The sequence below is a fragment of the Pseudomonas sp. D3-27 genome (assembly GCF_051132165.1).
GTDB lineage: Bacteria > Pseudomonadota > Gammaproteobacteria > Pseudomonadales > Pseudomonadaceae > Aquipseudomonas.
Window position 1 is genome coordinate 288,358 of the sequence record NZ_CP071667.1, and the last position, 110,222, is coordinate 398,579.

A 110,222-nucleotide genomic window follows, 5' to 3' on the forward strand; every position below is an offset into this window, starting at 1 on the left:
GTCAACTTCAATTCCTTCATCGGCGGCCTGGGCAAGGCATTCCTGGCGGGCGTCACCCCGGCCAGCCTGACCGGTCCGGCTGCATTGTTTCCAGAAGCGGTGTTCATCACCTTCCAGATGACCTTCGCCATCATCACCCCAGCGCTGATCGTCGGTGCCTTTGCCGAGCGGATGAAATTCTCCGCCATGCTGATCTTCATGGGCGTGTGGTTCACCCTGGTGTATGCGCCGATTGCGCACATGGTCTGGTCCGGCAACGGCGGCCTGATGTGGGATTGGGGCGTGCTGGACTTCGCCGGCGGCACCGTGGTGCATATCAACGCCGGTATCGCCGGTCTCGTAGCCTGTCTGGTATTGGGCAAGCGCAAAGGTTTCCCGACCACCCCAATGGCACCGCATAACCTGGGTTATACCCTGATGGGCGCGGCCATGCTGTGGGTAGGCTGGTTCGGCTTCAACGCCGGCTCCGCCGTCGCGGCCAACGGCACTGCCGGCATGGCGATGCTGGTCACCCAGATCGCCACGGCTGCCGCGGCACTGGGCTGGATGTTTGCCGAGTGGATCACCCACGGCAAGCCAAGCGCGCTGGGCATTGCCTCGGGCGTGGTGGCCGGCCTGGTTGCAATCACCCCGGCTGCCGGCACCGTGGGCCCGATGGGCGCGTTGGTCATCGGCCTGGCGGCGGGCGTGGTGTGCTTCTTCTGCGCCACCACCCTCAAGCGCAAGCTCGGCTATGACGACTCCCTGGATGCCTTCGGCGTACATGGCATCGGCGGTATCCTCGGGGCGATCCTGACCGGTGTATTCGCTGCACCGGCACTGGGTGGCTTCGGCACCGTGACCGATATCGGCGCACAAGTGTGGATTCAATTCAAAGGCGTGGGTTTCACCGTGATCTATACCGCGGTCGTGACCTTCATCATTCTCAAGGTACTGGACGCCGTCATGGGCCTGCGTGTCTCCGAGGAAGAAGAAGCCGTGGGCCTGGACTTGGCCCAGCACAACGAGCGTGGTTACAACCTGTAAGCAACGCGCAAAAAAAATGCCCGGTTCGCCGGGCATTTTTTTGTCTGGAATTTGTCATTGCTCACAAGGTTCGCCGGTTTTTTCCGACGCCTTTTGTTGTGTATACGACATGGGTTTTTCTACCGCCAAAGACTTACATCGAGGCAGGAATATTAGGCCCTTTGTTTTTTTCCAGAGCGCGCTAGAATGCGCGCCGAACGTGCGGAGATCTGTATGTGGCAACAGACGCTGATAACCCTGCGGGCGAGGCCCCGGGGCTTTCATCTGGTGACGGACGAGCTACTCGCCGGCCTGCCTGAACTCAAGGCATGTCGTGTCGGTCTGTTGCATCTGTGGCTGCAGCACACCTCGGCCTCGTTGACCATCAACGAGAACGCCGATCCGGCGGTACGTCGAGACTTCGAACGATTTTTCAATCGGCTGATCCCACAAGGAACCGCCGGCTATGAGCACAACGACGAAGGCCTGGACGACCTCCCGGCGCACTTCAAGGCCAGTGTGCTGGGATGTCAGCTCAGCCTTCCGGTGACGGCGGGACGGTTGGCGTTGGGTACCTGGCAAGGCGTTTATCTGGGCGAGCACCGAGATCATGGCGGTGCTCGTAAAGTCCTCGCCACCTTGCACGGTGAAGGGGCATGACCGCTGCTTGTCAGCGGATCTTGAATTTTTTCTGGCAGCCTTCGACAGATGGCGAAGCTGGGCTATAACTAATCTGCTTTTCGCAAGTCATGAGGTAGAACATGAGCGACGATGATCTGGAAAACGACGACCTCGAAGTAGGTGACGAAGACGAGACCGAAGAAGGCCTGGAAGCGGCGGCTGAAGATGTTGCCGACGACGAAGGTGCCGATGTTCCGGTCCCCACTGCCAAAGGCAAGGCCAAGGCAGCGGTATCAGTCGACGAGTTACCGAGCGTAGAGGCCAAGAACAAGGAGCGTGACGCGCTTGCCAAGGCCATGGAGGAATTCCTGGCCAGGGGCGGAAAGGTGCAGGAAGTGGAGGCCAACGTGGTCGCCGATCCGCCCAAGAAGCCCGACAACAAATATGGCAGTCGCCCTATCTGAGCCTCTGTTTCTTGCTTGCTGAAAAAGCCCGCCGTCGCTGCGGGCTTTTTCATGGGCGGGATAAACTCCACGGACAGGCTCGGCCCTGTGGGAGCAAGCTCGCTCCCACAAGGTTCAGGGTTGGCTATGCCACGCCGCCAATAACCCTGGCAGTTCGGTCAGGCTGCGAATCTCCGCATCCGGTGCGTGATCGGCATCCCAGGCCTTGCCCATCGGGTTGAACCACACCGCACGCAGGCCGGCCTGCTGGGCGCCGGCGATGTCGTCGCCCGGGTGATCGCCTACATGCACGGCGGTCTGTGCCGTGGCACCGCCGCGCTGCAAGGCTTCCTCGAACAGTCTTGCGTCAGGCTTGGCGATGCCAATGTCCTCGGCGCACAGGGCAAACTTGAAATAATCCGCCAGCCCCAGGCGTCGCACGTCGGCGTTGCCGTTGGTGACGACGCCAAGTGCGAAATGATTGGCGAGGATTTCCAGGGTCGGCTGTACGTCTGGAAAGATCTCCAGTTGATGGCGGGCATGCAGGAATGCTTCGAATCCTTGGTCCGCCAACTCAGAGGCTCGCCACTGGTCGTAGCCGGCATCTTGCAGCGCCCGGAACAGCACGCGCCTGCGCAACGCACTGATGCGGTGCTTGAGGTTCGGTTCTTCGCTGAGCACTTGGGCGCGGATCGCCCACAAGCGCTCCACGGGAAAATCGCCCAGGTCGGGTGCGTTGTCGGTCAGCCATTGACGTAGTACGGCTTCGGCGCTGGCGATCACCGGCGCGGTGTCCCACAGCGTGTCGTCTAGGTCGAAGGTGATGAGCTCGATGGTCATGATTCGTCGCCTTTGATGCGTTTGGCCCTGGGGTGGGCACTGTCATAGACCGACGCCAGGTGCTGGAAATCCAGGTGGGTATAGATCTGGGTCGTCTTGATGTCCGAGTGGCCAAGCAGTTCCTGGACGGCACGCAGGTCCTGGGAAGACTCCAGCAGATGACTGGCGAACGAATGCCGGAGCATGTGCGGGTGCAGGTTCTGACCGAGCTCCCGTTCGCCGGCGGCCTTGACCCGCAGCTGGATGGTACGTGGGCCCAGGCGTCGGCCTTGCAGGCTGACGAAGACCGCGTCATCGACGGGGTTGGTCAGCGCTCGTAGTGGCAACCAAAGCTCCAGGGCTTCGCGGGCCTTGCGGCCGATAGGCAGCAAGCGGGTCTTGCTGCCTTTACCGAGTACCTGAACCAGGCCGTCGGCCAAGTCCAATTGGTCCAGGTTCAGCCCCGTCAGCTCGGAAAGCCGCAGGCCTGAGGAGTAGAAGAGTTCGAGGATCGCCTGGTCCCGTCGCGCCATGAAATCATCCTCGACGGCGCCATCGAGCAATTGCAAGGCACGGTCGGTGTCGAGGGTCTTCGGCAACCGGCGTTCGCCCTTGGGGGGTGCCAGGCCTGTGGCTGGATCGTGATCGCACAGGCCCTCGCGATTGAGGTATTGATACAGGCCGCGCACCGCCGACAACAGTCGCGCCAGGCTGCGGGAGGATTGCCCTTGCTGATGCAGGCGAGCAACGAGGCTGCGCAGGCGCTGGATGTCGAGGGCCGACCAGTTGTCGATGTTTTGCTTCTGGCACCAGCCCCGCACCTTTTCGAGGTCACGACGGTAGGCCGACAGGGTGTGAGGGGACACCTGGCGCTCACTGCGCAGGTGTTCGCAGTAGGCGTCCAGTTGCCGCTCCATCATCAGCGTACCGAACGCAGCGAACCGGCAACCCGTGGCAGCACACGGCCGGTCACTTCGGCGATATAGCTCAGGAACAGCGTACCCACCGAGCTCTTGTAGTGCTGCGGATCGCGACTGGCGATGGCCAGCACGCCATGCACGCCTTGGTGGGCGATGGCGACAACGGCGGTGGAGCCGATCTGCTTGCGCTGTTCTTCGCCAAACAGGAAATCCAGCTCATGTTCGCGCAGGCTGCCACTGACGCTTTTGTTTTCGGTAAGCAGCCCGCCAATGGCCGTCTGCGCGTCGGCGTGGGTGACCCAGCGGCCCACCGGCATCGCGTTGTCGCCAAACAGGATCAGGCTGACAAAGGGCACCTGGAAATCCTGGCGCAGGCTGTCTTCGACGCTCATTACCAGGTCTTCAAGAGTACTGGCGTCCATCAGCGCGAGGATCAGCCGACGGGTCTTGTCGAAGAGCCGGTCGTTGTCCCGGGCGACGTCCATCAGGTGCGAGAGGCGATGGCGCATTTCGATGTTGCGCTCACGCAGGATCTTCATCTGGTGCTCGACCAGCGACACGGTATCGCCGCGCCGGTGGGGGATCCGCATCGTTGCAAGCAGGTCTTCATGCTCGACGAAGAAGTCCGGATGCGCCTCCAGGTAGGCGGCCACGGCCGCGGCGTCTGAGGGGCTCGAGGATTCGTCGGGCTGCGGGGCTGGAACCTTTGGCTTGTCGGTCATGGGTTTGGCTCACTCAAAGACGAACTTGTCCTTCGTATACGCGTACGGCCGGGCCGGTCATCATCACCGGTTGGCCTGGGCCTGCCCATTCGATGGACAGACGCCCGCCGGGCAGGTCGATCAGCAGCGGCGAATCCATCCACCCCTGGCTGATCGCGGCGACGGCTGCGGCGCAGGCGCCCGTGCCGCATGCCTGGGTTTCCCCGGCGCCACGTTCCCATACACGCAGTTGGGCGCGGTGGCGATCGATGACCTGCAAAAAGCCGACGTTGACGCGCGCCGGGAAGCGCGGATGGTTTTCGATCTTTGGTCCCAGGTCGTGTACGGCAGCGCTGTTGATGTCGTCCACGCGCAGTACGGCATGGGGGTTGCCCATGGAGATCGCCGCCAGTTCCACCGCGGTGCCGTCGACGTCCACGGTATAGCTCAGGGCTTGGGCTGGCGCTTGGAATGGGATATCCGCCGGCACCAGGCGCGGGGCGCCCATGTTGACGCCGATCTGGCCGTCACTGCGCACATCCAGTTCGATGATGCCGCTTTTGGTCTCGACGCGAATCTGCCGCTTGGCGGTCAGGCGCTTGTCCAGCACGAAACGGGCGAAACAGCGCGCGCCGTTGCCGCACTGCTCCACTTCCGAACCGTCGGCATTGAAGATCCGGTAGCGGAAATCCACGTCCGGGTTGTTTGGTGCCTCGACGATCAGCAATTGGTCGAAACCGATGCCGGTGTGCCGGTCGCCCCATTGTTTGGCGTGCTTGGGCAGGATATGCGCGTGCTGGCTGACCAGGTCGAGGACCATGAAGTCATTGCCCAGGCCGTGCATCTTGGTAAAACGCAGCAGCATGGTTTTACTCCGGCAGCAGGCTTTCGCCGGCAAACAGTTCGGCTACCGTCTCGCGGCGGCGTACTTCGAATGCCTGATCACCGTCCACCAGCACCTCGGCGCAGCGGCCGCGGGTGTTGTAGTTGGAACTCATGACAAACCCGTAGGCGCCCGCCGAATGAACGGCCAGCAGATCGCCTTCTTCCAGCGCCAACTCCCGGCCCTTGGCAAGGAAGTCGCCGGTTTCGCAGATCGGCCCGACGATGTCGTAGGGGCGGGCCGCGGTATCGCGAGGGCGCACGGCTGTGACGTCCATCCAGGCCTGGTACAGCGCCGGGCGGATCAGGTCATTCATCGCCGCGTCGACGATGGCGAAATCCTTGTGCTCGGTGTGCTTGAGGTACTCGACCTGGGTCAACAGCACGCCGGCGTTAGCGACGATGTAGCGGCCGGGCTCGAACATCAGCGCCAGGTCACGGCCTTCGAGGCGCTCGCGCACGGTCTTGATGTAGTCGGCCACCAGCGGTGGCTCTTCATCGCGATAGCGCACGCCGACACCGCCGCCCAGGTCGATGTGACGCAGGTAGATGCCGCAATCGCCGAGGCGATCGACAAGCGCCAGCAGGCGGTCGAGGGCGTCAATGAACGGTTCCAGGGTGGTCAGTTGCGAGCCGATGTGGCAATCGACGCCCAGCACTTCCAGGTTCGGCAGTTGGGCGGCGCGTACGTACACGTCCTCGGCGTCGGCAATGGCGATGCCGAACTTGTTTTCCTTAAGGCCCGTGGAAATGTACGGGTGGGTGCCGGCGTCGACGTCCGGGTTCACGCGCAGGGAAACCGGCGCACGAACACCCAGTTCGGCGGCGACGACTTGCAGGCGCTCCAGTTCGTCAGTGGATTCGATGTTGAAGCAGTGCACGCCGACTTCCAGGGCGCGACGCATGTCTTCGCGGGTCTTGCCGACGCCGGAGAACACGATTTTGTCGGCATTGCCGCCCGCGGCCAGCACGCGCTCCAGCTCGCCACCGGACACGATGTCGAAGCCTGCGCCCAGGCGCGCCAGGACGTTGAGCACGCCCAGGTTCGAGTTCGCTTTTACAGCGAAGCACACCAGGTGCGGCATGCCTTCGAGGGCATCGGCGAACGTCCGGTACTGGGCTTCGATGTGGGCCCGGGAATAGACGTAGGTCGGCGTGCCGAAACGTTCGGCGATCGCGGACAGGGCAACCCCTTCCGCGAACAGCTCCCCGCCACGGTAGTTAAAAGCGTCCATGGCGGTCCCTTAGTAAGTGGTCTGGGTGTCGTGCGAGTGGGACTTGGATTGCGACGACTTGGCCTGCTCTTCAGGGGACTTGCTGTCATCAGGCAGGTACAGCGGACCTTTTTGACCACAGGCTGTCACAAGGCAGGCAACCGCGACGAGCGCAGCAAGGGAAGAGATCAGGCGCTTCATGGCGAAATCCTTGAAAATGCGTTAATTGCGCCGGAGTATACCGGCCACCCGACAGCTTGCCTATGCAACGGGGCGCCCGTCCGGCGGGCCTTGGGCTCCAGGGGCGTTCATTCGATGGACAATGTTCAGCACCCACGGGCCCTTGGTCGTTATCCTTTGCATTCAGCCGGGCGCGTCCGTATCTTGCGGCGCTTGAGCATGATCAGACATTTTGAGGTTGTCGCAATGAGTTTGACTGAAGCCCGTTTCCACGATCTGGTCGATGAAACCCAGGAAAAGCTGGAGGATATCTTCGACGAGAGCGACCTGGACATCGACCTGGAAATCTCCGCCGGCGTACTGACCGTCAAGTTCGAAAATGGCAGCCAGCTGATTTTCAGCCGCCAGGAGCCGTTGCGGCAGTTGTGGCTGGCGGCGGTGTCCGGTGGTTTCCACTTCGACTACGACGAGGAAAGTGAGCGCTGGATGTGTGACAAGAGCGAAGAGCAACTGGGCGAGATGCTCGAGCGCATCGTCAAGCAGCAGGCTGGCGTCGAATTCGATTTCGAAGGTTTGTGATTCCGTGAGCCAGACCGTCCCGGCGCGGCCGCCCAAGCCGCTCTACAGCAATGTCAGCCCGGCCGTGCCGTCGCCGTGCACCAGTGTGTGCAAGCTCGATGAACGCAAGGTCTGCCTGGGTTGTTTCCGGCATGTGGAGGACATACGCGAATGGCGCTCGGCTGATGATGAGCGTCGGCGGTTGATTTGCGCCGAGGCGCTCAAGCGCAAGTCGCTGGTTTAATCGCTGGATTGGCGAGAGCGCTTTTGTGGCGAGAGCCCTTGGGTTGTATATTTTTTGAGCTGTGGTAGTGTCCAGCAACGCCTCAACTCATCGAGGCGCGTGAAAACCCCGTCTTTATGTGGCGGGGTTTTGCTTTTTCGTGCAGAAGAAAGGAGTCTGCCTGAATCATGACCGCACCTTCCATTACCCTTACTCGCTTGGACGTGCAGCGTCTGGAGCGTTTGATCGACAGCCTGGATGAAACGCTTCCCGGCGTGATCGCCTTGCAAACCGAACTGGATCGCGCCGAGAACCTGGTGGGTCACGATGAAGTGCCTGCCGATGTCGTAACCATGAACTCGCGGGTGCACTGTCGCGAGGAAAGCAGCGGCAAGGATTATCACCTGACGCTGGTCTACCCCAAGGATGCCAACGCCGACGAGGGCAAGATTTCGATCCTGGCGCCGGTGGGCAGCGCCTTGCTGGGCTTGAAAGTCGGCCAGCACATCGACTGGCCCGCGCCGGGCGGCAAGACCTTGAAGCTGACATTGCTGGAGGTCGAGTCGCAGCCGGTCAACGGTGGCGACTGCGCATTCTGAAGCCCGCCTCAGACCTGGTTCAGCGCCTCGTTCAGTGCCCGTTCCAGGTCGGCTTTGTAGCGCAGGAACAGGATACTTGGGCTGGCGCCGTCACCCACCAGGCCCGAGAGGTCCAGGTCGGTGATGTAGCAACGATAGCGTTCGGCGTCGCGGCGCTGCCCGACAATTTCCCTGGCGACCACATGAAACAATTGGTCGCCATGCTCCAGTTCCGAAAATTCCCGCTGATCGCAATACAGGGTGACGTGCACTTGTCCGTGCGCCGCTTTGCCGATGATTGCTTGTACGTCATAGAACGGTTTGTTGACCGGCGTCTGCGGCGCCTGTCGTGATTCGACCCTCCGGGCCCGCCCGTTCCCTGAAGGCAGGAGCTGGTAATAGAGCATTTCCAGCGTGACCGGCTGGGCAGCGTCCATCGGTAGCAAGGCATCGCGGCGGTACAGCACCGATTGCAGGAACCGCTGCAGCGGTACCAGCAGGCTCTGTTCGTCGTGATAAGGCAAGCGCTGCTGCCACAAGGCGTTGAGCTCATCGAGCACGTACAGCTCGGCTTCGTCCTCATAGACCCGGTAGAACACCTGGATGCACTCGGGTTGGCCCATGGGCAGGATCAGCGCCACATCGTGATCTTCCAGCGCCATTGAATCCAGGTGCAGCGGGCTATAGGCCGTCAGCTCTTCCCCCAGGTAATCCATCAATGCCGACAGGCTGCCCAGCGCCACGTGGCTGACCTGGCCCGGCACCAATTCCAGTACGTGGTAGTGCTGCTGGACTTGCAGCAGATAACGGTAATTGAGCTTGCTCAATAGCAGGGTCTGGGTGGTCTCGATGACTTCTTCGACCCGGCGTGCGATGAATTGCGCGCGGTTGTGACAGAAGCACCGGACCTGCAAGCGCGGCTGGCGTTGTATCGCAGGCAAGGCGTTGAGGTAGTCGCGCAAGCAATCGAGCAGGGCATGCTCGCCGTCGAAGCGGTTGACCAGCACTTCATTCCAGCTATTGAGCGTGACCTGGTCGAGGGTCAGCACCAGGTTTTCCCGGACCCCGGCGTAGCTCAGGGAATCGGTGCGCTCGGTGGTCATCAGGATGTTCAGGTCGCGGTGATGCTTGAGTGGGTCGACGCCCACGTTTACCAGAATCAACACTTCACTGGGCACGCTGGCGTGGAGCAACTGTTCTTCGTCGACCGTGGCCAGGGGCAAAGCGATGGCTTGCTGCAAACTGCCCAACAGGTTGAACAGTTCAAACTCGCTCAGGTCGCTTTCGCCGGGGTGCAGCGCCAGACGCGTGCTGCTGTCGATCACACCGTTGCGATGGCACCAGGTGAGTAATTCAAGCAGCTCGCGGCTGCGTTTGATGGGGGCGAAATTTTCCCATTCCAGCGCGTTCAGGCTGCCGTTGTACAAACCCCATTGGTTTTGCCCGGGCTCTTTCTTGTTCGGCGACTGGACCAGGGTCAGGGTGTCTTCCGCCAGGTCCGGGGCAATCCCGGGATTGATGAACTCGACCTTGTCGGCCTTGCGCTCGAAGGCCGCGTACAGCCGGCGACCGAGAACATTAAGGTCGCGCTTGTTGATCAGGCTGACGGTTTTCTCGGTGCGGGCGAACTGGGTCAGGAAGCGATAGCTGTAGGTCAGCTCGTTGACCAGGGCCCGCCGCTCGTTGCTGACTTGGCGCACCTTCCACTGGCTGCGGCTGTCCAGCAGCGCCAGTTGACGTTGGTCCCAGCCCCAATCCCGGGCCAGGCGCTCCAGCAGGTTGCGCTGCCAGCCGCTGCTGCGAGCATGGCCGGTGAGCTTGCGATTGACCTTCAGGTACAGGGCGCGCCGGATCAGTTCCAGACGTTCCGGCTCGCCGCGGGCGATCAGGTATTCCTCGAGGCGGCGATAAACGACCATGTACGGATCCAGCTCATCCAGATCCAGGTGATTGGCGAACACCGCCTGCTTGAAACGCAGGCTCAGGCAGCGGACATCCGGATGTTCGCTGGCGTAGACCTCGGTCAGCAGTAGCTTGAGCACCGACTTGTAGGGCGATTCAATTCCCTTGAATAACTGCCAGAGCCCGGCGCCGATGAATTCTCCCGGCGGGATGTAGGCCAGGTGACCCAAGTCCAGAGTCTCGTCCGCACGAATGAAGCGTTTGGAGATCAGCGTATGGGTGTACTGCTGGTAGTTTTCTTCTTCGTAGACCGGCACCAGCCACCAGATTGGCGTGCGCCCGGCCAGCCAGATCGCGGTGCGATAGAACTCATCCAGCAGCAGATAATGCTGGGTGGTTCCACAGTCGTCGGAGCTGAGCTGATTGTCCCGTTCGCCGCGGACGAATCGCTGCGGGTCGATGAGGAAGAAGTGCGCTTCGGCGCCCTGGGTGGCCGCCCAGGTCTCCAGCAACTGGCATTTCTTTCGCAGTTCGGCCAGTTCGTCGTCGCTCAGGTCCGGGCCATGGCACACCCAAACGTCCATGTCGCTCTGATCGGCCTGGGCCAAGGTGCCGAGACTGCCCATCAGGAACAGGCCGAGGATGGGCCGCGGTGGGTTGCTGCCGTGGCGAGGTTTGTACGAGAACGAGCGAGTCAGCCGCTGGGCCTCGGCGAGGACGTCGGTGTCGGGTTCGTAATTGGACAGCCCGGCCGGTGTGCTGCCCGAGACATAACCGGGCAACAAGGGATGGTTGACATGAAAAAACAGCGGAAGCAGCGTCAACACGCCCTGCTGGCGGGTCGACAGCCCTTCGAGGGCGCGCTCCATTCGGCCGCTGTTGAGCTTGAGGAAACGCGCGCGCAGCTGGCTCAAGACCTTGCGGTCGATTCCCTCGTCCAGATCGGGGCGTATTTCGTGGTTGCGGGTCATGTCAGCTCAAACCGGATCGCGGCGTCGAACGTGGGGAAAAAAACAGGTGATGGCAGGATAGCGCCCGGTTCCTGGAATTCTTGAGCTGGAAAACGCGGTCGAGCCAAGTATTTTTACGGAGGCGCCACGCGCCTGCGGAAATCCCGAGCAGAGGGATTCCCGTGGGCGAGGCGGAAAATCAGGCGGTTTCTTGGACGCTAAGAATCGTCAGGACCGTTTGCACATTCTGTGCGGCATCACGGCCCAGGCTGGTCAGGTAACCGCCATCGGGTTGGGTGATGAGTTCTTTGTCAAACAGGCGTTGGGCAGCGGCGATGGCTTTGGGGGCAGCGGTCTGATGAATTTTCAGGCCTTCCTGGGAACTGTCCAGGTTGAAGAGTGCAAGGATTTCCAGTTCGGCAACCAGCTCAGGGGTAAGCGACATAAGGACTCCAGACTTTCTAGGAATTTGGACGACAGCGTCACTAAGGTGAGCGCACTTGGGCGAGCTGTCCAGTGTCAGAGTCATGGTTTTTTGTCCGGGAACTTTTTCATGGCGAGGGAGCCAGCTACCTCGCCACAAGAACAGCTTAGTTTTTTTCCGGCGGCAACTCGGGCAGGGCGCGCAATGCAGCTTCGTACCACTCGGTATTGAACGGACGGTCTTCTTCGAGGATCGCGTCGATTTCCACCGCCAGTACGTGGGCCATCAGGTTGAGAATTTCTTCACGCTCATAACCCACCAGGGTCAGCTTGTTGAACGTGGCCTTGGCCGCTGGTGGATTGTCGCTTTCGATCTGATTCTCGATGGCCTGGATCAGCGTATTCTCGACGAACTCTTCTTCGTCAATGTCGTTGCCGTTGTCGATGGGCTCGCTCATGGCAGCCTCCTCTGGGAAAAGGCGCCAGTTTACCTGTATTCAGCGGCGTGATGCGCCTGGCGCGAAACACGCCGGCGGTCTATAACCCAAGGCTGCCAACCCCGCACGGCCTGGAGGCTATGGAATGCTCAAGCTTTATGGTTTTTCTGTCAGCAATTATTACAACATGGTCAAGCTGGCTCTCCTGGAGAAGGGAGTGCCCTTCGAAGAAGTCCAGTTCTTTGGCGCCCAGACTCCGGAAGCGCTGGCCATCAGCCCGCGCGGCAAGGTTCCGGTGCTGAAGACCGAGCAGGGTTTCATCAACGAGACCAGCGTGATCCTCGAGTACATCGAGCAAACCCAGCCAGGCAAGGCCTTGCTGCCAACGGACCCGTTCGGGCGAGCCCAGGTATTGGCCTTGTGCCGGGAAATCGAGCTGTACATCGAGCTGCCGGGGCGCGCCTGTTATCCGGAAGCGTTTTTCGGCATGTCGGTGCCCGATGCGATCAAGGAAAAGGCCAGAGGTGAATTGCTGTTGGGGTTCGCTTCGCTCAGCCGGCACGGCAAGTTTTCGCCTTATGTGACGGGAGAGACGTTCAGCATCGCGGACCTGTATTTCTACTACAGCCTTTCGTTGGTTTTGCAGGTGGGCCGGAAAGTCTTCGACATCGATCTGTTGGCGGACATGCCGGCAGCCAGGAACTTGATGGAGTTGTTGGAGCAGAATCCGCACGTGCAGCGGATCGCGGCGGATCGGGATGCCGAGATGCCCGCATTTTTGGCGAAGATTGCTGCCAGGAAGTGAAGTTCTAGCGCCTTACAGGTCGCCATCGCGAGCAGGCTCGCTCCCACGGTTAGATCTTCAGTGATCACATATTGTGTGAGCCTGCGCAGATCAAATGTGGGAGCGAGCCTGCTCGCGATGCTTTTGGCTTTTTAGCGGCTGGCAATCAGCGCCTGGCCACGCACCACGGCGGCCTTGACCTGCGCCGGTGCGGTGCCGCCAATGTGATCACGTGCATTGACCGAACCCTCCAAGGTCAGCACGGCGAACACGTCTTGCTCGATCTGGTCGCTGAACTGGCGCAGTTCGTCCAGGCTCATCTCTGCCAGGTCCTTGCCGCTGTCTACGCCATACTTCACGGCATGGCCGACGATTTCATGGCAGTCCCGGAACGGCAGGCCACGGCGCACCAGGTAATCGGCCAGGTCGGTGGCGGTGGAGAAACCGCGCAGGGCCGCTTCGCGCATGACCGCATGCTTGGGCTTGATGGCTGGGATCATGTCGGCGAACGCCCGCAGCGAATCACGCAGGGTGTCGGCAGCGTCGAACAGCGGCTCCTTGTCTTCCTGGTTGTCCTTGTTGTAGGCCAGCGGTTGGCCTTTCATCAGGGTCAGCAGGCCCATCAATGCGCCGAACACCCGGCCGCTCTTGCCGCGTACCAGTTCCGGTACGTCGGGGTTTTTCTTTTGCGGCATGATCGAGCTGCCGGTGCAGAAACGGTCGGGCAAATCGATGAACTGGAACTGCGCGCTGGTCCAGAGCACCAGCTCTTCGGAGAAGCGCGACAAGTGCATCATGGCAATGCTCGCGGCGGCGCAGAATTCGATGGCGAAATCGCGGTCCGAGACATTATCCAGCGAATTGCCACCGACGGTGTCGAAGCCCAGCAACTGGGCGGTGTATTCACGGTCGATCGGGTAGGTGGTGCCGGCCAGCGCGGCGCTGCCCAGGGGCATGCGGTTGGTGCGCTTGCGGCAATCCACCAGGCGCTCGTAGTCACGGCTGAGCATTTCGAACCAGGCCAGCATGTGATGCCCAAACGTTACAGGTTGGGCGGTCTGCAGGTGCGTGAAGCCCGGCATGATGCTCTCGGCCTCGCGCTCGGCTTGTTCCAGCAGACCTTTTTGCAAGCGGGTGATTTCGGCCAGGATCAGGTCGATCTCATCGCGCAGCCACAAGCGGATATCGGTGGCGACCTGGTCGTTGCGGCTGCGGCCGGTGTGCAGTTTCTTGCCGGTCACGCCAATGCGATCGGTCAGGCGCGCTTCGATGTTCATGTGCACGTCTTCGAGGTCAACGCGCCAGTCGAATTGGCCTGCCTCGATCTCGCCCTGGATGGTCTTCAGGCCATCGATGATGCTGTCGCGCTCGGCATCGGTCAGCACGCCGACCTTGGCCAGCATGGTGGCGTGGGCAATCGAGCCCATGATGTCGTGGCGATACAGGCGCTGGTCGAAGTTGACGGAGGCGGTGAAGCGGGCGACGAAAGCGTCGACGGGTTCACTGAAGCGGCCGCCCCAGGACTGATTGGTCTTGTCAGTGCTCATGAATTCGCTCGTGATCGGCTGGAAAAAGATAACGGTTAACGCTGGCCCGGATGATAACAGGGTTGCCGGGGCTGGCGCTGGCACTGCTCGGCAGGTTTTTTACCGTGCGGGTCAACCATTGCATGGGTTTTTTGCACAAGGATATTTTTCGATTGAGCAATATCGTCGTGGCAACCGTCTACAGTGGACGGTAGGTCTTTGCTTTTTCATCCTGGACGCATCGGACGCACCATTAAAGGGGGGTGCTCATATTGGTCAGATCGAGTCTTAACAAACCCTGTGGCGACGCTGTGCGACAACAGGCCTCGAGCATCGGTGGGCAAGCGCTGGTAAAGATCGACAACCGCCTCGCGGCACTTTTTGGCCCTCGGACGAGTCTTAGCGTGGATCGCGGTGACGGATGTCACTTCCCCTGTCTACGCTATCCTTGTGCGAGACTCACGCAGGAATCCAGCGCTATATGAATGTCCTGATCGTTGACGACGAACCACTGGCCCGCGAGGACCTGAGCCGATTGCTCCGTGAACTCGAGGGTTACAGTGTCCTGGAGCCGAGCGCCACCAATGGCGAAGAGGCATTGGCCCTAATCGACAGCCACAAGCCGGATATCGTGCTGCTCGACATTCGCATGCCGGGTCTCGACGGCTTGCAGGTCGCGGCGAAGCTCTGCGAGCGCGAGTCACCTCCGGCGGTGGTGTTTTGCACCACGCGTGACGAGTTTCCTCCCGAGGTATTGCAGACCGGTGCCGTGGGCTATCTGCTCAAGCCAGTGTCCATCCAGGCGCTGGAGGAGGCGTTGCGCAAGGCCGAGCGGCCGAACCGCACGCAGTTGGCGGCGCTCACCCGCCCGGCCGCCGAGAGTGGCAGTGGCCCACGCAGCCACATCAGCGCGCGGACCCGCAAGGGCATCGAATTGATCCCCTTGAACCAAGTGGTTTATTTCATAGCCGACCACAAGTACGTGACCTTGCGTCACGAAAGCGGTGAAGTGTTGCTGGACGAGCCGCTCAAGGCTCTCGAGGATGAGTTCGGCGAGCGGTTCGTGCGTATCCACCGCAACGCCCTGGTGGCCCGCGAACGTATCGAGCGCTTGCAGCGTACGCCGCTGGGGCATTTCCAGCTGTACCTGAAGGGATTGAATGGCGATGCGCTGATCGTCAGTCGGCGGCATGTCGCCGGCGTGCGCAAGATGATGCAGCAGCTCTAGCGCGACGTCCTCGAGCGTTCCGTTTCCAGGATTGGCGGCCAGGGAGGCCGCGACGTCGTGATTCAAGTCAAAGCGGTTTTGGCTGAGCTGTTATTATCTGCCGTATCTTTTAAGTACGGATTGATCCATGTCCCCTCGCGAGATCCGCATCGCCACCCGTAAAAGCGCCTTGGCCCTCTGGCAGGCCGAATACGTCAAAGCCCGCCTCGAAACGGCCCATCCGGGGCTGGTCGTGACGCTGGTGCCCATGGTCAGTCGCGGCGACAAGCTGCTGGACTCGCCACTCTCGAAAATCGGTGGCAAGGGCTTGTTCGTCAAGGAACTGGAAACAGCCTTGCTGAACAATGAAGCCGATATCGCCGTGCATTCAATGAAAGACGTGCCCATGGACTTCCCCGAAGGCCTGGGCCTTTTTTGCATCTGCGAACGAGAAGATCCGCGCGACGCATTCGTCTCAAACGACTTTTCCAGCCTTGACGCGCTGCCCGCCGCGAGTGTGGTGGGCACATCGAGCCTGCGCCGCCAGGCACAGCTGCTGGCCCGTCGCCCTGATCTGCAGATCCGCTTCCTGCGGGGCAACGTCAACACGCGCCTGGCCAAGCTCGACGCCGGCGAGTACGACGCGATCATCCTCGCCGCAGCGGGCCTGATCCGTCTGGGTTTCGAAGAACGCATCACCTCGGCCATCAGCGTCGATGACAGCCTGCCGGCCGGAGGGCAGGGGGCGGTGGGCATTGAATGCCGCAGCGCCGACAGCGAGATTCACGCTCTGCTGGCACCGCTGCACCATGAAGACACGGCTATCCGAGTCTTCGCCGAGCGGGCACTCAACAAGCATCTGAACGGCGGCTGCCAGGTGCCAATCGCCTGCTACGCCGTCCTTGAAGGTGAGCAGGTCTGGTTGCGGGGCCTGGTGGGCGATCCGAGTGGCGGCCAACTGCTCGCCGCCGAGGCCCGGGCGCCGCGTCGCGATGCCGAGGCGTTGGGCGTGCGCGTCGCCGAGGACCTGTTGAGCCAAGGCGCCGACGATATTCTCAAGAAAGTCTACGGCGAGGCCGGCGACGCGTGACGGGATGGCGGCTGCTACTGACCCGGCCGGCGGACGAGTCGTCTGCGTTGGCGGCCGTTCTGGCGCAGGCGGGCATCCATAGCAGCGCCATGCCGCTGCTGGATATCACGCCGGTCCCCCTGTCCGAGTCCGAGCGAGACAAGTTCCAGGCTCTGGATCGGTACAGCGCGGTGATCGTCGTCAGCAAGCCTGCGGCACGCTTGGCCGTGGAGTTGCTGCGTCAATACTGGCCGCGCCTTCCAGAGCAACCCTGGTTCAGCGTAGGCGCCGCGACCGGGCAAATTCTGGCCGATGCCGGCCTCCGCGTTTTTTACCCCGAAAACGGTGACGACAGCGAAGCCCTGCTTGAGCTGGCGGCGTTGCGCCAGGCTATCGACCGGCCTGACGCACGTGTCTTGATCGTGCGTGGCGAGGGTGGGCGCGGTTTGCTGGCAGAGCGTTTGCGAGAGCAAGGTGCTAGTGTCGACTACCTGGAGTTGTACCGTCGCGGCTTGCCGCACTACGGCGAAGGCGAGTTGCCAGCGAAGGTCGAGGCGGAACGCTTGAACGCGCTGGTGGTCAGCAGTGGGCAGAGCTTCGAGCATCTGCACCGGCTGGCCGGTGACGCGTGGCCCGCCCTGGCGCGGCTACCCTTGTTTGTTCCAAGCCCCAGGGTCGCCGAGATGGCGCGTGCCGCCGGGGCCAGGACAGTTGTGGATTGTCGTGGCGCCAGTGCCGCGGCTTTGCTGGCGGCTTTACGGGAACAGTCCGTGCCGTTTTCTAATGCAAAGGATGGATACGTGAGCGAAACAGCCTTGCCAAAAGATCAAGATCAGCCAGCGGTCGAAGCTCCGACTGACCCGTCGGTGCCGGTGGCGCCGCGTCGCGGTAACGGGCTTGCGATTGTCGCGTTATTGTTGGGCGCTGCCGGCGTGGCCGTGGGCGGATGGGGTATCTGGCAAGTGCGTCACCTGCAAGCCAATACCCAGCAGCAGGCCGCTCAGGTCCAGGCACTCAACGACCAGGCCCAGAACCTCAAGCTCAACGAGCAGCGGCTGAGCGAACGCCTGGAGCAGTTGCCTCCAGCTCAAGAGCTGGAAGAGCGGCGACGTCAGGTCGCCCAGTTGCAAGGCGACCAGCAGCGCCTGAACCAGCGCCTGGAAACCGTGCTTGGTTCCAGCCGCAAGGACTGGCGCCTGGCCGAAGCCGAGCACCTGTTGCGCCTGGCCAGCCTGCGACTTTCCGCCCTGCAAGACATCAACAGTGCCCAGGCCCTTGTGCAGGGTGCCGATGAAATCCTTCGCGAGCAAAACGATCCTGGGTCCTTCGCTGCCCGCGAACAGCTGGCCAAGACCCTCGCTGCGTTGCGCAGCACAGAGCAGCCGGATCGCACCGGCCTGTTCCTCCAGTTGGGCGCCCTGCGTGACCAGGTCTTGCAGTTGTCGGAAATCGCTCCCGAATACAAGGACCGCGGTGAATCCCTGCTGGGGCTGACCGCCGATGGCGACGGCGCCAGCCAGTGGTCGCAGTGGTGGGATCGTATTTCGCGCTACATCCGCATCGATTTCAATGCCGATGAAAATGTCCGTCCGCTCCTCGCCGGCCAGAGCCTGATGCAGGTGCGCCTGGCCTTGAGCCTGGCCCTGGAGCAGGCGCAATGGGCCGCCCTCAACGGCCAGGCGCCGGTGTACACCCAGGCGCTGGCCGAAGCCCGTGACGTCCTCAAGAACAATTTCAACCAGGACAACCCGCAAAGCAAAATCATGCTGGAGCGAGTCGTTGAGCTGGGCAAGATGCCGGTGACGGTGGTCACGCCAGACATGACCGGCACGCTCAGCGCCGTCCAGGCCTATCTTGAACGCCGCAACGTGAACGCCGAAGAATCGGTCAAGCCGTTGCCCAAGGCAGGTGAGCAGGAGGCCACGCCATGAAGCGCCTCTACGTGATTCTGTTCGTGGTCATCGCCGTTGCCGCTGTGCTGGGCGTCGCGATTGCCGAGCATTCGGGTTACGTGTTGGTGGCGTACAAGAACTTCCGCTACGAGGCCGGGTTGTGGGTCACGCTGGCATTGATCGCGGTGCTTTGGTTGCTGTGGCGAGGTGTCACCGCGCTGATTGGGCTGGTGACCACCTCGACCGGCGTGGTCAACCCGTGGTCGCGGCGCAACCGCAGTCGTCGAATCCAGGTTGCAATCGAGCACGGACAGTTGGACCTGGCAGAGGGACGCTGGGCCAGCGCCCAACGGCACTTGCATCGTGCCGCCGAAGCCGAGCGGCAGCCGTTGCTGTATTACCTCGGCGCCGCTCGCGCTGCCAACGAGCAGGGCCTTTACGATCAGAGCGACAGCTTGCTGGAGCGCGCCTTGGAGCGTCAGCCCCAGGCGGAGCTGGCTATCGCGCTGACTCACGCCCAGTTGCAGATGGACCGTGGCGACACAGACGGTGCATTGACTACCCTGCAAGCCATGCACGAACGCTACCCCCATAACACCCAGGCCTTGCGTCAGCTGCAACGCTTGCACCAGCAGCGGGGGGATTGGCCGGCGGTGATCCGGTTGCTGCCCGAGTTGCGCAAGGACAAGGTCCTGCCTGCCGCCGAACTGGCAGAACTGGAGCGCCGGGCCTGGGGCGAAAACCTCACCCTGGCAGCCCACCGCGAGGCCGATGGCAGTGTTGGCCTGCAATCGCTTGATCGCGCGTGGCAGCAACTGACTTCCGCCCAGCGCCAGGAACCGGCACTGGTATTGGCCTACGCCGAGCAGCTCCGGCAACTGGGTGCCCAGGTAGAGGCGGAAGAGGTGCTGCGCGCTGCGCTCAAGCGCAACTACGACAGCCACCTGGCGCGCCTGTATGGCCTGGTTCGTGGCGCGGATTCGAGCCGGCAACTGCAGGTGGCTGAAGGCTGGCTCAAGGATCATCCGAATGATCCGAGCCTGCTCCTGACGCTCGGGCGCCTGTGCCTGCAGAACAGCCTGTGGGGCAAGGCAAGGGATTATCTGGAAAGCAGCCTGCGCATGCAGCGCAACCCCGAAGCTTGCGCCGAGTTGGCGCGGCTGCTGGCGCAGTTGGGGGATGCCGAGCGAAGCAACCAGCTGTTCCAGGAGGGGTTGGGGTTGCTGGATGAGCGCTTGCTTGCGGCGCCGCTGCCGGTTTCGCCTCAAGTCCTGTCAACTTGAGGCGGGACGAAGACTCTTTGAGGTGGGTATGAACCGCAGGGAAGGGAGAGCACACTCTCTCGCCACGGCGTCGTGCCCATCCTGAGGCAAACGGTGGCGAATCCCGGCCCGGTTTTTGGAGGTCTGACCAAGCGCTCAGGGAAGTCCTACAGCACACTGAGCTGAATCCTCTTTGGCCTGTCGGGAATTCCCTACACCTCTGGTGAAGTGTCTGCGCGGGGCTGCCTTGAAAGGCCCAGGGGCTTTCCTCTACCGTTACAGCTTGTCTCTTCTGTTACGGATCCGCCATGTCTCTGGCCAGCTCACGCTTCTTGTTTCTCATGGCTTCCATCGCTGCTGCCCTGGCTATGGGCGTCGCCAGTTATCTGGAATACGCGGTTGGCCTGTCCCCTTGCAGCCTGTGTATCTTGCAGCGGCTGTGCCTGATGCTCTTGCTGGTGAATTGCCTCGTGGCGTGCGTGCATGGCCCAACCCGCAAGGGCTGCATCGCCTATGCAGCGATGGGGGCTGCCTTTGCATCGGCAGGGTTGGCGTTGGCTTGGCGCAATGTACTGGTGCAAAGCGAGTCAAATGAGCTGCTGCCTGACTGCGTGGCCCAATTGCCGGAAGTGGACTCGTGGTGGAGTGCCGCGCATCGCGTCGCCAATGGTGCCCCCGACTGTGCGAGTGTCACCTGGACGCTGTTCGACCTGAGCATCCCCGAATGGAGCCTGCTGTTCTTCCTCGCCGTTGCTGTCTCGATGACTTACCTGCTGTTGCGCCTGGTCTGGGATGCCCTGGTACGGCCGCTCGGCGGCGAGACGTCGCAGTTGGTCCGGGCGCTGGATTAAACACTTGTATGAACTTTCTCTCCTGCGTACCTTGAAGCAGTTGTCGCGCGGGCATAATCTGGCCCGCACGTATCATTGGAATCATGCCACTCGATCATGTTGTGTCTGGCTTGCTCCTGATCATTCAGGCGGGTGTTTCAGACGGCGAGGGGCGTGACTCAGAAGGGAAGAAATCACCATGCTCGAAAGTTGTCAGAATGCTCAGGAACGCTGGGGTGGGGTGCATCTGCTGATCGACCGCTGGTTGCAGGAGCGTCACGAACTGGTTCGAGCCTATGATGCTCTTGGCGACAAGCCTGAAGCACTGAGTGAAAGCCGCAAGCCCTTGCAAGAGTTCTGTGGTGTGCTGGTGGACTATGTGTCCGCGGGTCATTTCGAGATCTACGAGCAACTCACGGGCGAGGCCAAGGCCTTCAATGACAAGCGCGGCCTGGAACTGGCCGACACGATTTACCCGCGCATCGATGTCATCACCGAGAAGCTGCTGGCCTTCAACGACCTGTGCGATGAAGGCAGATGCGTGGCGGAAAAATTCAAGGAACTGGGCGGCTTGTTGCACGAGCGTTTCGAGCTGGAAGACTGCCTGATCGAAGTGCTGCACAACGCCCACAAGGAAGAAGCTGCGGTCCAGGCTTGAGAACATCTTCGGGACAGAAAACGGTGCGCATTGCGTGCCGTTTTTCTTTTCAGGGCGTCAAGTCGTCGCGCCCAGCAGTTCAATTTCAAATACCAGGGGCGTGAAAGGTGGAATAACGTCTCCGGCACCTTCGGCGCCATAGGCCAAGGCTGAAGGAATCACCAACCGCCACTTCGCGCCTACGGGCATCTGCGGTAATGCACTGCGCCAGCCATCGATCACGCTATCAAGATTGAACCACTGTGCCTGATGGTTGGAATCGAACACCGTGCCGTCCGGCAGACGACCGACATACAACACTTGGACCTTGCCGTGGGGGCCGGCTTTCGTGCCACTGCCTGGCTTGAGTTCGGTCAACAGGATGCCGTCCGGCAATTGCTGGACGCCTGGCCGGCCTTTTTCCTCGTTGAGAAACTTCTGCTCGGTCTTCAGCGCCACTTGGTCTTGCGGCGTCGCCGATTGCGCCGTCAACTGCGCCTGGTGTTCGGCCAGGATCCTTTCGATGCGTTCATCGTCCAACGCCAGCGGCTTGCCAAGATAGGCCTGTTGCAGGCCTTCGACCAAGGCTTGTATCTGCAGGTCGGGTACGTCTTGGCGCAGGCGTTCCCCCAGGCTCGCGCCAAGACTGTAGGCCAGCTCCCGGGCTTCGTTTGCGTTGGGTTTTTCTGTGGCTTGGGCCACTGGGAAAATCATGCAAAGAAGTAAAAAAAGATGACGCGACATGTGTACTTTCTCCGGCCTCGATTCGAGGGATTATGCCAGTGCCGCAAACAGTAAAAGTGAATTGCCCAGGCGCCGGCGCAGAAGATTTCTTGTGCTGTGCAACGCAACGCCTTGTGTAGTGTCAACATGCCCTAGCGGCGGTTGCAGCAGAGGTCTAGTATGAGCCGCACTCACGTCAGTCAGGAGGTAAACCATGTCGGCCACTAAGAAGCCTGTAAACACTCCGTTGCACTTGCTCCAACAACTGTCGGGCAGCTTGCTCGAGCATCTGGAAAATGCCTGCTCCCAAGCCCTGGCTGATGCTGAAAAACTACTCGCCAAGCTGGAAAAACAACGCGGCAAGGCGCAGGAAAAACTTCACAAGTCGCGCACCAAACTGCAAGACGCGGCAACCGCTGGCAAAGCCAAGGCACAAGCCAAGGCCAAGGATGCCGTGAAGGAACTCGAGAACCTGCTCGATGCCCTGAAGGATCGTCAATCCGAAACCCGCGCCTACATCCTGCAACTCAAGCGTGACGCCCAGGAAAGCCTGAAGCTGGCCCAAGGCGTGGGTCGCGTCCAGGAAGCCGCAGGCAAGGCGCTGACGCTTCGCGCGGCCAAGCCTGCCGCTGTATCGGCCAAGAAGCCAGCGGCTAAACCTGTCGCGGCAAAAACTCCAACAAAAGTGGCCGCCAAGCCAGTGACCAAGGTAGGGGCAAAGGCAGCCAGCAAGCCAGTGGCCAAACCTGCCGTGAAAAAACCGGTTGCTGCCAGCGCGGCGAAACCCGTTGCGAAAAAATCGGCCGCCAAAGCTGCCGCCAAGCCTGCCGTAAAAGCAGCCGCTGCCAAACCTGTCGCCGCTAAGCCTGCTGCCAAAGTGGCTGCCAAGCCCGCGGCGAAAACCGCTGCCGCCAAGCCTGCGGCAACGAAAGCCACCGCTGCCAAACCGGCTGTGAAAGCGGTCGCCAAACCCGCTGCGAAGCCGGCTGCCAAGCCAACTGCGACCAAGGCCACTGCTGCCAAACGTGCTGCTGCCAAACCTGCTGCGAAATCCGCGGCCAAGCCAGTCGCCGCCAAGGCGCCTGCCAAAGCTGCGGCTAAGCCTGCGGCTAAACCGGCTGCAGCCAAACCAGCGAGCACCGCTGCCGCCAAGCCTGCCGCGACCAAGCCTGCCGCCAAACCTGCCGCCGCCAAGCCCGCTGCGAAGCCGGCCGTGAAAAAGCCAGCCGCCGCCAAGCCAGCCGCTGCAAAACCGGCAACCGCTCCGGCTGCCAAACCTGCTGCGCCAGCTCCGGCGGCGACCCCCGCGCCAACGGTTGGTACGCCAGCACCGGCACTGAACCCGAGTGTAGCCACCGTCCCAAGCCCCACTCCAACCCGCGCTTCCTAAGTGCCGGAAACCGCGACGCGCAGCTGATGCAGCGCGTCGTGGTTGGCTTGGCCGGCATTTGCCGCAAGCCTTTGCAGCCACTGCGCTGAATCCAAGGATTGTCCCGTTGGCCATTCCTTGACCGTTGCCTCCAGCCGCTCAAGCAATAGCCGTTCGGCTTCCAGTTCCAGTTTCTTGACCTGTTCGCGCAAGCCACCCAGCCCTGGATCCTGAAGGGCAAGGTTTTTCCATTGGGTGCGTAACTTGCGCAACGGTTGCACGACGGTCGAGTCCCATGGTCCGGCCAGATGCTTAAGCTGCTGCAGCTTTTGCTCATCACAGCTCACGCCGCGTTGTTCCAACCACAGCCCACAGAGCAGCAGGCACACGTTCGCGCCACCTGTCTGTAGTGCCAGGCACGCGGATTCCACACCAGGCTTGGCGTAGAGGTTGATCGAAAAGCTCCACAGATCAGACGACATCGTGCTACTCGCGCCAGTTGCGGGCGAAGCTGGTAGACTCCGCCGCCATTATGATTCGACTTCAGAACCTGACTTTACAGCGTGGCCCGCAACGTCTGCTAGAAGACGCCGAGCTGACCCTGCACGCCGGCCACAAAGCCGGCCTCATCGGTGCCAACGGCGCCGGCAAATCGAGCCTGTTCGCCTTGTTGCGCGGCGAGTTGCACCCGGACTCCGGCAATTGCTTGCTGCCCGCCGATTGGCGCATCGCCCATATGCGTCAGGAGGTCGACACCCTCGAACGCCTGGCGGTGGATTATGTGCTCGATGGCGACCTGCGCCTGCGTCAGGTCCAGCGCGACCTCGCCGCAGCCGAAGCCGCCCATGACGGCGCCGCTCAAGCTCGCCTGCACGCGGAGCTCGACAGCGCCGACGGTTATACCGCCGACGCCCGGGCTCGTAAATTGCTCGCCGGGCTGGGCTTTACCAATGAACAGATGGACCGTCAGGTCGGTGATTTCTCCGGGGGTTGGCGGATGCGCCTGAACCTGGCGCAAGCCCTGATGTGCCCGTCGGACTTGCTGTTGCTCGACGAACCGACCAACCACTTGGACCTCGACGCCATCATCTGGCTCGAAGACTGGCTCAAGAGCTATCCGGGCACGTTGTTGCTGATTTCCCACGACCGGGATTTCCTCGACGCCGTGGTGGATCACGTAGCCCATGTCGATCAGCGCAAGCTCACCTTGTATCGCGGCGGCTACAGCGCCTTCGAGCGTGCCCGCGCCGAGCGCCTGGCCCAGCAACAGCAAGCCTATGAGAAACAGCAGGCGCAGCGCGCGCACATGGAAAGCTACATCGCTCGCTTCAAGGCCCAAGCCACCAAGGCTCGCCAGGCGCAGAGCCGGATCAAGGCCCTGGAGCGGATGGAAGAGCTGTCGGCGGCCCATGTCGATTCGCCATTCGATTTTGTTTTCCGCGAGTCGTCGAAGATCTCCAGCCCGTTGATTGACCTGTCGGATGCACGACTGGGCTATGGCGAAAAAACCGTGCTGGAGAAGGTCAAGTTGCAACTGACCCCCGGCGCGCGGATCGGTCTGTTGGGGCCTAACGGCGCCGGTAAATCGACCCTGATCAAAAACCTTTCCGGTGAGCTCCAGCCCCTGGCCGGGCGCCTGACGCGCGGTGAAAACACCGTGGTCGGCTACTTTGCCCAGCATCAGCTGGATTCCCTCGATGCCAAGGCCAGCCCGCTGCTGCACTTGCAGCGCCTGGCGCCAACCGAGCGTGAGCAGACACTCAGGGACTTCCTCGGTGGTTTCGATTTCCGCGGGGCGCGCATCGACGAGCCGGTTCTGAATTTCTCCGGCGGCGAAAAAGCCCGCCTGGCCCTGGCGTTGATCGCCTGGGGGCGGCCGAACCTGCTGTTGCTCGACGAACCGACCAACCACCTGGACCTGGAGATGCGCCTGGCCCTGACCATGGCCTTGCAGGAATTCAGCGGCGCGGTGCTGGTGGTTTCCCACGACCGGCACTTGCTCAAGAGCACCACGGACAACTTTTATCTGGTCGCGGACGGTAAAGTCGAAGAGTTCGACGGCGACCTTGAAGACTATGCGCGCTGGCTGGTGGATTATCGCCAGCGCAACGCACCGGTCAGCAGCGCGCAGGTCAACCCGGACAAAACCGACAAGAAAGCCCAACGCCAGGCCGCCGCGGCGTTGCGCCAGCAACTGGCGCCGCACAAGCGCGAAGCCGACAAGCTCGAAGGCGAGCTGGGCAAGCTGCATGAAAAGCTGCAAAAAATCGAAACCAGCCTCGGGGACAGTGGTCTCTACGAGGCGGCACGCAAGGACGAGCTGCGTGATCTGCTGGCCGAACAGGCCAAGCTGAAGGTTCGGGAAGCGGAACTTGAGGAGGCGTGGATGCAAGCCCTGGAGTTGCTGGAAAACCTGCAAGCGGAGCTGGAGGCGTTGTCCTGATGGAAGCGTTGTCCTTGCCCATACCGGTCCTGTGGATCGAGCCGATCTGGCTCGGTGTGCAAATCCTGCTGATCCTGTTGGTAGGTTATGTTGCCCAGCGGTTCGTGGCGCGCTTCCTCACGGGGCTCGGCGAGCGCTATCCATTGCCGACCCAGCTGATGATCATCCTGCGCGGCGTGCTGCGCTGGTTGATCATGGGCAGCGCAGTGCTGGTGGCGCTGGAGCGCCTCGGTGTCTCGGCCACGGTGCTCTGGACCGCGCTGTCGGGGTTCGTTGCCGTTGCGGCGGTCGCGTTCTTTGCCATCTGGAGCGTATTGTCGAATTTGCTGTGTGCCATCCTGATCTACACCGTCGGCCCGTTCCGCCTGGGCGATGTAGTCGAGCTGGTGGAAGCCACCGACAAGCCAGGCATCAAGGGGCGGGTGGTGGCGATCAATCTGCTCTACACCACATTGATCGAACCCGAGGAACTCGGCACCGGCAGTTCCATGGTTCAGGTGCCCAATAGCCTGTTTTTCCAACGGTCGGTGCGGCGCTGGCGCGGCAGCGAGGCGTTTCCGGTCGGCGGTTTCGTCGAATAACCCTGCACCTACCCTGGCGTCCCCTGAAAAAAAGAATGGCCACCGGCCCGGCGGCGCATTAGCTTAGTCGTTTCGATGGATCTGAGCCGAGGTGTGCAATGTTGCTGGAAACGTGGCTGGCGTTTTTCGCCGCTTGCTGGGTCATCAGTCTTTCGCCGGGCGCCGGTGCCATTGCATCGATGTCCAGTGGCTTGCAATACGGCTTCTGGCGCGGTTATTGGAACGCCTTGGGCCTGCAATTGGGCCTGGCGCTGCAAATCGCAATTGTCGCGGCAGGCGTGGGCGCGATCCTCACCGCGTCGGCAACCGCCTTCTATGCAATCAAGTGGTTCGGCGTGGCGTACCTGGTCTACCTGGGCGTCAAGCAGTGGCGGGCCGTCCCCGGCGACCTCAGCGACGACGCGGCGGTGCGCCCCATCGGCAAGCCCTTGGCGCTGGTGTTTCGCGGCTTTCTGGTCAACATCAGCAACCCCAAGGCCCTGGTGTTCATGCTCGCCGTGCTGCCACAGTTCATCGATCCCCATGCACCTTTGGTCAAGCAATACCTGATCCTTGGCGTGACGATGATTTGCGTCGATCTGATTGTCATGGCCGGGTACACCGGACTGGCGTCCAAGGTGTTGCGCCTGTTGCGTACCCCTAAGCAGCAACGGCGGATGAACCGGACCTTTGCCGGATTGTTCATTGGCGCGGCGGGTTTGCTGGCGACGATCCGCAAGGCTGCGGTGTAAACCAATGGGGTGAGGGGAGCCATCCCCTCACCCCAAAATCAGTTACCCGACTGAGGATCAGCGCAGGGTCACTGGCGCCGTGTCCCTCGGCAGATTGTTGCGCTGCACAGGTTCGCCGGCTTGCTCCTGGATCGGGCCGCCGAGCTGTTCGCTCAACTGCCGTGCCACATCCTCCCCCAGCGCCTTGGACACTTCACGCACGACCCGCGGACGATTGAGGCTGATGCGCACGTCACGGTGGTTCAGTAGCTTGGTGTCCTGGCCTTCGCCCATGGCGGTGAAGGCCGAGGTGATTTCAAAGGTCTTGGTGTTGATCAGGCTGAAATCCGCCACCAACGTCAGGGCCAGCACCGCCGAGTAGCTGTCGGCAGTGCCAAGCTCATTGATGTCGCGGGTGAAGTCGATGTCTGACACAGTGCCGAACAGCACGTAGTCGGCCCCCTTGAAGTTCCCCGCCTTGATACGCTTGATAACGTCGTATACGTCGCCCTTGGACGACGCGGTATACGGCGTACCCTGCACCAGCTGGAACATGCCGCTGCGCAGCATCTCGCCCTTGATATCACCGGTGAACTTGCGCAGCTCACCCTGCTCGATGTAACTGCTGGTGGCCTCCATCTCGTCGTAGCTCGACGACGCGCTGGCGCTGTACGGGCTTGCCTGGAAGTTGCTTTGGGCCGAAACCGAGTGGATGTATTCCTCGACGCGTTCTTGGTACGCCAGATCCGTCACCGCGACTTTTGGGGCCGCTTGCGCAGTGAATGCGCAAGCCAGGGCCATCATTGCGATCCATGTGCGCATGGCTTAACGCTCCGTGGTCTTGCGGATTTCTTTTTCGTCCATCCATTCGGCCAGGCCGCTTTCGACGTCGATCAGTTGCAGGCTGAACTTGTAGAACACGTCCTTGTAATCTTCGCTGCGCTTGACGATCGAGCTGATGGAGCCCTCGATACGATATTTGGCGGCGATCATGTTGCCGGTCTTGGCCACGGTGCTCTTTTTGTACAGGCCGCTCTGGTTCTGCAACTTCAGCTGGTCGACCTGGCTGTCCATGGCGTTGTTGTCGCTGGCGAAGCGCGCCGCGCCAGTCTTCATGAGTTGGGTCTTGATGCTGGTAGTGATTTCCCGGGTATCGATGTACTCGCTGGTCTTGTTCTTCACGTCATAGACCTGGACCACTGGGCGACCCTGCAGCACGCCGGACTGGGCGAGGGAGCGGGTCATGGATTCGGCGATCATTTGCAGATCGGTGGAGCCGAATTCGTTGGTGACGGTTTCCACGGCCTTGGTGTCGCCATAGCTGATGTTCTTGTTGCCCAGGACCGGTGAGTTGTTCGCACAGCCGCTGACGAGCAGGGCGGCGAGGGCAAGGGAGGAAATGCGTAGGAACATAGGGGTTGCTCTCAAAGCTGAATAAAGGGATCAGGCATCACTCGGGGGCTGGTGTGGGAGCGAGCAAGCTCGTTCCCACAGGTTTCAGCACCTCACGGGGTGTTGATTTCCAGTCGGAAATCCACCGCCTTGGGTGTCGGTGCGATGGCCGGCAGGAAGCGGGTCTGTTCGCCGTACAGCGTCAGGCTTTTCCAGCTTTCTTCCTCGGCGATGGGGAAGCCTTCCGGTCCCAGCCAGGCGAAGCGGTAATACATGTTCTTGTTGTTGAAACTGGTGTTGCTCAGCTGCACATTGACGGTCATGTAGCCGTTTTCCCGAGCGACGCGCATGGCGCCCACCACGATGTTCTTGGTCTTGCCCATTGCCACGACCTTGCTGGCGGCGCTGCCCGGCTCCGGTGGCGGTGGGGTGGCGCAGCCGGCCAGCAAGGCCAGGGCGCCGACGGCGATCAGTTTTAAACGCATGTGAACAAGACTCCGTTCTTAAGGTTGCTTGAGGGCGATGGCGGTGGGATTGGCGCTCGGGATTACCTGGGCCGCCAGGCCGCCGGCGAACACCTGGTTGCCCACCGCCCGCAGGGTGATGACCTGGTAACGCTGATCGACCTTGACCTTCACCACCGAGCCGCCGACCACGCTTGGCAAGGTGACCTGGTGCTCGCCTTTTTTCAGGCGCAGGCGCACCACCTGGGTGTAATCCGGCAGGGTGCGCCAGGTCCGGGTGTCGGCCCCTTCAAGCACGGCCGAGGTAATGCCCACGGCCAGGCCGGCCAGGGGATTGGTTTCGTTGATCTGCTTTTGCGCCACGCCACGGCTCACCGCGCGTACGGTGGTACGCAGGATGATCCCCGGCATGTCATCGCGCAGGGCGCGGCGCGACATGGCCGTGGTGCTGTTGAGTGAGGTCAGGTCCAGTTGCCGGCCGTCGACGCCGATCTGGGCGAAGGTGGCGGTGGACGTGTCCGGCTTGATCAGCGGGAATGACAACGGCGTGATAACCACGTTGCCGCTGATGGGCAGGGGCAGCGGGATACGGATCGAATCCCGGGAGGGCGCCAGCCCGCTCTGCACCACGATCAGGATATCGCTGTCGTCGTCCTTGGCGGCGGGCTTGTCGAGATTGAGCAGCGCCTGCTCCAGCAGTGGGGTATTGGGGCGCAGTTCGGCGGCTTTACGGTAACCCGGCGCGGCCAGGTCTTTTTCGCCCAACGCCTCGTACACGAAGCCCGCCAGGTAATGGCTGAACGCGCTCTGGTAACTGTTTTTCAGGCTGACCACTTCCGGTGCGTCCAGGCTGGCAACCGGGTAACCCTTGAGGTCCTTGTATTCGGTCTGGACTCCTTGCTTTTCGGCGTCCTCTTCACGCTTGAGATATTCCTTGTCCCGCAGGTCGGCAATCACCGCTTCGCGCTCGTGGGTCTTTTTGATCTGCATCCGTGCGCCGTCGAAGTCATTCACCGCCAGCAGGTTCAAGGCCATCTGCGTGGTGAGCATGACCTTCTCATAGTCATAACCCTCGTAGCGCCGGACCTTGTCGTTGACCAGGAAGCTGCCGAACCGCGCCAGGTACTTGGCGGTGTCGAGCTTGACCGCGTCTTCCCATTGGCCAACCTGCTGGTCTGCGCTGCCCCAGGCCGCCTGGCTGCCGGAGAGGTCACCCTTGGCCCGCAGCAACTCGCCCTTCTCGAAGAAATACAGCAGGTCTTTATCTTGGCTGGAGTTGTTCTTCTCCAGCAGGGCCAGCGCCGCGTCGACATTGCCGGAGGCCAATTGCTGATTGGTCTGGGCCAATTCACTGTCGTAGTTGCGAAAGGCCGAGCAGCCGGACAGCAGAGTGATCGCGCAGAGGGCGACCGGAAAACAGGCACGGGATGCCATGAACACTTCTTCCCTGAATATCAGCCAGGTGTGCGGGTCGGGCTGGGGCGATCCACGAACGGGGCACGGGAGCGCCGTCGGTTCCTCATGGACAGAGGAGCTCTTATGCCTTCAACAAATAAGAGGGCGGCGCATTATAAACAGGAGGATTGACCGCGTAGTGGCTTTTTAATCGCCAAATGATGTTTTTGTGATGTCACTTCCAAACCATGAAGATCCGATGAAAATGTGCGTGGAAAACACATCGGTACTTGAGCCAAGCGCATTGGAAGTGAACAATATGTTACTTCTTATTTCCAACCGAGAGTCATTCATGCCTGCCCCGTTTCGTTTCCTGGCTTGGCTAGCGCTGCCGTTGTTGGCGCTGTGCAGCGCCGATCTGCTGGCCGATACCACTGAAGGCGCTCCCCAGGCCTTGCACCTGCTTGATTACATCGGGGCGGATTACCCAGCGACTGTCGAAGCGGGAAAAGTCATCGACGATTCGGAATACCGCGAGCAACTGGAGTTCACCCAAGTGTTGGAGGGGTTGATTGCTGCGCTGCCGGCCAAGCCGGAAAAGGCTGAGTTGACCCAAGGCATCGGCACGTTGCGCGGGGCTATCACCGAACGCCGGGACGGCGACGACGTCGCCCGCCTGGCTCGGCAGTTGGGGGCAAGGCTGGCGGTGGCGTACGAAGTCAGCCAAGCGCCGATCATTACCCCGGATCCGGCGCGCGGTGCGCCGTTGTACGCGCAGAATTGCTCGGTTTGCCATGGTGACACCGGTGCTGGCGATGGTCCGGCCGGCGTCGGCCTGGAGCCGCCACCGGCGAACCTGCGTGATGGCCAGCGCCTGGATCGCCTGAGCCTCTACGCGATCTACAACACCCTGGACATGGGCGTCGAGGGCACGGACATGCCAGCTTTCGCCGACCTGCTCGACGACCGCCAGCGCTGGGACCTGGCAACTTACATTGCCAGCTTCAGCGCCGACCCGGCCGCGACAAAAAGCGAGCTGACCTACAATCTGGCCGATCTGGCCCGCCAGACTCCGGCCGAAATCCTGGCTGCCCAAGGGCCCGCGGCAGCAGCGACGTTTCGCGCCCAACGTGCCCAGCCGCCGCAAGTGCAGCGCGGCCCGGCGCAGTTGCTCGACTACACCGCCACGACGTTGGACAAAAGCATCGCGGCGTATCGCGCCGGTGATCATGACCAGGCCTACGACCTTTCGGTCGCGGCTTACCTGGAAGGCTTCGAGCTGGTGGAGAGTTCGCTCGATAACGTCGACGCCAATGTGCGCAAGGACACCGAAAAGGCGTTGATGGCTTTCCGTCAGTCTTTACAGGATGGCTTGCCAGTGGACCAGGCCCAACAACGCCTGGACGCGGCGAAGGCCAAGTTGAAGGAATCCGCCGGCCTGTTGGGTGGCGATGGCTTGAGCTGGTCGTTGAGCTACATCTCTGGCCTGCTGATCCTGTTGCGCGAGGGGTTGGAAGCGATCCTGGTGCTCGCGGCTATCCTGGCATTCTTGCGCAACACCGGCCAGCAGTCGGCGGTTCGCAGCGTCAACATCGGCTGGGGGCTGGCATTGCTCGCCGGCCTGGCGACGTGGGGGCTGGCCGCCTATGTGATCGACGTCAGCGGCGCCCAGCGTGAGTTGCTCGAAGGCGCCACCGCGTTGTTCGCCAGCGTGATGGTGTTGTGGCTGGGTGTCTGGATGCATGACCGGCGTCACGCAGCGGCCTGGCAGGACTACATCAAAAGCAGCCTGGTGGGCGGCGGTGGCCGTTTCGGATTCGCGATCCTGGCGTTTTTCTCGGTCTATCGCGAATTGTTCGAAGTGATCCTGTTCTACGAGACCCTGTGGTTGCAGGCCGGTCCCGCCGGTCATGACGCCGTATTGGCTGGCGGCGCCACGGCGCTGGTGTTGCTGGTCGGGTTGGCCTGGGTGATCTTGCGGGGCTCTGCGAAACTGCCCCTGGCGCTGTTCTTCAGCATCAACGCCGCGTTGCTTTGTGCGCTGTCGGTGGTGTTCGCTGGCCATGGCGTGAAGGCGCTGCAGGAAGCCGGGATATTCGGCACGCGGCCGGTGGCATTCTTCGAGTTCGACTGGCTGGGCATTCATGCCGATGCTTATTCGCTGACCGCCCAGGTGGTGGCGATCCTGGCGATCGTCGTACTGTACGGGCGCAGTTGGGTGGCGGAGAAGCGTCGGGTCCAGGTTTCCTGAACGGCCGCATTCGCTGCGCTCATAATCGCGAGCAAGCTCGCTCCCGCAGGATGTAGGCTGTCTCTGTGGGAGCGAGCTTGCTCGCGATGCTTTTTAGATAGAGGAAACCACTTATGCGCGTATGGATCGACGCTGACGCCTGCCCCAAGGCCGCGAAGGAACTGGTGGTCAAGTTCGCCTTGAAGCGCCAGTTCGAAGTGGTGCTGGTCGCTGGGCAGCCGCAAATAAAGCCGGGCCTGGCCCTGGTCAAGCTGATCGTAGTGCCAAGCGGTCCTGATGCGGCGGATGACTACCTGGTGGAGCACGCCGTCCCGGGTGAGTTGGTCATCTGCAGCGACGTGCCGCTGGCGGACCGCCTGGTCAAGAAGGGCGTCGCCGCCCTCGATCCGAGGGGCAAGGAATTCGACGCGCAGAACATGGGCGATCGACTGGCGGTGCGCAACCTGTTTACCGACTTGCGTGAGCAGGGCCATGTGGGCGGCGGGCCGGCGGCGTACAGCGAGCGGGACAAGCAGGGTTTCGCCAATGCGCTGGATCGGATATTGACGCGGTTGGCTCGCTTGTCCTGATGCTGGCCCCCTCCCACAGGAAAGAGGAAATGGCGTCAGGCGTCGTTCTCGTGGGTCAACTCTAACACCCGGTCCACCAGCTTGTTGATCCCCGAAGCCGCCTCGCTGATGTTCTTCGCCAGCATATAGGCGGGTGTGCTGACGAGTTTGCGCGCAGTGTCCTCGACGATATCGGTGACCAGGCATTCTTCATGGGTGCCGCCCATCTTGGTCACGGCTGCGGCGGTATCGGCATCCGTGCCGATGGTGCACGTCACGCCGGGGCCGTAGATCTTCGCCGCCAGGGCCGGTGAGATGCACATCAGCCCCACGGGTTTCCCCGCTTCGGCGAACGCCTCGGTGAGCGCCAGGACGTCCGGCTGCACGACGCAACCGGCCCCTTCGACAGCGAAGTTGGACAGGTTTTTCGCCGAGCCGAAACCACCGGGCACGATCAGCGCGTCAAAGTCCTCGGCCTTGGCTTCGCGCAGGTCTTTCACATCGCCTCGGGCGATGCGCGCCGACTCCACCAGCACGTTGCGGCTTTCGGGCATTTCCTCGCCAGTCAGATGGTTGATGACATGCAGCTGGGCAATGTTCGGGGCGAAACATTGGACCTGTGCGCCTCGCTGGTCGAGACGCAGCAAGGTAATCACGCTTTCGTGAATCTCCGCGCCGTCGTACACGCCACAGCCGGAAAGGATCACTGCAACTTTTTTGCTCATGGGCTTTTTCTCCAGATTCATGGCGTTAAATGTCTACTAATTTGTCACTCGTTGCCATAGGGGTCTCGGGCAGCTACACCTAATCTGCCGACTATCTTCCTTGCCTTGCCTGCCCGGGTCGCATCATGAATTTCATTCTGTATGCCGTGCCGTTTTTCTTCGTGTTGATCGCCGTCGAGTTGCTCGCCGATCGTTGGCGCGGCGTGAGCCATTATCGGCTGGCGGACGCCATCAACAGCCTGAGTACCGGCGTGCTGTCGACCACCACCGGGCTGCTGACCAAAGGTGTCGGCTTGGTCACCTATGCCTTTGCACTGGAGCACCTGGCAATCTTCCAACTGCCGGCTGACCAGGCCTGGACCTGGGTGGCTGCCTTCGTCTTCTATGACTTCTGCTACTACTGGCTGCACCGCATGGGCCATGAACGCAATATCCTCTGGGCCGCTCATTCGGTGCATCACCAGAGCGAGGATTACAACCTCTCCACCGCCTTGCGCCAGACCAGCACAGGCTTTCTGCTGAGCTGGATTTTCTATCTGCCGCTGGCGATCCTGGGCGTGCCGCTGGTGGTGTTCGTTAGCGTCGCGGCGCTGAACCTGCTGTATCAGTTCTGGGTCCACACCCAACACATTCCAAAGCTCGGCTGGCTGGAATGGTGCTTCGTCACGCCGTCCAATCATCGTGCCCACCATGCGCAGAACCCTCTCTACATGGATCGCAACTACGGCGGCGTGTTCATTATTTGGGACCGTCTGTTTGGCACCTTCCAGGAAGAGGACGAGGATGAGCCGGTGGTGTTTGGCGTGACTACGCCGCTGGCGAGCTGGAATCCGTTGTGGGCGAACGTGCAGTTCTATGGGCAGCTCTGGGCTGATGCCCGGCGGGCCGAGCGCTGGTGGGACAAGCTGCGGATCTGGTTCATGCCCACCGGTTGGCGCCCGGCCGATGTGGCCGCCAGATACCCGCTGAACAAGCCTGACCTGTCGCAATTCCGCAAATTCGAAGTGCCGCTGGACGCACGCCAGCGGTGGTATGTGGCGCTGCAGTTCTGTATCTACATCGCCTTGGGCAGCTATCTGATGAACCTTGAAAACAGCCTGCCGGTTGCCGCCCTGGTATTGGGCTGGGGGGCGATTGCGTTGGGGCTGTTTGCCTTGGGCGTGGCCCTTGAGAATCGCCCTTGGGCGCTGAAGCTGGAGCTGCTGCGGCTGGCGGCGAACCTGCCGCTGGTAGGGTTGGCGCCGGTGGCAGGGTTGTGGCCAGCGAGCCCGGTGGCTTGGGTGGGGTTGTTGAGCTACAGCCTGGTCAGTGGCATCGGGCTTTACTGCTGTCGCAACCGACTCACTCGCCTGGCGTAGATTCGCTGGCCCTGGCTTGTTCCTGTCGCTCGGTCTCGAGATTTTTCCTGGCCAGCCGGGCATTTTTGATGCGACGGCGCAGCCACAGGCCCAAGCCCAGCAACAGCAGGGCGCCGAGTACCCACAGTTCGTATTTCTTGATACTGCCCAGCATGCCTTCGAGCACCGCGCCAAAGTGATACGCGGCGGCAGCCAGCGCCGTGGCCCAGATCGCCGCACCGATACCGTTGAGCAACAGATAGCGGCCCGGTGGATAGCCTGACAAGCCGATCGCCACTGGCATCACGGTGCGCAGGCCATAGACGAAGCGGAAGCTCAGGACCCAGATGTCCGGATGCCGGCGGATGTGCTCCAGCGCCCGGTCACCCATCAACTGCCAACGCGGTTTGCGCGCCAGCAGCTTGCGACCGTGCTTGCGCCCCAGGAAATACCACAGCTGGTCACCGGCGTAGCTGCCGCAAAACGCCACGACGACCACCAGGTTGATGTCCATGTAGCCACGGAACGCCAGGAAACCTGCGAGCACGAGGATGGTTTCACCTTCGAAGAACGTGCCGATGAACAGGGCCAGGTAGCCGAAGTCGTGGAGAAATTGTTGGAGCATTGTCTGGGTGCTGGCGAAATGAACGCGCAGCCTAACCCTTCAGGCACATTCAGGAAAGTATCGAAATGTGTCTCGACGTGAACATTTCCTACAGAAGACAATGACTGCGACTACCGGTCACGCTTTAGCACAACTGTCATGTGTTCGTCATAATGGCCGCTTATAACTGTCACGCTCGCCCGTTTTTGCGGGCTCAGGAGTCTGCCGTGAGCTTTACCCCCGCCAACCGTCTGTTTCCCGCCACTCGCCTGCGTCGCAATCGCCGGGATGAGTTTTCTCGTCGGCTCGTGCGCGAAAACGTGCTGACCACCGACGACCTGATCCTGCCGGTGTTCGTGCTGGACGGCGAGAATCGCCGTGAGGCGGTGGCCTCGATGCCAGGCGTGGAGCGCCTGACTATCGACCTGTTGCTGGAAGCGGCGGCCGAGTGGGTCGAGCTGGGTATCCCGGCGTTGGCACTGTTTCCTGTCACGCCGCCGGGCCTGAAATCCCTGGATGCCGCCGAAGCGTGGAACCCCGAGGGCATCGCACAGCGCGCGACCCGTGCCCTGCGCGCACGTTTCCCGGAGCTGGGGGTGATTACCGACGTGGCGCTGGACCCGTTCACCACCCACGGGCAGGACGGCATTCTCGACGAAGAAGGCTATGTGCAGAACGACATCACCGTCGATGCGCTGGTCAGGCAGGCGCTGTCCCACGCCGAGGCCGGTGCCCAGGTGGTGGCGCCGTCGGACATGATGGACGGCCGGATCCAGGCAATTCGCGAAGCCTTGGAAGTGGCCGGGCATGTCAATGTGCGCATCATGGCCTACTCGGCCAAGTACGCCAGCGCCTATTACGGCCCGTTCCGCGACGCGGTCGGCTCGGCCCTGAACCTGGGCAAGGCCAACAAGGCCTCCTATCAGATGGACCCGGCCAATGCCCACGAAGCCCTGCACGAAGTGGCTGCCGACTTGTCAGAAGGGGCAGACATGGTCATGGTCAAGCCGGGGATGCCTTACCTCGACATTCTCTGTCGGGTAAAGGATGAATTCAAAGTGCCGACCTTTGTTTATCAGGTCAGCGGCGAGTATGCGATGCACATGGCGGCGATCCAGAACGGCTGGCTGAGCGAAGGGGTGATTCTCGAATCCCTGACCGCTTTCAAGCGCGCGGGTGCTGATGGCATCCTGACGTACTTTGCCGTGCGCGCCGCCCAATTGTTACGAGAGCAGAAATAGCCTCCCAGGAACTTGCGATGAATACCGAAGGACTCACAGAAGTTGCCGTAAAAGACGCTCAGCCCGTGGTCGAGCCAGTCGCCGAAACGCCACCGGAGCTGGAACCGGCCCCCGCTGCGGCGCCCGAGCCGGCCCCAGCGCCGGCGATTGCGGTGCCCAACCTGGATGACAGCAGTCTGTACATCCATCGTGAGCTGTCGCAACTGCAATTCAACATCCGCGTCCTTGAACAGGCGCTGGATGAGTCCTACCCACTGCTGGAGCGGCTGAAATTCCTGCTGATCTTCTCCAGCAACCTGGACGAGTTCTTCGAGATTCGCGTCGCCGGGCTGAAAAAGCAGATCACCTTCGCCCGCGAGCAGGCCGGTGCCGACGGCCTGCAACCGCACCAGGCCCTGGCACGCATCAGCGAACTGGTGCACGGTCATGTCGATCGCCAGTACGCGATCCTCAACGACATCCTGTTGCCGGAGCTGGAAAAGCACCAGGTGCGCTTCATCCGTCGCCGCTACTGGACCACCAAGCTCAAGACCTGGGTACGCCGTTACTTCCGTGACGAAATCGCTCCGATCATCACCCCGATCGGCCTCGACCCGACTCACCCGTTCCCATTGCTGGTGAACAAGAGCCTGAACTTCATCGTCGAGCTGGAAGGCATCGACGCCTTTGGCCGTGATTCCGGCCTGGCGATCATTCCGGCGCCACGCCTGCTGCCGCGGATCATCCGCGTCCCGGAAGACGTCGGCGGCCCGGGCGACAACTATGTGTTCCTGTCGTCGATGATCCACGCCCACGCCGATGACCTGTTCCAGGGCATGAAGGTGAAGGGCTGCTACCAATTCCGCCTGACCCGCAACGCCGACCTGTCGGTGGACACCGAGGATGTAGAAGACCTGGCCCGCGCCCTGCGCGGCGAGTTGTTCTCCCGTCGCTATGGCGATGCGGTGCGCCTGGAAGTGGCCGATACCTGTCCGAAACACCTGTCCGACTACCTGCTCAAGCAGTTCAACCTGCATGAGACCGAGCTGTACCAGGTCAATGGTCCGGTGAACCTGACGCGGCTGTTCAGCATCACCGGCCTGGACAGCCATCCGGAGCTGCAATATTCGCCGTTTACACCGCAGATCCCGAAACTGCTGCAAAACAGCGAAAACATTTTCAGTGTCGTCAGCAAGCAGGACATCCTGCTGTTGCACCCCTTCGAGTCGTTCACCCCGGTGGTCGACTTGCTGCGCCAGGCCGCCAAGGATCCACATGTCCTGGCGGTGCGCCAGACGCTGTACCGCAGTGGCGCCAACTCCGAGATCGTCGATGCCCTGGTGGACGCGGCGCGAAACGGCAAGGAGGTCACGGCGGTGATCGAATTGCGCGCGCGCTTCGATGAAGAGTCCAACCTGCAACTGGCCAGCCGTCTGCAAGCGGCCGGTGCGGTGGTGATTTACGGCGTGGTGGGCTTCAAGACCCACGCCAAGATGATGCTCATCCTGCGGCGCGAGGCCGGCGAGATCGTGCGCTACGCCCACTTGGGCACCGGCAACTACCACGCGGCCAACGCCCGCCTGTACACCGACTACAGCTTGCTGACGTCCGACGACGCCTTGTGTGAAGACGTCGGCAAGTTGTTCAGCCAGTTGATCGGCATGGGCAAGACGTTGCGGATGAAGAAGCTGCTGCATGCACCGTTCACCCTCAAGAAGGGCATGCTCGACATGATCGCCCGGGAAACCCAGTTCGCCCTGGACGGCAAGCCTGCGCACATCATCGCCAAGTTCAACTCGTTGACCGATCCGAAAGTCATCCGTGCGTTGTACAAGGCCAGCCAGTCGGGCGTGCGCATCGACCTGGTGGTGCGTGGCATGTGCTGCCTGCGGCCGGGTATCCCGGGGGTGTCCCATAACATCCACGTGCGCTCGATCATCGGGCGTTTCCTGGAGCACACGCGGGTGTTCTATTTCCTCAATGGTGGCGAGGAGCAGATGTTTCTTTCCAGTGCCGACTGGATGGAGCGCAACCTCGACAAGCGCGTCGAGACCTGCTTCCCGGTGGAGGGCAAGAAGCTGATCCTGCGGGTCAAGAAAGAGCTGGAGAGTTACCTCACCGACAACACTCACAGCTGGAGCTTGCAGTCGGACGGTCGCTACATCCGCAACACACCGACCGGCAACCAGAACCCGCGCAGCGCCCAGGCGACTTTGCTGGAGCGCTTGAGCAGCCCGGTGTTGGCGGTTAGTTAAAGCCCGGAGTAGATTGGTTTTTCGTGGCGAGGGAGCTTGCTCCCGCTGGGCTGCGTGAAGCAGCCCCGAAGCCATTCAGCTCGGTGGGTCAGGAAAAATTCCATTTCAGGCAGATCCTGCGGCTGCTGCGCAGCCGAGCGGGAGCAAGCTCCCTCGCCACGGGGGAGCTTGCTGTGTGCCGATCAGTGAATGTTCAGCAAAATCCCCACCCGCGTCAGCCATTCGGCTTCCTGGGCAAAGTCCGCCTGGGTCAGTTGGTTCTCGTCCAGCCAGCCTTCGGGGAATATCACATCCAACTGATCGCCGTCGGCGTGCAGGGTAACCTGGGGCATTTGCTGGGTGCCGCGGATGTGGTGGAACAGGATCGCGAAGCGCAACAGCACGCACAGGCGAATCAGCTTGATGCCGTCATTGCCGAATTCGGCGAATTTGTCCTTGGGAATATTGCGTCGATGACCACGTACCAATAGCGCCAGCATTTGCTGGTCTTCGCGTGAGAAACCCGCCAGATCGGAGTGCTCGATCAGGTAGGCGCCGTGCTTGTGGTAATGGTAGTGGGCGATGTCCAGGCCCACTTCATGCACCTTGGCGGCCCAACCCAGCAGTTCGCGCCAAACGCCGTCGTTCAGGTCCCAATCGTCGGCCACCTGGTCGAAGGCATGCAGCGCCTTGCGCTCGACCCGCGCCGCCTGCTCCTGGTCGACGTGATAACGCTCCATGAGCGAGCCCAGGGTGCGTTCGCGCACGTCTTCGTGATGATGCCGCCCGAGCAAGTCGTAGAGCACGCCCTCACGCAGGGCGCCTTCGCAATGGTCCATGCGTTGCAATTCGAGCGCGTCGAAGATCGCCTCGAGGATCGCAAGGCCCGCCGGGAAAATCGCCCGGCGATCAGGCTTGATGCCCTCGAAGTCGATCTTGTCCGAATCGCCAAGCTTGAACACCTTGCGCTTGAGCCAGGCCAGGCCCTCGGCGTTGACTTCACCGGTGCCGTGGCCGCCAGCCTTGAGCGCCAGGCCGATGGCGCGGATGGTCCCCGAGGAGCCGATGGCTTCGTCCCAGGTCAACCGGTGCAAGGCATGTTCGATGCTCATGATTTCCAGGCGAGCTGCGGTGTACGCCTGGGCATAGCGGGCCGGGGTGATCTTGCCGTCGCGGAAATAACGCTGGGTGTAGCTGACGCAACCCATCTGGAGGCTTTCGCGCAACAGCGGTTCGAAGCGCTGGCCGATTATGAACTCGGTGCTGCCACCGCCAATGTCCGCCACCAGGCGTTTGCCGGGGGTGTCAGCCAGGGTGTGGGAAACGCCGAGGTAGATCAGGCGGGCCTCTTCACGGCCGGAAATGACTTCCACCGGATGGCCGAGGATCGCTTCGGCGCGATGGATGAACTCGCCACGGTTGCGCGCCTCGCGCAGGGCGTTGGTACCCACGATCCGCACCGCGCCCAACGGCATGCCGTTGATCAACTGGGCGAATCGCTTGAGGCAATCGAGCCCGCGTTGGATGGACTCCTCGCTCAACCTGCGTTCTTCGTCGATCCCGGCGGCCAGCTGAACCTTTTCACCGAGCCGCTCAAGAATGCGGATTTCCCCGTTCTGGGCCTTCGCGACGACCATATGGAAGCTGTTGGAGCCCAGGTCGATAGCGGCGATCAGGGACAGATTCTTGGCTTGGGATGGCGGCATGGTCAGAGAGTCTCGGTCGATAACCTTGCCATCCTGCCACGATCGACCGCCTACGCCAACGCACCTGATCCAAACCCTTGATCCAGAGCCGTTCACAGAGTGTTCTTTGGCAGCAAAAATCAGGCAGGCTCCACCGTCCCGATGAAGTTCGCCAGCTCCGCCGTCTGCGGATCGGCGAACAGCAGCTTGGGATCACCCACCTCGTGCACCTTGCCCTGGTGCATGAACACCAGTTTGTCGCCCACTTCCCGGGCGAAACGCATTTCATGGGTGACCATGATCAGTGTCATGCCTTCCTTGGCCAGTTGCCGCACTACGCTGAGCACTTCGTTGACCAGCTCTGGGTCCAGCGCCGAGGTGATTTCATCGCAAAGCAAGACTTTCGGCGACATCGCCAAGGCACGGGCGATCGCCACCCGTTGCTGCTGCCCGCCAGACAAGCGGTCGGGGAAGGCGTCGAATTTTTCGCCGAGCCCGACCCGTTCGAGCATCTGGCGGGCCAGTTCCACCGCCTTGGCCTTGGGCACTTTTTGTACAACCTGCGGCGCGAGCATGACGTTTTCGCCGACGGTCAGGTGCGGGAACAGATTGAACTGCTGGAACACCATCCCGACTTTCTGCCGCAGGCTGCGCAGGTCGGCGCGGGCCGCGTCGAGGTATTCGCCGTCCACTTCGATCACGCCATCGTTGATCGATTCCAGGCCATTGAGGGTGCGCAGCAGGGTGGATTTGCCCGAGCCGCTGCGACCGATGATCGCCACCACCTGGCCTTCTTCGATACTCAGGTCGATGCCTTTGAGCACATGGTGATCGCCGTAGTATTTATGCAGGGCGGAAATTCTAAGCAGAGGCATGCAGTCTCCTTTCCAGGTAGCGCGCGCTGAGGGACAGGGGGTAGCAAAGGAGGAAATAACCGAGGGCGACCAGGCCATACACCATGAACGGCTCGAACGTGGCGTTGGCGAGCATGCCGCCGGTCTTGGTCAGTTCGGTAAAACCGATGATCGACGTCACGGCCGTGCCCTTGACCACCTGCACGGAAAAGCCCACGGTCGGCGCCACGGCGATGCGCAGGGCCTGGGGCAGGATCACGTAGCGCAACTGCTCCAACGGGTTGAGGGCCAGGCTCGCGGAGGCTTCCCATTGGCCGTTGGCAATCGAGTCGACACAACCGCGCCAGATCTCCGCCAGGTAAGCGCTGGTGAACAGCGTCAGGGCAATCGCCGCCGCCATCCACGGCGAAATCTCCACCCCGGCCAGGGCCACGCCGAAGAACACCAAAAACAGCTGCATCAACAGCGGCGTGCCTTGGAACAGCTCGATATACGTGCGGGCAATGTTGCGGGGCAGGGCGCGTTTGGAGATGCGCAGCACCATCACCAACAAGCCGACCACACCACCGCCGATAAACGCCACCAGCGAAAGCGCCAGAGTCCATTGCAGGCCGGTGAGCAGGTTGCGCACCACGTCCCAGAACGTGAAATCGCTCATTGGCTGCTCCTGGCGATGTAGCGACGCCCGACCCAATTCAGGAACTGGCGGATCAGCAGTGCCATGCACAGGTAGATCAGCGTCGTCAGTGCGTAGGTTTCAAAGGCGCGGAAATTGCGCGATTGGATGAAGTTGGCGGCGAAACTCAGCTCTTCGGTGGCGATCTGCGAACAGACCGCCGAGCCGAGCATCACGATGATGATCTGGCTGCTCAAGGCCGGCCAGACCTTGCCCAGCGCCGGCAGCAGCACCACGTGGCGGAACGCTTCGAAGCGGCTCATCGCCAACGCCGCGGCGGCTTCCAGTTGCCCTCGTGCAATGGCCTGGATACCGGCCCGGATGATCTCGGTGGAATACGCCCCCAGGTTGATCACCATCGCCAGCACCGCCGCTTGCCACTCGGAAATCTGCAAGCCAAGGGACGGCAAGCCGAAGAAGATGAAAAACAGTTGGACCAGGAACGGCGTGTTGCGGATCAGCTCCACGTACACGCCAAAGATCGCCGCGAACGGACGGATATTCCACGCCCGCACCACCGCGCCGACGATGCCCAGGCCAACCCCGAGCAACGCGCCGATGGCTGTCAGTTCCACGGTGAACAGCGCACCGCGCAACAGCAGCTCGGTGTTTTGCACCACCGGCAGAAAATCGAACTGGTAAGCCATGCTCAGCCTCTCAAGCGACGATCAGAGGTCGGCCGGCAGCGGTTGCTTGAGCCAGGTCTGCGCGTTCTTTTCCAGGCTTCCGTCCGTCTTGGCGGTGGCGAGAATCTGGTTGACCTTGTCCAGCAACGCCGGCTCGTTCTTGTTCACGCCCACGTAGACCGGAGAATCCTTGAGTTTCACTTTCAGCGCCGGGACGCGCTTGGGGTTGCGCTCGCTGATGGCGACCATCACCACGTTGCCGCTGGCGATCAGGTCCACCTGACCGGCCAGGTAGGCGGCGATCGTCGAGTTGTTGTCTTCGAAACGCTTGATGGTGGCGCCTTCGGGGGCGACCTTGGTCAACTCGATGTCCTCGATAGCGCCACGGGTGACGCTGATGGTCTTGCCCTTGAGGTCGTCCAGGCCGGTGATTGCGGCATCGGGCGGGCCGAACACGGCGAGGTAGAAGGGCGCATAGGCGCTGGAGAAGTCGATGACCTTTTCACGCTCCGGATTCTTGCCCAGGCTGGAAATCACCAGGTCGACCTTGCCTGTGGTCAGGAAAGGGATGCGGTTGGTGCTGTTGACCGGCGTCAATTCCAGTTTGACCTTGAGCTGGTCGGCCAGCAGTTTCGCCGTGTCGATATCCAGGCCGCGCGGCTTCATGTCCGGGCCGACCGAACCGAACGGTGGAAAATCCTGGGGCACCGCGACCTTGAGCGTGCCGCGTTTTACCACGTCTTCCAGGCCATCGGCGTGGGCGGGCAATTGGCAAAGCATCAGGCTGGCAAACAGGGCAGTGAGCAGGACGCTGCAACGCTGGATCATGGTGAATCTCCGCGGTCGATGGTGTGATTTCTCCGATCGGACACAGCACAGGGCATGCCAAACCGGGCGTCGGTCCGCCAAAGCCACGGTTTTGCAGGCACCGGTCGGTCTGACTGGTCTGAACAGTTGGGTGGTTTTTCGCACCGTTATCGAGCGTCGCGTCGGGCGGCCGAACCCCGCTGGGGCACGACTTGCCGGGGGCTTCGAATAGCTTTACAACTAGCCGCTCATTCGTCCGGGTTGTCTGGAAAACCATGAATTCCATCGCTCGTGCCGTGCCTGAAGTGGCGCTGCAAGCCATCCGCAAACTCATCGTCGACGAAGGCTTCGGCCCGGGCGATGCGCTGCCCTCTCAACGGGACCTGGCCTTGCAACTGGGCGTCAGCCGGGCGTCTCTGCGCGAGGCGCTGTCATCGTTGAGCGCCCTGGGGTTGATCAGCGTCCAACCGGGTAGGGGCGTTTTCGTCCAGGGAGCAGCGCAGGTCGCGCGCGACGACTCGACAGCGCGCTGGCCGTTCGCCGCCCAGGCCTCGCCGGTGGATATCTTCCAGCTGCGCTATGCCCTTGAAGGTTTCGCGGCCGGATTGGCGGCCGTGACGTTGAGCGCCGATGAACTCGACGCACTGGATGACAACGTCGAGGCCATGCGCCGCGAATTGAAGGCCGGGGAGTTCGACGCAGCGGCACAACTGGATTTCGAATTTCACCGGCGCATTCTGCTGGCCAGCGGCAACCAGGCGATGTTGAGCATTCTCACCGCCAGCGCCGATATCTTCCTTGAGAGTCAGAAGCTACCGTTCATCAGGGCGGAGCGGGCGATGGAAACGTGGCAGGAACACCGCAAGATCCTTCGCGCCCTGGCCCGTCGCGCATCGGTTTCGGCGCACAAAACCATGCAAGAACATGTACGTAATGCTGCGTTGCGCACCGGTATTTCCTTTATCGCCCCGACCGCTTCCTGACGTGGGCCATACGTAAACCCATCGGTCACCATAGGGAGACTCAATCAACTGCGGCTTCCTGAACCTGGGAAGGGCAGCTATGATGGGCCACGTTTTTTTGCTGATTACCCCGGAGATTTCCATGAGCAGCGATCTGATCAAACACGTTAGCGACGCTAGCTTCGAAGCTGACGTACTCAAAGCCGAAGGCGCAGTGCTGGTCGACTATTGGGCTGAGTGGTGCGGTCCTTGCAAAATGATCGCTCCGGTCCTGGACGAAATTGCCGAGACCTACAAGGGCAAGCTGACCGTTGCCAAGCTGAACATCGACGAAAACCAGGAAACCCCGGCCAAGCATGGCGTGCGTGGTATTCCGACCCTGATGCTGTTCAAGAACGGCAACGTCGAAGCCACCAAGGTCGGCGCGCTGTCGAAGTCGCAACTGGCCGCGTTCCTCGACGCCAACATCTAAGCGTCGAATGCCTTGCCAAAAGCCCCGCAAATCGCGGGGCTTTTTCGTTATCCGGGGCTAGACGCTCGCAAATCCAGGTGTTACATTCGGCCCCGCACTGGTTTCTCCATTGCCCCCTGCAAGCCGTCGCCGACGCTCTCCTTTCGAATAAGTACGCGATCCTGTCGCCTTCTCCGCGGCGCGGCCTCATTAAGCCAAAAGCTTAATTTTCCCCTCCATAAATGATTACGTCATTCCTATATGAATCTGACTGAACTCAAGCAAAAGCCGATTACCGAACTGCTCGAATTGGCCGAACAGATGGGCATAGAAAATATGGCCCGTTCGCGCAAGCAGGACGTGATTTTCTCCCTGCTCAAGAAGCACGCGAAAAGCGGCGAGGAAATCTCCGGTGATGGCGTGCTGGAGATTCTCCAGGACGGCTTCGGCTTCCTCCGCTCCGCAGACGCTTCCTATCTCGCCGGCCCGGACGATATCTACGTCTCGCCGAGCCAGATCCGTCGCTTCAACTTGCGCACCGGTGACACCATCGTTGGCAAGATCCGCCCTCCTAAGGAAGGCGAGCGTTACTTCGCACTGCTCAAGGTCGACACCATCAACTTCGACCGTCCGGAAAACGCGAAGAACAAGATTCTCTTCGAGAACCTGACTCCGCTGTTCCCGACCGTGCGCATGAAGATGGAAGCCGGCAACGGTTCCACCGAAGACCTCACCGGTCGTGTCATCGACCTGTGCGCACCTATCGGCAAGGGCCAGCGTGGCCTGATCGTGGCGCCGCCGAAGGCGGGCAAGACGATCATGCTGCAGAACATCGCGGCCAACATCGCCCGTAACAACCCTGAAGTCCACCTGATCGTGTTGCTGATCGATGAGCGTCCGGAAGAAGTGACCGAGATGCAGCGCACCGTGCGCGGCGAAGTGGTTGCCTCGACGTTCGACGAGCCGCCGACCCGTCACGTGCAGGTTGCCGAAATGGTGATCGAGAAGGCCAAGCGCCTGGTCGAGCACAAGAAGGACGTGGTGATTCTGCTCGACTCCATCACCCGTCTGGCCCGTGCCTACAACACCGTCATCCCGAGTTCCGGCAAGGTACTGACCGGTGGTGTCGATGCCCATGCCCTGGAAAAGCCGAAGCGTTTCTTTGGCGCCGCGCGGAACATCGAAGAAGGCGGCTCGCTGACCATCATCGCCACCGCGCTGGTCGAAACCGGCTCGAAGATGGACGAAGTGATCTACGAAGAGTTCAAGGGTACCGGTAACATGGAACTGCCCCTGGACCGTCGCATCGCCGAGAAACGTGTATTCCCGGCCATCAACATCAACCGTTCCGGTACCCGTCGCGAAGAATTGCTGACGGCCGATGACGAGTTGCAGCGCATGTGGATCCTGCGCAAGCTGCTGCATCCGATGGATGAAGTCGCGGCCATCGAGTTCCTGGTCGACAAGCTGAAAACGACCAAGACCAACGATGAGTTCTTCCTGTCGATGAAACGCAAGTAAATCGAGCAGGCCAGCAAGAGCCGGGGAAACCCGGCTTTTTGCTGTCCGTGCATTCACTATTCTGGACGGGCGGCGTTAAACTCGGGCCCCCGAACGCCACGGACACCATGAGGCTTTTGCATGCAGTATCGCGACTTGCGCGACTTTATCAGCGGTCTGGAACAGCGCGGCGAACTCAAGCGCATCCAGGTGCCGGTGTCACCCGTCCTGGAAATGACCGAGGTCTGCGACCGCACCCTGCGCGCAAAAGGCCCGGCGCTGCTGTTTGAAAACCCCACGGGTTATGACATTCCGGTGCTGGGCAACCTGTTTGGCACGCCGGAGCGCGTGGCCCTGGGCATGGGCGCCGAGGCGGTCAGCGAGCTGCGCGAGATTGGCAAGCTGCTGGCGTTCCTCAAGGAGCCCGAGCCGCCGAAAGGGCTGAAGGACGCTTGGTCCAAGCTGCCGATTTTCCGCAAGATCATTTCCATGGCACCGAAGGTGGTCAAGGACGCGGTCTGCCAGGAAGTGGTGATCGAGGGTGACGATGTCGACCTGGCCATGCTTCCGGTGCAGACCTGCTGGCCGGGCGACGTCGGGCCGCTGATCACCTGGGGCCTGACCGTCACCAAAGGCCCGAACAAGGACCGTCAGAACCTGGGTATCTACCGTCAGCAGGTGATTGGCCGCAACAAGGTCATCATGCGTTGGCTGAGCCATCGGGGCGGCGCGCTGGATTATCGGGAGTGGTGCGAAAAGCATCCCGGCCAGCCATTCCCGGTGTCGGTCGCGTTGGGCGCCGATCCGGCGACCATCCTCGGCGCTGTCACGCCCGTGCCCGACAGCCTCTCCGAATATGCGTTTGCCGGCCTGTTGCGCGGCAACCGTACGGAGCTGGTGAAGTGCCGGGGCAACGATTTGCAAGTGCCGGCCACCGCAGAAATCATCCTTGAAGGCGTGATCCACCCCGGCGAAATGGCCGATGAAGGTCCCTACGGCGATCACACCGGTTATTACAACGAGGTAGACAGCTTCCCGGTGTTCACTGTCGAGCGCATCACTCACCGGATCAAACCGATCTACCACAGCACCTACACCGGTCGTCCGCCTGATGAGCCGGCGATTCTTGGCGTGGCGCTGAACGAAGTGTTCGTGCCGATCCTGCAGAAGCAGTTTCCGGAAATCACCGATTTCTACTTGCCGCCCGAAGGTTGTTCCTATCGCATGGCCGTGGTGACGATGAAGAAGTCGTATCCTGGGCACGCCAAGCGAGTGATGCTGGGCGTCTGGTCGTTTTTACGACAGTTCATGTACACCAAGTTCGTTATCGTCACCGACGACGATATCAACGCACGGGATTGGAACGACGTGATCTGGGCCATCACGACGCGCATGGACCCCAAGCGCGACACGGTGATGATCGAGAACACGCCGATCGACTACCTCGACTTCGCCTCGCCGGTATCCGGCCTCGGGTCGAAGATGGGGCTCGATGCCACGCATAAATGGCCCGGTGAAACCACCCGCGAGTGGGGTCGGGTTATCGTCAAGGATGAAGCCGTTACCCAACGGATCGATGCCATTTGGAATCAGTTAGGAATAGATTGATGCGTGTAACCTTGCAGCCTTCCGGCGCGGTGCTGGAGATACAGCCGGCCGAGCGGATTCTCGACGGCGCGCGGCGTCTGGGCTACGACTGCCCCCAAAGCTGTCGTAATGGCAACTGCCATGTCTGTGGCGCATTGTTGGTGGAAGGTCGCGTGGAGCAGGCCGGTGAAGTGCGTGACCATGGCGAGATCTTCACGTGCATCGCCGAGCCGCTGGAGGACTGCGTGGTGTTGTGGGATGGCGTGTTGGCACCGGGCGAGCTGCCGGTGCGCAACCTGGCGTGCCAGGTCAGCGAATGCGTTGAAGTGGGCGGCGACGTCTGGCGGGTACGCTTGCGCGCGCCAGCGGGCAAACCGCCGCGCTACCACGCCGGGCAATACCTGTTGATCGAGCGCGACAACGGTGAAAAATCAGCCTTCTCCCTCGCTTCGGCGCCGCACTCGGGGCGCGACCTGCAACTACACGTGCTGGTGCGCGAAAGCAGTGCGCAAAAGCTCCTGGAGCAACTGCAGCGCAACCCCAATGTGCGCATCGAGATGCCGTTTGGCGACACCCACCTGTCCGAGCTTCCTGACGGTCCGCTCGTGCTGATCGCTGCCGGGACCGGCATGGCGCAGATGCACAGCTTGATCGAGCACTGCCGCGCGGCGGGCTTCAAGCACCCGGTGCATCTGTATTGGGGCGTACGGCGACCGGAAGATTTCTACGAAATCGAGCATTGGGACGAATGGAAAAAACTGCCGAACCTGTTCCTGCATAAAGTCGTCAGCGACTTGTGTGGCTGGGAAGGGCGCTGCGGGATGCTCCATGAGGCGGTGTGTGAGGACATCAGCGACCTTTCTGGTGTGCACGTCTACGCCAGCGGCTCGCCGGCCATGATCTATGCCACCCTCGACGCCCTGGTGGAAGCCGGCATGGACGCTCACCAGATGCGCGCCGATGTGTTTGCGTATGCGCCAAGGGCTTGACCCAACCGAGCCTTGAGCTGTGCCGTTGTGGCGAGGGAGCTTGCTCCCGCTGGACCGGTCCGACGCCTCGGGCGAAGCAGTCCCAAAAGAGGCGGTCGCTGCGCAACCGAGCGGGAACAAGCTCCCTCGCCACAAAAGCCCTGACCGCCCTCGATATAACTTCATATATTGCGCTTCGGTATTTAGTTGGCCGGCCAGATACCGATAACGTATATAGCGTCGGGCTGGCATTTAACTTGCCTCGCTCCTCACGAACGTCAACACACTGGCGTCCCTTTATTTTCTGAGAAGCCAACCGCTAACGGCCATGACCGCTATCGAATCCGCCATTACCTGCGCCTTGTACCCGCCACGACTCGAGCTGGGTGCGCAGCTGACCCATGAACAACTACTCGCCTCGATGCGATTGACCATGAGTCTCCACCAGGGCGGTCCGGTCTGGTTGTTCGCGTACGGTTCATTGATCTGGCGGCCGGAATGCACGGCGGTGGAGCGCGTGCGCGGTCGGGTCCATGGCTACCATCGCGGTTTATACCTGTGGTCCCACGAACATCGCGGCACTCCGGAGTTGCCAGGGTTGGTGTTCGGACTGGATCGCGGCGGTTCGTGCAGCGGTTTCGCCTACCGGCTGCCGGAGGAAAACCTCGAGGATTCGCTGTTCGCGTTGTGGCAGCGGGAAATGCCGGTGCCGTCCTATCGCCCGCACTGGCTCAGTTGCCGTCTCGAGGGTGGCAATCGGGTGCAAGCCCTGGGCTTCGTGCTGGAGCGACACCTGCCCAGCTATGCCGGCAACCTGCCGGACCATGTGCTGAGCCAGGTCTTTGAAAGCGCTTGCGGGCGTTACGGCACCACTCGCGATTATGTCGAGCAGACCGTACACGCCCTGCGCAGCCACGCCATGCCAGACCGGAACCTGGAGGCGCGGCTCAAGCGCTGCCAATCAATGTGGGATCAGGCGACCGCTTCGCGGCTCTGACTGGCGATCTGCTTGTGCCACAAGGTTGGCGCAAGGAACGCCATCGCCAGCAGACAAGCGCCGACCAGCAGTACAAAACCGCCGTCCCAGCCGAAATGGTCGACGGTATAGCCCATGGCGGCGCTGGCCGCGACCGAACCACCCAGGTACCCGAACAGGCCGGTGAAACCGGCGGCGGTGCCGGCGGCTTTTTTCGGCGCCAGTTCCAATGCCTGCAAGCCGATCAGCATGACTGGGCCATAGATCAGGAAGCCGATGGATACCAGGGCAATCATATCGACGGTCGGGTTGCCGGCCGGGTTCAGCCAGTACACCAGGGTGGCCACGGTCACCAGGGCCATGAATACCATGCCGGTCAGGCCACGATTGCCACGGAAGATCTTGTCCGACATCCAGCCACACAGCAGCGTGCCGGGAATGCCCGCCCACTCGTAGAAGAAATAGGCCCAGGAGCTCTTGTCCACCGTGAAGCCCTTGGCTTCCTTGAGGTAGGTCGGTGCCCAGTCCAGCACCCCGTAGCGCAGCAGGTAGACGAAGACGTTAGCCATGGCGATGTACCAGAGCATCTTGTTGCGCAGCACGTACTTGACGAAAATTTCCTTGGCGCTGAATTCCTTTTCGTGGCTGTCGTCGTAGCCTTCCGGATAATCGTCCTTGTACTTCTCGATCGGCGGCAGGCCCACCGATTGCGGGGTGTCGCGCATGGTCGCGAAGGCAAACACCGCAACGGCAAGTGCTACGGTAGCGGGCACATAGAATGCCGCATGCCAGTCATTGAACCAGCCCATGCCCAGCAGGAACAACGGGCCGATAAGGCCGCCGCCGACGTTGTGCGCCACGTTCCACACCGACACTACGCCGCCGCGTTCCTTCTGCGACCACCAGTGCACCATGGTCCGTCCGCTCGGCGGCCAGCCCATGCCTTGTGCCCAGCCGTTGATGAACAGCAGGATGAACATGATCGTCACGCTGGACGTCGCCCAGGGCGCAAAACCGAAAATGAACATCACGCCGGCTGATACCAGCAAGCCGAATGGCAGGAAATAGCGGGGGTTCGAGCGGTCGGACACCAGGCCCATCAAGAACTTCGACAAGCCATAGGCAATCGCGATGGCCGACATGGCCAGGCCGAGTTGGCCACGGGAGTAGCCCTCGTCGATGAGGTAGGGCATGGCCAGGGAGAAGTTCTTGCGCAGCAGGTAGTAACCGGCATAGCCGATGAAAATCCCCGCGAAGATCTGCCAGCGAAGGCGTCGGTAGGTGCTGTCTATTTTTTCTTCAGGCAGGGTTGCCTGATGTGCGGCGGGTCGAAAGAAAGCAAACATTCAAGTGCTCCAGAATTCTTGTTTTGACTGCGGATGCGAATGTTACAGTTTCGTTACCGAAAATAGCATTGGTTCGAATCAGCAAAACAGTGGAAATGCTGGATTTGGCATGTTCTTTTATGAACATGTCGCTCAGATATAAATGAAGGGCGTTGCGGGAATGGCGAAGCCGGGTCGTAGGGCTTCGACCCGGTACAGATGAAACAGAATCGCGGCCAATCAGCGAACCTGCACCACCACCTTGCCGACCGCCTTGCGCTGCCCCAAGTCATTGATCGCCTGGGCGGCATCGTCCAGCGGGTAGACCTGCGACACCAGCGGCTTGAGCTTGCCTTCGGCGAACCAGCCGAACAGCTGCTGGAAGTTGGCGGCGTTGTCCTGGGGCTGGCGCTGGGCGAAGGAGCCCCAGAACACACCGACCACCGAGGCGCCCTTGAGCAAGGCCAAGTTCACCGGCAGCTCGGGAATGCGCCCGCTGGCAAAGCCAACCACCAACAACCGGCCGTTCCAGGCGATGGCGCGCACGGCCTGGTCGAACAGGTCGCCGCCCACCGGGTCGTAGATGACATCGGCGCCCTGGCCGTCGGTGAGGCGCTTGATTTCGTCCTTCAGGCTGGTTTCGTTGTAGTTGATCAACTCGTCAGCACCGGCGGCCTTTGCCACGGCGAGTTTTTCCGCGCTGCTGGCGGCCGCGATGACTCGCGCACCCATGGCCTTGCCGATTTCCACCGCCGCCAGGCCGACCCCGCCGGATGCACCGAGCACCAGCAGGGTTTCTCCGGGCTTCAGGTTGGCGCGCTGCTTGAGGGCGTGCATCGACGTGCCGTAGGTCATGCTGAACGCGGCCGCGGTGTTGAAATCCATGGCGGAGGGAATCGGCAGCACGTTGTAGCCCGGTACCGCTACTTGCTCGGCGAAGCTGCCCCAGCCGGTCAGGGCCATGACCCGATCACCAACTTTCAGGTGGCTGACCTTTTCCCCTACTTCGCTGATGACCCCGGCCGCTTCGCCACCCGGGGAAAACGGGAAGGGCGGCTTGAACTGGTATTTGCCCTCGATGATCAGCGTGTCAGGAAAATTCACCCCGGCGGCGTGCACATCCAGCAACACTTCATTCTTCTTTGCGACAGGGCTGGCGACGTCTTCCAGCACCAGCGATTCGGCGGGACCGAATTCTTTGCACAGCACGGCTTTCATCAGGGCTATTCCTTTGGGAGTGATGGCCGATAAGTGTAGGTGTGAGAGTCAACGGGTCAACGAGCATGCCCCGCCCTGATAGCCGGCCATAAGCTTGTGCTTGGACGGCGGGTCGGTATGCTGGGCCGCAAACCGAATGAGGAGTGGAATGTGAAAGCGTGGATGATGTTGATGCTGGCCCTGTCGCTGCCTGTGGCGGCGATGGCCGAAGAGAGCAAGGAAGGCGAGGCACCCAAGGTCAGTTACATCACGTTGAGCCCGCCGTTCGTGGGCAACTATGGGCTGGATGGTACGACCAAGCTGAAGGTCTACAAGGCTGACGTCGCCTTGCGCGTGACCGGCGATGCTGCCGCTGCGGCGGTGAAAGCGAACGAGCCGTTGATTCGCAACCAGTTGGTGGCGCTGTTCGCTCAGCAGACGACCGAGACCATGAACAACCTTGAAGCCAAGGAAAAGCTGCGTCAGGAAGCGTTGAAGCAGACCCAGCAAGTGATGAACGACGAGACCGGCAAGCCGATGGTTGAGGATCTGTTGTTCAACAACCTGATCATTCAATAAGTCTTGTGGTAACCAGGCGGGCCCTTTCGCGAGCAGGCTCGCTCCCACAGGATCTCCAATGAACAGTGAGCAACCGAGATTCCCTGTGGGAGCGGGCTTGCTCGCGATGGTGGCCTACCGGACAGCGAATCACTCAAGGCTTCAGAGCAATCACCGCCGCCCATTGCTCCGCCGTCACCGGCATCACTGACAGTCGCGAGCCTTTCTGCACCAGCGGCATTTCTGCCAGGGCGGTCTGTTGCTTGAGGTGGTCGAGCTTCAGGACGTGGCGAAACGTTTCGACATGGGCCACGTCGATCGCGGTCCAGGGGTTTTTCTCCGGGCTGGCCTTGGCGTCGAAGTAGTGGCTGTCAGGCTCCAGCGCCGTGGGATCGGGGTAGGCGGCCTTGATGATTTTTCCGGTGCCCGCGATGCCAGGCTCCGGGCAGCTGGAGTGATAGAAAAAAAATAAATCGCCTTCTGCCATGGCGCGCAGGAAATTGCGTGCCTGATAGTTGCGAACTCCGTCCCAGCGAGCTTGGCCGAGCTTTTCCAAGCCCTGGATGGACAATTCGTCGGGCTCGGATTTCATCAGCCAATAAGCCATGATTTCTACTCCTGGGCGATATAGTTAAAAATAGTTCAGCGATTTTATGACAAACCGACAGTCGGTTGACGCCAGAGTTTGCGTGTGGGTCCGGGTTATCGCAAAATGCCGGCCTTCCAAGCTTGACGCTGCTGCACGGCCAATAAGAAAACCGCTGCTGTCATCGTGTGTGATATGCCTTGAGGGGGGCAATCGATGAAACGCAAACCGGATTTGTTGTGGATACTGGTCATTCTGTTCGGCCTGGGTGTCGTGACCACGGGTTACGCCCAGAGCTTGTGGAGCAGCAAGAACGATGTTCCGATGAACATCGCCCAGCCTGCCCCATCGCTCAAGCGCTGAGCGCTTTCTTTCAGGCGCCGCTGATTCCGGTGGCGCCTATCATGCGATGTACCAACGCCTGTCGCTGACTGTTCCTTGCAGCGGCACGTCCCAGCTTGCCTGTACCAATCGCTCGACCCGTTGGCATTCGTGGGCCAGCCCCAGCAAGGTCGGCTTGCGCCATTGTTTGCGGCGCGACAGATACGCCAGGCTGCGATCGTAGAATCCCCCGCCCATGCCCAGCCGACCCCCGGCATCGTCAAACCCGACCAGCGGCAACAGCACCAGGTCCAACGTCCAGACCTTGCGTTGCCGGGCTATATTCTTGCGTGGTTCCGGGATGCGAAAGCGATTGGGCTGCATCTTCTCGCCGGGATGGATTCGCTGGAAAACCATTTTCGTCTGCGGCCATGGGCTGAGCACCGGCAGGTACGTCGCCTTGCCCCGACGCTGGGCCGCGCGCAGTAGCAGGCGTGGATCGATCTCGCCGTCGTTGGGCAGGTACAGGGCGATGTGTCGCGCGCGGCGAAACAGCGGGTGCTGGGCCAGTTGCCTGTAGAGGCCTTGGGCGGCGTCCCGTTGCTGGGCCGGGGTCAGGGAGCGACGCGCCTGGCGCAGCAGGCGGCGAAGTTGCGGGCGGGTCGGCAACGCAGGTTCGGTCATATCGAGGTTTCCGAGGCGGTGGCATCGAAACAGCGTAACCGCAAACAACGGCGCCAGAAATGCCAAACGCCAGAAACGACAATGCCAGTCATGATGACTGGCATTGTTTCGAGAATCAGGCTCCCCGGATGAACCGCTGTCGGCTTAGCCCTTGAACCCGAAAGTTCAAGGTGGAAGTTGCAGGAGGCGTTAAGGCTTTCCGTCAAGCGGACATGCACACCGGCCCCAACGTGCAACCCCCGTGGTTGTGCGTATCGGCTCAGGGACATCACCAACTGGCAAGCACCCCAGGGAGTGACGCAAGTATACCCCAGGCAGCCTCGCGAATCAGCCCTTGCTGACGTCCGGATCGGTGGCCAGTACCAAATCCACTCGATCCAGTAGGTCGCGGACTTGTTCGCGGGTCGAGCCGCTGACCTGTACGTCCGGCGTATCCTGGCGGTGCAGCAGGTCGTGGGTGATGTTCAAGGCGGCCATCACGGCGATGCGATCGGCGCCGATGACTTTGCCGCTGCTGCGGATCTCGCGCATCTTGCCGTCCAGGTAACGGGCGGCACTCACCAGGTTGCTACGCTCTTCCTGGGGGCAGATGATCGAATATTCTTTATCGAGGATCTGCACGGTAACGCTATTGCTTGAACTCATGAGTCTTGCTCCAGGGCCTTGAGGCGCGAAATCATCGATTCGACCTTACGCCGGGCGATTTCGTTTTTTTCAATGAGGTGCGCGCGTTCCTCGCGCCAGGTTTTTTCCTGAGCTAATAGGAGTCCGTTTTGGCTCTTAAGTTGCTCGACCCGTTCAATTAGCAGCTCGAGTCTGGCCATCAGCGCTTGCAGGTCGGTGTCTTCCATTGTGTCCACTGAAGATTGTGTCTGCTGGGGGATAAAGGTCGCACAGCCTTTAATGGTCTTGGCGAGTCTGTCGATGTAGGATACAAGGCCTCCATTCTAGACATAGCGCCGTCTGGCGCCTAGCTGCCCATGCCCATTCAGAATTCCCCGTATCAAGCGTTCGCCACCCTGCTGAGCACCAGCGGTCATCCTGTCTCGCCCGCCGAACTCCACGGCCTGTTGCTTGGCCGCAGCTGCGCCGGCGCCGGCTTCGAGGTCGACGGCTGGTTGGCCGACGCCGCCGAGCTGCTCGAAGGCGAGCCGGCGGACAACGTGCGTAATGCGCTCATCGGCCTGCAGGAAATGGTCAAGGGCGAGCTGACCAGCGATGACATGACCGTCGTCCTGCTGCTGCCGACTGACGATGCGCCGCTGAGCGAGCGCGCCGCTGCGCTGGGCCAGTGGTGCCAGGGCTTTCTCGCCGGTTTCGGCCTGACCCGCCGCGAATACGCCCTGAGCGATGAAGCGAAGGAAGTCCTGCAAGACCTGGCGGCGATTTCCCAGGTACAGGATGCCCTGGAAGAGTCCGACGACGGCGAAAGCGACTATATGGAAGTGATGGAGTACCTGCGGGTCGCGCCTCTGCTCCTGTTCACCGAGACCAAGAAGACCGCTGAACCGGCCGCCAAACCGTCCTTGCACTGATCGCTTGAAAGGGAACACCGTCTGCCCATGATTCATATCCCGAAGTCGGAATACAGCCGTCGCCGCAAGGCCCTGATGGCGCAGATGGAGCCCAACAGTATCGCAATCCTGCCCGCCGCCGCCGTTGCGATCCGCAACCGCGACGTCGAGCATGTCTATCGCCAGGACAGTGATTTCCAATACCTGAGCGGCTTTCCCGAGCCGCAGGCCGTCATCGTGTTGATGCCCGGCCGGGCCCATGGCGAATACATCCTCTTCTGCCGCGAGCGCAATGCCGAGCGGGAAATGTGGGATGGCCTGCGTGCCGGCCAGGAGGGAGCGATCCGTGACTATGGCGCCGACGACGCGTTCCCCATCACCGACATCGACGACATCCTGCCGGGGCTGATCGAAGGCCGCGACCGGGTGTACTCGGCCATGGGCAGCAATCCGGAGTTCGACCGGCACCTGATGGAGTGGATCAACGTGATCCGCTCCAAGGCCCACCTCGGTGCCCAGCCGCCGAACGAATTCGTTGCCCTGGATCATCTGCTGCACGACATGCGCCTGTATAAATCGGCGGCGGAAGTGAAGGTGATGCGCGAAGCGGCGCGGATCTCCGCCCAGGCACATATCCGGGCGATGCAGGCGGCGCGGCCTGGGCTGTATGAGTACAGCCTGGAAGCCGAGCTCGATTATGAGTTTCGCAAGGGCGGGGCAAAGATGCCGGCGTACGGTTCCATCGTCGCGGCGGGGCGCAACAGCTGCATTTTGCATTACCAGCAAAATGATGCCGTGCTCAAGGATGGCGACCTGGTGTTGATCGATGCCGGGTGCGAAATCGATTGTTATGCCAGCGATATCACCCGCACCTGGCCGGTCAGCGGGAAGTTTTCTGCCGAGCAGAAGGCGATCTACGAAGTGGTGCTGGCGGCCCAGGAAGCCGCATTTGCGCAAATCGCGCCGAACAAACATTGGAACCAGGCCCACGAGGCGACCGTCAGGGTAATTACCGAGGGGCTGGTCCGCCTGGGGCTGCTGGAAGGCGAAGTGGACGAACTGATCGCAAGCGAAGCCCACCGGGCGTTCTACATGCACCGCGCCGGCCACTGGCTGGGAATGGATGTACACGATGTGGGCGAATACCGCGTGGGTGGCGAGTGGCGAGTGCTGGAGGTCGGAATGACTTTGACCGTCGAGCCGGGCATCTACATTGCCCCGGACAATCGCGGCGTAGCGAAGAAATGGCGCGGCATTGGCGTGCGCATCGAGGATGACGTGGTAGTGACCAAGACCGGTTGTGAAATCCTGACCCGCGGCGTACCGAAGACGGTCGCCGAAATCGAGGCCTTGATGGCCGCCGCACGGACTCAAGCGGCATGAACCGGGTCAACGTTGCAATCATCGGTGGCGGCCTGGTCGGCGCGAGCCTGGCGCTGGCGCTGCAAGCCGGTGCCAAGGCACGGGGTTGGAAGATCATGCTGATCGAGCCCTTCGCTCCCGGTGACGCCTGGCAGCCGAGCTACGATGCGCGCTCGTCGGCGCTTTCGTTCGGCGCGCGGCAAATTTATCAACGCTTGGGCCTGTGGCAGGAAGTTTCCCGCCGGGCCGAGCCGATCAAGCAGATCCACGTGTCCGACCGCGGGCGGTTTTCGACGGCGCGGTTGTCGGCAATGGAGGAGGGCGTGCCGGCCCTTGGCTACGTCGTGGAGAATGCCTGGCTCGGCCAATGCCTGTGGCAAGGCTTGGACAAGGATGTCGTCAGTTGGCGCTGCCCCGCGCAGGTCGCTCGGATGGAGCCGCAAATCGCGGGCTATCGCCTGACGCTGGACGACGAAACTGTTGTGGAATGCGACCTCGCGGTATTGGCCGACGGCGGTCGCTCCGGCCTGCGGGAGCAGATGGGGGTCGGGGTGCGCAATCGTCCCTACGACCAGAGCGCCTTGATTGCCAACATCACGCCCAGCGAAGCGCACAACGGCATGGCTTTCGAGCGCTTCACCGATGACGGCCCGATGGCGTTGTTGCCGCTGCCGGAAAATCGCTGTGCATTGGTCTGGACTCGCCAGGGCATGGATGCGCAACGACTCGCGGCCCTTGACGAGCGCAGCTTCCTCAGTGAATTGCAGAATGTGTTCGGCTATCGCCTGGGCACGCTGAAGCAAGTAGGCGCGCGTCATCTTTATCCATTGGCGCTGGTGGAAGCCGAGGAACAGGTGCGTCCGCACCTGGCCATCCTGGGCAATGCTGCCCACAGCTTGCATCCGATTGCCGGGCAAGGCTTCAACCTGTCCCTGCGTGACGCCCAGGCCTTGGCCGATACCTTGCTTGAGAGCGACAGCACGCCCGGCGACTTCACCGTATTGCAAGCCTATCGCGAGCGTCAGCGGATGGATCAGGCCTTGACCGTGGGCTTCTCCGACCGGGTGACGCGGCTGTTCAGCAGCGATCTGCCGCTGGTGTCCCTGGGCCGTAATCTCGGCCTGCTGGGCCTGGACCTGCTGCCGCCCGCCAAGCGCTGGTTCGCCCGTCAGGCCATGGGTTTGGGAACACGCCCTGATGCTTGATACGGATCATTCCTTTCACCGGCGGCTGATGTCGCCAGCAACACAGGCTTAAAGCATGGAATTGCGTGCAGATCTGTTGATTGTCGGTGCCGGCATGGTCGGCAGCGCCCTGGCGCTGGCGTTGCAGGGCAGTGGCCTGCAAGTGCTGCTGCTCGACGGCAGCCCGATGAGCGTCAAGCCCTTTGATGCCCAGGCCGCATTCGAGCCACGGGTCAGTGCTCTGTCGGCAGCCAGCCAACGGATCCTCGAACGCCTGGGTGTCTGGGACGGGATCACCGGCCGACGGGCCAGCCCATACACCGACATGCACGTCTGGGATGGCAGCGGCACTGGGCAGATTCACTTTTCCGCCGCCAGTCTGCATGCCGACGTGCTGGGGCATATCGTTGAAAACCGCGTCGTCCAGGACGCGCTGCTGGACCGACTGCACGATTGTGATTTAGGCCTGCTTGCCAACGCGCGCCTGGAGCAGATGCGCCGCTCAGGTGATGACTGGCTGCTGACGCTGGCCGACGGCCGTACCTTGCGCGCGCCGCTGGTGATTGCCGCCGACGGCGCGAATTCAGCCGTGCGTCGCCTGACCGGGGTGGCCACGCGGGAGTGGGATTACCTGCACCACGCTATTGTCACCAGCGTGCGTAGCGCCCGTCCTCATCGGACGACGGCTTGGCAGCGTTTCACCGACAACGGCCCGCTGGCGTTTCTGCCACTGACCCGCGAGGGTCAGGAAGACTGGTGTTCGATCGTCTGGTCCACCACTCCCGATGAAGCGCAGCGCTTGATGGCTCTTGATGACACTGCGTTTTGCAACGAGCTGGAGCGTGCCTTCGAAGGCCAGCTCGGCACGGTACTGAGCGCCGACCCGCGCTTGTGCGTGCCACTGCGCCAGCGCCATGCCAAGCGCTATGTGGCCGAAGGGCTGGCACTGATCGGTGATGCGGCCCACACCATCCATCCGCTGGCCGGGCAGGGCGTGAACCTGGGCTTGCTGGATGCCGCCGTGCTGGCCGAAGTGCTGCTGCAAGCGGCCGGGCGTGGCGAACGCTTGGCTGACGTGAAGGTATTGAGCCGCTACGAGCGCCGCCGCATGCCCCATAACCTGGCGTTGATGGCGGCGATGGAAGGTTTCGAGCGGTTGTTCCAGGCTGATCCGTTGCCGGTTCGCTGGTTGCGCAACGCCGGTCTGAAGTTGGTGGACCGCCTGCCTGAAGCCAAGGCGTTGTTCGTGCGCGAGGCGCTGGGGTTGACCGGGGATTTGCCGGAACTGGCCAGGGCCTGAGAGGTGTGTCGGGGCTCATGACCTCATCGCGGCAGGCTCGCTCCCACAGGGTTATGTGAAAGCAAGTCAATGTGGGAGCGAGCCTGCTCGCGATGAGGCCGGAACCGCTACCTCGACCCCACCGTTGCAACATTTGGAAACGTGTCTGCCCACTGTTCGATTGTGGTGCTAAATGTGAGTCCTTATCATTTGCGCTCTGTTCACAATCGAGAGATCGCCACCATGTCGGCCACAAAACGCCTGCTGTCCGCCCTCGCCTTGGCCCTGATTGGCACTACCACGGCCCAGGCCGCCGATGAGGTGGTGGTCTATTCCTCGCGCATCGATGAATTGATCAAACCGGTTTTCGACGCGTATACCAAGAAGACCGGCGTAGCGGTGAAGTTCATTACCGACAAGGAAGCGCCGTTGATGCAGCGGATCAAGGCCGAAGGTGAAAACGCCACCGCCGACCTGTTGCTCACCGTGGACGCCGGGAACCTCTGGCAGGCCGAGCAGATGGGGATCCTGCAGCCCTTCACCTCGTCGGTCATCGACGCCAACATCCCGCCTCAATATCGCGCGTCCTCCCATGCCTGGACTGGCCTGAGCCTGCGGGCGCGGACAATCGCCTATTCCACTGACCGGGTCAAACCGGGTGAGTTGACCACTTATGAGGCGCTGGCGGGCAAGGAGTGGGAAGGCCGCCTGTGCCTGCGGACGTCGAAGAAAGTCTACAACCAGTCCCTGACCGCGACGCTGATCGAAACCCACGGCGCGGAAAAAACCGAGGAAATCCTCAAGGGTTGGGTCAAGAACCTCTCCACCGACGTGTTCTCCGACGACACTGCGCTGCTTGAAGCGATCAATGCCGGCCAGTGTGATGTCGGCATCGTCAACACCTATTACTACGGTCGCCTGCACCAGCAGAAGCCGGACCTGAAGGTCAAGTTGTTCTGGCCGAACCAGGCCGATCGGGGCGTGCACATCAACCTCTCGGGCATCGGCCTGACCAAGCACGCGCCGCACCCGGAAGCCGCGAAGAAGTTGGTGGAATGGATGACCACGCCTGAAGCGCAAAGCATCTTTGCTGACGTGAACCAGGAGTTTCCGGCGAATCCAAAAGTGGAACCCTCCAAGGAAGTCGCTGCCTGGGGCAAGTTCAAGGCCGATACCTTGCCAGTGGAAGTGGCCGGTAAGCGCCAGGCCGAAGCCATCCGCATGATGGACCGTGCTGGCTGGAATTGAGACGGGATCGCTCAGTCCATCGATGAAGTGTGGCGAGGGAGCTTGCTCCCGCGGGATCGGGCTGGCGCTCCAGGGCGAAGCCCTCCCCAACTATCGACCGGGTCTATCTGACGGGGCATGATCCGGATCGTTAGGGCTACTTCGTAGCCCAGCGGGAGCAAGCTCCCTTGCCACATGAGCCCTTTGTCAGTAATGACGCGAACGAGAACTTTCCTTGACCCACCCCGCCCAACGCCGCTGGTATCCCCTGGTCTTCGCCGTCGCTGCGCTAGTCTTGTTGCCCTTGAGCGTGCTGCTGCTGTCCTGGCAGAGCATTGATCTACAAATCTGGTCCCATTTGTGGGACACCCAGATGCCACGCCTGTTGGGTAACACCCTCACGCTGATCTTTGGTGTAGGTGTTGGGGTGACGCTGCTGGGCGTGAGCCTGGCCTGGCTCACGAGCCTTTGCGAATTTCCCGGCCGTCGATGGCTCGACTGGGCGCTGATGCTGCCGTTCGCGGTGCCTGCCTATGTATTGGCATTTGTCTTCGTAGGCCTGCTGGACTTTGCCGGTCCGGTGCAAACGTTGCTGCGCGAATGGTTTGGCAGTGGCCTGCGCCTGCCTCGGGTGCGTTCCACTGGCGGTGTGATCCTGGTGCTGGTCCTGGTGTTCTACCCCTATGTCTACCTGCTGGCGCGAAGCGCTTTCCTGGCGCAAGGCAAGGGCCTGATGGAAGCGGCGCGGGTGCTCGGGCAATCGCCTTGGCAGGCGTTCTGGCGTGTGGCGCTGCCGATGGCCAGGCCGGCAATCGGCGCCGGCGTGGCGCTGGCGCTGATGGAAACCCTGGCGGACTTCGGTGCGGTATCAGTGTTCAACTTCGACACCTTCACCACGGCCATCTACAAGACCTGGTACGGGTTTTTCAGCCTTTCCAGCGCAGCCCAGCTGGCCAGTCTCCTGTTGTTGACGGTCATGGTGGTCCTCTACGGCGAACGCCGCGCCCGGGGCGCCCAGCGGGCCGGCAACGAGCGACCGCGAGCCCAGGCGCTATACCACCTGCGAGGACTCAAGGCGGTGGCGGCCAGCGGCTGGTGCCTGCTGGTTTTCGCCTGTGCGTTTGTCATTCCGCTCATGCAATTGGTGGTCTGGTTTTGGCAGCGCGGTCGTTTCGACCTGGATGAGCGTTACGCCGGGTTGATTCTCCATACCCTCTACCTGGGCGGACTCGCGGCACTTGTCACGGTTTGCGTCGCCTTGCTGCTTGCCTTCGCTCGACGTCTGGCGCCGACCCGGTCGATCCGCGCCGGGGTCGGTCTGGCGAACCTGGGCTACGCCTTGCCCGGTTCGGTGCTGGCGGTATCGATCATGCTTGCGTTCAGTTATCTGGATCGCGAGCTGGTCATCCCGCTGTCGACACTGCTCGGAGGCGCGGGCAAACCGTTGCTGCTGGGCAGTTTGTCGGCACTGTTGCTGGCGTACCTGGTGCGTTTCCTGGCCGTGGCCTATGGCCCGTTGGAAAGCAGCCTGGCGCGTATTCGCCCGTCGTTGCCCGAAGCCGCACGAAGTCTCGGGGTGAGTGGGCCGCGACTGTTTTTCAAAGTGTATCTGCCGTTGCTGCTCCCTGGCACCCTGAGCGCCGCGCTGCTGGTATTCGTCGATGTGCTCAAGGAAATGCCGGCGACTTTGCTGATGCGCCCGTTTGGCTGGGACACGCTGGCGGTACGGATCTTTGAAATGACCAGCGAAGGGGAGTGGGCGCGGGCCGCCCTACCGGCGCTGAGCCTGGTGCTGGTGGGGCTGCTGCCAGTCATCGGATTGATACGGCGTTCGGCCCATCGACGCGTTCTGAGTGAATAGAGCACACGCCTAGGTGCCAGCCTTGGATCATGCGGATACAATGCGCGGCATTCGGTGCGGTCCGTCTGTCGGACCGGGTAGCTAGGAGCGTCGGAAAATTCTTTTTTCAGGCGTTCGGGCTGTGGCAGTACCCATCCGCACCTTCGCCAAGCCCGGAAGGAGAAACCCATGGGACAGCGTACGCCTCTGTATGACCTTCATCTCGCCCTCGGCGCGAAAATGGTCGATTTTGGCGGTTGGGATATGCCCTTGCACTATGGATCGCAAGTTGAAGAGCACCATCAGGTGCGTCGCGACTGCGGTGTGTTCGATGTATCCCACATGACCGTGATCGATGTAGCCGGCCCCCAGGCCAAAGCCTGGCTACAGCGCCTGCTGGCCAACGACGTCGATCGCTTGCAGGACACTGGTCGCGCGTTGTACAGCACGATGCTCAACGAGCGCGGCGGCATTGTCGACGACATGATCATCTATCGTGTCGAGGACGGTTACCGGTTGGTGTTCAACGCCTCGACACGCGACCAGGACCTGGCCTGGATGCAAGCGCAACTCGGCGATTACGCAGTGCAGCTGCACGAGCGTGCCGAACTGGCGATGCTGGCTATCCAAGGCCCCCAGGCCCGGCACAAGATTGCCGAGCTGGTTACGCAACCACGCGGCCAGTTGATCCAGCAACTCAAGCCCTTCGAAGGTCGCGCCGACGGTGATTGGTTCATTGCCCGTACCGGCTATACCGGAGAAGACGGCCTGGAAATTGTCCTGCCGGCCCGTGAGGCCCCGAGTTTCTTCAACGACCTGGTGGGTGCCGGTATTCCTCCCATCGGACTCGGCGCCCGCGATACCTTGCGCCTGGAAGCCGGCATGAACCTCTACGGCCAGGACATCCACCAGGATATTTCACCGTTGGCCTCGAACATGGCCTGGAGCATTGCCTGGGAACCGGCGAGCCGTCAGTTCATCGGTCGCGCTGCGCTGGAGGCTGAACTTGCCGCCGGCGTGCAGCACAAACTGGTGGGGTTGGTGCTGGAAGAGCGCGGTGTATTGCGCGCCCACCAAGTGGTCCGTATCGCCAATGTTGGCGAAGGAGAGATCACCAGTGGTAGTTTTTCTCCTACGCTTAGCAAGTCGATTGCCCTGGCACGCGTTCCGATGGCTACCGCCGACCGTGCCGAGGTGGAAATTCGTGGCAAGTGGTACCCGGTACGAGTGGTCAAGCCGACCTTCGTCCGCCATGGCAAAACCCTGATCTGATTTTTTACGGCGGGCCGCCGGCCGCTGACACTTTTTCTTGAGGACACAGAATTATGAGCGATATCCCTGCCGAACTGCGTTTTGCCGAAAGCCACGAGTGGGCACGCCTGGAAGCCGACGGTACCGTCACCGTGGGCATCAGCGACCATGCACAGGAAGCGTTGGGCGACGTGGTGTTTGTCGAGCTGACTGAAGTCGGTAAAGTTTTTGCTGCAGGCGATCAAGCCGGCGTGGTGGAATCGGTCAAGGCCGCTTCCGATATCTATGCCCCGGTTTCGGGAGAAGTGATTGCAATCAACGAAGAGCTGGGTGGTTCACCAGAGCTGCTGAACTCTGATCCGTACGGCGCTTGGATTTTCAAGCTCAAGCCAAGCGACGAGGCCGAGCTGGACAAGTTGCTTGATGCGGCCGGCTACAAAGCTGCAATCGGCGAATAACCCGGACCTGGCTAGAGCTCACCGGGCCAAAAATGCCGCTCAACTGAGCGGCATTTTTTTGAGTGTGCACCGCAGTTCTGATTTGTGTCTCAGATCAGAACGCCATCCGTGCCTCGACGTAGAGGTTCTGTTCACGCAATTTGCCCTTGAGCTGTTCGTCCCGAGCGTTGATGCGATTGGCAAAGGTGTTGTAACCGGTTTCGATATCGCCCATGTCAACGTAGCGATAACCAGTGCCAAGGGTGAGTTGCTGGCTGAGCTTGATATCCGCCCCTACGCCCAGTGCATAGGCGAAGTTGCTCTGGCTGTTGTTTGCGAATCGTCGCGAAGGGTTGGACTGGTAACCCTCGGAATCGATAAACGCCACACCCAGGCCAGCCATGGCGTACAGCGAAAAATGTTGGTTAAGCGGGAAGTTTTTGTACCCGTTGATCATCAAGCGGCTGGACGAAACTTGCATATTGTTGACGTTGGCATCGAACGGCGCCCAATGACTCTTGAACTCCGAATTCTGTTTGAGTGAATACTCGGTTTCCAGCCGCCAGTTGCCTTCGAATCCATAGCCAACCGCTACAGATCCGCCAACGTCTTTGTTGCTGGTCGGGCTGACAACACGATTGTTGACTCTGGGGCTGGTAAGGAGGGCATCGGAAAGATCTTGCTGCACGCTCAGGATTTTTATCGAGCCGTATAGGCCCTCGGCATGTGACGTGGTGCTAAGTGCGGCGGTGATCAGCAGCAACGAAAGGCATGGCTTGTTCATGAGTATCGGTTCGCATTGTGGGTAAAGTTCGAATCGATAGAGTTTGCGGTGCCAGCCTCGCACGTTTGTATCAGAGCCTTCCTCCGCGGGCAGGTGAACTTTCATCGTAGCGGCGGGGTTGTTGGCCGGTTCGATGTAGGAAAGAAGCTCAGCAGTTGTTTGCCCATAAAAAATGCCGCTCGATCGAGCGGCATTTTTTATGGGGCGGGAATCACTCCTGGGCGATGGCGTTCTTCGCCAGGATCGCGTTGGCCAGTTCCATGTCGGTGGCTTGCAGGCCAGGGTTGTCGGCACGGACTTTCTGCATGGCCGCTTCCAGGTAAGGGCCACGAATGCCGCCGTCACTGGCGACGAAGCTGCCGGCGTCGTCCTGGGCGGCGACGATCAGCTTGTTATCCTTGAAGGTCAGGTAGGTGGAACCGGTGGTTGCGCCGGACGAAATGACGTTACGCCAAAACGTGTCGGCCATTGCCGAGCCCACGGGGAGAGAAAGCAAGGCCAGGGTCGCGACAGCAAGTTTGAGACGCATGATAGGTGACTCCACAGGGTTAACTATGACGTTGGATTACGGTTGCCCCGGTTCAGTTCCATAGCACGTCAGTCAGCCCTTTCCACTGTCAATACCGTACCTTCCTGTGCCACCACCCTGACCCGCGTGCCAATGGACAGGTCGGGGCCCTTCGCCAACCAGACGCCGTCGGCCACCCTGATCTTGCCGCGCCCATCGACAATCGCCTCGTGGACCTGGAACACCTTGCCGATCAGCTCCTGCCCGCGCAGGTTCAGGTGCGGCTGGTCGCTTTGGCGGATGGCGCTGCGCTGGCGTCGCCACCAATACAGGGCTGTCGCGATAGCGAACAGGCCGAACAGCAGGAACTGGATCTCCCACACCAATTGCGGCAGGACGAACGTCAGCACGCCGACCGCTGCGGCGGCCATGCCAATCCACAGTAGGTATCCGCCCGCGCCGAACACTTCCAGTATCAACAGGATGACGCCCAGCGCCAGCCAGTCCCAATAAGACAATTGCTGCAGGAACAGCCACATACGCGCCTCAGGCTTTCTTGTTGTCGAAGGTGGCCTTGACGATTTCGCCAATGCCGCCCACTGCACCGATGACCTGGCTGGCTTCCAGCGGCATCAGGATCACCTTGCTGTTGTTGGCCGAGGCCAGTTGCCCCAGCGCGTCGATGTATTTTTGCGCAACGAAGTAGTTCACGGCCTGTACGTTACCGTCGGCGATTGCCTGGGACACCACCTGGGTGGCGAGGGCTTCGGCTTGCGCCTGGCGTTCACGTGCCTCGGATTCAAGGAACGCGGCCTGGCGGCTGCCCTCGGCTTCGAGGATCTGGGCCTGTTTCTTGCCCTCGGCGGTAAGAATCGCCGACGCTCGCAGCCCCTCGGCTTCCAGGATCTGTGCACGCTTGATACGTTCGGCTTTCATCTGCCCCGACATGGCGGCCATCAGGTCGGCCGGCGGGCTGATGTCCTTGATCTCGATCCGCGTGATCTTGATGCCCCATGGCGCCGTGGCTTCGTCGACCGTGCGCAGCAACTTCTCGTTGATACCGTCGCGCTGGCTCAACATGGCGTCCAGTTCCATGGAGCCCAGCACCGTGCGGATGTTGGTCTGCAACAGGTTGCGGATGGCGTGTTCGAGGTTGTTGACCTCGTAGGCGGCCTGGGCGGTATTGACCACCTGGAAGAAGCACACGGCGTCGATCTGCACTGTAGCGTTGTCGGCGGTGATGACTTCCTGGGGCGGGATGTCCAGCACGCTTTCCATGACGTTGATCTTGCGCCCGATGCGGTCCATCACGGGAATGATGATGTTCAGGCCAGGCTTGAGCGTATTGGTATAGCGACCGAACCGCTCGACCGTCCATTGATAACCCTGGGGCACCACCTTGAACCCCATGAACAGGATGGCGACCACGAGGCCGATGAAGAGTAGAAGCACGCTGCCGATCTGCATGACGGTTCCCTGTACGAATTGAATGGACCTGCTAACCCTGAGTGTAGGGCAAGCGGCCATTATCTTCGCTACGGTCCGTTCCGGTATGTCTGTGGGACGTTTCCGGTCCCTGAGCCGGACCGTGCCTACTTCTGCTCGCTCTGTGGTGTCACCCGTAATACTTCCTCGACCGTGGTCAAGCCCGCCGCCACCTTTTGCGCGCCTGAAAGCCGCAGGCTTCGCATGCCTTCCTTGAACGCCTGGCGGCGCACGGCAAGCAGGTCGGTGTCGGGATGGATCAAGGCTCTGACGCTGTCGCTCAGTTGCATGATCTCGTACACCCCGGCGCGACCGCGATAACCGGTGTCACGGCATTCCGAACAACCCACGGCCTGCTGGGCATTGCTGGGCAACGGCGCCTGCCAGGGACGCGTCAGGGTTTGCCAGTCGTCTTCATCCAGGGTCAGGGGAGCCTTGCAATGCGGGCACAATGTTCGCACCAGGCGCTGGGCCATGACGCCGAGCACCGTCGCTTTGATCAGGTAATGCGGCACGCCGAGTTCCAGCAGCCGGCTGATGGCGCTCGGTGCATCGTTGGTGTGCAGGGTCGAGAGCACGAGGTGCCCGGTGAGCGCTGCCTGGATCGCCATTTCAGCGGTTTCGAGGTCGCGGATCTCGCCGATCATGATGATGTCCGGGTCTTGCCGCATCAATGCGCGTACCCCCGCGGCAAACGACAGGTCGATGTTGTGCTGGACCTGCATCTGGTTGAATGACGCCTCGACCATTTCAATCGGATCTTCGATGGTGCAGAGATTCACTTCAGGCGTCGCCAGTTTCTTCAGCGTGGTGTACAGGGTCGTGGTCTTGCCAGACCCGGTGGGGCCCGTGACCAGGATGATGCCGTTGGGCTGGCGAGTCATGTCCTGCCAGCGGCGCAGGTCGTCGACAGAGAAGCCGAGCTGGTCGAAATCCTTGAGCAGCACTTCCGGGTCGAAGATCCGCATGACCATTTTCTCGCCGAACGCGGTCGGCAAGGTCGACAGTCGCAACTCCACCTCGCCGCCGTCCGGGGTCTTGGTCTTCACGCGGCCGTCCTGGGGCTTGCGCTTTTCGGCAACGTTCATCCGGCCCAGGCTCTTGAGCCGGCTGATGATGGCCATCGTCACCTGTGGCGGAAATTGATAGACGGTGTGCAGCACGCCGTCGATGCGGAAGCGCACGGTGCCTTGCTCGCGGCGCGGTTCGATATGGATATCGCTGGCCCGTTGCTGGAAGGCGTATTGGAACAGCCAGTCGACGATATTGACGATATGCGCGTCGTTGGCATCCGGCTCCTGATCGCTGGCGCCCAGGTTGAGCAGTTGTTCGAAGTTGGTCAGATTGCTGGGTTGCTGGTCGACCGTGGTCGCGCCGCTGACCGACTTGGCCAGTCGATAGAACTCCACGCTCAGGCGCTGGATGTCCACAGGGTTGGCCACCACGCGCTTGACCGGCAACTTCAGTACGTGGGTCAGGTCCGCTTCCCAGCTGCTGACATAGGGCTGGGCGCTGGCGACCGTCACGGCGTCCCGGTCCACCGCTACCGCGAGAATCTTGTGGCGTTGCGCAAAGGCGTAGGACATCAGCGGCGTAACGGCCGCGACGTTGATCTTCAATGGGTCGATGCGCATGTAGGGCTGGTCGGCCTGCTGGGCCAGCCACAACGTCAGGTTTTCCAGGTCCAGGCGCTTGCCGGGACGGCTGAGGTCGTCGAGATGCTGGTTGGCGATGAACTCCAGTGGATGCAGCTGGCTGTTGGCGTTATGGCGCCGGCGGGCATTGAGCGCAGTCTCGGCAGAGTCCTGGCTGATGAGGCCTTGGGCAACCAGTTGGCGCAGCAGGTCGTTGAGGTCCAGCCAGCGGTCCTGAGTGGCGTGTTTGGTGGACATGGGCGTTCGGGTTCCTATTGGACAATTGCAGCAAAGCCGCGATACAGACGCTTCGGCGTCGTGGCTCGTTCTGCAAAAGAATAGTCCCGACCCTGCGGACCGTTGGGCCACTACCCGACCAATGCGTTTCCAATTCTTGCCTGGAGGCCCTCAACCGGCCGCCAGCACCGGCTCGGCCCGCGCGATATCAGCGTCTTGCAAGTCGACTGAACAGACGCTTATCAGGTTACGCAATTTTCCAGCGATGACTTGGGCGCGGTGCCAGCTCAGCCCGGTCAGGAGGCATTCCATCGAGAGCAATTCGTCGAGACGTTCGATGCGTGCGGTTTCCAGAACAAGGCCCTGCAAGGCGAACAGGTTGAGCACCCGGCAGGGCAGGTCCGCCTCGGCTTCCCCGAGCAAATGAAAGCGGGCGCGACAATAGGGATTGGCGGTGTGCCAGACGTCGGCGCGGAGCGCGGCGGTGCCGGGGGCTTGCAAAGAGGGCATGGCATTTCTCCTGAGATTGGAGAGAAATCTTTGCATGGGATCGGGGGTATTTCTTATCTAAGATAGGCTTATTCGCCAACCTGGCGAATTGGACAAATCATTGTGATGGCCTTATTGGGGATTTTTTATGCAAAGCGAGCTGGACGGGTTTGATCGCAAGATATTGGCCTTGTTGCAGGAAGACGCTTCGCTCTCCAGCGCGCAGATCGCCGAACGGGTAGGTTTGTCCCAATCGCCATGCTGGCGGCGGATTCAGCGGATGAAGGAAGAAGGGATCATTCGCGGGCAGGTGACGTTGCTGGATCGTAAGAAAATCGGCCTGAACACGCAAATCTTCGCCGAAATCAAACTAAACGCCCATGGACGCTCGAATTTTACCGAGTTCACGGAGGCGATCCGCGGCTTCCCTGAGGTCTTGGAATGCTACGTGCTGATGGGGTCGGTGGATTTCTTGCTGCGCATTGTCACGGCGGACATCGAGGCCTACGAGCGCTTCTTTTTCGAGAAGCTGTCGATGGTGCCGGGGATCCAGGAAGTGAATTCGATCGTGGCGCTGTCGGAGATCAAGTCGACGACGAGTTTGCCGGTGGTGCGCTGAGCTTGTTTTTGCGATGTTTGGGCTGGCCTCATCGCGAGCAAGCTCGCTCCCGCAGTTGATCTTCAGCGGCCACAAGATCTGTGTGCAACGCTGGACCCCTGTGGGAGCGAGCTTGCTCCGGGCGGCGATCCGACGATGGCGATCTTACAGGCGCAACAAAGTCTTCCAGGCCCGATTCTGATACACCGCGATCGCCTGTTGCTTGCGCGCGTCCAGGAGTTCGTCGGTGATCGGTTCGTTGGCCAGCTGCGCCAGCTTGTTCAGCTCACCGTAGAGTCGGTCCATTTCAGGGATTTCCAGCACCTGGCGGGCGTGATGCAGCCAGGCCTGGATGCGTTCGATGCGCGGCAGTTGTTCGGCGAGGTCTTCCGGCTGCTGTTGGTAGCGTTGCAGTTGCAGCGACGAAGCTTCTTCGCCCAGCAGCCGTGGCAGCCAACTGCCCAGTTGCGCCGCGCCCTGGCGATTGCCCCGGGTGTTGCGGTCGGCGGCCCAGCTGCGGGCCAGCAGCCAGCGTGACGCTTGGAGAGAGAAGAGGCCCCAACGCGGGTCCTGCAGCTCCTCGAGGAATTGCTCCGGCGCGGCCTTGCGCACGTCTTCGTCTTCGATGCCGGCCTGAACCAGTGGACGCCAGTCCTCCAGCAGCGCGTCCAGGGCCACCCGCAGGTCGTGGGTCGACTGGCGCGGCGCGGCCTGGCCGAGGCTGCTGAGCAGGGCACGCAGTTCGGCGAGATTTTCCACCCAGTCTTGCAGCAGGCGCCAATGGCCGTTGAAACGGTACTGCTCGGCCAGGCGCTGGCTGCTCCCTAGCAGGTGCCAGCTCAATGCGGCGAAGGCGTCGTCCAGCGGCGTTTCAGCGGTCAATTGCGGGGCCGGAAGGCTCAGGGCATAACTGCTCGCATCATGCAGGCGATAGCCGCGTTCGGCCTTGCTGATGTCGCACGGCATCAAGGGCAGGGTCACGGCCAGTTCGGCGGCCAGTTCCAGCAAGGCGGCGGGTTCGCCTTCGCGCAGTTCAAGTTCCAGCTCGCAGATTTCTTCCTTCTGCTTGCCCACCACGACGTGGCCCAGGTCCAGGGCGGCTTCGATGACCACTTTGCTCTTGCCACGGCCCCAGGCGATTTCGGCGCGTTCGCGAACGAAGTCGGTGGTGAAGATCGCTTTGAGGGTTTTTTTGTCCAGGTCAGCCAGCGCCTCGGGCCAGCATTCGCCGTCGAGTTTCTTCAGGTCGAGCTTGGCCTTGGGCAGGTGCCAATCGTATTCGTTGCGCTCGGAAAGGCCAGCGATGCTCTGGCCCCGCGTCTTGAGGGTCTGGATCACTGCTTCGCCATCGCGACGCAGGCGCAGGGCGACCTTGGCCCGAGCCAGGTCGCGTTCTGGAGTGTCGAAGTACTGATTCATCAGTTCGTGGCGTTCCCAGCCACTCTTGTTACGTTTTTTCAACAGCGGATGCTCACGCAACGCTGCCAGGGTCTCGCGGCTGACGCGGAGCTTGATTTCGGTTTCTTTCTGCATGGCCGGAAAATCCAGGGATCGGGTGCGCAGCCGGGGGAAGGTGTGGCTGCCAAGGCCGTGCAGTGTACAGGACTCGTCGAGCCTACGCGCCGAACGGTTCCATCCTTGCGCTCGATGGCTCTATGATGGACTTCAATTTGCAAGTCCGGAGCCAGCGATGCCTTTGCCGTCCATGAAAGACCAATTCGCTGCCCTGATCGCTGCACCGTCGGTCAGCTGCACCCAGCCCGCGCTGGATCAGTCCAACGGCACCGTCATCGAACTGCTGGCGGGCTGGCTCTCCGAGCTTGGGTTTCGCTGCGACATCCAACAGGTCAGCCCCGGCAAGTTCAACCTTTTGGCCAGTTTCGGCACGGGCCCTGGCGGGCTGGTACTGGCCGGCCACAGTGACACGGTGCCGTTCGACGGCGCGTTATGGCAGACCGATCCGCTGAAGCTCACCGAAGTCGATGGGCGTTGGGTGGGCCTGGGCAGTTGCGACATGAAAGGCTTCTTCGCCCTGGCCATCGAGGCGGTCAGGCCGCTGCTGGACCAACCGTTCAAGCAACCGTTGCTGATCCTCGCCACCTGCGATGAAGAGAGCTCCATGGCCGGCGCCCGGGCCCTGGCGGATGCCGGTCGTCCGTTGGGCCGCGCTACGGTGATCGGCGAGCCCACCGGCCTGCGACCGATTCGCCTGCACAAGGGCGTGATGATGGAGCGCATCGACATCCTCGGGCGCAGCGGCCATTCATCCGACCCAAGCCTGGGCCACAGCGCCCTCGAGGCCATGCACGACGCCATGGGCGAACTGCGTGGTTTGCGCCTGCAATGGCAGCGTGAATTCCGTAATCCACAATTCACCGTGCCGCAACCGACGCTGAATTTCGGCTGCATCCACGGCGGTGACAATCCCAATCGAATTTGTGGGCAATGTTCCATGGAGTTCGACTTGCGCCCCCTTCCGGGCATGGACCCTGAAGTGCTGCGGGCGGCGATCCGGCAGAAGCTCGACCCCATCGCCGAGCGGCATAAGGTCAAGATCGACTACGCTCCGTTGTTCCCTGAAGTCCCTCCATTCGAGCAGCCCGAAGACTGCGGATTGGTGCGCGTAGCCGAGCGGCTGACCGGTTATCGCGCCGAAGCAGTGGCGTTCGGCACCGAAGCGCCTTATCTTCAGCGCCTTGGCTGCGAAACCCTGGTGCTGGGCCCTGGCGATATCGCCTGCGCTCATCAGCCGGGCGAGTACCTTGAAATGTCACGTTTGCAACCTACCGTGCAATTGCTCCGTCAGTTGATCGGTCATTACTGCCTGACGCCGACCACGGCCGATTAAATTGCCCGCGTGCGGGCCCGTATCCATCACATGAGGAGAGCGCGCGTGTCGCCAAGCCTGTTCCGACGATAACCACCAGCCCGCTGTGCGTTCTGTTTCGTCTTTTTTCGGCTGTTATTTATTACAGGTCCAGGTTCATGCCCGAATACGTCAATTGGCTTCGTCACGCTTCGCCTTACATCAATGCCCACCGCGATTGCACCTTCATCGTCATGCTGCCTGGCGACGGGGTCGAGCACCCCAACTTCGGCAACATCGTCCATGACCTGGTGCTGCTGCACAGCCTCGGCGTGCGCCTGGTGCTGGTCCATGGTTCTCGCCCGCAGATTGAAACCCGCCTGGCCGCACGGGGCCTGACGCCCCATTACCATCACGGCATGCGCATCACCGATGCCGCGACGCTGGAATGCGTGATCGACGCGGTCGGCCAGTTGCGCATCGCCATCGAGGCACGCCTGTCCATGGACATGGCGTCATCGCCGATGCAGGGTTCGCGGTTGCGGGTCGCCAGTGGGAACCTGGTCACCGCCCGGCCGATCGGCGTGCTCGAGGGTGTGGATTATCACCACACCGGCGAAGTGCGCCGGGTCGATCGCAAGGGCATCAATCGCCTGCTGGACGAGCGTTCCATCGTGCTGCTGTCGCCGTTGGGCTATTCGCCCACCGGGGAGATCTTCAACCTCGCCTGCGAAGACGTCGCCACTCGGGCCGCCATCGACCTGGCGGCGGACAAGCTGCTGCTGTTCGGCGCCGAGCAAGGCCTGATTGGCGAAGATGGCCGACTGGTCCGTGAGCTGCGCCCGCAACAGGTCCCGGCCCATATGCAGCGCTTGGGCAGCGACTACCAAGCCGAACTGCTGGATGCGGCGGCCCAGGCCTGCCGCGGCGGTGTTGCCCGCAGCCATATCGTCAGCTATGCCGAAAACGGCGCGCTGCTGGCCGAATTGTTCACTCGCGATGGCAGCGGCACACTGGTGGCCCAGGAGCAGTTCGAGGTGGTGCGCGAAGCAGCCATCGAAGACGTCGGCGGATTGCTCGACCTCATCAGTCCTCTGGAAGAACAGGGCATCCTGGTGCGCCGTTCCCGTGAGGTGTTGGAGCGTGAGATCGAACAGTTCAGCGTGGTAGAGCGCGAAGGAATGATCATCGCTTGCGCGGCGCTCTACCAGATCGCCGATTCGGATGCCGGTGAGCTGGCCTGCCTGGCGGTGAATCCGGAGTATCGCCACGGTGGCCGGGGCGATGAGTTGCTGGAACGGATCGAAACCCGGGCCCGTGCCCAGGGGCTCAAGACGTTGTTCGTATTGACGACGCGCACGGCCCATTGGTTTCGTGAGCGGGGCTTCGAACCCAGCAGCGTCGAGCGCCTGCCTGCGGCCCGGGCATCGCTTTACAACTACCAGCGCAATTCGAAAATCTTCGAAAAAACCCTGTAGGCAGCCATTCGGCAAACTGGCGTTACCGCGGTCTTCTTGATTTCAGACAATGAGCAGCTAGTCTGGATCCCGTCAAGATCGCGGCATACGCGAGCGGTTGTTGACTGGATCGAAGGCGCAGGAGGCGCGCAAACACATCTCTGCGCCAGACTTTTGCGGGTCTCCAAAGCTGGCGACAAAACACCATTCAGTAATCCTTTGCGCCGCCGATAAGACGTTTCACGGCTTGATTACGCAGTGATGGCACTCATATGTCAAAAAACGCTGAAAACTGCCGAAACAATTCTTTTTGGATTTATAAATAATCCTTTATTCTCCGGGCCGGTGTCGCGGGGTTAGACCATGGTCGTAGGCCGAAAGGGTTACGGTTGACTTGCCAGTCACGGTCTGGCGCTAATCGCGCATCCGCGGATTCCGGGCGTTCGATTCGGAACCAAAGACACACAAGAATTAGAAAACGAGAGGAGCGAAGCATGAAGAAGTCTACCTTGGCCATGGCAGTGGCCTTTGGGGTATTGGCGCAGCAGGCAGGCGCCGCCGGTTTTATCGAAGACAGCAAGGCGTCCGTAAGTTCCCGTACGCTGTACTTCAACAACGACAACCACGAGACGGGCAGTGAAGACCTGCGCGAAACGGGCACTGGCCTTAAGTTCGACTACAAGTCTGGCTTCACGCAAGGTGTCGTTGGCTTCGGTATCGACGCCCAGGCTCTGGTGGGTATCCGTCTCGATGGCGGCAGGGGTCGTAACAACGGTTCCTATATGCCAGCCGATACCGACGGTGCGGCGGTCCACGAGTGGAGCCGTTTGTCCGGTAACGTAAAGGCTCTTTTCTCCAAGACCGAAGCTCACCTGGGCGGTGCCTTGGCGCCTAGCCTGCCGATCCTGGTGGCCAACGACAGCCGCCTGCTGCCGCAGACCTTCGAGGGTGGCACCATCACCTCCAAGGAAATCGACAACGTCACGCTCAACGCTGGTCAGCTGGAGCAGGCCACTGGCCGTGCATCGAGCAACAGCACTGGCCTGGCCGTGGCGGGCGGTACCCAGGACAGTAACCAGTTCCGTTACGCGGGTGCTGATTGGAAGGTCACCAAAGACCTGACGCTGCAGTACTACTACGCGAACCTGCAGGATTACTACAAGCAACACTTCCTGGGCGCGGTCCATGTTTTCCCGATCAGCGAAGGTCAGTCCTTCAAGACTGACCTGCGTTACTTCGACAGCAGTTCGGATGGCCGCAACGGTGACCTGGGCTATCGCTTCAACAACAACGGTGGCTATGCCAAGAACCCGGGCGAGGTCGATAACAAGACCTGGAGCGCCATGTTCACCTACACCCTGGGTGGCAGTGCCTTCCTGTTGGGTCATCAACAAGTCGGCGATGACGGTGGCTTCGTCTACCTGAACCAAGGCAACGTGGTTGACGGCAACAACCGTCCTGAAGGTGCTGGTGGTGCGAGCTTCTACCTGTTCACCGACAGCATGATCAACGGTTTTGTCCGTGCCGGTGAGAACACCACCTTCGGCCAGTACTCCTACGACTTCGCTTCCATGGGCGTTCCAGGCCTGAAAGCCTCGGTTGCCTACCTGCGTGGCGACGACGTCAAGACCGCTAGCGGCACAAGCGATTACTCCGAGTGGGAACGCGACATGCGTGTGGATTACGTGATCCAGCAAGGCGCGTTGAAAGGCTTCGGTACTACTGTGCGTCACGGTAGCTACCGCAGCGGCGGTGTCGGCGACGACCAGGATCAGACCCGCGTAATCTTCAACTACACTTACAGCTTCATGTAAGACGTAGCGAAGTAAAAAAGCCCCGCCCGGCATCACGCCCGGCGGGGCTTTTGCGTTTTTGGCTCAACGAGCCGGCTATCGCCTTATCCCCTGGGTTCCATCGCGTCCTTACGCAGGATGAATGCGCTGAACGCCAGGAAATCATCCAGATGGCCGGTAATGATCGCGACCATGATCGGCAATTGCAGGGCTTGGTAGTCATGCACGGCGATATTCCTGAACCCCACCATGTTCTTCAGGTTTTTCACCAGACCTTCTTCGACCCAACCGCCTTGAAAAAGCAACTCGAACGTATCGCGGGCGCTTTGCGGGACCCCCAATCGTTCACGCCGAATCAGATGCTGTCCCATGTCCAGCGCGGCTTCACAGGCACGCTGAATGTTCAGGACGGCCGAGTCCTGGCGAGTGAAATCCGTAGCAAAGGTAGCGGGGTCCTTCTCGTATTCCTCCCGCACCCTGGCAACGCAACGCTCGATGCTTGCTGCTTTATTGATCAGTACATCATCGACCATACACCCTGCCTTCTTCCTGGATATCCTTGAGCAATCGCGCTCGAGCCTCATCGAGAGCAGTCTTCTCGCTGAGAATGAAGCATTCGAACAACCCCGCCTGTACGTCCTTGGCCCAGAGTCTTCGGCCTCGGGTCACGATCTGGTGCTGCATGACGGTGGAGGCCGCCCGTAGATCAATCAGATCCACCGGGTTGCCAGCGATGTCCGCCAAATCGCCTGAAAGTTGCCACAACGACACTGGGTCGACCTTGCCTGACAACAGCACAGCCAAATCCACATCACTGTCAGGCCCGGCGGTCTCCTGGGCGTGGCTGCCGAACAGGTAAACAGCCAACAGTTCAGGCAGATGATTTTGCAAGTGAGTCAACAAGGCATGAGCGTTCATGCTGCCTATCCTAGCCGCTCGTCCGGAGATCGCGTCAACAATTTCCGAAATGTACCTACAAAACAAAAAAGCCCCGCCCGGCATCACGCCCGGCGGGGCTTTTGCGTTTCGGGTCCGGCCCACCCCTGTAGCCTTTCCCGAACCTTCCCCTCTTTTCAGCAACTCGAGGCCTTCTCGAAACCTCGGGAATGATTTGGGCCGCTATGCGCTGCGGCACCAGTGAACAGTTTTTTATATTTCTTAATGATCTAGATAAATGGGTATTCATTCTTTTTAAAGCAACGAAAAGCGGTGCACAGTTGGGCTCCAAAAACATTCAGGAGCCGCATCATGAGCCTCAGACTCGGCGACATCGCCCCCGATTTCGAACAGGATTCCAGCGCCGGCAAGATTCGCTTCCACGAATGGCTCGGCGACAGCTGGGGCGTGTTGTTCTCCCATCCGGCGGACTTCACCCCGGTGTGCACCACCGAGTTGGGTCTCACTGCCAAGCTCAAGGACGAGTTCGCCAAACGCGGCGTCAAGGCCATCGCCCTGTCGGTGGACCCGGTGGACTCGCACCACAAGTGGATCGACGACATCAACGAAACCCAGAACGCCGTGGTCAATTTCCCGATCCTGGCCGATGCCGACCGCAAGGTGTCCGACCTGTACGACCTGATCCATCCCAACGCCAGCGATACCTTGACCGTGCGCTCATTGTTCGTGATCGACCCGAACAAAAAAGTTCGTCTGACCATCACCTACCCGGCCAGCACCGGACGCAACTTCAATGAAATCCTCCGGGTCATCGATTCCCTGCAACTGACCGACAACTACAAAGTCGCCACGCCCGCCAATTGGCAGGACGGTGATGAAGTGGTGATCGTGCCGTCGCTCAAGGATGAAGAAGAACTCAAGCAGCGCTTCCCCAAGGGCTACCGTGCCGTGAAGCCCTATCTGCGCCTCACGCCTCAACCTAATCGTTGACGCAGAACCTGTGGGAGCGAGCCTGCTCGCGAAAGCGGTCTGTCAGATGCATTTATATTGACTGGTACGCCGTCTTCGCGAGCAGGCTCGCTCCCACAGGAATGGATTTACCAAAGGGTTTGGCCGTTTCGACGGCCTTTTTTATTGTGCCGAAAAAAGCAGAACGTATATCTCCGTAAAGAATAAGTAAATGAACAAATATGATTTAAAGATATATCAAAGCGCTGTTATGGTTTGGTCCATACAGCGAGATCGCCCACCGCGAATCGCGCACGACTCTTAAGGAATAGTTGGCATGTTGGTTGTCTCGCTCGGCGGCAGTCCCAGCCAGCGCTCACGTTCAGGTGTGCTGTTGGAGCGCTCGCAACGTTGGTTGCAACATCAAGGTGTGGAAGTGGTGAGTTATCAGGTACGGGACTTCCCGGCCGAGGATCTGCTCCATGCCCGCTTCGACAGTCCCAAGGTGGTAGACCTGCTGGCACAGATCGAAAACGCCGATGGCCTGTTGATCGCCACGCCGGTATACAAGGCGTCTTTTTCCGGTGCGTTGAAGACCGTCCTTGATCTGCTGCCGGAACGGGCTCTGGCCCACAAGGTGGTGTTGCCCATGGCGACAGGTGGCAGCATCGCCCACATGCTGGCGGTGGATTATGCCCTCAAGCCGGTACTGTCGGCGCTCAAGGCCCAGGAGATGCTCCATGGGATCTTCGCTGAAGACAACCAGATAGCCTACGGCGAAGGCAGCGCTCAAGCGCGGTTGACGCCTGCCTTGCAACAGCGCCTGGATGAAGCGCTGGAGCAGTTCTACAGCGCCATGGCCCGTCGGCCCAAACCGTTGGATCCCAGCGTACTGAACGAACGTCTGTTGAGTGCTCGCTGGAGCATTTGACGCGCTACATCCCTGATTCAACTCCACCTTACTCAGCCGCCAACGGCCCAGCAGGTGCAGCCAAAACCCCATAGCAAAAAGGAGAGGCGCCATGCGCACTGTCATTTTGCGTCGCGGGCTGGTCGCTCTGTTTGCTGCGGCTGTGTCCTTCGGCGTCATCACCCAGGCTCAAGCCGAAACCTTGCGGATCGGTTATCAAAAGTACGGCACCCTGGTGCTGCTCAAGGCAAAGGGCACCCTGGAAAAACGCCTCGCCGCCCAAGGCGTGGACGTGCAATGGACCGAGTTTCCTGGCGGCCCGCAACTGCTTGAAGGCTTGAACGTCGGCTCCATCGATTTTGGCGTGACCGGCGAAACCCCGCCGGTGTTTGCCCAGGCAGCCGGCGCGGACCTGCTCTATGTGGCCTATGAACCGCCGGCGCCCAACAGTGAAGCGATCCTGGTGCCGAAGGGCTCGCCGATCCAATCGGTGCAGGATCTCAAGGGCAAGAAAATCGCGCTGAACAAAGGCTCCAACGTCCATTACCTGCTGGTACGGGCGCTGGAAGATGCGGGCCTGCAATACACCGACGTCCAGACGGTTTTCCTGCCACCGGCGGATGCCCGCGCGGCGTTCGAACGAGGCAGCGTGGACGCCTGGGTGATCTGGGATCCGTACCAGGCCGCCGCTGAGCAGCAATTGCAGGCGCGCACCCTGCGTGACGGCAAAGGCATCGTCGACAACCACCAGTTCTACCTCGCCACCAAACCCTATGCGCAGAAAAATCCCCAGGTGATTACGGCCCTGGTGAAGAGGTGCGGGCGGTAGGGGAGTGGTCCAGGGCCAATCCTGAAGACGTGACGCGGCAGGTCTCGCCGCTGCTCGGCTTGCCTGCCGATATCACGCTTACCTCGGTCAAGCGGCAAGGCTACGGGGCGTTGTTCCTGACGCCGAAAGTCGTCGCGGCGCAGCAGAAAATCGCCGACAGCTTCTACCAGCTCAAATTGATTCCCAAGCCCTTGAGCATCAAGGACGTGATCTGGACGCCGCCGGCGGCCGTTGCGAACGCGCAGTAATTCGATCCCTTAGGAGACCACTCCATGAGCCTTAATATTTTCTGGTTCCTGCCCACCCACGGCGACGGCCATTACCTTGGCACCGCTGAAGGCGCCCGCGCCGTCGATCATGGTTACTTGCAACAAATTGCCCAGGCGGCCGATCGACTGGGTTTCGGCGGCGTGCTGATTCCTACCGGGCGTTCCTGCGAAGACTCCTGGCTGGTGGCCGCTTCCCTGATTCCGGTGACCCAGCGCTTGAAATTCCTGGTAGCCCTGCGGCCCGGGATCATTTCCCCGACGGTGGCGGCGCGTCAGGCCGCGACGTTGGATCGACTCTCGGGAGGACGCGCGCTGTTCAACCTGGTCACTGGCGGCGACCCGGACGAGCTGGCCGGCGACGGGCTGTTCCTCGATCACGAACAGCGCTACCAGGCCTCGGTGGAATTCACCCGGATCTGGCGCCGGGTGCTGGAAGGCGAGACCGTGGATTACGACGGCGAACACATCAGCGTGAAGGGCGCCAAGCTGCTCTATCCGCCGATCCAGCAACCGCGCCCGCCGCTGTACTTCGGTGGCTCGTCGGAAGCTGCCCAGGACCTGGCCGCCGAGCAGGTGGAAATGGTGCTGACCTGGGGCGAACCGCCCGCAGCCGTCGCCGAAAAAATCCAACAGGTGCGGGCCAAGGCCGCAAAGCAAGGACGCACTGTGCGCTTCGGCATTCGCCTGCATGTGATCGTACGGGAAACCAACGCCGAGGCCTGGCAAGCGGCCGACCGCTTGATCTCCCATTTGGACGACGAAACCATCGCTCGCGCCCAGGCCTCCCTCGCGCGCTTCGACTCGGTGGGTCAGCAGCGGATGGCCGCGCTGCACGGCGGTCGCCGCGACAAACTGGAGGTGAGCCCCAATCTGTGGGCCGGTGTCGGCCTGGTTCGCGGCGGTGCCGGGACGGCGCTGGTGGGCGATGGCCCGACCGTGGCCGCGCGGGTGAAGGAGTACGCCGACTTGGGCATCGACACGTTCATCTTCTCGGGTTATCCACACCTGGAAGAGTCGTATCGGGTGGCGGAGCTGCTGTTTCCGCACCTGGACGTGGAACGCCCGCAATTGCCGAAAAGCCAGGGCTACGTGAGCCCGTTCGGTGAGATGGTCGCCAACGACATTCTGCCCAAAGCCGCGTCCCAGAGTTGAGGCGGCCATGAAGAAAGTTATCCACAACCTGGCGCCGTGGGCGGTGCCGCTGCTGTTATTGGCGGTGTGGCAATTGTCGGTATCGGCCGGCTGGCTCTCCACGCGGATCCTGCCGGCGCCAGTGGCAGTGATCGAGGCTGGCGTGAGCCTGGTGCGCAGCGGCGAGATCTGGACTCACCTGGCCATCAGCGGTTGGCGCGCGGCGGTCGGCTTCCTGATCGGCGGCGGTATCGGCCTCGCGCTGGGCTTTATCACCGGCCTGTCGAAGTGGGGCGAGCGGCTGCTGGACAGCTCTGTGCAGATGGTGCGGAACGTGCCGCACCTGGCATTGATTCCGCTGGTGATCCTGTGGTTCGGCATCGACGAGTCGGCGAAGATTTTCCTGGTGGCGCTGGGCACGCTGTTTCCCATCTACCTCAACACTTACCACGGGATCCGTAACGTCGACCCGGCGCTGGTGGAAATGTCCCGCAGCTACGGCTTGTCCGGTTTCAGCCTGTTTCGCCAGGTGATCCTGCCGGGTGCCTTGCCTTCGATCCTCGTGGGTGTGCGTTTTGCCCTGGGCTTCATGTGGTTGACGCTGATCGTGGCGGAAACCATCTCGGCCAGTTCCGGCATCGGTTACCTGGCGATGAATGCCCGGGAATTCTTGCAAACCGATGTGGTGGTGCTGGCGATTCTTCTGTACGCCGTGCTTGGCAAGCTGGCTGACCTCGCCGCCCGTGGGCTTGAACGGGTCTGGCTGCGCTGGCATCCGGCCTACCAAGTGAACAAGGGAGGTGTCGCATGACCGCCCAACAACCACCGCGCCTGCTGCGAGGCATTCCGCTGGCGGTGCGCAATCTTCAGAAGACGTTTGGCTCGCGACAGGTATTGCGTGACATCGACCTGCATATCCCGGCTGGGCAGTTCGTCGCGGTAGTGGGGCGCAGTGGCTGCGGTAAAAGCACCTTGCTGCGTTTGTTGGCCGGGTTGGATCAGCCCTCGGGCGGCCAGTTGCTGGCCGGCTCGGCAGCGCTGAGCGCCGCGCGAGAAGACACTCGGCTGATGTTCCAGGAAGCGCGTCTGCTGCCTTGGAAGAAGATCATCGACAACGTCGGCCTTGGCCTGAAGGGCAACTGGCGGCCACAAGCCTTGCAGGCGCTCGATGCCGTAGGCCTGGCGGATCGTGCCCATGAATGGCCGGCGGCGTTGTCCGGCGGCCAGAAGCAACGGGTGGCGTTGGCTCGCGCGCTGATCCATCAACCGCGCCTGTTGTTGCTGGACGAGCCCTTGGGCGCGCTCGATGCCTTGACCCGGATAGAAATGCAGCAACTGATCGAGCGTCTGTGGCAGCAACACGGCTTTACCGTGCTGCTGGTGACCCATGACGTCAGCGAAGCAGTGGCGATTGCCGATCGGGTCATCCTGATCGAGGACGGCCAGATCGGTCTCGACCTGGCCATCGACCTGCCACGCCCCCGTGCTCGCGGCTCGCATCGCCTGGCGAGCCTGGAAACCGAAGTTCTCAACCGTGTGCTGTCCTTGCCCGGCCAACCGCCGGAACCCGAACCCGTTTCACCCTTGCCCACGCAGTTGCGTTGGGCGCAATAACTTCATCCAGACAGGAATCGACACCATGACCATCAAAGCCATCAACGTACGCAACCAGTTCAAAGGCACCATCAAGGAAATCGTCGAAGGCGACGTGCTGTCGGAAATCGATGTGCAGACCGCTTCGGGCATCGTCACGTCGGTCATCACCACGCGTTCGGTCAAGGAGTTGGAGTTGGCGATCGGCAGCGAAGTGATTGCCTTCGTCAAATCCACCGAGGTGTCGATCGCCAAGTTGTGATCCGTGTTTTACCCCGGGCCCCGGACGGCGTGAGCCCTTCGGGGCTTATCGTTCCCACGCGGAGCGTGGGCACGATCAATCAGGGCGCTTGGGCAGATACGGTGGCAGATACAGCCCCAGGTACGCGTCAAACACACGCATCCCTTCTTCAGCCATTCGCGGAGTGATCTGGCCGTGTTGCTGGACCGAGCGGGCGTAGACGCGGTCGCCCAGTTCCATGGCCAGGGCGAATACGTCGACGTCGGAGGGGAGCGTCGGCAGCTCGAAATGCCGGGCGAACACGGTGTGCATCAACGCGCCCAGTTCCAGGTCGTGCTGGCGGTCAGCCTGGGTGACTTCGGTGAGGCCATGCTGGGCCAGGATCAGTTGCCGAGCGGCGGCGTCCTCGCTGTAGATCACCAGCATCCGTTGTTCCACCAGCCGCGACAGGTCGTGCCAATGGTTCAGCGCGCCATGGTCGATCGGTGCTTGCAGGCAGGCGCGAAAGGCGGCGTGAACGTCGGCGGTCAGGGCTTCGAGCAGTGCCGGGACGCTGGCAAAGAAGTGGTAGACGGAGGAGGGCGGGATCCCCGCGCGTTCGGCGACGCTGTAGATCGACAGGCTGGCCACGCCTTCGGCGGCAAGCAGCGTACGGGCGGCATCGAGGATCGAGTCGATCCGGGCCTGGCTGCGGGCGCGAGGTTTGCGAGGGGTGGCGATGCGCGTCATGAATGTCTCCTGCGGGGCTGCCGGGCATTGTACGAGTCGGGTCTTGTGTTGTCTGCCGGGCCGTCATCGCGAGCAAGCTCGCCCCCACATTGAGTGTGCGGTGCCCCTTGAATCATGTGCGCTGAAAATCCCTGTGGGAGCGAGCTTGCTCGCGATCGGCCGAAGGCGGCCACCCGCCCAGACATAAAAAAACGCCGCAGGCCATAAGGCCTGCGGCGTTTCTTTTTTACCGCAACCGCTTACACGGTATGCAGGTACCAGTTGTATTCAAGGTCGGAGATGGAATGTTCGAACTCTTCCAGCTCACTTTCCTTGCAGGCCACGAAGATATCGATGTATTTCGGGTCGATGTACTTGGCCATGACTTCGCTGTCGTCCAGTTCGCGCAAGGCATCGCGCAGGTTGTTCGGCAGGCTTTGCTCGTTCTGCTCGTAGCTGTTGCCTTCGACCGGCGCGCCGGGCTCGATCTTGTTGACCAGGCCGTGGTGAACGCCCGCCAGCACGGAGGCCATCAGCAGGTACGGGTTGGCGTCGGCGCCGGCAACCCGGTGTTCCAGGCGCACGGCATCGGCTGAGCCGGTCGGCACGCGCAAGGCCACGGTGCGGTTGTCCAGGCCCCAGGACGGCGAGTTCGGCACGTAGAACTGCGCGCCGAAACGACGATAGGAGTTGACGTTCGGGCAGAGGAAAGCCATCTGCGCGGGCAGGGTCTCGAGCACACCGCCGATCGCGTGACGCAGCGCGGCGTTCTGCTCGGGATCCTCGCTGGCAAAGATATTCTTGCCGTCTTTGTCCAGGATCGAGATGTGGACATGCAGGCCGTTGCCCGCCTGGCCCGGATACGGCTTGGCCATGAAGGTGGTGTCCATTTCATGGTCGTAGGCAATGTTCTTGATCAGGCGCTTGAGCAGTACCGCGTAGTCGCAGGCCTTGATCGGGTCGGCCACGTGGTGCAGGTTCACTTCGAACTGCGCCGGGGCGCTTTCCTTGACGATGGCGTCGGCGGGAATGCCTTGCTCCTTGGCCCCTTCGAGGATGTCCTGGAGGCAATCGACGTATTCGTCCAGGTCATCGATCAGGTAGACCTGGGTCGAATGCGGGCGTTTGCCGGAGATCGGTGAGCGGGGTGGTTGCGGACGGCCGTTCACGTTCTCCTGGTCGATCAGGTAGAACTCCAGCTCGAATGCCGCGCAAATGGTCAGGCCCAATTCGTCGAACTTGGTCACGACCTGGCGCAAGACTTCCCGAGGGTCGGCGAAGAACGGGTCGCCTTCGAGTTCGTGCATGGTCATCAGCAGTTGCGCGGTCGGGCGCTTCTGCCAGGGTTCATTGCTCAGGGTGCCGGGGATGGGATAGCAGATGCGGTCCGCATCGCCGATGTCCAGGCCCAGGCCGGTGCTTTCCACCGTCGAGCCGTTGATATCCAGGGCAAATAGAGAGGCCGGCAGGTTGATGCCTTTCTCGTAAACCTTGTGGAGGCTGGTGCGTTCGATGCGCTTGCCGCGCACCACACCATTCATATCCGCAATCAGAAGGTCAACGTACAGAACCTCAGGATGTTCCTTAAGGAACGCGTTCGCTTCGTTAAGCTGAACGGCACGCGGGGGTACCGACATGATGCAACACCTTTGTTGTTAAAAATATCAATCATTGATCTCTTCGAAAGCCAGTCAACCCGAACGGCATGCCGAAGTCAAGCTGGGCCTTTTGTGCCCTAAAAAAGCACCCGAGGGGCATTTTTGAGGCAGTTTGGGCCGTTTTTTTTCCTTTGAGGGCCTTCGCGCCCGCAGGCTTGAGCGTGCCGTGTTGTATTTTTTACGGGGGTGTTGTGTAAAAAAATGAACAAGGCTAAGCTCGATTCAAACCCATAACAGCAATAATACCGGGGTGCTTCATGTCTCGCCTGCCGTTAATCGGCGTCACCACCTGCTCCAGGCAGATCGGTTTGCATGCGTATCACACCACTGGCGACAAATATGCCCGGGCTGTCGCAACAGCCGCCAAGGGTTTGCCAGTGCTGATTCCCTCCCTGGCGGATCTGTTCGCACCGTCCGATATTCTGGACGCCCTGGACGGTATTCTTTTTACCGGCTCTCCTTCCAATGTAGAACCTTTTCACTATCAAGGCCCGGCCAGCGCGCCAGGCACTGCCCATGATCCTGCACGGGATGCCATTACCCTTCCACTGATACGCGCTGCCGTCGATGCGGGCGTTCCGGTGCTGGGCATCTGTCGGGGTTTCCAGGAGATGAACGTAGCCTTTGGCGGTAGCCTGCATCAGAAAGTTCATGAAGTCGGAACCTTCATCGATCATCGTGAAGACGACACCCAGCCGGTGGACATTCAATACGGCCCGGCCCATGCCGTGCATGTCCAGCCAGGCGGGGTCCTCGCGGCCCTGGGCCTGCCGCCGAACATTGAGGTCAACTCGATTCACAGCCAGGGCATCGAGCGCCTGGCACCGGGGCTGCGGGTTGAAGCGCTGGCGCCGGATGGCCTGATCGAAGCCGTCTCGGTTGTACAAGGCAAGGCTTTTGCTTTAGGTGTGCAATGGCACCCGGAATGGGCGGTAGGCTCTAATCCGAACTATCTTGCGATTTTCCAGGCATTTGGCGATGCCTGCCGAGCAAGGGCAACACAACGCGACGCCGATGCGTCAAACAACGCCTGACTACTAATAGCAGCCAGGAAACTCACGCCTAGAGGCATTTATGAGTAACAACCTCGACCAGCTCACCGATTGGTTGAAAGACCACAAGATCACAGAAGTCGAATGCATGATTGGCGACCTGACCGGCATCACCCGGGGCAAGATTTCGCCGACCAACAAGTTCATTGCCGAAAAAGGCATGCGCCTGCCCGAGAGCGTCCTGCTCCAGACCGTAACGGGCGACTATGTCGAAGACGACATCTATTACGAACTGCTCGACCCTGCCGACATCGACATGATGTGCCGCCCGGACGAAAACGCAGTCTTCCTGGTGCCCTGGGCCATCGAGCCCACCGCTCAAGTGATCCATGACTCCTACGACAAGCAGGGCAACCCCATCGAGCTGTCGCCCCGCAACGTATTGAAGAAGGTGCTCAAGCTCTACGCGGACAAGGGCTGGCAGCCGATTGTCGCGCCGGAGATGGAGTTCTACCTGACCAAGCGCAGCGACGACCCGGACTTTCCGCTGCAACCACCGATCGGCCGCTCCGGTCGGCCGGAAACCGGTCGCCAGTCGTTCTCGATCGAAGCGGCCAACGAATTCGACCCGCTGTTCGAAGACGTCTATGACTGGTGCGAATTGCAGGAGCTGGACCTCGACACACTGATCCACGAGGACGGCACCGCGCAGATGGAAATCAATTTCCGTCACGGCGATGCGCTGTCCCTGGCCGACCAGATCCTGGTGTTCAAACGCACCATGCGCGAGGCCGCGCTCAAGCACGACGTGGCCGCCACGTTCATGGCCAAGCCCATGACCGGCGAGCCGGGCAGCGCCATGCACCTGCACCAGAGCATTATCGACAAGGAAACAGGCAAGAACGTCTTCTCCAATGAAGACGGGACCATGAGCGATCTGTTCCTGCACCACATCGGTGGCCTGCAGAAATTCATCCCTGAGCTGTTGCCGCTGTTTGCACCCAACGTCAACTCGTTCCGCCGCTTCCTGCCCGACACCTCGGCGCCGGTGAACGTGGAGTGGGGCGAAGAGAACCGCACCGTGGGCCTGCGGGTGCCGGATGCCGGGCCGCAGAACCGTCGGGTGGAAAACCGCCTGCCGGGCGCCGACGCCAACCCGTACCTGGCGATTGCCGCCAGCCTGCTGTGCGGCTACATCGGCATGGTCGAAGGCATCAACCCGAGCGCGCCGGTGGTGGGTCGAGGGTATGAGCGCCGCAACCTGCGCCTGCCGCTGACCATCGAAGACGCCCTGGAACGCATGGAGAACAGCACCACCATCGAGAAGTACCTGGGCAAGAAATTCATCACGGGCTACGTCGCGGTCAAACGGGCCGAGCATGAAAACTTCAAGCGCGTCATCAGTTCGTGGGAGCGGGAATTCCTGCTCTTTGCCGTCTGATGCGCCGGGCGGGGCTGCCATAGGCCCCGCCCTCATGGAATAAAGGAGAATTCGCATGACCCGCAACAACCCGCAAACTCGCGAATGGCAGGCTCTTAGCAGCGATCATCACCTGGCACCGTTCAGCGACTTCAAGCAACTGAAAGAGAAAGGCCCGCGCATCATCACCCACGCCAAGGGCGTGTACCTCTGGGACAGTGAAGGCAACAAGATTCTCGACGGCATGGCCGGCCTCTGGTGTGTGGCCGTTGGTTACGGTCGCGATGAACTGGCGGACGCCGCCAGCCAACAGATGCGTGAGCTGCCGTACTACAACCTCTTCTTCCAGACCGCTCACCCGCCCGTGCTGGAATTGTCCAAGGCCATCGCCGATATCGCGCCGCAAGGCATGAACCACGTGTTCTTCACCGGCTCTGGCTCCGAAGGCAACGACACCATGTTGCGCATGGTCCGCCACTACTGGGCGATCAAGGGCCAGCCGAGCAAGAAAGTCATCATCAGTCGCAAGAACGGTTATCACGGTTCGACCGTGGCCGGCGCGAGCCTGGGCGGCATGACTTACATGCACGAGCAAGGCGACCTGCCGATCCCGGGCATCGTCCACATCGCCCAACCGTACTGGTTCGGTGAAGGCGGCGACATGAGCCCTGAAGAGTTCGGCATCTGGGCGGCCAATCAGCTGGAAGAAAAAATCCTCGAGATCGGCGTGGATAACGTCGGTGCGTTCATCGCCGAGCCGATCCAGGGCGCCGGTGGCGTGATCGTGCCGCCGGACAGCTACTGGCCGCGCATGAAGGAAATCCTCGCCAAGTACGACATCCTCTTCGTGGCCGACGAGGTCATCTGTGGTTTCGGGCGCACCGGCGAGTGGTTCGGTACCGACCATTACGGGTTGAAACCACACATGATGACCATCGCCAAGGGCCTGACCTCCGGCTACATCCCCATGGGTGGCCTGATCGTGCGCGACGACGTGGTTGCGGTGCTCAACGAAGGCGGCGATTTCAACCACGGATTCACCTACTCCGGCCATCCGGTGGCTGCGGCAGTGGCCCTGGAAAATATCAGGATCCTGCGCGACGAGAAAATCATCGAGCGTGTCCACGGCGAGACGGCACCCTATTTGCAGCAACGTCTGCGGGAACTGAACGATCATCCGCTGGTGGGTGAAGTGCGCGGCGTCGGTTTGCTGGGGGCCATCGAGCTGGTCCAGGACAAGGCCACGCGCAAGCGTTACGAAGGCAAGGGCGTGGGCATGATCTGCCGGCAGTTCTGCTTCGATAATGGGCTGATCATGCGCGCCGTGGGCGACACCATGATCATTGCGCCACCGCTGGTGATCAGCAAGGCCGAGATCGACGAACTGGTGGCCAAGGCGCGGCAATGCCTGGACCTGACGCTCAGTGCGTTGCAGGGCTAAGTGCTAGGCTCTGAGCGAGGTGCCGGCATGGGCCTCGCCCAGCGTGAACAAAAGGCTGGGCTTTTGTTGAAAGCTTGCCCTGTAACTTGCCAGACTACCCCCGCTGTTCAAGTTGCCAGAGAGCCGGCTACGCAACCGTGGCCAAGAAGAATAACTGGAGCACTTTTCATGAAGGCATTAGGCATGAAGACATTAGGTATGAAGTTAGCTGGCAAGACCCTCCTCGCCATGTCCCTGATGGGCGTGATGGCGGGCGCCGTCCAGGCGGACGACAAGGTGCTGCACGTCTATAACTGGTCCGACTACATCGCGCCGGACACGGTCGCCAAGTTCGAGAAGGAAACGGGGATCAAGGTCGTCTACGACGTATTCGACAGTAACGAGACGCTGGAAGCCAAGTTGCTGGCCGGCAAATCCGGCTATGACGTCGTGGTGCCGTCGAACAACTTCCTCGCCAAGCAGATCAAGGCCGGCGTCTACCAGGAGCTGGACAAGTCCAAGCTGCCGAATTGGAAGAACCTGGACCCCGACCTGCTCAAGGCCGTCGGCGATGCCAGCGACCAGGGCAACAAGCACGCGTTTCCGTACATGTGGGGCACCATCGGCATCGGGTACAACCCCGAGAAGGTCAAGGCCGCGTTGGGCGTCGACAAGATCGACTCCTGGGACGTGCTGCTCAAGCCCGAGAACATTGCCAAGCTCAAGAGCTGCGGCGTGAGCTTCCTCGATTCGCCAACCGAAATGATTCCCGTGGCTCTGCATTACCTCGGCTACCCGACCGACAGCCAGGACAAGAAGCAACTGGCCGAAGCCGAAGCACTGTTCCTCAAGCTGCGCCCATCGATCGGTTACTTCCACTCTTCCAAGTACATTTCGGACCTGGCCAACGGCAATATCTGCGTGGCCGTGGGTTACTCGGGTGATATCGAGCAATCCAAGAGCCGTGCGGCTGAAGCTGGCGGCAAGGTGAAAGTGGCCTACACCATTCCGAAGGAAGGTGCCGGTTCGTTCTACGACATGGTCGCCATTCCAAAAGATGCCGAAAACGTCGAAGCCGCCTACAAGTGGATGAACTTCATCATGCAGCCGGAAATCATGGCTGAGATCACCGACAACGTGCGTTTCCCTAACGGCAACAAGGCCGCCACCGCGCTGGTGGACAAGGAAATCTCCGGTGACCCGAGCATCTACCCATCGGACGAAGTGAAGGCCAAGCTGTACGCCATCGCCGACCTGCCGTCGGCGACCCAGCGGATCCTGACCCGCAGCTGGACCAAGATCAAATCCGGCAAATAAGCCGGCTTGAAGCACGCTCCGGTTGTCGCCGTCCCCGGGAGGGCGGCAACAGGAGCAATTAAATAACTAAAAGTTTTGCTGGATCGGTTTATCGAGGGTAAGTTGCGCGCCGGTTTTGTTGCAGGGCATATCGTTGCCCGGTAACGGGGGCAACTTGGGCCCAACTATTTAAGAGGACCTCCACGTGCCTGTCTTTTCTTTGTTGCGCAACGCCTTGCTGGTCGGTGCTGGCCTGACACTCGCTGTCAGTGCCCAAGCGGCTTCCACCGTGCATATTTATAACTGGTCGGACTACATCGGCGAATCCACCCTGGCGGACTTCGAGAAAGCCACTGGGATCAAGCCGGTCTACGATGTGTTCGATTCCAACGAAACCCTGGAAGGCAAGTTGCTGGCCGGTCGCACCGGTTACGACGTGGTCGTGCCGTCCAACCATTTCCTGGGCAAGCAGATCAAGGCCGGGGCGTTCCAGAAGCTCGACAAATCGCAGCTGCCGAACTACGCCAACCTCGATCCTTCGCTGCTCAAGCGTCTGGAAAAAAACGACTCGGGCAATCAATACGCCGTGCCTTACCTGTGGGGCACCAACGGCATCGGCTATAACGTCGAGAAGATCAAGGCGGTACTGGGTGTCGAAAAAATCGACTCGTGGGCCATGCTGTTTGAACCGGAAAACATCAAGAAGCTGTCCAGCTGCGGCGTTTCGTTCCTCGACTCGGGCGACGAGATGATCCCGGCGATGCTCAACTACCTGGGCCTGGACCCCAACAGCCAGAACCCCGAAGACTACAAGAAGGCCGAGGCCCAGCTCCTCAAGATCCGGCCTTACGTGACCTACTTCAACTCCTCCAAGTACATCTCGGACCTGGCCAACGGCAACATCTGCGTGGCTGCCGGATTCTCCGGCGATATTTTCCAGGCCCGTGAACGTGCCAGCGAGGCCGGCAAGGGCGTCGAAATCGCCTACGTGATTCCCAAGGAAGGCGGCAACCTCTGGTTCGACATGCTGGCAATCCCACGCGACGCCGCCAACGTCAAGGAGGCCCACGCGTTCATCAACTATCTGCTCAAGCCTGAGGTCATCGCCCAGGTGAGCGACTACGTCGGTTATGCCAACCCGAACCCCAAGGCTGGCGAACTGATGGACCAGGAAGTGCGCACCGACGAAGCGGTTTATCCCCCGCAGGAGGTTGTCGACAAGCTCTACGTCAACTCCGAGTTGCCGCCCAAGATCCAACGACTCATGACCCGCAGCTGGACCAAGGTCAAGTCGGGTAAATAGCGTCAAGCGCTCTAACTTTTCCAAGGTTCGCCCGTCTTGGGCGAGCTGCAAATTTTGTGGGAGTTTCGTAAATGGCAGTTGCCTCCGGCGCCTATAAGAAAGCCCTCGAGGGCGACCAGACACCCAAGCAGGTGCTGGTCAAGATCGACCGGGTCACGAAGAAGTTCGACGAGACGATTGCCGTGGACGACGTGTCCCTGGAAATCAAGAAAGGCGAGATCTTTGCCTTGCTCGGCGGTTCGGGATCGGGCAAATCCACTTTGCTGCGCATGCTGGCAGGCTTCGAGCGGCCCACGGAGGGGCGGATTTTCCTCGATGGCGTGGACATCACCGACCTGCCGCCCTACGAGCGGCCGATCAACATGATGTTCCAGTCCTACGCCTTGTTCCCCCACATGACCGTGGCACAGAACATTGCTTTCGGCCTGCAACAGGACAAGATCCCGAAAGCCGAGATCGACGCCCGCGTGGCTGAAATGCTCAAGCTGGTGCAGATGAGCCAGTACGCCAAGCGCAAGCCGCACCAACTCTCTGGTGGCCAGCGCCAGCGCGTGGCCCTGGCCCGATCCCTGGCCAAGCGGCCCAAACTCTTGCTGCTCGACGAGCCAATGGGCGCTCTGGACAAGAAGCTGCGCTCGCAGATGCAACTTGAGCTGGTGGAGATCATCGAGCGGGTCGGCGTGACTTGCGTGATGGTGACTCACGACCAGGAAGAGGCCATGACGATGGCCGAGCGCATTGCGATCATGCACCTGGGATGGATCGCCCAGATCGGCAGCCCGATCGATATCTACGAGACCCCGACCAGCCGCCTGGTCTGTGAATTCATCGGCAACGTCAACATCTTCGAGACCGAAGTGGTGGACGACGCCGAGGGCCACGCGGTGCTGACGTGCAAGGACCTGGACCGCAACATTTACGTCGGCCACGGCATCAGCACCTCGGTGCAGGACAAGTCCGTCACCTACGCCATCCGCCCGGAAAAACTCTTGGTCACGCCCGAGCAGCCAACCTGCGAGCACAACTGGTCCAGTGGCAAGGTCCATGACATCGCCTACCTGGGCGGCCACTCGGTGTTTTACGTCGAGCTGCCGAGTGGCAAGCTGGTGCAGTCGTTCGTCGCCAACGCCGAACGCCGAGGCCAGCGTCCGACCTGGGGCGACCAGGTATTCGTCTGGTGGGAAGACGACAGCGGCGTGGTGCTTCGCTCATGAACATGCGCAAGTTCAAACGCCGTCTCGCCCGAATAACGCCCGGTGGCCGTCAGATGGTCATCGGGGTGCCCTTCATCTGGCTGTTCCTGTTCTTCATGCTGCCGTTCTTCATCGTCCTGAAGATCAGTTTCGCCGAAGCCGACGTGGCGATCCCGCCTTACACCGAAATCTACAGCTACATCGACCAGAAGCTGCAGGTGCTGCTCAACCTTGGCAACTATGTGATGCTCAGCGAGGATGAGCTGTACATCTCCGCCTATCTCGGCTCGCTGAAGATGGCGCTGATCAGCACCACGTTGTGCCTGCTGATCGGCTACCCCATGGCCTATGGCATCGCCAACGCCCGCAAAGAGATGCAGACGGTGCTGGTGCTGCTGATCATGATGCCGACCTGGACCGCGATCCTGATTCGCGTCTACGCGTGGATGGGTATCCTCAGCAACAACGGCTTGCTTAACGGCTTTCTGATGAGCATGGGTTGGATCAGCGAACCCCTGCAAATTCTCAACACCAACCTGGCGGTCTATATCGGCGTGGTCTATTCCTACCTGCCGTTCATGATCCTGCCGCTCTACGCCAACCTGGTGAAGCATGATGCCAGCCTGCTGGAAGCCGCGTCGGACCTGGGTTCGAGCACCTTCAACAGCTTCTGGAAGATCACCGTGCCGCTGTCCAAGAACGGCATCATCGCCGGCTGCATGCTGGTGTTCATCCCGGTGGTGGGCGAGTTCGTGATTCCGGAACTGCTGGGCGGCCCGGAAACGCTGATGATCGGCAAAGTGCTGTGGCAGGAATTCTTCAATAATCGAGACTGGCCGGTGGCATCCGCCTTGGCGGTGGTGATGCTGGCGATCCTGATCGTGCCCATCATCCTGTTCAACCGCAGTCAGGCCAAAGAAATGGAGGGCAAGTAATGAAGCGCTTCAGTTTTTCAAGCCTGATGCTGGTGCTGGGTCTGTTGTTCATCTACGCGCCGATGCTGATTCTGGTGATCTACTCGTTCAACGCCTCCAAACTGGTGACGGTGTGGGGCGGTTGGTCAGTCAAGTGGTACGTCGGCCTGCTGGACAACAGCCAGCTGATGGGCTCGGTGATGCGCTCGTTGGAAATCGCCTGCTACACGGCGATTGCCGCGGTGGCCCTGGGCACGCTGGCGGCCTTCGTGCTGACCCGCATCACCCACTTCAAGGGTCGGACGCTGTTCGGCGGCCTGGTCACCGCGCCATTGGTGATGCCGGAAGTGATCACCGGCCTGTCGCTGTTGCTGTTGTTCGTGGCCATGGCGCAAATGATCGGCTGGCCTCAGGAACGTGGCATCGTCACGATCTGGATCGCCCACACGACGTTCTGCGCGGCCTACGTGGCGGTGGTGGTCTCGGCGCGCTTGCGTGAGCTGGACCTGTCCATCGAAGAGGCGGCCATGGACCTCGGCGCGCGGCCATGGAAGGTGTTCTTCCTGATCACCATTCCAATGATCGCGCCGTCGCTGGCGGCGGGCGGCATGATGTCGTTCGCGCTGTCCCTCGACGACCTGGTGCTGGCAAGCTTCGTCTCCGGCCCTGGCTCGACCACCTTGCCGATGGAAGTCTTCTCGGCGGTGCGCCTGGGGGTGAAACCGGAAATCAACGCCGTGGCGAGCCTGATCCTGCTGGCGGTGTCCCTGGTGACCTTCCTGGTCTGGTACTTCAGCCGCCGTGCCGAAGAAAACCGCAAGCGGGCGATCCAGCAAGCGATCGAGGAAAGCGCCGCCGATTCCTGGAAGCAACCGGAAGTACGCCGGGCGGAAACCGCTTCGGCCTAACCGACTCTGGGACCAAAATGTGGGAGCGAGCTCGCTCCCACTGGTGTTTTTTTGCCTGCAAATCCGTGGCTCACTGCAGATCCCCTTGTGGGAGCGAGCCTGCTCGCGATAGCGGTGGGGTGTGCTGGCTATGAATTCCAGGGCGAGCTGCGGATCACTTCAACGAAGTTCATCGGCTTGAACCCCGGCTCCTGATCCCTCAGCACATCGGTTTTCACATTGCCGAAGGTGGTATGTGGACGATGCCGCAAGCCGTCGGCGAAGGCGCAGATGATGCACTCCTTGAAGCCTTCTCCCCGGGGATGCGCATGCACCACGGCGTCGCGCTGTGCGGCGGGGAACGCGGCGTAATCCATGCCCAGCACGTCCATTTCCACGCCAGCGGTCACCAGGGCGACGTTGGGGCGCAGGTGCTTCGGCACGCCGGGCGTGGTGTGCAGCGCGATCGACAGCCACACTTGCTCGATGTCGTCATCGCTCAACCCGTAGGGTTTGAGGAAGGCCGCGGCGGCATTCGCGCCGTCCACTTCGAAGCGCTCATCGTCGCTGCGGTAGCCTTCCACCAACCCGAGGTCGTGGAACATCGCGCCGACGTAGAGCAGCTGCGGATCGTAAGCCAACTGCTGGCGCTGGCCGCTCAAGGCGCCGAACAGGAACACCCGGCGGGAATGGTGATACAGCAGGTCCGATTCAATGTCGCGGATGTATTCGGTGGTGGCCCGGGCGAGGGCGCTGTCGGGAATCTGGATGCCGGCGATGCGGGTCATGCTGCTCTCCTCTTGACGGTGCGCCGTGGCGGCGCTGAGGGTTCAGTCTGTTCGCCGGGATACGGCGCAGCAATCGCGCCATGGCTGCGATTACGGCCAATGAACTTGGGTTTCATGCCATCTGGCTTCTGCACGCCGGATTGGCTAGGGTTCTGTGGTCAACCCGGACAGGTAAGTGAGCACCATGGAAAAAACCGTCGCCATCGTGGTGTTCACGGGCGTCCAGTCCCTGGATGTCAGCGGCCCCCTGGATGTGTTCTGCGAAGCCAATCGCTTTCTCGCCGCGCAGGATCACTATCGGCTGGAAGTGATCGGCGTCGAGCGCGGTGCGACGTCTTGCTCCAACGGCATGTCCCTCAATCCCCACCGCCATTTCAGCGAAGCGTCAGGGCCGTACGACCCGCTGCTGGTCGCGGGCGGGCCGCAATTGCCGTTCATGGACGTTGGCCCAGCGTTCAATGCCTGGCTGCGCGAAGCCTGCGCCCGGGCCCGGCGCTTCGGTTCGATCTGCAATGGCGCGTTCATGCTCGCTCGGGCGGGATTGCTCCAGGGGCGGACCGTCACCACCCATTGGGGCGATGCTTCGGCGCTGGCGCAGCTGTGCCCCTCGACCCGGATCGAAGCCGATCGGCTGTACGTGCAGGACGGCGAGCTGTATACCTCGGCGGGCGTTACGGCGGGAATCGACCTGTCGTTGTTTCTGCTGGCTCAGGACCATGGGCCGGAGGTGGCACTGAATGTCGCCAAGCGGCTGGTGGTGTTCACCCAGCGTTCAGGCGGTCAATCACAGTTCAGTCCGTTTCTCGCGCCCCATGCCGAGCCGACCTCCACCGTGGCCCAGGTCCAGGCGTACGTGCTGGCGAATCTCAACGGTGATCTGGGCATCGCCAACCTCGCCAGCGCGGCGAACATGAGCCCACGCAATTTCTCCCGCGTGTTCGCCCGGGAGGCGAAGGTCACGCCAGCCGAGTTCGTCGAACAGGCCCGGGTAGACGCGGCGCGCGTGATGCTGGAAAGCACTCGGGCACCGCTCAAGACCGTCGGTTACCAATGCGGCTTTCGCGATGCCCAACACATGCGCAGCGTCTTCAATCGGCGGTTGGGCGTGACGCCGCAACAGTTCAGGTTGAATTTTGCCGCGTTGCTTTAAGCTCATTTTTTCAGTGCGTCATGGGCCTCCAACGCCCGCAGGGAATAGATATAAGCCGCTCCGGCATTCAGCGAGACCGCCGTTGCCAGGGTGGCGGCGATTTCTTCGCGGGTCGCGCCGGCCTTGATCGCGGCGTCGGTGTGTACGCCGATGCAGCCGTCACATCGGGTGGTGATCGCCACGGCGATGGAGATCAGTTCACGGGTCTTGGCGTCGAGCACGTTGTTCTCGGCGGCAGCCTCATCCAGGGCCATGTAGGCCTTGACCATTTTCGGATTGCTTTTGCCCAGGGCGCCAAAGGCGCTCTTGATGGTGGGCAGCAGTTCGGACCAGTTATTGAACATTGCATCGACTCCATTGTGATAAACGGGTTGGGCTTTTGCAGTCCTGACGATCATTGATGTCCAAGCCTGTCGATCGTCAGAAACATTCCGATGCCATGGTCAGGGCTCGGCCCTGGCGGGCAGCAGTTTCAGTGTGCCGTGGGTGTTGGCGGTGACTTCTTCCTCGGCCAGGTGCGCCTGGTGATACAGCCCTTCGATATAGGCGTCGGCCTGGTCCTCATAGTGCTTGTCGAATGGTACGCCGCTCTGGCCGACAGGGTTGATGGTGACGCTGTGGGCCGGGTCGGCGAAGTCAATGATGCGCCGAGTGGAAGGGCCATAGGTCACGGGCCAGGGCGCCGGTCCGATCTTGGCCGAGAGATTGTTCGGCACTTCATGGGTGCCGGGTGCGGCGAACGGTCCAACGTTGAAGACCCGGTCCAGTGGCTTTTGCTGGCCCAGGGGATGCCCGTGGGTCAGGGTGTGTGCCTGACCCCACCGCCATTGGGCGGGGTCGGCCCCCAGCGTCGCCCTCAAGTGCGCCAGGGCTTTGTCCCAGGCTTTGATCACCGTGTCGGCGCGGGTTTCGGTGCCCAGCGTCGATCGGTCGTCCCACCACGGAGAGTCTTTCTCGGCGGCCAGGCGTGGCAGCGCGGCGTCGATGACACGGGTCGATAGCGCGGTTTCGAAGAATCCGTCGCCCAGTTCGTCCCGCAGGGCGGTGTTGGCCAGGTCATACAGGAACTGGTTGAACAACGTGGCGCTGATGGAGTCCAGCGGGTAGTCGCCCTTCCACTCAGCCAGTTGTTCCACCCACTTGCGCTCCTGCGGGTCGCTGACCGCTTCGCGCAGGATCGGCAACAAAGGTGCAATCAGCCGCGGGCCATAGGCGGTGGTGGTGCCCAGTTGCAGTTTCTGGGTGGTCTGGATGTCCCATTTGGCCTGTTTGTCGCTCAGTTGTCGGTCGAGTTGCTGACCCCGGTCGGCGAGGTTGTAGTAGCCAGGGATCTCGATCCCGCTGGCCGCCACCGGCTGGAAATTCGCTGAGAGGATGTAGCCCCGGGCCGGGTTCTCTTCCTGGGGATTGCTGCTGAAAGGGTAGAAACCGTCTTTTTCCGCTTCGGCGCTGGTGCCGTCGAGAATGAAGCCGGGTTTCACGCCAGCCGGCCGCTTGGGCAATTGCGCTGCGGCCCACCAGCCGATGTCGCCCTTGGCATTGGCCCAGACCACGTTTAGCCCCGGCGCATGGATATTGGCCGACGCACCGCGGGCCTTCACTAAGGTGTCGGCGCGGTTGAGCTGGTAGAACGCCTCGAGGATCGGATTGCGGCTTTCCAGGAACCCCCACCACATGGCGATTGGCGTCTTGCCCGCATTGGCGCCGAGGGCATCGTTGACGATCGGGCCGTGGGGCGACTGGCGCAACACCAGCGTTACCGGGGCCTGGCCTTTGACGGCGATCTGCTGTTCGCTGCGGGTCATGTCCACCCACTGGCCGCGATACCAGACCTGTTCGGGGTTGTCCGGGTTGATCTTCTCGGCGATCAGGTCCAGGTCGTCGTTCTGGAACATGGTGATGCTCCAGCCGAAATCCTTGTTCATGCCCAGGGAGGCGAACGGCATGAGGGCCTGATACTGGCCGTAGAGTTCGAAACCTGGCGCCGACAGGTGGGCTTCGTACCACACCGACGGCGTGGAAAAGCGGATATGCGGATCGCCCGCCAGCAAAGGCTTGCCGCTGTGGGTGCGGTTGCCCGAGACCGCCCAGGCGTTGCTGCCTTCGAACTGCGGCAGGCCATGGTCGGCCAAGGCCTGCTCACTCAGGCGGGCGAGGGCGTTGAGGTCTTTCCAGTCAGTGGCGGACAGTGTCGTGCCGCCTGCCGGATCCTGAGGCAGGACGCCCTGGGGCTGCCAGTCGAGGTCGAAAATCTTCAGATACTCGGCACCGAGTTCGTCGCGCACATAGCTCAACAAGGGTTCGGTGCGAAAGGCCGCGGCGAAGCTGTAGGCCATGTAGCCGACGATGCTGGCGGTGTCTTCAGCGGTAAAGGGACGCTTGGGAATGCCCAGCACATCGAACTCCAGCGGCCGCGTGTGGGTTTGCTGATAGGCGTTGATGCCGTCCAGGTACGCTTGCGTAGCGATCCAGGCCGGCGACTGTCGATCCTGCTCGGCGACGTAGCTGGCGGCGCGCTCGCGAATGCGCAGGCTGCGCATCAGCTTGTCGGTGTCGAGCAACTTGGGCCCGAGGATCTCGGCCAACTCGCCCCGGGCGAGGCGCCGCATGATCTCCATCTGGAACAGCCGATCCTGGGCGTGGACGTAACCGAGGGCACGGTACAGGTCGGTTTCGTTCTCGGCGCGGATATGCGGCACGCCGCGTTCGTCGTAGCGCACCGTCACCGAGCCTTGCAGCCCTTGCAACTGCACCGTGCCCTGGCGGGTGGGCTGCTTGCTGTAGAGGTAGCCGCCCGCGACGATAACGGCGGTGACGACCAGTGACAGGAAGGCGACGAGGGTCCGTTTCATGGTCATTCCTTATTCGAGTGGCAGCGGTCCCACGATCTCGCTGTGGATCGCCTGTTTAACACGTGACCGCTTCCCGGTGCATCGTTCCTCGGAGGGATATCTTCGGCCCTACTGTTTGCTGGATGTGTCCTGGGCCCACGGACAATAACAACCCACCGCCATGGTGTGGGTTGCGTCGACTTGCCGGCCGGTACTCAACGCTTCGAGAATCGGTTCGATAAAGCTGTTGCTCGAATTGCAGGTCAAGCCTTCGCTGTACGGGCCGAAATACGCCAGTTTGCCGTGGCGGTCCCAGATCGCCACGGCGGGGCTGGCAGGAATCTGTTCCGAACCGGGAAGCGCCGGCAGTGCCTTGAGGCTATTCAGCGTGGCAGGCAGGCGGCCCTGGCTGCCGGTTTTTTGTACTGCGTAGAACGCCACGCCAAGGGGGGTGTATTTCTCGACCAGCTCGGAGAGGTGCTGCTGATTGCCAACGTTGCACGGGCAGGCCGGATCCCAGAAATGCACCAGGCGGATTGCGCCGGGGCCGGCCAGGTCGGGCGGCAGGCGCAGGGGGTCGCCGGAAAATACTGCCGTGTGTTGGCTGAACGTCCTCAGGAATCGGCCCTGGAACCAGTCGTAGGCGAGCCACAGCACGACGGCGCACGCGAGGGCGAGCAGGCTGGCAAGCAAGGTCGTGCGGTGGGACGGGCGCATGGAGTCGATCCTCTGGAGCCGCGTAGCTTGCCATGCCCGACGCGACAGATGAATATCACAGGCTTACAAAGCCTGTTTCGCGCGATGCGCTCCTGCCTGGAATACCAATGCCCGCTTCTTTTGACCCTGATCATCTGCGCGCCAGCCTGCAACCTTTGGCGCAGTGGCAGCCGCTGTCTGCGCAAGCGCAGGCCTACCAGCAATTCTATGGACTGGATTTCCCGGCACGCACGCTGCGCAGCGGCCTGGGTCGTTTCGACGTTGCGGGGTATGAGCTGGTCGGCCAGGTCTGGTGGCCGGAAAAAGCCGTGGCGACCCTGTTCCTTTTCCATGGCTATTACGACCACATGGGCCTTTACCGGCACTTGATCGACTGGGCGCTGGAGCAGCGGTTCGTGGTGATCAGCTGCGACTTGCCGGGCCATGGATTGTCCAGTGGCGAGCGCGCCAGCATCGGCGATTTCGCCGACTACCAGGCGACATTGCAAGGTTTGCTGGCAGAAGGGGAGAGCCTTGGCTTGCCGCAACCCTGGCACCTGTGCGGACAAAGCACCGGCGGGGCAATTGTGGTCGACCATGTCCTCAACCAGGGCGCAAACAGCCCGGCCCAGGGCCAGGTCATCCTGTTGTCGCCCCTGGTCCGGCCTCGCGCCTGGGGCTGGTCGCGCCTCAGTTATTACCTGCTCAAGCCGTTCGTGACCGGCATTGCCCGGCGGTTCACCGAGAATTCCACCGACCCGGATTTCCTTCCGTTCCTGCAGGCCGACCCGCTGCAACCGCTGCGCCTGCCCACCGCGTGGGTCGGGGCGCTCGCGCAGTGGATCAAGCGCATAGAGGCGGCGCCGAGCAGCCCGCGCCAGCCGTTGATCGTCCAGGGGCAGGCGGACATGACGGTGGATTGGCGACACAACTTGCAAGTGTTGCAGGCCAAATTCGACCGGCCGCAGGTTCTGATGTTGCCGCAGGGGCGGCATCACCTGGCGAATGAGAGGTTGGCGATGCGTCAGGAAATGTTTGAGTTCTTGAGCAGGCGGATGAGTCGGGTCCGGCGGTGATCGATCTATCGCGTTCGCGAGCAGGCTCGCTCCCACGATGGGTCTGTGCAATCAGTCCCTGTGGGAGCGAGCCTGCTCGCGATAGCGATGTTGAATCCCTACTGTCCTAAGTTCTGCCCCACCGCCAACCCCGCCCGAATCGCCGCCAGCGCCGCCTGGTAATAGGCCTGCCCCTCGGCCGACTCGGCGAAGGTGGCGAATTCTTCCAGCTCGGTGTCGGTCAGGTCACGGTAGACGTACAGCAACGTGTTGTTCAGGTCCGCACCGATCTGGTCCATCAGGCGCTGGCGCTGGCCGTTCAACATGCCTTGAGCCTGCCCGCCGCCCAGCAAGCCTGGAATCATCGAACTCAGGCTGTCGGCCGCCACGCCGGCGATCGCCAGGCTGACTTCGGCGCCGGCTTCACGGGCGGGCAGGGCCTGGGCCAGATGGCCGATGATCAGCAGGCGGTTATCGCTGGCCTGCATCTTAGGCAGGCCCTTGGCGTTCTTCGCCAATTGGTCGCGGCGGGTGGCGAGCAGTTCGGCCGCGACGACTTTGCGGCCCAGGGGCGATTGGAAAAAGGTCAGGGCCGGGTCCGGGTCGGCAAGGTTCTTGCGCAGCTGGGCCTCGGCCCGCTGGTCCATGGCCTGGGGCGCGAACCGTTGGTTGCTGTTGTTCACCAACGCCTGGAATACCGCTGGCGGCAGGCTGTTCTGATAGCGCTGCTGCGCGGCATTCAAGGCGTCATTGAAATGCGCCCGTTGTTCCGGCCAGCCGGCGACCTTATACAACTGGTCGTAGCTGTCTGCCCAGGCGGGCAATACGCAGAACATCAACAGTGAGAAAAGCAAACGGCGCATAGGGACTCCTGTCAGCAGCCGACTATTCTCCGTGGGGTGCGGGAACTTGTCGAGAATTCGTATCAAGTTCGTACGGCGGTGCCACCTGGCGCAGCGAACCCGCTGCGCGGCGCTGTCGGTTTTGCAGGCACAGGAATACTATGCGCGCCATGCAAATACCTTCTGATCATCCGTTGCTGTTACGTATCGTCGACGACCTGGCCGAGCGCGGCTGGTCGCAGCAGAACATCTTCCTGCCGGATGCGCTGACGCGCGCCTTGGCGGCCGAGTGCCGCCAGCGCGCCGCTGAAGGTGAACTGGCCCCGGCCGCCGTTGGACGCGGGCCGTTTTCGGAAATTCGCGAAGGGATCCGTGGCGATCACATCCAGTGGATCGAGCCCGGCCAGGTTGACGCCTGCGACCGTTACCTGGGGTTGATGGACAGCCTGCGCGAGGCCTTGAACCGCGGCCTGTTCCTGGGCCTGGAGGATTTCGAGAGCCACTTCGCCCTGTACCCGCCCGGCGCGTTCTACCTCAAGCACGTCGACCGCTTCCGTGACGATGACCGGCGCATGGTCTCGGCGGTGCTCTATCTCAATGACGCGTGGCTGCCGGAACACGGCGGTCAGTTGCGCATGTACCTGGGCGAAAGTGAGCACGATGTAGTGCCCACCGGTGGCTGCCTGGTGGTGTTTCTCTCGGGGGACATTCCCCATGAAGTGCTGCCGGCGACGCGTGAGCGCTTGTCCTTGACTGGTTGGTTCCGACGCCGCGGCAACGAGTTGTTCTGAGCATGGAAAAAATCCTCGTCAGTCGCTGTCTGCTCGGTCATCGCGTGCGTTACGACGGTGGCGCCAGCGGGCCATTCGATCAGCTCCAGCAATGGCTCGACGAGGGTCGTGTCGTGCCGCTGTGCCCGGAGGTCGCCGGCGGCTTGCCCACGCCCCGGCCGGCGGCGGAGATTCCTGGCGGGCAAGGAGTGAAAGTGCTCGATGGCGACGCGGCGGTCATCACCACCGATGGCGAGGATGTGAGCGCGCAGTTTTTGTCGGGTGCCTATCAAGCGTTGGATTTGGTGCGCGAACACGGCATCCGGATCGCCGTGCTGAAGGCCAACAGCCCCTCCTGCGGCAACCTGCTCACCTATGACGGGACATTCAGCGGTGTGAAAGTCCTCGGCGAGGGCGTGACGGCGGCGTTGCTCAAGCGCCATGGCGTACGGGTGTTCAGCGAGCTGGAGCTGGCGGAAGCGGCGTCGGCGCTAAAAGCGTTGGCCGCGGAATAATTGCGGCGAACCGTTTTTTTGTGGCGAGGGGATTTATCCCCGCTGGGGTGCGAAGCGCCCCCAAAAAAATATCGACCACAGCCGCACATCCAAAAAGCAGGGGGCCGCTTCGCGACCCAACGGGGATAAATGCCCTCACCACAGAAATGACGGTGTCTAAAGCTGCTCGGCCAATAGCTCGATCTGCTCTTGCCGCTCGGCCTGGCTCAAGCGGGGACTGGGGTTGAGCGACGACCACTGCGGATACGCCCGGGCCTTGTTCAATGCTTCGGGCAACCTGCCTTCGCGCCATGTCTTATCGTGGGGCGTGGCGATACGGATACTGTCCATCGCCGCATGACCGCGCTGATTGATCGCTTGCAGCAATTGCCGTTGGCGCAAGGCCAGGAGGCGCAGCACGCTGTCGTCCACGGTCAGTTCGCGCTGGCCCTTGAGCTTGCCCATCAACCGGTTGCCATAGCTGCGGGCGGTTTGCAGCGCACCGCCGGCAATGGCTCCGGCCAGGGCTGCGGCGCCAAGGGTCAACCCTCCCACCAGCAAATCCACGCCCGCACCCGCCGCTGCCCCGGCCGCGATCCCGCCACCGACTCGCACGCCCAATTGCTTGAGGGTGTCGGGATTGAACAGGTCATCGCCCCAGCGACCGTCCAGTAGAGGCAAATCGCTGGCGGCCGCGTCCTGGGCACGGAAAGCGTAAAGCTTGAGCAGCGCTTCAACGCAGCGCTGCTCGCGCTGACGGACGGCGTCGCGCAATTGGCCGATGGCCTGGTGCTCCAGATCCGCATCGCTGGCGACGCTGCGTCGGCAGGCGGCACAGTCGATCAGAAGTTCGGCGATCAGGCGCTTTGCGCTCTGCTGGCGAGCCTGGCGCTGGGCCTGTTGATCATCGATCAGTCGCTCCAGCTGTTCGCGAGCGTTTTCCAGCAACAGCGCAAGGCTTTCGTACAGACGTCGTTCGCCGTCTTCCGGCGGGGCGACGCTGTCGAAGCGCACCAGCGCATGCAGGCCCAATCGCGCCAGGGCTTCGCGCCACTCAGGTTCGCGATGCTGGGCGCTGCTGACGAAGTTGAGCACCGGTAGCAGCGGTTTGCCGCAACTGGCGAGGACTTCCAACTCATCGCGGTATTTGGCCAGCACTGGCTCGCGGGCATCAATGACATACAGTCCGGCATCGCTGGCGAGCAACTGCCGCAGCACCTTGGCTTCCTGCTCAAAGCGTTGCCGGGCCTCACTGCCATCGAGGAAGCGCGCCAGGCGTGCCGGGCCGTCCAGGCGTTCGCCCGGCCGCTCCAGGCGTTCCAGGTAATCGAGCAGGGCGATGGCGTCTTCCAGCCCCGGCGTGTCGTACAGTTCCAGCAGCGCCTGGCCATCCACCGACAGGCGAGCCCCTTCGACGTGACGGGTGGTGCTCGGGCGATGGGACACCTCGCCGAAGCCGACGTCGCGGGTCAGGGTGCGCAGCAAGGAGGTCTTGCCGACATTGGTGTGGCCGACCACCGCGAGCTTCAGGGGCTTGATGGATTCAGTCATGGCCGGTCTCCAGCCAGTTCATCGGGGCGCAATCGGCGAACGGCAACTCCAACTGTTGCAGCGCGTTATGCCAATCACCCAGGCGCTCGCCGTCCAGCGCTTCGCCGGGTGGCGCCTGCAATAACCAGATACGGGTAGCGCTGGCGCTGCGGGCCAGCTCGGCAATCAACGCTAGGCTTCCACGGTCCGGCGAACGCCGGGGGTCGCAGGCAATCGCCAGGCGCGCGGGTGGGAAACGCGACAGTTGTTCCAAGAGTCTGTGGCGGGACTCGCGGCTGTCGAGGATGCCGGCGTTTTTAACGGAGTCGGGCAGCTTGGGCGGCCAGGGACGTTCGTCCAGCTCGATCGCCACCAGCAACGCGCCGTCACTTTCCATTGCCCCGACGGCGCTGTCGATTCTGTGCAACTGTGCGGGCGCGGCATCGTTGACCCCCAGGCGCTCGCTGCTGGGCATCAACCGCTCGCGCAACTGCGCGTAACCGGGCAGGTTCAAGTCCAGGCGAAGTCTGGCGCGGCCACGACGCCATCGCCACAGGCACAGCAGCGTCAGGCACAGGCGCGGCAGCACGCCGTAGACCAGCAAGACGCCGACCAACCACCCGGCCCAGGCCTGGCGGGCGCTCTCGATATCCAACGCGGCGTCACCGCTGGCGCGGATCATCTCGACGGTCGGCACGCTGAAGCCCAGCAGGGCGGGCAGCGCACCGAGGGCCTGGGTCATGGCGACAAAGGTATCGCCGCCCAGAATCGTGGTTTCCCAGACGAAGCCATAACGCCGGGTCGCCATCAGCATCAGTACGATGACCAGCGCGCTGAGCATCGCCAGTAGCCACAAGCCGTTGACCAGCACGCCGAGCGCCCAGCGATTGAGCCGGTGCCGTTGCAACAACAGCAGCAGGGCTGGCGCCAGTTGGGCAGCCTTGGCATCGCGCGCCAGTTTTTCGCTGAGCCACAGCCAAAGGCGTCCCAGCGTGGCGCCTTGCTCCCCAGCGAACAGCAGGCCCAGGAGCCAGCCAATGAGCAGGAGCAGGTTCAGCCCCAACAGGCTGCCCAAGGCCCAGAAAACGTTGACCGGCGCGCGTCCATCGCCGAGGGCGGCGAAGCCCAGGCCGGCGCCGCTGGCGATGGCGAGCACCGCCAACGCCATCAGCGCCAGCCGCGCTCCCTGCAGCCAGTGGCGCAGGGCTTGAGCAAGGCCGTCGCGGTCGGCCAGCCAGCGGGCGCGGTGGCGGATGCGGGTGGATAGATCGCCTCCTGCCGCGCGGGCCAGGCGATTGGCTTCCTGGTCCTCGAGCGGGCCGGCGTGTTCTTCACGCAGGCGTATCGTCTCGGTCAACCAGAGGTTCTGCAGTTCTGTCACGGGCGCTTCCGTTGCTCGAATGAGCAAAGAGCATAACCGCTGTGGCGCCAGTCCGGGCCTCTGGTATTCTCGCCCTCATGAAAAAAACTCTTCCCTTAAGCCTGATCGCAGCCCTCGGTGAAAACCGTGTGATCGGCATCGACAACACCATGCCCTGGCACTTGCCGGGGGATTTCAAATATTTCAAGGCCACCACTCTGGGCAAGCCGATCATCATGGGCCGCAAGACCTGGGACTCCCTCGGTCGACCGCTGCCGGGTCGCTTGAATATCGTGGTGAGCCGCCAACCCGGCCTGGTTTTGGAAGGCGCGCAGGTTTATTCCACGCTTGAAGCCGCAGTGGAACGGGCCGAAGCCTGGGCGCTGGAACAAGGCGTGGACGAGCTGATGCTGATCGGCGGTGCCCAGCTCTATGCCCAGGCATTGGATCAGGCGGATCGGCTGTACCTGACCCGCGTGGCGCTGAGCCCGGAAGGGGATGCTTGGTTCCCGGCGTTTGATTCGAACCAGTGGAAGCTGGTTTCGAACCAGCCGAATCCGGCCGAAGGGGACAAGCCGGCCTACAGTTTCGAAGTCTGGGAAAAACGCTGAAGCATCGCGAGCAAGCTTGCTCGCGATAGCCGATTTAACAGGCCCCCCGTCAAGCCTGCGCCAACTCCCCATGCTCGTCGGCATCGAGCAGTGCTTTGTCAGTCTGCTGCATCACCTGGCTGGTAATCGCCCCCGCAGTGATCGAGCCACTGACATTCAATGCAGTGCGGCCCATGTCGATCAGCGGCTCCACCGAAATAAGCAGCGCCACCAGCGAGACCGGCAAACCCATGGCCGGCAGCACGATCAGCGCGGCGAACGTCGCGCCACCACCGACTCCTGCCACGCCCGCCGAACTCAAGGTCACGATGGCGACCAGCGTTGCGATCCACACCGGATCCAGCGGGTTGATGCCCACGGTGGGCGCGACCATCACCGCCAGCATCGCCGGATACAGCCCAGCACAACCGTTCTGGCCGATGGTGGCGCCGAACGAGGCGCTGAAGCTGGCGATCGCCCGGGGAATGCCGAGGCGACTGGTCTGGGCCTCGATGCTCAACGGAATGGTCGCGGCGCTGGAACGGCTGGTGAAGGCGAACGTCAACACCGGCCAGATCTTGCGGAAGAAACGCAGCGGGTTGATCCCGGCGGCCGACACCAGCAGGCCATGGACCACGAACATCAAGCCCAGCCCCAGGTACGACACCACTACGAAACTACCGAGCTTGATGATGTCCTGCAGATTCGAGCCGGCGACCACCTTCGTCATCAGCGCCAGCACGCCGTATGGCGTGAGCTTCATCACCAGGCGCACCAGGCGCGTCACCCAGCTTTGCAGGGTGTCGATGGCGTCGATCACCTTCTGGCCTTTCTCGGCGTCATCCTTGAGCAACTGCAACGCGGCGACACCGAGGAACGCCGCGAAAATCACCACGCTGATGATCGACGTCGGCTTCGCCCGGGCGAGGTCGGCAAAAGGATTCTGTGGAATGAACGAAAGCAGCAGCTGCGGAATGTTCAGGTTGGCGACCTTTGCGGCGTAGTCGCCCTGGATCACTTGCAGGCGCGCCAGTTCCTGGGTGCCGGCCACCAGGCCCTCGGCGGTGAGGCCGAACAGGTTGGTCAGGCCGATGCCGTTCAGCGCCGCGATGGCGGTGGTGAACAGCAGCGTACCGATGGTCAGGAAGCTGATCTTGCCCAGGGACGCGGCATTGTGCAGGCGGGCCACGGCGCTGAGGATCGAGGCGAAGACCAGCGGGATCACGATCATCTGCAGCAACTGCACATAGCCATTGCCCACGAGGTCGAACCAACCGATCGACGCTTTGAGCACGGGATTCGCTGCCCCATAAATCGTATGCAGGGCGATACCGAACACCACGCCCAGCGCCAGCGCCAGCAAGACCTTTTTGGCCAGGCTCCAGGTGCTGTGGCGGGTTTGCGCCAGGCCGAACAGCAGGCCAATGAACACCAGCAGATTGAGTATCAGCGGCACATTCATGAAAAGCTCCGATAAGACTTTGCCAGTCGCCACGAGCCGCGACTGTGAGCCGGAAAGCCTAACAGTCTGATATCTAAAGAATTAATACTAAAAAAGAATGATTACTGTCGCTTCTGGAATAAGGCGCTGGCGCCCACGGACATGCCGCTGCCGTTATCGGGACGCAAGCGGTCGCCCACAGGCGGGATCCGTCACAGGCATTTGTTAGCGTCGAACTCTTACAAACTGGGAGTAAACGCCGATGAAGCTCGTACCGCACCTGCTCGCTGTCGCTCTAGGCTTGGGCCTCGTCGGCCAAGCGCTCGCCACCGATCTCAAGCACTGGCCGACGGAACAGGCCAAGGCGCTGGAAGCGATGATCGCGGCCAACGCCAACAAGGTAACTACGCGGTCTTTGACATGGACAACACCAGCTACCGCTACGACCTGGAGGAGTCGCTGTTGCCGTTCATGGAGAACAAGGGCCTCATCAGCCGTGAAACCCTGGACCCATCCCTGAAGCTGATGCCGTTCAAGGATACGGCTGAACACAAGGAAAGCCTCTTCAGCTATTACTACCGCCTGTGCGAACTGGACGACATGGTTTGCTACCCGTGGGTGGCCCAGGTGTTCTCTGGGTTCACGCTCAAGGAGCTGAAGGGTTATGTCGATGAATTGATGGCTTCAGGCAAACCGGTGCCGACCACCTATTACGATGGCGACAAGGTGGTCCAGTACAACGTCAACCCGCCGAAAATCTTCACCGGCCAGACCGAGCTGTACAACAAACTGATGGAAAACGGTATCGAGGTCTACGTCATGACCGCGGCTTCCGAAGAGCTGGTGCGCATGGTCGCGGCCGATCCGAAGTACGGCTACAACCTCAAGCCGCAGAACGTGATCGGCGTGACCACGCTGCTCAAGGACCGCAAGACCGGCGAGCTGACCACCGCGCGCAAACAGATCACAAACGGCAAATACGACGAGAAGGCCAACCTGGGCCTGGAGTACACCCCCTACCTCTGGACCCCGGCGACCTGGATGGCCGGCAAGCATGCGGCGATCCTGACCTACATCGACGAATGGAAAAAACCCGTACTCGTCGCCGGCGATACGCCGAGCAGCGACGGCTACATGTTGTTCCACGATGTGGACGTGGCCAAGGGCGGCATCCACCTGTGGGTCAACCGCAAGGACAAGTACATGACCCAGATCAACGGCATGATGGCCAAGCACGCCGCCGCCCAGGCCAAGGAAGGATTGCCGGTGACGGCTGACAAGAACTGGGTGATCGTCAAGCCCGAGGACATTCAGTAACCCGTCCCCCACACTGATACCAAGTAACCCTGTGGCGAGGGA

General features: G+C 61.4%; 110 protein-coding genes, 1 other RNA gene and 4 pseudogenes (1 of these 115 running past the window's edge). 66 read left to right on the forward strand and 49 right to left on the reverse strand.

Going from position 1 to position 110,222, the window contains the following annotated elements; genetic code table 11:
* The 3 genes from J3P92_RS01260 to sutA all read left to right on the forward strand — a co-directional run.
* Positions 1-1,026, forward strand: the 3' portion of a protein-coding gene (locus tag J3P92_RS01260; protein ID WP_420765154.1) for an ammonium transporter. Its footprint begins 309 nt before the window's first position; only the last 1,026 of its 1,335 coding nucleotides appear in the window; its start codon lies beyond the left edge, outside the window; its stop codon occupies positions 1,024-1,026.
* 213 nt (positions 1,027-1,239) lie between these two features.
* Positions 1,240-1,665 (forward strand): secondary thiamine-phosphate synthase enzyme YjbQ, encoded by a 426-nt coding sequence (locus J3P92_RS01265; protein WP_420765153.1) that lies wholly within the window; start codon positions 1,240-1,242, stop codon positions 1,663-1,665.
* Positions 1,666-1,766: 101 nt separating this feature from the next.
* Positions 1,767-2,090 (forward strand): transcriptional regulator SutA, encoded by a 324-nt coding sequence (gene sutA / locus J3P92_RS01270; RefSeq protein ID WP_420765152.1) that lies wholly within the window; start codon positions 1,767-1,769, stop codon positions 2,088-2,090.
* 114 nt (positions 2,091-2,204) lie between these two features.
* Here the strand turns inward: sutA and J3P92_RS01275 are convergent, their stop codons facing one another.
* The 6 genes from J3P92_RS01275 to lptM are packed head-to-tail and all read right to left on the reverse strand — an operon-like array spanning position 2,205 to position 6,806.
* Positions 2,205-2,909 carry an HAD family hydrolase gene (locus tag J3P92_RS01275; RefSeq protein ID WP_420765151.1) on the reverse strand — a complete coding sequence of 235 codons (705 nt, stop codon included), beginning with the start codon at positions 2,907-2,909 and terminating at the stop codon, positions 2,205-2,207.
* Positions 2,906-3,805: a tyrosine recombinase XerC gene (xerC, locus tag J3P92_RS01280; RefSeq protein WP_434651219.1), complete on the reverse strand. Its 900-nt coding sequence runs from the start codon at positions 3,803-3,805 to the stop codon at positions 2,906-2,908. Before xerC ends, J3P92_RS01275 begins: the two co-directional genes overlap by 4 nt.
* 2 nt (positions 3,806-3,807) lie before the next feature.
* Positions 3,808-4,530, reverse strand: coding sequence for a DUF484 family protein (locus J3P92_RS01285; protein ID WP_420765150.1), 723 nt, complete (start codon positions 4,528-4,530; stop codon positions 3,808-3,810).
* A 13-nt stretch (positions 4,531-4,543) separates the two neighbouring features.
* Positions 4,544-5,374, reverse strand: coding sequence for a diaminopimelate epimerase (gene dapF, locus J3P92_RS01290; protein ID WP_420765149.1), 831 nt, complete (start codon positions 5,372-5,374; stop codon positions 4,544-4,546).
* Between the two features lie 4 nt (positions 5,375-5,378).
* Entirely contained in the window at positions 5,379-6,626 is a 1,248-nt protein-coding gene (gene lysA / locus J3P92_RS01295; RefSeq protein WP_434608893.1) for a diaminopimelate decarboxylase, read from the reverse strand.
* Between the two features lie 9 nt (positions 6,627-6,635).
* On the reverse strand, positions 6,636-6,806 hold the full coding sequence (lptM, locus tag J3P92_RS01300) for an LPS translocon maturation chaperone LptM (protein WP_033034938.1): 171 nt from the start codon (positions 6,804-6,806) through the stop codon (positions 6,636-6,638).
* A 225-nt stretch (positions 6,807-7,031) separates the two neighbouring features.
* Here lptM and cyaY point away from each other — a divergent pair, with 225 nt between their 5' ends.
* The 3 genes from cyaY (at position 7,032) to rnk (ending at position 8,165) form a co-directional block, all read left to right on the forward strand.
* Positions 7,032-7,364, forward strand: a complete 333-nt coding sequence (cyaY, locus tag J3P92_RS01305) for an iron donor protein CyaY (protein WP_434608895.1) — start codon at positions 7,032-7,034, stop codon at positions 7,362-7,364.
* A 4-nt stretch (positions 7,365-7,368) separates the two neighbouring features.
* Positions 7,369-7,587, forward strand: a complete 219-nt coding sequence (locus J3P92_RS01310; protein ID WP_420765146.1) for a DUF1289 domain-containing protein — start codon at positions 7,369-7,371, stop codon at positions 7,585-7,587.
* 167 nt (positions 7,588-7,754) lie between these two features.
* Positions 7,755-8,165 carry a nucleoside diphosphate kinase regulator gene (gene rnk, locus J3P92_RS01315; protein WP_420765145.1) on the forward strand — a complete coding sequence of 137 codons (411 nt, stop codon included), beginning with the start codon at positions 7,755-7,757 and terminating at the stop codon, positions 8,163-8,165.
* An 8-nt stretch (positions 8,166-8,173) separates the two neighbouring features.
* Here the strand turns inward: rnk and J3P92_RS01320 are convergent, their stop codons facing one another.
* From J3P92_RS01320 to J3P92_RS01330, 3 genes are all read right to left on the reverse strand, one after another.
* Positions 8,174-11,017, reverse strand: a complete 2,844-nt coding sequence (locus tag J3P92_RS01320) for a class I adenylate cyclase (protein ID WP_434608898.1) — start codon at positions 11,015-11,017, stop codon at positions 8,174-8,176.
* 178 nt (positions 11,018-11,195) lie between these two features.
* The gene (locus tag J3P92_RS01325; RefSeq protein WP_030129110.1) at positions 11,196-11,441 is read right to left on the reverse strand and encodes a TIGR02647 family protein; all 246 of its coding nucleotides are present in this window, start codon (positions 11,439-11,441) and stop codon (positions 11,196-11,198) included.
* A 145-nt stretch (positions 11,442-11,586) separates the two neighbouring features.
* Positions 11,587-11,877 (reverse strand): hypothetical protein, encoded by a 291-nt coding sequence (locus J3P92_RS01330; RefSeq protein ID WP_420765143.1) that lies wholly within the window; start codon positions 11,875-11,877, stop codon positions 11,587-11,589.
* Between the two features lie 124 nt (positions 11,878-12,001).
* Here J3P92_RS01330 and J3P92_RS01335 point away from each other — a divergent pair, with 124 nt between their 5' ends.
* On the forward strand, positions 12,002-12,661 hold the full coding sequence (locus tag J3P92_RS01335; protein WP_434649689.1) for a glutathione S-transferase family protein: 660 nt from the start codon (positions 12,002-12,004) through the stop codon (positions 12,659-12,661).
* Between the two features lie 131 nt (positions 12,662-12,792).
* Here J3P92_RS01335 and argH read toward each other — a convergent pair whose 3' ends face one another.
* Positions 12,793-14,187 carry an argininosuccinate lyase gene (argH, locus tag J3P92_RS01340; protein ID WP_434649691.1) on the reverse strand — a complete coding sequence of 465 codons (1,395 nt, stop codon included), beginning with the start codon at positions 14,185-14,187 and terminating at the stop codon, positions 12,793-12,795.
* Between argH and J3P92_RS01345 the strand changes: the two genes are divergently transcribed.
* The 9 genes and pseudogenes from J3P92_RS01345 (at position 14,186) to rsd (ending at position 21,084) form a co-directional block, all read left to right on the forward strand.
* Positions 14,186-14,458, forward strand: coding sequence for a hypothetical protein (locus tag J3P92_RS01345; RefSeq protein WP_434608905.1), 273 nt, complete (start codon positions 14,186-14,188; stop codon positions 14,456-14,458). The genes argH and J3P92_RS01345 overlap by 2 nt on opposite strands.
* A 43-nt stretch (positions 14,459-14,501) precedes the next feature.
* Positions 14,502-14,651, forward strand: a pseudogene (locus J3P92_RS01350) (sensor histidine kinase); the annotation flags it as partial.
* The gene (locus J3P92_RS01355; protein WP_420765140.1) at positions 14,648-15,394 is read left to right on the forward strand and encodes a LytR/AlgR family response regulator transcription factor; all 747 of its coding nucleotides are present in this window, start codon (positions 14,648-14,650) and stop codon (positions 15,392-15,394) included. The pseudogene J3P92_RS01350 and the gene J3P92_RS01355, both read left to right, overlap by 4 nt.
* Before the next feature lie 127 nt (positions 15,395-15,521).
* Positions 15,522-16,463: a hydroxymethylbilane synthase gene (gene hemC / locus J3P92_RS01360; RefSeq protein ID WP_434649693.1), complete on the forward strand. Its 942-nt coding sequence runs from the start codon at positions 15,522-15,524 to the stop codon at positions 16,461-16,463.
* Positions 16,460-17,158, forward strand: a pseudogene (locus tag J3P92_RS01365) (uroporphyrinogen-III synthase); the annotation flags it as partial. The gene hemC and the pseudogene J3P92_RS01365, both read left to right, overlap by 4 nt.
* 84 nt (positions 17,159-17,242) lie before the next feature.
* Positions 17,243-18,373, forward strand: a complete 1,131-nt coding sequence (locus tag J3P92_RS01370; RefSeq protein WP_434651221.1) for a uroporphyrinogen-III C-methyltransferase — start codon at positions 17,243-17,245, stop codon at positions 18,371-18,373.
* Positions 18,370-19,617 carry a heme biosynthesis protein HemY gene (locus J3P92_RS01375; RefSeq protein ID WP_420765138.1) on the forward strand — a complete coding sequence of 416 codons (1,248 nt, stop codon included), beginning with the start codon at positions 18,370-18,372 and terminating at the stop codon, positions 19,615-19,617. Before J3P92_RS01370 ends, J3P92_RS01375 begins: the two co-directional genes overlap by 4 nt.
* A 287-nt stretch (positions 19,618-19,904) precedes the next feature.
* A complete protein-coding gene (locus J3P92_RS01380) occupies positions 19,905-20,447 on the forward strand; it encodes a disulfide bond formation protein B (protein WP_434649695.1) in 543 nt (180 codons plus the stop codon).
* A gap of 178 nt (positions 20,448-20,625) precedes the next feature.
* The gene (gene rsd / locus J3P92_RS01385; RefSeq protein ID WP_434649697.1) at positions 20,626-21,084 is read left to right on the forward strand and encodes a sigma D regulator; all 459 of its coding nucleotides are present in this window, start codon (positions 20,626-20,628) and stop codon (positions 21,082-21,084) included.
* A 57-nt stretch (positions 21,085-21,141) separates the two neighbouring features.
* On the opposite strand, the gene J3P92_RS01390 is transcribed toward rsd, so the two are convergent.
* A complete protein-coding gene (locus J3P92_RS01390) occupies positions 21,142-21,807 on the reverse strand; it encodes an FKBP-type peptidyl-prolyl cis-trans isomerase (protein ID WP_420765136.1) in 666 nt (221 codons plus the stop codon).
* A gap of 193 nt (positions 21,808-22,000) precedes the next feature.
* On the opposite strand from J3P92_RS01390, the gene J3P92_RS01395 reads away from it, so the two are divergent.
* Positions 22,001-23,176: an AlgP family protein gene (locus tag J3P92_RS01395; RefSeq protein ID WP_434649699.1), complete on the forward strand. Its 1,176-nt coding sequence runs from the start codon at positions 22,001-22,003 to the stop codon at positions 23,174-23,176.
* On the opposite strand, the gene J3P92_RS01400 is transcribed toward J3P92_RS01395, so the two are convergent.
* On the reverse strand, positions 23,173-23,637 hold the full coding sequence (locus tag J3P92_RS01400; protein WP_434608916.1) for a TIGR02444 family protein: 465 nt from the start codon (positions 23,635-23,637) through the stop codon (positions 23,173-23,175). The two genes, J3P92_RS01395 and J3P92_RS01400, sit on opposite strands and share 4 nt — an antisense overlap.
* Before the next feature lie 50 nt (positions 23,638-23,687).
* Here J3P92_RS01400 and J3P92_RS01405 point away from each other — a divergent pair, with 50 nt between their 5' ends.
* The 3 genes from J3P92_RS01405 (at position 23,688) to rhtB (ending at position 26,910) form a co-directional block, all read left to right on the forward strand.
* The gene (locus J3P92_RS01405; RefSeq protein ID WP_434649701.1) at positions 23,688-25,598 is read left to right on the forward strand and encodes an ATP-binding cassette domain-containing protein; all 1,911 of its coding nucleotides are present in this window, start codon (positions 23,688-23,690) and stop codon (positions 25,596-25,598) included.
* Positions 25,598-26,179 (forward strand): mechanosensitive ion channel domain-containing protein, encoded by a 582-nt coding sequence (locus tag J3P92_RS01410; protein WP_420765132.1) that lies wholly within the window; start codon positions 25,598-25,600, stop codon positions 26,177-26,179. The genes J3P92_RS01405 and J3P92_RS01410 overlap by 1 nt, the downstream gene beginning before the upstream one ends.
* A 98-nt stretch (positions 26,180-26,277) precedes the next feature.
* Positions 26,278-26,910 (forward strand): homoserine/homoserine lactone efflux protein, encoded by a 633-nt coding sequence (rhtB, locus tag J3P92_RS01415; protein ID WP_420765131.1) that lies wholly within the window; start codon positions 26,278-26,280, stop codon positions 26,908-26,910.
* A gap of 57 nt (positions 26,911-26,967) precedes the next feature.
* On the opposite strand, the gene J3P92_RS01420 is transcribed toward rhtB, so the two are convergent.
* The 4 genes from J3P92_RS01420 to J3P92_RS01435 all read right to left on the reverse strand — a co-directional run bounded on the left by J3P92_RS01420 (position 26,968) and on the right by J3P92_RS01435 (position 30,179).
* Positions 26,968-27,711 carry a penicillin-binding protein activator LpoB gene (locus J3P92_RS01420; protein WP_434649703.1) on the reverse strand — a complete coding sequence of 248 codons (744 nt, stop codon included), beginning with the start codon at positions 27,709-27,711 and terminating at the stop codon, positions 26,968-26,970.
* Positions 27,712-27,714: 3 nt separating this feature from the next.
* Complete coding sequence (lpoB, locus tag J3P92_RS01425) at positions 27,715-28,302, reverse strand: penicillin-binding protein activator LpoB (protein ID WP_030138155.1); 588 nt, start codon at positions 28,300-28,302, stop codon at positions 27,715-27,717.
* Positions 28,303-28,394: 92 nt separating this feature from the next.
* Entirely contained in the window at positions 28,395-28,766 is a 372-nt protein-coding gene (locus tag J3P92_RS01430) for a DUF1425 domain-containing protein (RefSeq protein WP_420765129.1), read from the reverse strand.
* A gap of 18 nt (positions 28,767-28,784) precedes the next feature.
* Positions 28,785-30,179: a COG3014 family protein gene (locus J3P92_RS01435; RefSeq protein WP_434649705.1), complete on the reverse strand. Its 1,395-nt coding sequence runs from the start codon at positions 30,177-30,179 to the stop codon at positions 28,785-28,787.
* Positions 30,180-30,492: 313 nt separating this feature from the next.
* Here J3P92_RS01435 and J3P92_RS01440 point away from each other — a divergent pair, with 313 nt between their 5' ends.
* Together J3P92_RS01440 and J3P92_RS01445 are read left to right on the forward strand one after the other, a co-directional pair.
* Positions 30,493-32,391: an FTR1 family protein gene (locus J3P92_RS01440; RefSeq protein WP_434649707.1), complete on the forward strand. Its 1,899-nt coding sequence runs from the start codon at positions 30,493-30,495 to the stop codon at positions 32,389-32,391.
* A 113-nt stretch (positions 32,392-32,504) separates the two neighbouring features.
* Positions 32,505-32,960, forward strand: coding sequence for a YaiI/YqxD family protein (locus tag J3P92_RS01445; RefSeq protein WP_420765126.1), 456 nt, complete (start codon positions 32,505-32,507; stop codon positions 32,958-32,960).
* Between the two features lie 35 nt (positions 32,961-32,995).
* Here the strand turns inward: J3P92_RS01445 and elbB are convergent, their stop codons facing one another.
* Positions 32,996-33,664 carry an isoprenoid biosynthesis glyoxalase ElbB gene (gene elbB, locus J3P92_RS01450; RefSeq protein ID WP_434561681.1) on the reverse strand — a complete coding sequence of 223 codons (669 nt, stop codon included), beginning with the start codon at positions 33,662-33,664 and terminating at the stop codon, positions 32,996-32,998.
* A gap of 125 nt (positions 33,665-33,789) precedes the next feature.
* On the opposite strand from elbB, the gene J3P92_RS01455 reads away from it, so the two are divergent.
* Positions 33,790-35,022 carry a sterol desaturase family protein gene (locus J3P92_RS01455; RefSeq protein WP_420765124.1) on the forward strand — a complete coding sequence of 411 codons (1,233 nt, stop codon included), beginning with the start codon at positions 33,790-33,792 and terminating at the stop codon, positions 35,020-35,022.
* On the opposite strand, the gene J3P92_RS01460 is transcribed toward J3P92_RS01455, so the two are convergent.
* Positions 35,006-35,626, reverse strand: a complete 621-nt coding sequence (locus tag J3P92_RS01460; RefSeq protein WP_420765123.1) for a DedA family protein — start codon at positions 35,624-35,626, stop codon at positions 35,006-35,008. The two genes, J3P92_RS01455 and J3P92_RS01460, sit on opposite strands and share 17 nt — an antisense overlap.
* 206 nt (positions 35,627-35,832) lie before the next feature.
* Here J3P92_RS01460 and hemB point away from each other — a divergent pair, with 206 nt between their 5' ends.
* Positions 35,833-36,846, forward strand: a complete 1,014-nt coding sequence (gene hemB, locus J3P92_RS01465; RefSeq protein ID WP_420765122.1) for a porphobilinogen synthase — start codon at positions 35,833-35,835, stop codon at positions 36,844-36,846.
* Between the two features lie 17 nt (positions 36,847-36,863).
* Complete coding sequence (ppk1, locus tag J3P92_RS01470) at positions 36,864-39,080, forward strand: polyphosphate kinase 1 (RefSeq protein ID WP_434649709.1); 2,217 nt, start codon at positions 36,864-36,866, stop codon at positions 39,078-39,080.
* 182 nt (positions 39,081-39,262) lie between these two features.
* On the opposite strand, the gene ppx is transcribed toward ppk1, so the two are convergent.
* From ppx to J3P92_RS01495, 5 genes are all read right to left on the reverse strand, one after another.
* Positions 39,263-40,765 (reverse strand): exopolyphosphatase, encoded by a 1,503-nt coding sequence (gene ppx, locus J3P92_RS01475; protein WP_434608934.1) that lies wholly within the window; start codon positions 40,763-40,765, stop codon positions 39,263-39,265.
* A gap of 119 nt (positions 40,766-40,884) precedes the next feature.
* Positions 40,885-41,619 carry an amino acid ABC transporter ATP-binding protein gene (locus J3P92_RS01480; protein WP_420765119.1) on the reverse strand — a complete coding sequence of 245 codons (735 nt, stop codon included), beginning with the start codon at positions 41,617-41,619 and terminating at the stop codon, positions 40,885-40,887.
* Positions 41,606-42,256, reverse strand: a complete 651-nt coding sequence (locus J3P92_RS01485; protein ID WP_420765118.1) for an amino acid ABC transporter permease — start codon at positions 42,254-42,256, stop codon at positions 41,606-41,608. Before J3P92_RS01485 ends, J3P92_RS01480 begins: the two co-directional genes overlap by 14 nt.
* Positions 42,253-42,921, reverse strand: a complete 669-nt coding sequence (locus tag J3P92_RS01490) for an amino acid ABC transporter permease (RefSeq protein ID WP_420765117.1) — start codon at positions 42,919-42,921, stop codon at positions 42,253-42,255. Before J3P92_RS01490 ends, J3P92_RS01485 begins: the two co-directional genes overlap by 4 nt.
* 21 nt (positions 42,922-42,942) lie before the next feature.
* Positions 42,943-43,728, reverse strand: a complete 786-nt coding sequence (locus tag J3P92_RS01495) for a transporter substrate-binding domain-containing protein (protein WP_434561687.1) — start codon at positions 43,726-43,728, stop codon at positions 42,943-42,945.
* A gap of 254 nt (positions 43,729-43,982) precedes the next feature.
* Here J3P92_RS01495 and J3P92_RS01500 point away from each other — a divergent pair, with 254 nt between their 5' ends.
* The 6 genes from J3P92_RS01500 to J3P92_RS01525 all read left to right on the forward strand — a co-directional run bounded on the left by J3P92_RS01500 (position 43,983) and on the right by J3P92_RS01525 (position 50,172).
* On the forward strand, positions 43,983-44,690 hold the full coding sequence (locus J3P92_RS01500) for a FadR/GntR family transcriptional regulator (protein ID WP_420765115.1): 708 nt from the start codon (positions 43,983-43,985) through the stop codon (positions 44,688-44,690).
* A gap of 121 nt (positions 44,691-44,811) precedes the next feature.
* Entirely contained in the window at positions 44,812-45,141 is a 330-nt protein-coding gene (trxA, locus tag J3P92_RS01505) for a thioredoxin TrxA (protein WP_003206727.1), read from the forward strand.
* Between the two features lie 240 nt (positions 45,142-45,381).
* Positions 45,382-46,641, forward strand: coding sequence for a transcription termination factor Rho (gene rho / locus J3P92_RS01510; RefSeq protein ID WP_003206716.1), 1,260 nt, complete (start codon positions 45,382-45,384; stop codon positions 46,639-46,641).
* Positions 46,642-46,761: 120 nt separating this feature from the next.
* On the forward strand, positions 46,762-48,228 hold the full coding sequence (gene ubiD / locus J3P92_RS01515; RefSeq protein ID WP_420765114.1) for a 4-hydroxy-3-polyprenylbenzoate decarboxylase: 1,467 nt from the start codon (positions 46,762-46,764) through the stop codon (positions 48,226-48,228).
* Positions 48,228-49,196: a CDP-6-deoxy-delta-3,4-glucoseen reductase gene (locus tag J3P92_RS01520; protein ID WP_434561693.1), complete on the forward strand. Its 969-nt coding sequence runs from the start codon at positions 48,228-48,230 to the stop codon at positions 49,194-49,196. The genes ubiD and J3P92_RS01520 overlap by 1 nt, the downstream gene beginning before the upstream one ends.
* A 307-nt stretch (positions 49,197-49,503) precedes the next feature.
* Positions 49,504-50,172, forward strand: a complete 669-nt coding sequence (locus tag J3P92_RS01525) for a gamma-glutamylcyclotransferase (protein WP_434561695.1) — start codon at positions 49,504-49,506, stop codon at positions 50,170-50,172.
* Here J3P92_RS01525 and glpT read toward each other — a convergent pair.
* Complete coding sequence (gene glpT, locus J3P92_RS01530; RefSeq protein WP_434649711.1) at positions 50,148-51,497, reverse strand: glycerol-3-phosphate transporter; 1,350 nt, start codon at positions 51,495-51,497, stop codon at positions 50,148-50,150. The genes J3P92_RS01525 and glpT overlap by 25 nt on opposite strands.
* 219 nt (positions 51,498-51,716) lie before the next feature.
* Entirely contained in the window at positions 51,717-52,694 is a 978-nt protein-coding gene (locus tag J3P92_RS01535) for an NADPH:quinone oxidoreductase family protein (RefSeq protein ID WP_420765110.1), read from the reverse strand.
* 150 nt (positions 52,695-52,844) lie between these two features.
* Between J3P92_RS01535 and J3P92_RS01540 the strand changes: the two genes are divergently transcribed.
* A complete protein-coding gene (locus J3P92_RS01540) occupies positions 52,845-53,252 on the forward strand; it encodes a flagellar basal body-associated protein FliL (protein WP_420765109.1) in 408 nt (135 codons plus the stop codon).
* Positions 53,253-53,385: 133 nt separating this feature from the next.
* Here J3P92_RS01540 and J3P92_RS01545 read toward each other — a convergent pair whose 3' ends face one another.
* Complete coding sequence (locus J3P92_RS01545) at positions 53,386-53,838, reverse strand: EVE domain-containing protein (RefSeq protein WP_434649713.1); 453 nt, start codon at positions 53,836-53,838, stop codon at positions 53,386-53,388.
* Positions 53,839-54,033: 195 nt separating this feature from the next.
* Here J3P92_RS01545 and J3P92_RS01550 point away from each other — a divergent pair, with 195 nt between their 5' ends.
* A complete protein-coding gene (locus tag J3P92_RS01550; RefSeq protein ID WP_420765107.1) occupies positions 54,034-54,180 on the forward strand; it encodes a hypothetical protein in 147 nt (48 codons plus the stop codon).
* 39 nt (positions 54,181-54,219) lie between these two features.
* Here J3P92_RS01550 and J3P92_RS01555 read toward each other — a convergent pair whose 3' ends face one another.
* From J3P92_RS01555 to J3P92_RS01570, 4 genes are all read right to left on the reverse strand, one after another.
* A complete protein-coding gene (locus tag J3P92_RS01555; RefSeq protein ID WP_420765106.1) occupies positions 54,220-54,822 on the reverse strand; it encodes a 5-formyltetrahydrofolate cyclo-ligase in 603 nt (200 codons plus the stop codon).
* 117 nt (positions 54,823-54,939) lie between these two features.
* Positions 54,940-55,119, reverse strand: a non-coding RNA gene (gene ssrS, locus J3P92_RS01560) — 6S RNA.
* A gap of 30 nt (positions 55,120-55,149) precedes the next feature.
* A complete protein-coding gene (locus J3P92_RS01565; protein ID WP_039590276.1) occupies positions 55,150-55,467 on the reverse strand; it encodes a cell division protein ZapA in 318 nt (105 codons plus the stop codon).
* Positions 55,464-55,673, reverse strand: a complete 210-nt coding sequence (locus J3P92_RS01570; RefSeq protein ID WP_030138125.1) for a TIGR02449 family protein — start codon at positions 55,671-55,673, stop codon at positions 55,464-55,466. Before J3P92_RS01570 ends, J3P92_RS01565 begins: the two co-directional genes overlap by 4 nt.
* A 129-nt stretch (positions 55,674-55,802) precedes the next feature.
* On the opposite strand from J3P92_RS01570, the gene J3P92_RS01575 reads away from it, so the two are divergent.
* From J3P92_RS01575 to gcvH, 8 genes are all read left to right on the forward strand, one after another.
* On the forward strand, positions 55,803-56,357 hold the full coding sequence (locus J3P92_RS01575) for a YecA family protein (RefSeq protein ID WP_434649715.1): 555 nt from the start codon (positions 55,803-55,805) through the stop codon (positions 56,355-56,357).
* Positions 56,358-56,384: 27 nt separating this feature from the next.
* Complete coding sequence (gene pepP, locus J3P92_RS01580; protein WP_434649717.1) at positions 56,385-57,719, forward strand: Xaa-Pro aminopeptidase; 1,335 nt, start codon at positions 56,385-56,387, stop codon at positions 57,717-57,719.
* A complete protein-coding gene (gene ubiH, locus J3P92_RS01585; protein ID WP_434561703.1) occupies positions 57,716-58,903 on the forward strand; it encodes a 2-octaprenyl-6-methoxyphenyl hydroxylase in 1,188 nt (395 codons plus the stop codon). Before pepP ends, ubiH begins: the two co-directional genes overlap by 4 nt.
* A 61-nt stretch (positions 58,904-58,964) precedes the next feature.
* Positions 58,965-60,182, forward strand: coding sequence for a 2-octaprenyl-3-methyl-6-methoxy-1,4-benzoquinol hydroxylase (locus J3P92_RS01590; protein ID WP_434651075.1), 1,218 nt, complete (start codon positions 58,965-58,967; stop codon positions 60,180-60,182).
* Positions 60,183-60,404: 222 nt separating this feature from the next.
* The gene (locus tag J3P92_RS01595; protein WP_420765102.1) at positions 60,405-61,409 is read left to right on the forward strand and encodes an extracellular solute-binding protein; all 1,005 of its coding nucleotides are present in this window, start codon (positions 60,405-60,407) and stop codon (positions 61,407-61,409) included.
* A 214-nt stretch (positions 61,410-61,623) separates the two neighbouring features.
* Positions 61,624-63,249 carry an ABC transporter permease gene (locus J3P92_RS01600; RefSeq protein ID WP_420765101.1) on the forward strand — a complete coding sequence of 542 codons (1,626 nt, stop codon included), beginning with the start codon at positions 61,624-61,626 and terminating at the stop codon, positions 63,247-63,249.
* Positions 63,250-63,417: 168 nt separating this feature from the next.
* Positions 63,418-64,500 (forward strand): glycine cleavage system aminomethyltransferase GcvT, encoded by a 1,083-nt coding sequence (gene gcvT, locus J3P92_RS01605; protein WP_420765100.1) that lies wholly within the window; start codon positions 63,418-63,420, stop codon positions 64,498-64,500.
* 53 nt (positions 64,501-64,553) lie between these two features.
* A complete protein-coding gene (gcvH, locus tag J3P92_RS01610) occupies positions 64,554-64,937 on the forward strand; it encodes a glycine cleavage system protein GcvH (RefSeq protein ID WP_434561707.1) in 384 nt (127 codons plus the stop codon).
* 94 nt (positions 64,938-65,031) lie between these two features.
* Here the strand turns inward: gcvH and J3P92_RS01615 are convergent, their stop codons facing one another.
* From J3P92_RS01615 to J3P92_RS01640, 6 genes are all read right to left on the reverse strand, one after another.
* The gene (locus J3P92_RS01615; RefSeq protein WP_434649718.1) at positions 65,032-65,700 is read right to left on the reverse strand and encodes an outer membrane protein; all 669 of its coding nucleotides are present in this window, start codon (positions 65,698-65,700) and stop codon (positions 65,032-65,034) included.
* A gap of 211 nt (positions 65,701-65,911) precedes the next feature.
* The gene (locus J3P92_RS01620; protein WP_186633889.1) at positions 65,912-66,229 is read right to left on the reverse strand and encodes a DUF2388 domain-containing protein; all 318 of its coding nucleotides are present in this window, start codon (positions 66,227-66,229) and stop codon (positions 65,912-65,914) included.
* A gap of 68 nt (positions 66,230-66,297) precedes the next feature.
* Positions 66,298-66,747: an NfeD family protein gene (locus tag J3P92_RS01625; RefSeq protein ID WP_434561713.1), complete on the reverse strand. Its 450-nt coding sequence runs from the start codon at positions 66,745-66,747 to the stop codon at positions 66,298-66,300.
* Positions 66,748-66,754: 7 nt separating this feature from the next.
* Positions 66,755-67,675, reverse strand: a complete 921-nt coding sequence (locus J3P92_RS01630) for an SPFH domain-containing protein (protein ID WP_434561715.1) — start codon at positions 67,673-67,675, stop codon at positions 66,755-66,757.
* Between the two features lie 125 nt (positions 67,676-67,800).
* The gene (locus J3P92_RS01635; protein ID WP_434649720.1) at positions 67,801-69,585 is read right to left on the reverse strand and encodes a GspE/PulE family protein; all 1,785 of its coding nucleotides are present in this window, start codon (positions 69,583-69,585) and stop codon (positions 67,801-67,803) included.
* Between the two features lie 150 nt (positions 69,586-69,735).
* Positions 69,736-70,074, reverse strand: coding sequence for a hypothetical protein (locus J3P92_RS01640; RefSeq protein WP_434649722.1), 339 nt, complete (start codon positions 70,072-70,074; stop codon positions 69,736-69,738).
* A gap of 127 nt (positions 70,075-70,201) precedes the next feature.
* Between J3P92_RS01640 and J3P92_RS01645 the strand changes: the two genes are divergently transcribed.
* Complete coding sequence (locus J3P92_RS01645) at positions 70,202-70,672, forward strand: Lrp/AsnC family transcriptional regulator (protein ID WP_434561719.1); 471 nt, start codon at positions 70,202-70,204, stop codon at positions 70,670-70,672.
* A 144-nt stretch (positions 70,673-70,816) separates the two neighbouring features.
* On the opposite strand, the gene J3P92_RS01650 is transcribed toward J3P92_RS01645, so the two are convergent.
* Positions 70,817-72,184 carry an inorganic triphosphatase gene (locus tag J3P92_RS01650; protein WP_434608963.1) on the reverse strand — a complete coding sequence of 456 codons (1,368 nt, stop codon included), beginning with the start codon at positions 72,182-72,184 and terminating at the stop codon, positions 70,817-70,819.
* 157 nt (positions 72,185-72,341) lie between these two features.
* On the opposite strand from J3P92_RS01650, the gene argE reads away from it, so the two are divergent.
* From argE to J3P92_RS01665, 3 genes are all read left to right on the forward strand, one after another.
* Complete coding sequence (gene argE, locus J3P92_RS01655; protein ID WP_434649724.1) at positions 72,342-73,499, forward strand: acetylornithine deacetylase; 1,158 nt, start codon at positions 72,342-72,344, stop codon at positions 73,497-73,499.
* A gap of 137 nt (positions 73,500-73,636) precedes the next feature.
* A complete protein-coding gene (argA, locus tag J3P92_RS01660; protein ID WP_420765091.1) occupies positions 73,637-74,935 on the forward strand; it encodes an amino-acid N-acetyltransferase in 1,299 nt (432 codons plus the stop codon).
* Positions 74,936-75,408: 473 nt separating this feature from the next.
* Entirely contained in the window at positions 75,409-76,728 is a 1,320-nt protein-coding gene (locus J3P92_RS01665) for an OprD family porin (protein ID WP_420765090.1), read from the forward strand.
* Positions 76,729-76,811: 83 nt separating this feature from the next.
* On the opposite strand, the gene hepT is transcribed toward J3P92_RS01665, so the two are convergent.
* Positions 76,812-77,240 (reverse strand): type VII toxin-antitoxin system HepT family RNase toxin, encoded by a 429-nt coding sequence (hepT, locus tag J3P92_RS01670; protein WP_420765089.1) that lies wholly within the window; start codon positions 77,238-77,240, stop codon positions 76,812-76,814.
* A complete protein-coding gene (gene mntA / locus J3P92_RS01675; protein ID WP_434649726.1) occupies positions 77,230-77,625 on the reverse strand; it encodes a type VII toxin-antitoxin system MntA family adenylyltransferase antitoxin in 396 nt (131 codons plus the stop codon). The genes hepT and mntA overlap by 11 nt, the downstream gene beginning before the upstream one ends.
* 330 nt (positions 77,626-77,955) lie before the next feature.
* Here mntA and J3P92_RS01680 point away from each other — a divergent pair, with 330 nt between their 5' ends.
* From J3P92_RS01680 to J3P92_RS01710, 7 genes and pseudogenes are all read left to right on the forward strand, one after another.
* The gene (locus tag J3P92_RS01680) at positions 77,956-78,594 is read left to right on the forward strand and encodes a peroxiredoxin (protein WP_434649728.1); all 639 of its coding nucleotides are present in this window, start codon (positions 77,956-77,958) and stop codon (positions 78,592-78,594) included.
* A 295-nt stretch (positions 78,595-78,889) separates the two neighbouring features.
* Complete coding sequence (gene ssuE, locus J3P92_RS01685) at positions 78,890-79,483, forward strand: NADPH-dependent FMN reductase (RefSeq protein ID WP_434561727.1); 594 nt, start codon at positions 78,890-78,892, stop codon at positions 79,481-79,483.
* Between the two features lie 91 nt (positions 79,484-79,574).
* Positions 79,575-80,539: pseudogene (locus J3P92_RS01690) on the forward strand (sulfonate ABC transporter substrate-binding protein).
* A gap of 24 nt (positions 80,540-80,563) precedes the next feature.
* Complete coding sequence (gene ssuD / locus J3P92_RS01695) at positions 80,564-81,712, forward strand: FMNH2-dependent alkanesulfonate monooxygenase (protein WP_420765085.1); 1,149 nt, start codon at positions 80,564-80,566, stop codon at positions 81,710-81,712.
* 7 nt (positions 81,713-81,719) lie between these two features.
* The gene (ssuC, locus tag J3P92_RS01700) at positions 81,720-82,502 is read left to right on the forward strand and encodes an aliphatic sulfonate ABC transporter permease SsuC (protein ID WP_420765084.1); all 783 of its coding nucleotides are present in this window, start codon (positions 81,720-81,722) and stop codon (positions 82,500-82,502) included.
* Positions 82,499-83,305 (forward strand): aliphatic sulfonates ABC transporter ATP-binding protein, encoded by an 807-nt coding sequence (gene ssuB, locus J3P92_RS01705; RefSeq protein ID WP_434561733.1) that lies wholly within the window; start codon positions 82,499-82,501, stop codon positions 83,303-83,305. Before ssuC ends, ssuB begins: the two co-directional genes overlap by 4 nt.
* A gap of 25 nt (positions 83,306-83,330) precedes the next feature.
* Positions 83,331-83,546, forward strand: coding sequence for a TOBE domain-containing protein (locus J3P92_RS01710; protein WP_003177394.1), 216 nt, complete (start codon positions 83,331-83,333; stop codon positions 83,544-83,546).
* Positions 83,547-83,621: 75 nt separating this feature from the next.
* Here J3P92_RS01710 and J3P92_RS01715 read toward each other — a convergent pair whose 3' ends face one another.
* A complete protein-coding gene (locus J3P92_RS01715; protein WP_434561735.1) occupies positions 83,622-84,254 on the reverse strand; it encodes a TetR/AcrR family transcriptional regulator in 633 nt (210 codons plus the stop codon).
* A gap of 239 nt (positions 84,255-84,493) precedes the next feature.
* Positions 84,494-85,870: a glutamine synthetase family protein gene (locus J3P92_RS01720; protein WP_420765081.1), complete on the reverse strand. Its 1,377-nt coding sequence runs from the start codon at positions 85,868-85,870 to the stop codon at positions 84,494-84,496.
* Between the two features lie 278 nt (positions 85,871-86,148).
* On the opposite strand from J3P92_RS01720, the gene J3P92_RS01725 reads away from it, so the two are divergent.
* The 8 genes from J3P92_RS01725 (at position 86,149) to J3P92_RS01760 (ending at position 95,337) form a co-directional block, all read left to right on the forward strand.
* Positions 86,149-86,925, forward strand: a complete 777-nt coding sequence (locus tag J3P92_RS01725) for a gamma-glutamyl-gamma-aminobutyrate hydrolase family protein (protein ID WP_434608980.1) — start codon at positions 86,149-86,151, stop codon at positions 86,923-86,925.
* 40 nt (positions 86,926-86,965) lie between these two features.
* Positions 86,966-88,324, forward strand: coding sequence for a glutamine synthetase family protein (locus tag J3P92_RS01730; RefSeq protein WP_030138097.1), 1,359 nt, complete (start codon positions 86,966-86,968; stop codon positions 88,322-88,324).
* Between the two features lie 55 nt (positions 88,325-88,379).
* Positions 88,380-89,744, forward strand: a complete 1,365-nt coding sequence (locus J3P92_RS01735; RefSeq protein ID WP_434649730.1) for an aspartate aminotransferase family protein — start codon at positions 88,380-88,382, stop codon at positions 89,742-89,744.
* A gap of 198 nt (positions 89,745-89,942) precedes the next feature.
* Positions 89,943-91,040: a polyamine ABC transporter substrate-binding protein gene (locus J3P92_RS01740; protein WP_420765174.1), complete on the forward strand. Its 1,098-nt coding sequence runs from the start codon at positions 89,943-89,945 to the stop codon at positions 91,038-91,040.
* Between the two features lie 184 nt (positions 91,041-91,224).
* Entirely contained in the window at positions 91,225-92,322 is a 1,098-nt protein-coding gene (locus tag J3P92_RS01745) for a polyamine ABC transporter substrate-binding protein (protein ID WP_434561741.1), read from the forward strand.
* Positions 92,323-92,393: 71 nt separating this feature from the next.
* Positions 92,394-93,536: an ABC transporter ATP-binding protein gene (locus tag J3P92_RS01750; RefSeq protein WP_420765077.1), complete on the forward strand. Its 1,143-nt coding sequence runs from the start codon at positions 92,394-92,396 to the stop codon at positions 93,534-93,536.
* The gene (locus J3P92_RS01755; RefSeq protein WP_420765076.1) at positions 93,533-94,450 is read left to right on the forward strand and encodes an ABC transporter permease subunit; all 918 of its coding nucleotides are present in this window, start codon (positions 93,533-93,535) and stop codon (positions 94,448-94,450) included. Before J3P92_RS01750 ends, J3P92_RS01755 begins: the two co-directional genes overlap by 4 nt.
* Complete coding sequence (locus J3P92_RS01760) at positions 94,450-95,337, forward strand: ABC transporter permease subunit (protein ID WP_420765075.1); 888 nt, start codon at positions 94,450-94,452, stop codon at positions 95,335-95,337. Before J3P92_RS01755 ends, J3P92_RS01760 begins: the two co-directional genes overlap by 1 nt.
* A 128-nt stretch (positions 95,338-95,465) precedes the next feature.
* Here J3P92_RS01760 and J3P92_RS01765 read toward each other — a convergent pair whose 3' ends face one another.
* Positions 95,466-96,104: an HD domain-containing protein gene (locus J3P92_RS01765; protein WP_434561743.1), complete on the reverse strand. Its 639-nt coding sequence runs from the start codon at positions 96,102-96,104 to the stop codon at positions 95,466-95,468.
* Positions 96,105-96,288: 184 nt separating this feature from the next.
* Between J3P92_RS01765 and J3P92_RS01770 the strand changes: the two genes are divergently transcribed.
* Positions 96,289-97,254, forward strand: coding sequence for a GlxA family transcriptional regulator (locus J3P92_RS01770; protein ID WP_434651076.1), 966 nt, complete (start codon positions 96,289-96,291; stop codon positions 97,252-97,254).
* 2 nt (positions 97,255-97,256) lie between these two features.
* On the opposite strand, the gene J3P92_RS01775 is transcribed toward J3P92_RS01770, so the two are convergent.
* The 3 genes from J3P92_RS01775 to J3P92_RS01785 form a co-directional block, all read right to left on the reverse strand.
* Entirely contained in the window at positions 97,257-97,598 is a 342-nt protein-coding gene (locus J3P92_RS01775) for a carboxymuconolactone decarboxylase family protein (protein WP_014340738.1), read from the reverse strand.
* A 99-nt stretch (positions 97,599-97,697) separates the two neighbouring features.
* A complete protein-coding gene (locus J3P92_RS01780) occupies positions 97,698-100,106 on the reverse strand; it encodes a penicillin acylase family protein (protein ID WP_434649732.1) in 2,409 nt (802 codons plus the stop codon).
* 108 nt (positions 100,107-100,214) lie between these two features.
* Entirely contained in the window at positions 100,215-100,802 is a 588-nt protein-coding gene (locus J3P92_RS01785; RefSeq protein ID WP_434561747.1) for a DUF6436 domain-containing protein, read from the reverse strand.
* Between the two features lie 107 nt (positions 100,803-100,909).
* Here J3P92_RS01785 and J3P92_RS01790 point away from each other — a divergent pair, with 107 nt between their 5' ends.
* A complete protein-coding gene (locus J3P92_RS01790; RefSeq protein WP_420765071.1) occupies positions 100,910-101,857 on the forward strand; it encodes an alpha/beta hydrolase in 948 nt (315 codons plus the stop codon).
* A 98-nt stretch (positions 101,858-101,955) separates the two neighbouring features.
* Here J3P92_RS01790 and J3P92_RS01795 read toward each other — a convergent pair whose 3' ends face one another.
* Positions 101,956-102,699 (reverse strand): DUF2059 domain-containing protein, encoded by a 744-nt coding sequence (locus J3P92_RS01795; RefSeq protein ID WP_434608990.1) that lies wholly within the window; start codon positions 102,697-102,699, stop codon positions 101,956-101,958.
* A gap of 140 nt (positions 102,700-102,839) precedes the next feature.
* Here J3P92_RS01795 and J3P92_RS01800 point away from each other — a divergent pair, with 140 nt between their 5' ends.
* Together J3P92_RS01800 and J3P92_RS01805 are read left to right on the forward strand one after the other, a co-directional pair.
* Positions 102,840-103,469 carry a 2OG-Fe(II) oxygenase gene (locus tag J3P92_RS01800; protein WP_420765069.1) on the forward strand — a complete coding sequence of 210 codons (630 nt, stop codon included), beginning with the start codon at positions 102,840-102,842 and terminating at the stop codon, positions 103,467-103,469.
* A gap of 2 nt (positions 103,470-103,471) precedes the next feature.
* Positions 103,472-103,963 carry a DUF523 domain-containing protein gene (locus tag J3P92_RS01805; RefSeq protein WP_434561753.1) on the forward strand — a complete coding sequence of 164 codons (492 nt, stop codon included), beginning with the start codon at positions 103,472-103,474 and terminating at the stop codon, positions 103,961-103,963.
* Between the two features lie 156 nt (positions 103,964-104,119).
* Here J3P92_RS01805 and J3P92_RS01810 read toward each other — a convergent pair whose 3' ends face one another.
* Together J3P92_RS01810 and J3P92_RS01815 are read right to left on the reverse strand one after the other, a co-directional pair.
* The gene (locus J3P92_RS01810; RefSeq protein WP_434649734.1) at positions 104,120-105,493 is read right to left on the reverse strand and encodes a GTPase/DUF3482 domain-containing protein; all 1,374 of its coding nucleotides are present in this window, start codon (positions 105,491-105,493) and stop codon (positions 104,120-104,122) included.
* Positions 105,486-106,853 carry a DUF2868 domain-containing protein gene (locus tag J3P92_RS01815; protein ID WP_434649736.1) on the reverse strand — a complete coding sequence of 456 codons (1,368 nt, stop codon included), beginning with the start codon at positions 106,851-106,853 and terminating at the stop codon, positions 105,486-105,488. The genes J3P92_RS01810 and J3P92_RS01815 overlap by 8 nt, the downstream gene beginning before the upstream one ends.
* 77 nt (positions 106,854-106,930) lie before the next feature.
* Here J3P92_RS01815 and J3P92_RS01820 point away from each other — a divergent pair, with 77 nt between their 5' ends.
* On the forward strand, positions 106,931-107,443 hold the full coding sequence (locus tag J3P92_RS01820; protein WP_434561759.1) for a dihydrofolate reductase: 513 nt from the start codon (positions 106,931-106,933) through the stop codon (positions 107,441-107,443).
* 49 nt (positions 107,444-107,492) lie between these two features.
* Here the strand turns inward: J3P92_RS01820 and J3P92_RS01825 are convergent, their stop codons facing one another.
* Positions 107,493-108,884, reverse strand: a complete 1,392-nt coding sequence (locus tag J3P92_RS01825) for an L-cystine transporter (protein WP_434649738.1) — start codon at positions 108,882-108,884, stop codon at positions 107,493-107,495.
* 241 nt (positions 108,885-109,125) lie between these two features.
* Between J3P92_RS01825 and J3P92_RS01830 the strand changes: the two are divergent.
* A pseudogene (locus tag J3P92_RS01830) lies at positions 109,126-110,180 on the forward strand (haloacid dehalogenase-like hydrolase).
* Positions 110,181-110,222 lie beyond the last annotated feature (42 nt).

What these genes read in the sequence shown, in the direction of transcription:
- J3P92_RS01710 (WP_003177394.1), top strand. Translation starts at nt 83,331, where the DNA reads ATGACCATCAAAGCCATCAACGTACGCAACCAGTTCAAAGGCACCATC.
- J3P92_RS01730 (WP_030138097.1), top strand. Translation starts at nt 86,966, where the DNA reads ATGAGTAACAACCTCGACCAGCTCACCGATTGGTTGAAAGACCACAAG.
- cyaY (WP_434608895.1), top strand. Translation starts at nt 7,032, where the DNA reads ATGAGTTTGACTGAAGCCCGTTTCCACGATCTGGTCGATGAAACCCAG.
- J3P92_RS01635 (WP_434649720.1), bottom strand. Translation starts at nt 69,585, where the DNA reads ATGTCCACCAAACACGCCACTCAGGACCGCTGGCTGGACCTCAACGAC.
- J3P92_RS01575 (WP_434649715.1), top strand. Translation starts at nt 55,803, where the DNA reads ATGCCCATTCAGAATTCCCCGTATCAAGCGTTCGCCACCCTGCTGAGC.
- J3P92_RS01565 (WP_039590276.1), bottom strand. Translation starts at nt 55,467, where the DNA reads ATGAGTTCAAGCAATAGCGTTACCGTGCAGATCCTCGATAAAGAATAT.
- rhtB (WP_420765131.1), top strand. Translation starts at nt 26,278, where the DNA reads ATGTTGCTGGAAACGTGGCTGGCGTTTTTCGCCGCTTGCTGGGTCATC.
- lysA (WP_434608893.1), bottom strand. Translation starts at nt 6,626, where the DNA reads ATGGACGCTTTTAACTACCGTGGCGGGGAGCTGTTCGCGGAAGGGGTT.
- J3P92_RS01355 (WP_420765140.1), top strand. Translation starts at nt 14,648, where the DNA reads ATGAATGTCCTGATCGTTGACGACGAACCACTGGCCCGCGAGGACCTG.
- J3P92_RS01810 (WP_434649734.1), bottom strand. Translation starts at nt 105,493, where the DNA reads ATGACTGAATCCATCAAGCCCCTGAAGCTCGCGGTGGTCGGCCACACC.
- hemC (WP_434649693.1), top strand. Translation starts at nt 15,522, where the DNA reads ATGTCCCCTCGCGAGATCCGCATCGCCACCCGTAAAAGCGCCTTGGCC.
- J3P92_RS01570 (WP_030138125.1), bottom strand. Translation starts at nt 55,673, where the DNA reads ATGGAAGACACCGACCTGCAAGCGCTGATGGCCAGACTCGAGCTGCTA.
- J3P92_RS01535 (WP_420765110.1), bottom strand. Translation starts at nt 52,694, where the DNA reads ATGAAAGCCGTGCTGTGCAAAGAATTCGGTCCCGCCGAATCGCTGGTG.
- J3P92_RS01800 (WP_420765069.1), top strand. Translation starts at nt 102,840, where the DNA reads ATGCGCGCCATGCAAATACCTTCTGATCATCCGTTGCTGTTACGTATC.
- rsd (WP_434649697.1), top strand. Translation starts at nt 20,626, where the DNA reads ATGCTCGAAAGTTGTCAGAATGCTCAGGAACGCTGGGGTGGGGTGCAT.
- J3P92_RS01430 (WP_420765129.1), bottom strand. Translation starts at nt 28,766, where the DNA reads ATGCGTTTAAAACTGATCGCCGTCGGCGCCCTGGCCTTGCTGGCCGGC.
- xerC (WP_434651219.1), bottom strand. Translation starts at nt 3,805, where the DNA reads ATGGAGCGGCAACTGGACGCCTACTGCGAACACCTGCGCAGTGAGCGC.
- J3P92_RS01715 (WP_434561735.1), bottom strand. Translation starts at nt 84,254, where the DNA reads ATGACGCGCATCGCCACCCCTCGCAAACCTCGCGCCCGCAGCCAGGCC.
- J3P92_RS01595 (WP_420765102.1), top strand. Translation starts at nt 60,405, where the DNA reads ATGTCGGCCACAAAACGCCTGCTGTCCGCCCTCGCCTTGGCCCTGATT.
- J3P92_RS01820 (WP_434561759.1), top strand. Translation starts at nt 106,931, where the DNA reads ATGAAAAAAACTCTTCCCTTAAGCCTGATCGCAGCCCTCGGTGAAAAC.
- J3P92_RS01615 (WP_434649718.1), bottom strand. Translation starts at nt 65,700, where the DNA reads ATGAACAAGCCATGCCTTTCGTTGCTGCTGATCACCGCCGCACTTAGC.
- J3P92_RS01485 (WP_420765118.1), bottom strand. Translation starts at nt 42,256, where the DNA reads ATGAGCGATTTCACGTTCTGGGACGTGGTGCGCAACCTGCTCACCGGC.
- J3P92_RS01405 (WP_434649701.1), top strand. Translation starts at nt 23,688, where the DNA reads ATGATTCGACTTCAGAACCTGACTTTACAGCGTGGCCCGCAACGTCTG.
- J3P92_RS01435 (WP_434649705.1), bottom strand. Translation starts at nt 30,179, where the DNA reads ATGGCATCCCGTGCCTGTTTTCCGGTCGCCCTCTGCGCGATCACTCTG.
- mntA (WP_434649726.1), bottom strand. Translation starts at nt 77,625, where the DNA reads ATGAACGCTCATGCCTTGTTGACTCACTTGCAAAATCATCTGCCTGAA.
- J3P92_RS01275 (WP_420765151.1), bottom strand. Translation starts at nt 2,909, where the DNA reads ATGACCATCGAGCTCATCACCTTCGACCTAGACGACACGCTGTGGGAC.
- J3P92_RS01645 (WP_434561719.1), top strand. Translation starts at nt 70,202, where the DNA reads ATGCAAAGCGAGCTGGACGGGTTTGATCGCAAGATATTGGCCTTGTTG.
- J3P92_RS01285 (WP_420765150.1), bottom strand. Translation starts at nt 4,530, where the DNA reads ATGACCGACAAGCCAAAGGTTCCAGCCCCGCAGCCCGACGAATCCTCG.
- argH (WP_434649691.1), bottom strand. Translation starts at nt 14,187, where the DNA reads ATGAGCACTGACAAGACCAATCAGTCCTGGGGCGGCCGCTTCAGTGAA.
- J3P92_RS01335 (WP_434649689.1), top strand. Translation starts at nt 12,002, where the DNA reads ATGCTCAAGCTTTATGGTTTTTCTGTCAGCAATTATTACAACATGGTC.
- J3P92_RS01775 (WP_014340738.1), bottom strand. Translation starts at nt 97,598, where the DNA reads ATGTTCAATAACTGGTCCGAACTGCTGCCCACCATCAAGAGCGCCTTT.
- ssuD (WP_420765085.1), top strand. Translation starts at nt 80,564, where the DNA reads ATGAGCCTTAATATTTTCTGGTTCCTGCCCACCCACGGCGACGGCCAT.
- J3P92_RS01740 (WP_420765174.1), top strand. Translation starts at nt 89,943, where the DNA reads ATGAAGTTAGCTGGCAAGACCCTCCTCGCCATGTCCCTGATGGGCGTG.
- J3P92_RS01550 (WP_420765107.1), top strand. Translation starts at nt 54,034, where the DNA reads ATGAAACGCAAACCGGATTTGTTGTGGATACTGGTCATTCTGTTCGGC.
- argE (WP_434649724.1), top strand. Translation starts at nt 72,342, where the DNA reads ATGCCTTTGCCGTCCATGAAAGACCAATTCGCTGCCCTGATCGCTGCA.
- ppx (WP_434608934.1), bottom strand. Translation starts at nt 40,765, where the DNA reads ATGCCGCCATCCCAAGCCAAGAATCTGTCCCTGATCGCCGCTATCGAC.
- J3P92_RS01545 (WP_434649713.1), bottom strand. Translation starts at nt 53,838, where the DNA reads ATGGCTTATTGGCTGATGAAATCCGAGCCCGACGAATTGTCCATCCAG.
- lpoB (WP_030138155.1), bottom strand. Translation starts at nt 28,302, where the DNA reads ATGTTCCTACGCATTTCCTCCCTTGCCCTCGCCGCCCTGCTCGTCAGC.
- J3P92_RS01620 (WP_186633889.1), bottom strand. Translation starts at nt 66,229, where the DNA reads ATGCGTCTCAAACTTGCTGTCGCGACCCTGGCCTTGCTTTCTCTCCCC.
- sutA (WP_420765152.1), top strand. Translation starts at nt 1,767, where the DNA reads ATGAGCGACGATGATCTGGAAAACGACGACCTCGAAGTAGGTGACGAA.
- J3P92_RS01785 (WP_434561747.1), bottom strand. Translation starts at nt 100,802, where the DNA reads ATGCGCCCGTCCCACCGCACGACCTTGCTTGCCAGCCTGCTCGCCCTC.
- J3P92_RS01770 (WP_434651076.1), top strand. Translation starts at nt 96,289, where the DNA reads ATGGAAAAAACCGTCGCCATCGTGGTGTTCACGGGCGTCCAGTCCCTG.
- trxA (WP_003206727.1), top strand. Translation starts at nt 44,812, where the DNA reads ATGAGCAGCGATCTGATCAAACACGTTAGCGACGCTAGCTTCGAAGCT.
- J3P92_RS01375 (WP_420765138.1), top strand. Translation starts at nt 18,370, where the DNA reads ATGAAGCGCCTCTACGTGATTCTGTTCGTGGTCATCGCCGTTGCCGCT.
- ssuE (WP_434561727.1), top strand. Translation starts at nt 78,890, where the DNA reads ATGTTGGTTGTCTCGCTCGGCGGCAGTCCCAGCCAGCGCTCACGTTCA.
- hepT (WP_420765089.1), bottom strand. Translation starts at nt 77,240, where the DNA reads ATGGTCGATGATGTACTGATCAATAAAGCAGCAAGCATCGAGCGTTGC.
- J3P92_RS01325 (WP_030129110.1), bottom strand. Translation starts at nt 11,441, where the DNA reads ATGTCGCTTACCCCTGAGCTGGTTGCCGAACTGGAAATCCTTGCACTC.
- J3P92_RS01460 (WP_420765123.1), bottom strand. Translation starts at nt 35,626, where the DNA reads ATGCTCCAACAATTTCTCCACGACTTCGGCTACCTGGCCCTGTTCATC.
- J3P92_RS01440 (WP_434649707.1), top strand. Translation starts at nt 30,493, where the DNA reads ATGCCTGCCCCGTTTCGTTTCCTGGCTTGGCTAGCGCTGCCGTTGTTG.
- J3P92_RS01445 (WP_420765126.1), top strand. Translation starts at nt 32,505, where the DNA reads ATGCGCGTATGGATCGACGCTGACGCCTGCCCCAAGGCCGCGAAGGAA.
- J3P92_RS01400 (WP_434608916.1), bottom strand. Translation starts at nt 23,637, where the DNA reads ATGTCGTCTGATCTGTGGAGCTTTTCGATCAACCTCTACGCCAAGCCT.
- ssuC (WP_420765084.1), top strand. Translation starts at nt 81,720, where the DNA reads ATGAAGAAAGTTATCCACAACCTGGCGCCGTGGGCGGTGCCGCTGCTG.
- dapF (WP_420765149.1), bottom strand. Translation starts at nt 5,374, where the DNA reads ATGCTGCTGCGTTTTACCAAGATGCACGGCCTGGGCAATGACTTCATG.
- glpT (WP_434649711.1), bottom strand. Translation starts at nt 51,497, where the DNA reads ATGTTTGCTTTCTTTCGACCCGCCGCACATCAGGCAACCCTGCCTGAA.
- J3P92_RS01665 (WP_420765090.1), top strand. Translation starts at nt 75,409, where the DNA reads ATGAAGAAGTCTACCTTGGCCATGGCAGTGGCCTTTGGGGTATTGGCG.
- J3P92_RS01320 (WP_434608898.1), bottom strand. Translation starts at nt 11,017, where the DNA reads ATGACCCGCAACCACGAAATACGCCCCGATCTGGACGAGGGAATCGAC.
- J3P92_RS01680 (WP_434649728.1), top strand. Translation starts at nt 77,956, where the DNA reads ATGAGCCTCAGACTCGGCGACATCGCCCCCGATTTCGAACAGGATTCC.
- lptM (WP_033034938.1), bottom strand. Translation starts at nt 6,806, where the DNA reads ATGAAGCGCCTGATCTCTTCCCTTGCTGCGCTCGTCGCGGTTGCCTGC.
- J3P92_RS01640 (WP_434649722.1), bottom strand. Translation starts at nt 70,074, where the DNA reads ATGCCCTCTTTGCAAGCCCCCGGCACCGCCGCGCTCCGCGCCGACGTC.
- J3P92_RS01495 (WP_434561687.1), bottom strand. Translation starts at nt 43,728, where the DNA reads ATGATCCAGCGTTGCAGCGTCCTGCTCACTGCCCTGTTTGCCAGCCTG.
- J3P92_RS01750 (WP_420765077.1), top strand. Translation starts at nt 92,394, where the DNA reads ATGGCAGTTGCCTCCGGCGCCTATAAGAAAGCCCTCGAGGGCGACCAG.
- J3P92_RS01735 (WP_434649730.1), top strand. Translation starts at nt 88,380, where the DNA reads ATGACCCGCAACAACCCGCAAACTCGCGAATGGCAGGCTCTTAGCAGC.
- J3P92_RS01520 (WP_434561693.1), top strand. Translation starts at nt 48,228, where the DNA reads ATGCGTGTAACCTTGCAGCCTTCCGGCGCGGTGCTGGAGATACAGCCG.
- J3P92_RS01720 (WP_420765081.1), bottom strand. Translation starts at nt 85,870, where the DNA reads ATGTCGGTACCCCCGCGTGCCGTTCAGCTTAACGAAGCGAACGCGTTC.
- J3P92_RS01410 (WP_420765132.1), top strand. Translation starts at nt 25,598, where the DNA reads ATGGAAGCGTTGTCCTTGCCCATACCGGTCCTGTGGATCGAGCCGATC.
- J3P92_RS01630 (WP_434561715.1), bottom strand. Translation starts at nt 67,675, where the DNA reads ATGCAGATCGGCAGCGTGCTTCTACTCTTCATCGGCCTCGTGGTCGCC.
- gcvT (WP_420765100.1), top strand. Translation starts at nt 63,418, where the DNA reads ATGGGACAGCGTACGCCTCTGTATGACCTTCATCTCGCCCTCGGCGCG.
- J3P92_RS01795 (WP_434608990.1), bottom strand. Translation starts at nt 102,699, where the DNA reads ATGCGCCGTTTGCTTTTCTCACTGTTGATGTTCTGCGTATTGCCCGCC.
- J3P92_RS01525 (WP_434561695.1), top strand. Translation starts at nt 49,504, where the DNA reads ATGACCGCTATCGAATCCGCCATTACCTGCGCCTTGTACCCGCCACGA.
- J3P92_RS01420 (WP_434649703.1), bottom strand. Translation starts at nt 27,711, where the DNA reads ATGCGCACATGGATCGCAATGATGGCCCTGGCTTGCGCATTCACTGCG.
- J3P92_RS01265 (WP_420765153.1), top strand. Translation starts at nt 1,240, where the DNA reads ATGTGGCAACAGACGCTGATAACCCTGCGGGCGAGGCCCCGGGGCTTT.
- J3P92_RS01805 (WP_434561753.1), top strand. Translation starts at nt 103,472, where the DNA reads ATGGAAAAAATCCTCGTCAGTCGCTGTCTGCTCGGTCATCGCGTGCGT.
- J3P92_RS01755 (WP_420765076.1), top strand. Translation starts at nt 93,533, where the DNA reads ATGAACATGCGCAAGTTCAAACGCCGTCTCGCCCGAATAACGCCCGGT.
- argA (WP_420765091.1), top strand. Translation starts at nt 73,637, where the DNA reads ATGCCCGAATACGTCAATTGGCTTCGTCACGCTTCGCCTTACATCAAT.
- rho (WP_003206716.1), top strand. Translation starts at nt 45,382, where the DNA reads ATGAATCTGACTGAACTCAAGCAAAAGCCGATTACCGAACTGCTCGAA.
- J3P92_RS01760 (WP_420765075.1), top strand. Translation starts at nt 94,450, where the DNA reads ATGAAGCGCTTCAGTTTTTCAAGCCTGATGCTGGTGCTGGGTCTGTTG.
- J3P92_RS01390 (WP_420765136.1), bottom strand. Translation starts at nt 21,807, where the DNA reads ATGTCGCGTCATCTTTTTTTACTTCTTTGCATGATTTTCCCAGTGGCC.
- J3P92_RS01490 (WP_420765117.1), bottom strand. Translation starts at nt 42,921, where the DNA reads ATGGCTTACCAGTTCGATTTTCTGCCGGTGGTGCAAAACACCGAGCTG.
- pepP (WP_434649717.1), top strand. Translation starts at nt 56,385, where the DNA reads ATGATTCATATCCCGAAGTCGGAATACAGCCGTCGCCGCAAGGCCCTG.
- gcvH (WP_434561707.1), top strand. Translation starts at nt 64,554, where the DNA reads ATGAGCGATATCCCTGCCGAACTGCGTTTTGCCGAAAGCCACGAGTGG.
- J3P92_RS01725 (WP_434608980.1), top strand. Translation starts at nt 86,149, where the DNA reads ATGTCTCGCCTGCCGTTAATCGGCGTCACCACCTGCTCCAGGCAGATC.
- J3P92_RS01395 (WP_434649699.1), top strand. Translation starts at nt 22,001, where the DNA reads ATGTCGGCCACTAAGAAGCCTGTAAACACTCCGTTGCACTTGCTCCAA.
- J3P92_RS01500 (WP_420765115.1), top strand. Translation starts at nt 43,983, where the DNA reads ATGAATTCCATCGCTCGTGCCGTGCCTGAAGTGGCGCTGCAAGCCATC.
- ubiD (WP_420765114.1), top strand. Translation starts at nt 46,762, where the DNA reads ATGCAGTATCGCGACTTGCGCGACTTTATCAGCGGTCTGGAACAGCGC.
- J3P92_RS01345 (WP_434608905.1), top strand. Translation starts at nt 14,186, where the DNA reads ATGAATTCGCTCGTGATCGGCTGGAAAAAGATAACGGTTAACGCTGGC.
- J3P92_RS01625 (WP_434561713.1), bottom strand. Translation starts at nt 66,747, where the DNA reads ATGTGGCTGTTCCTGCAGCAATTGTCTTATTGGGACTGGCTGGCGCTG.
- J3P92_RS01825 (WP_434649738.1), bottom strand. Translation starts at nt 108,884, where the DNA reads ATGAATGTGCCGCTGATACTCAATCTGCTGGTGTTCATTGGCCTGCTG.
- J3P92_RS01455 (WP_420765124.1), top strand. Translation starts at nt 33,790, where the DNA reads ATGAATTTCATTCTGTATGCCGTGCCGTTTTTCTTCGTGTTGATCGCC.
- rnk (WP_420765145.1), top strand. Translation starts at nt 7,755, where the DNA reads ATGACCGCACCTTCCATTACCCTTACTCGCTTGGACGTGCAGCGTCTG.
- J3P92_RS01480 (WP_420765119.1), bottom strand. Translation starts at nt 41,619, where the DNA reads ATGCCTCTGCTTAGAATTTCCGCCCTGCATAAATACTACGGCGATCAC.
- ssuB (WP_434561733.1), top strand. Translation starts at nt 82,499, where the DNA reads ATGACCGCCCAACAACCACCGCGCCTGCTGCGAGGCATTCCGCTGGCG.
- ubiH (WP_434561703.1), top strand. Translation starts at nt 57,716, where the DNA reads ATGAACCGGGTCAACGTTGCAATCATCGGTGGCGGCCTGGTCGGCGCG.
- J3P92_RS01330 (WP_420765143.1), bottom strand. Translation starts at nt 11,877, where the DNA reads ATGAGCGAGCCCATCGACAACGGCAACGACATTGACGAAGAAGAGTTC.
- J3P92_RS01790 (WP_420765071.1), top strand. Translation starts at nt 100,910, where the DNA reads ATGCCCGCTTCTTTTGACCCTGATCATCTGCGCGCCAGCCTGCAACCT.
- J3P92_RS01555 (WP_420765106.1), bottom strand. Translation starts at nt 54,822, where the DNA reads ATGACCGAACCTGCGTTGCCGACCCGCCCGCAACTTCGCCGCCTGCTG.
- J3P92_RS01650 (WP_434608963.1), bottom strand. Translation starts at nt 72,184, where the DNA reads ATGCAGAAAGAAACCGAAATCAAGCTCCGCGTCAGCCGCGAGACCCTG.
- J3P92_RS01780 (WP_434649732.1), bottom strand. Translation starts at nt 100,106, where the DNA reads ATGAAACGGACCCTCGTCGCCTTCCTGTCACTGGTCGTCACCGCCGTT.
- ppk1 (WP_434649709.1), top strand. Translation starts at nt 36,864, where the DNA reads ATGAATACCGAAGGACTCACAGAAGTTGCCGTAAAAGACGCTCAGCCC.
- J3P92_RS01380 (WP_434649695.1), top strand. Translation starts at nt 19,905, where the DNA reads ATGTCTCTGGCCAGCTCACGCTTCTTGTTTCTCATGGCTTCCATCGCT.
- elbB (WP_434561681.1), bottom strand. Translation starts at nt 33,664, where the DNA reads ATGAGCAAAAAAGTTGCAGTGATCCTTTCCGGCTGTGGCGTGTACGAC.
- J3P92_RS01765 (WP_434561743.1), bottom strand. Translation starts at nt 96,104, where the DNA reads ATGACCCGCATCGCCGGCATCCAGATTCCCGACAGCGCCCTCGCCCGG.